Genomic DNA, 115,343 nt, shown 5'->3' on the forward strand with positions numbered 1-115,343 from the left:
CGTTCAGGCTCGATATTCGTCTTCATTAATCGCAACAAAACCATGATACGAGCCCTCACTTATGAGCATAATGGCTTTTGGCTGATGACCAAACGGTTATCAAAAGGAAAATTTCATGGATGGCCACGTCATCATGGCGTTATGCAACCGATGGCTGCGGCACAATTACGGCAATTACTGAGTGGTGAACCTTATTTATCTTCAAGTCGCTTGAAATAAATCGCACTTACCGGTTGATTATTTTATTTATCGGATCATACTGCCCGCCGAATTCATTTTTCCTATTCGCCTAAGCTGGACTGTCCTTTAATGAGTAAACCGTTTACTGATATCGACCACAACGCGCTGGAAGCACTGATAGTTCGTGTTACTGAAGCCAGAGAGCATGAGTTAGCACTGTCTCCAGAAGATTGTCAGTTGTTACTTGATGCCTTAGTGACGTTATCGACGATGCAGCAACGATTAACCAATCACGATGTCACCGTGCACAAATTGCGTAAGTTACTTGGCATTGAAAAGTCTTCAGAAGCCTTGTCTCGTGTCAGTAAAAGTAATAAAGGAAGCGGTAAACACACTGCGGGTAAAAATCGTAAACCCAAAGAGAGCGGTGAAGATTTCACTCCCGCTAAGCCAGTTGTGATAGTGCATCAGAGTACAGGTGTGAAAAAAGGTGATAACTGCCTAGAGTGCCACATGGGTAAAATGTACAAAACCGACCCAGGCAGTTTACTGCGTATCACAGGGCAAAGTCCGTTTAAGCCAGAGCAGCATGTCATGGAGCGCTTTCGCTGTAATGCTTGTGGCGCTTACGCTACCGCCGCTTTGCCAGTTGAAGTGTTAGCCGACGGGAGCGAGCAACAAAAATACGGCTACTCAGCTCGGTCATTAATGGCCATACACAAGTATTTTGCCGGGTTGCCGTTTTATCGCCAAGGGAGCATTCAAAAGCTGCTTGGTGTCAAAATCACTGCGTCTACTGTGTTTGACCAAGTTGAATATGTGGCCAATGATATTTACCCTGTTTATCAAATGTTGGTTAACCTCGCGGCCGATGCGAAGCATTATTATCTTGATGACACGACTCACCGAATTTTGGATGCTACGCCAATAGAAAAACCGGTGCGTAACAGTGACAAGACACAAATGCGCAGCGGCGTGTACACATCAGGTGTTATTGCGACCACTCAAGCCAATGATAGTATCGTGTTGTTTGAAACTAATATTGGTCATGCTGGCGAATTCATCGATAGCCTGTTGCACAAACGCGGTACTCATCAATCTAGGCCGATAATGATGAGTGACGCTCTGGTCAGTAATCGCCCTACGGTAAGAGAATGTCTGCTGTCATTGTGTAACAGTCATGCCAGACGACAATTTGTTGATGTCATTAACCATTTCCCCGATGAAGTCGAGCACGTACTGACACGTTATGGTGAAATTTGGGCTTACGAGCAGCACACTAAAGAGCAAAAGTTTACGGCAACAGAAAGGCTGAGTTACCATCAGCAACATTCGTTGCCTGTAATGAAAACCATCAAGCAGTGGTGTACAACACACCTTAACGATGAAACAGTTGAAGAGAATAGTGGTTTAGGTAAGGCGATGCGATATTTTGTCAAACACTATGTTGGCTTGAGCTATTTTTGCCACTACGAAGGTGTATACATCGATAATAACCGTATCGAAGCCATGTTAAAAATCATCGTTCGTGACCGAAAAAATGCGATGTTCCATAAGACGTTACTTGGCGCTACGATTGGTGATGTCATCACGTCAATGATTGCAACAGCAAGTGAAGCTGGCATCAATGTGTTTGAGTATTTCACATTTTTACAGAGAGAGAAGGATAAAGTGAAAACCAATCCTGAAGAATACCTACCGTGGAATTATCGAGAAACAGTCGGCACTGAAAAATAATATAGCTGTAAAAAATGGACTTGGGCTAATCGCCTAGGTCTAGCTGTACCTGAAATAATTTAGTTTTGCACGCTATGCTGCCGTAAGCTCACGTTTTCAACGCAGAATAGCTTTTCTTTTGCTAAGGCTATTTCATGATGTAGGGCTTTCCAGTCTCGAGAATCAATCGTTTTGACTCTCTTTTTTTCACCATTTGAAAAGCCAAGCTTCCAAGTTTTACTGCTAAGTTCAAAAGCAATGTACAAATTAACAAATTTTGCGTTATCTTTTACTTGAAGGATGGTGCTCATAATATTCCCCTTGTGTTGTGGTAACTAAAGGGTAGTTGAGTTACTGTCCTTCATAGTTTCTAGTGCCTTTGCTTTTTTTCTACAAAAGTCACTGGATACCAGTCTTCGCTGGTATGACAAAGATTTGTACTTTCTAAATCGCTAGATCCTTTAGGTGAGCTATTTTTGGATAAGAATTTACCCGTTAAATTTAACGAATATTAATTCCAATAAAGTTTAGTTTGAAATATAAATTCCATCGTGATATTTTTATTTCATGTATTGCATAATGAGCATCTAAAAGAACTCATTACAAAAATAATAATAGAGTTAGGAAAGATTTAGATATGAAGCAACAAAAGTCACTTGACGTTATTTGTCTTGGTCGTGCTGCTGTTGACCTTTATGGACAACAAATCGGTAGTAGACTTGAAGATATGAGTAGTTTCGCCAAATACTTAGGCGGCTCTTCAGGAAACATTGCAGCCGGAACTGGTCGGTTAGGTTTAAAATCAGCAATGCTGACTCGTGTTGGCGATGAACATATGGGGCGCTTTGTTCGTGAAGAACTTGCCAACAACAGTGTTGACGTGAGTCATGTCGTTACTGATAAAGAGCGTCTTACTGGCTTAGTTATTCTTGGTGTAAAAGATCAAGACACCTTCCCACTCATCTTTTATCGTAAAGATTGTGCTGATATGGCAATCAGCTGTGATGATTTTGATTATGATTACATTGCTCAATCTCAATCATTGCTCATTACTGGTACTCACCTTTCACAACCACAGAGTTATGAAGCATGCCAACAAGCCATCAAATATATTAAACGCAGTGGCGGTAAATTTGTTTTAGATATTGATTACCGCCCTGTACTGTGGGGGCTATCAAGCCTTGGGGACGGAGAAACTCGCTTTGTTTCCGATGAAAATGTTTCAAAGCACTTGCAAACAGTATTACCTGATTGCGATCTAATCGTCGGTACTGAAGAAGAAATTCATATTGCAGGAGGCAGCGAAAATACCATTACTGCACTTAATAATATTCGCAAATTATCTGATGCTACCATCTTGTTAAAACTTGGAGTTGAAGGCTGTACTGTATTAGATGCTGATATTCCAGCATCTGAATCAGGCTTTGAAGTTTTTGGCGGTTTTAAAGTTGAAGTACTCAATGTATTAGGTGCTGGTGATGCATTTCTAAGTGGCTTTTTACGTGGTTGGCTACGTAATGAATCACACAAAACATCTTGTGCTTATGCTAATGCTTGTGGTGCTTTAGTTGTATCACGCCACGGCTGTACACCTGCATCACCTTCTGAGGAGGAGTTATTCCACTTCATTAGCGAATACACCAACATCAATGATGTTGCCAATGATCCTACTTTGAATTACTTACACCGAGTAACCACTCGTACACCTAAAAATTCAGAAGATTTATGTATTCTGGCTTTCGATCATCGTAAACAGTTCTACGATATGGCGATTGAAGTTGGTGCCGATCCAAAGCGCATAAACAAAATGAAGTCACTGTTGACACAAGCAGTTGAAAAAGTTCAGCGTGAGCAAAACCTTGCAAACAAAGTGGGTGTCTTAATTGATGACACCTATGGTCAAGATGCACTTAACCAAGCAACAGGCCAAGGCTGGTGGATTGGTCGTCCTGTTGAATTACCTTCATCTCGTCCAATAGAACTTGAAGGTGGCAGAGACATCAGTGCTCGCCTACAAACTTGGCCTATCGAGCATATCGTTAAATGTTTAGTTTTCTACCATCCTGATGACAGCACAGAACTACAAGTAGCGCAAGAACGTCAAATTACTGAGCTTTATCAGGCTTGTTGTAATTCTGGTCATGAACTCCTGTTAGAAATCATCCCTCCACATGATATGGATAAAGACGATTCTACTGTGGTAACGGTTATGGAGCGTTTCTATAATTTAGGTGTATATCCTGATTGGTGGAAATTACCTAGCCCAACGGATACAGCATGGAAATCAATTGATGATTTAATTAAATCTCGTGCGCCGCATTGTAAAGGTGTGCTGCTTCTTGGCTTAGACGCACCACTTGAAGTGTTGCAACAAACATTTGCAGCGAGTGCGAAGTTCGATATCTGCAAAGGGTTTGCTGTTGGTCGTACGATCACCTCTCAACCATGCAAACAATGGCTTGCAAATGAAATCAATGATGAGCAGATGGTTGAACAAGTCAGTCAAAACTACATCAGCTTAATCGAAATTTGGCAAAGTCGATAACACTATTATCTGTCACTCCAGCCAAGGCTGGAGTCTAGCGTTTTTATAAGACACTGGATACCAGCCTCCGCTGGTATGACAAACCTAAAATACTTTAGAAAGTTAGGTAGATTTATGGAAACCCTACGTCTTACTACCGCACAGGCGATTGTTAAATATTTAGCTGCGCAAAAAGTTGAGATTAACGGCAAGCTTGAATCGATGTTTGCCGGTTGTTTCGCTATTTTTGGTCACGGTAATGTTGCAGGTCTTGGTGAAGCTTTGTATCACGCTCAAGATGTATTACCTACATACCGAGGTCACAATGAACAAGGCATGGCTCATGCGGCTATCGCATTTGCCAAGCAACATAACCGCCGTAGAATGATGGCTTGCACATCCTCTATCGGCCCAGGTGCAGCAAACATGGTTACTGCTGCGGCATTAGCTCATGTAAACCGTCTACCTGTGCTATTTATGCCGGGTGATACGTTTGCAAATCGCACGCCTGATCCAGTTTTACAACAAGTTGAGGCGTTCCACGACCCAAGTATCAGCACCAATGATTGCTTTAAACCTGTTAGTCGTTATTTCGACAGGATCAGCCGTCCTGAACAAATTATCACTAGCTTGCCAATGGCAATGCATTTCTTAACTGATGCAGCTGATTGTGGCCCAGTGACGCTATCATTGTGTCAAGACGTTCAAGCTGAAGCTTATGATTTCCCAGCAAGCATGTTTGAACAGCGTGTTCATCAGCCTCGTCGCCAAATGCCTGATTCTTTAGAGTTAGCTTCAGCGGCACAAGCGCTTTTAGCTTCCTCAAAACCAATGATAATTGTGGGTGGTGGCGTTCATTATTCAAATGCGACTGCTGAGTTAAAAGCTTTTGCTGAAAAGCACAATATTCCTGTTGCGGAAACTCAGGCAGGTAAAAGCGCACTAAATTGGGAACATCCAAATTATGTAGGCGCTATTGGTGTTACAGGCAGTCAAATTGCTAATGAAATAGCAGAGCAAGCAGATGTGATCTTTGCCGTTGGTACTCGTTTGCAAGACTTTACAACGGCCTCGCGTACCCTTTTTAAAGATAAAACCTTTATTCAACTCAATGCTTCTAAGCCTGATGCCATTAAACATAACGCTTTACCATTAGTTGCCGATGCGAAAGCCACACTGCCGATACTCGATATAGTTTTAAAAGATTGGAAAGCTGATACTACTTGGTTAGCCAAAGCGCAAGATGGTATCGCCTCTTGGAACAAGCATTATGATGAAATGACTTCAATTGCTAATGCTCCTGCAACAGAAACGGGTTTACCAAGTGATGCTCAAGTTTTAGGTGCGGTTAAACGTACTGGCGATGCTTTAGATGTTGTTATTTGTGCTGCGGGTGGACTGCCGGGCGAACTTCATAAACTTTGGCGCTGTGATTCTGAAAAGAGTTATCACGTTGAGTACGGTTACTCATGCATGGGTTATGAAATCGCTGCGGGTTTGGGCGTCAAAATGGCACAACCTGAGCGTGAAGCTATTGTCGTCGTTGGTGATGGCTCATACATGATGATGAACTCAGAACTTGCGACATCAGTAATGATGGGGCAAAAAATCATTGTCGTTGTACTCGATAATCGCGGCTTTGGTTGCATCAATCGCCTACAAAAAGCAACTGGTGGTGCACCGTTTAATAATCTACTGGAAGATTGTCAAACAGTTGATTCTGGCGCACCTAAACTGGATTTTGCTGCACACGCGAAAGCCATGGGCGCAGAGTCTGAGCAAGTGTCTAATTTAAACGAATTAGAATCAGCATTAAAGCGTGCCCGTAAGTCAGAAAGATCTTATGTGGTTGCCATTGATACCGATCCTTACCAAACCTCAGCTGGCGGTTATTGGTGGGACGTCGCTGTACCTCAAGTTTCACAGCGCAAGGAAGTTAATGCGTCACATGAAGCTTATATTCAAGGCAAACAGAACCAACCTTATTAACTTTTAAAGTCACTGAATGTCTGCCTTCGCAGGCATGACAAAAATATAAAGATAACAGTAATATGAGCATTCAATTAGGGATAAACCCACTTACATGGACTAATGATGATCTGCCTTCACTCGGTGCAGAAACCCCATTAGAAGTGTGTTTATCAGAAGGTAAACAAGCAGGCTTTTCAGGTTTTGAACTTGGGAATAAGTTTCCTCGCACGCCTGAACTACTCGGTCCAATTTTAAACAATCATAATTTAAAACTGGTTTCTGGTTGGTTTAGCGGTCAACTCTTTGAACGCAGCGTTGAAGAAGAAATCGAAGCGCTTAAACCACATTTATATTTATTAAAAATGTTAGGCGCTAAAGTAATCGTCTATTGCGAGGTTGACCGCTGTATTCATGGCGATCAACAAACGAGTTTATTGCAGCGCCCTACTCTCAAGCTACAACAATGGGCTGAGTATGGTGAAAAGCTTTCGCAGGTTGCGGATTATTGTGTAGAACAGGGCATGAAAATCGCCTATCACCATCATATGGGAACAATAGTTCAAACTGAACAAGAAATTGACTTATTGATGCAACATACTAGTGATTCTGTAGGGTTATTGCTTGACACTGGACACTTAACCTACGCTGGCGGAAACCCAATTAAAGTGTTCGAAAAGTACAGTCATCGAGTGAACCATATACACTGCAAAGATATTCGAGCTAATGTATTAAAAGACACATTAAATCGCAATATTAGCTTTTTAGATTCTGTTTTAAATGGCGTATTTACAGTTCCTGGTGATGGCTGCGTTAATTACCCATCTTTGTTTGAAAAAATCAAACAATCGAACTATCAAGGTTGGTTAGTGGTTGAAGCAGAGCAAGATCCATCTATTTATACTCCGCTGAAATATGCAACCTTAGGCAATACCAATTTACGGAAATTCTGTGCCGATGCAGGCATTGAGTTATCAGAATAATAAACATCTAACTAAGAGTACCTTATGAACACATTAGGGAATTTCATCAATGGACAAAACATGGCCAGTACCAGCAGTGAGTTTGCCGCTGTTTATAACCCAGCAACGGGTGAACAAACAGCACAAGTTTCACTTTCAACAGTAGCCGAAACTGAACATGCAATTGAAGTCGCTCAAACGGCTTATGAAAGCTGGAAAAAAGTTACGCCGTTAAATCGTTCGCGGGTGATGTTTAAATTCAAAGAGCTATTAGAAGCCAACAAAACAAGCATAGCTGAAGCCATTACCAGTGAGCATGGTAAAGTTTTCTCTGACGCTTTGGGTGAACTGACGCGTGGCATCGAAGTCGTAGAGTTTGCTTGTGGTATTCCACATTTAGTAAAAGGCGAACATTCTTTAAATGTTGGCCGTGGAGTAGACAGCCACTCATTAATGCAGCCGTTAGGTGTGTGTGCAGGCATTGCGCCATTTAACTTCCCTGCAATGGTTCCAATGTGGATGTTCCCAATTGCTATTGCAGCAGGTAACACCTTTGTATTAAAGCCATCTGAAAAAGACCCAACTGTACCATTAATGCTTGCCAAGCTATTAAAAGAAGCGGGCTTACCTGATGGTGTATTTAACGTTGTAAATGGCGACAAAACGTCTGTAGATGTACTACTTACTGATGAGCGAGTACAAGCCGTAAGTTTTGTTGGGTCAACACCCATTGCTGAGTACATTTATGAAACAGCCAGTAAGTCAGGCAAACGTGTTCAAGCATTAGGTGGTGCAAAAAATCACATGATCGTTATGCCCGATGCTGACCCAAGTCAAGTAGTGCAATCACTCATGGGCGCCGCCTATGGCAGTGCTGGAGAACGTTGCATGGCAATTTCAGTAGCCGTTTGCGTTGGTGATGCCGTTGCAGACAAGCTGATTGGCATGATGCAAAACGAAATCGGTCAAATGCGTGTTGGCCCAGGAATGGGGCTAGAACAAGAAGCACATATGGGGCCTCTCATTAGCAAAGAGCACGCTGCTAAAGTTAAGTCATACATTGATTCTGGTGTTGAGCAAGGTGCAACACTGGTTGAAGATGGACGCGTATTTGTTTGCGACGGAAACGAAAACGGTTATTTTATTGGCCCTACATTGTTCGACAATGTTAAGCCCGGTATGCGAATTTATGACGAAGAAATCTTCGGCCCAGTGCTAGCAGTAGTGCGTGTTGATACTTATGAAGAAGCAGTAGCTTTAATTAACGATCACGAATACGGAAACGGAACAAGTATCTTCACCCGCGATGGCGATACTGCGCGTCAATTCAGCGAAGAAATTCAAGTGGGTATGGTGGGTATTAATGTGCCAATCCCTGTGCCAATGGCATTCCATTCATTTGGTGGTTGGAAGCGTTCTCTATTTGGACCACTACATATGCATGGTCAAGATGGTGTTCGTTTCTATACTCGCATGAAAGCTATTACAGCTCGCTGGCCGAGTGGCATCCGAACTGGAAATGAATTTACCATGCCGACAATGAAATAATTTTACAAAGCACAGAATCACTGTCATTAGCATAAACCTTCTCCCCCCCTTCCCTTTAGAAGGTTTATGCTTTTAAAGAAGATTCCCCGATCCTGTACAATTACTTACATTCCACACATTTCCCCTCAATAAATCAAAATATTTGATTTACCATTGCAAACCAAATTTTATGCAAAAGAAGAATAAATAACGTATGGAAGGTTTACAACTCAATCATCTTGCAGGAATAAGGCTATACACTACAGAAAGTGATCATTCTGATCCAGTCTCAGTCCTAATTGAAGATGGTGATCTTAAGTTATTTGAACCTGAACAAGTAAAACTATCTACAGACCAAACTAAAAGTAAACCGATTCCAAGTGGAACTAAACAAGTTCAACCTCCAGAGCAAAATAGAAGTGATGAGTTAGACATTGAATTTCAAGCTCTAATAGAATCATTAAGCAAACTTGAACATCAATTAGAATTTAAAAGAATTATGTTTAGAATTAGTTTATTTTTATCTCAAACAGCAATTTTGGCAGGTTTATCTATTCCCGGGCTTCAACCATTAGGAGCTCTTGGTTTGGGCGGTTTTTTAGGCGCTAATTTCGGTATAAAAAATTGTAACGCTGAAACTTCAGAACAAATGCTTTTAAAAATTCAACTGATTATTGACAAGTTGAAAGAAATACAACGTGAAACTGGCACTAATACAACAGCGGCTATTAATTTTTTACTTTCTAAAATACCTCAAGAAAAAAAAGCACAAGTACTTAGAGCCCCTACTACACCTAAAGGACAAATCCCATACGTATAACTCCCAAGGAATTTTTATTTCAAATCATTCTATTGTGACACATGCATTTCACACGTCTTAAATAGATGATAATATTTTCTAATATTTATATGAAAGGAAAATAAATTGAAAGGTATAAGAATATTCGGTTTTATCTTAAGTTTTGGTGTTTACACTCAGTGTCTCGCTCATGATAACCAACTCCAAATTAATCATATACAAGTTCTTGGCAGTCACAATAGCTACAAACAGTTAATCCAACCTGAACTTTATAAAGAGATGAAAATCCGACTTGAACAATCATTTGAAGATATAGAGTATCGTCACCCTTCTTTAGAGATCCAGCTCAATAAATTCAAACTCAGAAATCTAGAGCTTGATGTATTATACGATCCTGATGGTGGCCTATATAGTTCTCCAACTGGAAATCAATGGCTTTTAGAGCAGGGAATACAGCCAGATTCATTTGATCCCAAAAAAGAACTAAAGAAGCCTGGCTTTAAAGTACTGCACTTACCTGATATAGATTTTCGCAGTCAATGCTTAACATTGAAATCTTGTCTAGCAAAATTAAAAAATTGGTCAGACTCAAACCCTAATCATCTCCCTATAGCAATAACTTTTAATGCAAAAAGCGATCACATTAATTTTCCCAAATTCGCAAAGCCGCAATCATTTTCTGAGCTAGCTTTTAAAGCACTCGATGCTGAATTTATAAAGTATTTAGGTAAAGATAACATCATCAAACCCGATGATGTTAGAGGTAACCATAAAACCCTAAAACAAGCTGTTTTAAATGAAGGTTGGCCGACTCTAGAAAAAAGCAGAGGTAAATTTATTCTAGTTTTGGATGAGACCGGTGAGAAACGTCAAACTTACCAAGATAAACACCCTTCTCTCAAAAACAGAGTTATGTTTACTAATGCTCCAGAATCTGAAGATGAAGCAGCATTTATGATCATCAACGAACCGAGAGCTAATAAAGCTAAAATCCAAAACTTAGTAAAAAAAGGCTTTTTAATTCGCACACGTGCAGATGCTGGTACAATTGAAGCTAGAAATAATGATTATTCACGGTTTGAAGCCGCTAAAGAATCAGGCGCGCAATTCATTACAACTGATTATTATCAAGTAGAGCCATTAATGAATACGGATTTTAAAGTAATTTTTGAGAATGAAACATCAATCAGATGTAACACTCAATTAGTCAAACAAAATTGTAGATTTAATAACAATTAAACTCTTTAAGTAAAGCCTGATTAAGTATATTTTACTTAAAAATAGCTGAGAACCGTGTCTAAATTTCGTGCACGCATAATAAAGACAACTGCTAATTTAAAGTTACTAGAAACTATGAAGGACAGTAACTCAACTACCCTTTAGTTACCACAACACAAAGGGAATATTATGAGCACCGTCCTTCAAGTAAAAGATAACGAAAAATTTGTTAATTTGTACATTGCTTTTGAACTTAGCAGTAAAACTTGGAAGCTTGGCTTTTCAAATGGTGAAAAAAGAGAGTCAAAACGATTGATTCCCGAGACTGGAAAGCCCTACATCATGAAATAGCCTTAGCAAAAGAAAAGCTATTCTGCGTTGAAAACTGCAAAGTCATTAGCTGTTACGAAGCAGGTAGAGACGGATTCTGGATACACAGAGCGTTAATTAAAGACGGCATCGAAAATCATGTGATTGACTCAGCCAGTATTGAAGTCAGCCGAAAACAGAAGAAAGTCAAAACCGATAGAGTTGATGTGATTGCTTTGCTCCGTTTACTGATGCGTTATCACTCTGGAGAGCAAGAAGCTTTAAATATCATCAATGTTCCAAATGTAGAAGCTGAAGATAAGCGACGAATTAACCGAGAGCGAGAACGATTAGTAAAAGAGCGTGGCAGTCACAGCGCACGAATTAAGTCACTTCTGTGTTTGCATGGTATCAGCGTGGAAAATATCTCTAAACTAAAAGGGAAAGTTAATCAACTTAAGACGGCGGTTCTCAATAAGCCTTTACCGACAGATTTAGTGACGGAAATAGAGCGAGAACTTGATAGGCATGAAATTGTCGACAAGCAAATTAAAACAATTGAGAAATTACAAAAACAACGTGTTCTTGATGACTGTGATGACGCATCGCAAAAAATTAATCAGCTCATGCAGCTTAAAGGCGTAGGCTGGCAATCGAGCTGGGTATTAGTAACAGAGTTTTTCCATTGGCGAGAATTTAAAAACGCTAAACAAGTGGGAGCTTGTGCAGGAATGACACCAACGCCTTACGATAGTGGTGACAGTCAAAGAGAGCAAGGCATTTGCAAGTCAGGTAATCGACGAATACGAAAGATTATGGTTGAACTCAGTTGGTTTTGGTTACGGTATCAACCTAAATCAGAATTGAGTTTATGGTTCGAACAGCGTTTCGCTCATGGCAGTAAACGAATGAGACGCATCGGCATTGTTGCTATGGCACGTAAACTTCTTATCAAACTGTGGAAGTATTTAGAGCATGGAGAAGTGCCATCAGGTGCAACGATGTCACTTTAATCAAAATAACCAAGTAAAGAGTAAAATGTAGTAAAGCGTTGTTCGATGCTAACTGCACAGCCCCTTGATAAGCAAGGCTAAATCGTTTTTCTAGAAGAGTTAGTATCATTATTCAGGTTAGGCGTGATAATGCGCATGCAATTTAAGGTGACTGACTAAAGTCAGAACGGATAGAAGGTGGTTAGCCATTAAGCTGACACAACAAAACCTGAGCAACACTTTTAACCAGAGAAACTGAATGAAATAAATTAAAAACTGAAGGGCTTGACAAAGATGTCCTCATAGAAGGGTCTGTTTATCTTTCAGGATGAAATTTTGTGCTATTTTAGCGTTTATCTGTTCAAGGCGTAAGCCGTGAAGCTTAGTCATCTAAGTAAACGGGTTACAACACAGAATAGTGAACGCTCAAAAGCATCGAAAAAAGAGAGAGCGTAAATTGGTCGCTCTTTCTAAATAAAAGGTGCTGCGTTATCGCTTGCTTATTTGGAAACGAAGTAACGACAGTTTTGTATGTCGATAATAACCAAACCGCACAAGCTCTGTCTTGTATAAAACGACCAATTTATCGCTGCAAAAATAATCACGGAAGATAAACAGCCCCTAGGTTCCATACGTCTAGAGTATGAAAGTCCCATCAACGGCCAATTGGTGTAAATTTCAGCTTAATCGTCGTTCAATATTACAGAACGTACTTTAATTCAATTTCTTATGCAGAGTTGGGATTAATATATGAAGGAACACATTCAAGAAAGCTGGATAAATAATTGTTTTATCCAAATCCTTTAGAGTTTATAACTCGTCATTCATCTGGAAACTGGAACCTAGCCGCTAGTGACTTATGAACCCACGATGAAAACCTAGATTCCAATTTATTGAATGACGAAATCAACCGGAATAAATGTATAAATATATTATACTCATGCGGTTACACTGCACATTCAAGAGAACCTTTCATACCAGAAGTTAAAGCTCAGTATTTTTTAAGAAACAATAAATGTATGTTCTTTAGCAATAATATTATAGTCGCTGCCATTGATTTTTAATGTGTATGGTTTATTACTTTTTACGAACACTTTTCCGTCTTCGTAGATGATATCAGTATTGATATTACCAAATATCAAGTTCTTAATACCATGCCTACTCTTCTGGCTCAAACGCCATGTGACAGTGCTATTACTTGCATCAATACTGTAAAAACCTATGACATTTTCTATCAACATAGAAATTGGGCCTAGTGCAGACCAACCACAAAAATGAGGTCTTGCGAAGTTTCCACCATATTTTTTGTTCACACCATCATATTTCGATTTTCCTGTTGAAGGAAGATGTTTTGAAGGACTATAGGCTTCCCATATCGTGTGAGGGGAAAAATCTATGTAGGTGTTTTTTATATGATTAACTAAGTTAGTTGCAAGTTCATTTGCTTCTTCTAAAAAACCATATTTCTCTAGTGCCTTAGTCCCCATATATGCTGTAGGAAGCCATATTCCTCCTCGCCAATACTGACCTTTTGAATCATAATCTTTATCATCTCTAGACAGAGTTACCCATGGAAATTTTCCGCCAAACTTTTGAGGATCCATTACATGCTTAAGCATTCTAGTCGCTTGCTCTGGTGTGCACATTTCAGCTAACATTACCCAGTATGATGCTGGCGTCCAGACCTTGTCTTTTTCACCTGTTTTCTTATTAATATCAAAATAAAACCCTTCTTCTTCATCCCAGTAATGGTTATTAATAAGTTGTTTAATTTCATGATATTTTTTTTCATACTCAAACTGTAATGGCTTGTTATTCGTAATCTTGGCCATTTCAACTATGTACTTAGCCGATAACCCTTGTTGAGCCAGAGCATCAAGCCAATAAATTTTTGAATAACCACCTGAAGAGCGACCACGCGGCGTATTGTCCATTCCGCTTGAATTTCCGTTCCATATAAAGCCTAGTTTTTCTTTTTTTAATACTACTTTTTTATTGCCATATGGCAGAGTTTGTCCAGTTGGAGGAGCATTAAAAAATTCGAAATGTTTTTGGAGGTATTGCTTTTTTTCAATATGAAGAATCCGACTTTTATCACCCGTCAATTTAAAATACTCAATCTCTGTCCAAGCAAATAAAGGAGGGTTATCTATATGGTGAACTTTAATTGGCGTGTTTTTGCCATCGTACATGACTTCATAAAAGTTATCTAAGCTCTCTATTCCCGGAAACTTTTTAGGTGCATATCGACAAAAGTGCACCATAAAGCAAGTGTCCCAAATCCAATTTAAATCGTCACTGAAGGCTTCATCCATATAGGGTGACTGAGGCATATTCTGTTGATGTTTAACATGATCCCATGCCTGCTCCCAAGCTTCCCAGTACAAGTTTACAAGTTGTGGATTTTTATCAAAAATTGGATCAGGAATGAGATTTTTATTTAATGATTTGTGCTTTTTATTTGGGACAAAACTGCTGATAGGCCAGTTATTTGTACTGATCAGCGTTTTACTCAACACTGGGTATGAAGCCGCAAATGCTGCAACTGATAATATAAACTTTCTTCGACTTAACATAACAGCCTCTATTTTAATTCTTTATTAGTTTTTCGTTAGATAAAGCATCCATTAAAAGAATGAAAACTGATTTCAATGAGCTTTAATCAAAAACTCACTAAAATTAGAACTCAAAAAAAGCGATGTTTAACCTAAAAACATCAGTTGAACGCTGAGTATACGCGTAACTATTTGAGCGATACGATGATTTTATCATCAAGGCTTTCACCCAATGAGTGAAGTGCTCTACGCTCACAAGCTTGCTAAAATGACTGCTGTTTACGTTGTAACTTTTGCAAGTAGAATAACTACTTGCTGCAAGCTACGCCTTACTATCAGCCATTTTTTCTACGCTTGAGAACGTAGTCTACTGATGTTTCTAGGTTTAATCTGTAAACATCGCTTTCAACACTTTGAATTATTTAGAACTTGTAATTAGCACCTAATAAGAATGTGCGACCACTTTCATACACAGTTCTTGATCTATGATCGGTAAGATCTTCAAATTGATATAACTTTTGATTTGTTAAGTTAATACCTTCTAAAGAAATCTTAAGGTTTTCTGTTAGATTGTAGAAAACACTAGCATCTACAAAGGTTGTGCTTTCAACACCCGCAAAATCACTTAAACGACCAGCTACAGTTTCGAGGTATTCATCCCTGTAAGCTTGTGAAATACGAGCTCCCCAATTGTCTGTTTCATAATAAGCCGTTAAGTTATACGACACTTTAGAAAGTCCTAATAGATTCGCTGAGGCTTTTTCACCATTAATATTGTGTTCAGCTTCTGAATCGGCATATGTTAAGTTTGCAATCACTCCTAAGCCATCTTCAAATTCATATTGAGCAGCTAATTCGACTCCAGTGATTGAAGCACCGTTTCCATTAACTGGTTGTGAAATAATGAAATCTCGACCTTCATCTCCAGGTGGTAATAAGTTTAGTGGTAAGCCCGTATCAGTATATGGAATACTGTTTGACTCTGTTACGATGAATGATGCCATATCCTTAGAATATAGAGTTAAAGCTAGGTAATTGACTTCCCCAAAGTAATATTCGAGACCAGCTTCAAAAGAATCTGCAATAAATGGCTTAAGATTTGGATTACCTCTATCAATGGTTCCACCCGCAAAGCCAATATTAGTTGAAGCTCTTAAATCACTTAGACTTGGGCGACTTAAGTTTCTATTAGCACTAAACCTGAAAACAACATCATCGGTTAAGTCCATTGCAAAATTGAATGATGGTAACCACTCAGCATAATCATTATCAATTGAAATAGGCTCAAAACGATTATCCTTACCTTCCTCGCGTATCAGCGCATCACCACTACTTGTCACGTCTGTAGTTACGTAGCGAATGCCAAAATTTGCTCGGATGTTTTCGACTTCAATTGAATATTGGCCATATAAAGCAAGTGTTTCTTCTTCGACGCTATACTGACTTCCTTCAATATTATCAGCTTCTGTTAAATCCCGAGTAAATAATCGATCAGTATTTCTCGCATTGAGACCTGCAGCCACTACATTCGGCATCGTCTCTTGTACGTTACCCACTGCGAAGGATTGAGTAGAAGCTGAGTTAAAAGGAGCAACAGTAAAGGCGATTCCAGAGTTTTCTAAGTTTCTAAGTGTTTGGCGACGTTCATAACCAAATGATTCATAGCTTTTATATTGAACACCAAAATCAAATGAACTTATATCATTTAAGTAGTAAGTAAAGTCAGCTTTTAACGTTGCAAACTCATTACTAATAAAATCTTCACGAGTATCTGCACGATGCAACTTATATTCAGAAGGATCCGCTATATCGAAATCATAAACATTATTTCCAGCTTTGTTATCTCTATAATCAAAACTGAAAGTATGATCTTCCGCAATTGTGTAGATTTTATCGTGCACTGGCGCATCAAATTCAGACTTTGAATAACCGGCTGTAGCTGTCATTTTGAAGTCATCATTGAATTGAACATCTGCTTCCAATACGAATTGATTAAAATCAGTTGTTGACTGGTAAAGCTTAGATTCGTTACGAATGTCTGCATCTAGATACTTACCATAGACAATACTGTTACCTTGAACTTCAAAGTCATCTATTGTTCTACCACCTCGAGTTGCTGCATTATATTCACGCGCATCACTGGTTAATCTTCCATAAATGATATCAGCGGTGAAAGACACATCATCGCTAGGACGCCATTGTAAAGCCGTTGTAATACCTGTTCTTTCTTGAGTGTTAGATACTGAACTGATTGTATTAGCTACAGGATAAGCCAGGGAGCCGTCACTGAGTCGTGCTTTGTCAGATTCAGCAATGTTGGGGCCAAACCCTGAAGCTTTGAATCCTTCCCATTGCCAGTTGCGGTGACCAAACTCTACTGAATCAGCTTTTGAATGAGCCAGTGATACTGTTGCCCCAAACGTGTCCCAAGTATTTGAAAGCAGCATAGCTAAACGTGGATTTGCTTCTTCTGATGCACCATTATAACTTGCTTTAGCTGATACAGCGCCTTTAAATCCATCATAGTCAAAAGGTTTTGGAGTTCTTAAGTTTACTGTACCTGCAATCCCGCCTTCATCTTGTTTTGCTTCAAATGACTTATATACATCAACTTGATTGAATAATTCTGATGCAAAAATATTATAATCAAAGCTACGTGTACGGCTTACAGCACCTCTAGAATCTAATATCGATGCATTAGTCGCAAGAGCTTCCATCCCGTTTAATTGTGTACGTGTAAAGTCTGCACCTAGGCCGCGTAATGCAATTTGACGACCTTCACCATTATCACGAGAAATGGTTACACCGGGGATACGTTGCAACGATTCGGCAAGGTTTACGTTTGGAAAGTCAGCGATATCTGAAGCTACAATACTATCTTGTGAACCAACAGCATCACGCTTTAACTGTTGGCCTTTTATAATACTCGAACGATAACCGCTGACTTGTATACGCTCAACATCAGAGTCTGCATTCGTTTGATTTTCTTCTGCTGCAAACGCTGGTGCTGTCAAGCCAAGCATCATTGATACTGAACTTGCTACAATTGTTTTTTTAAATGGCTTCATGCTCATTATTATGTCTCTCCCAAATTTGGGTTAATTCCATTCACCTATGCGCATCTAATTGATGCATGTTCTATCTTTTTATTTTTGCCGCTTAACGTTTACGTAAACATTCAACATTAGCCGCCGAGAACAAAAATACTACAATAATTCCAAACATGTCAACGTTAGAAAATTTATTTCATATAATTATAATATTTCCAAATGTTTCTAATTTTATTGTTTTTCAGAGTTTTTATTATTTATTTTCATATTTATGCACTGCAAGTTAATATCAAACTCTCGCTTATTTTAACATTTCGTTCCTCTGATGAGACCTGTAAATACAAAGGATTGGTACTTTTTTATACATATTTAAATACATTATTAAAACAATAAGTTTACGTTTGCGGCAAAATCAACCTTGAAACTCGCTTTAAAGGCATTTACCATGAAATGAATATTCCATTATTAAAACATGGAAAATATTTTTACGATTTTAAAATTATAAAAATGGGTTTGATTCATGAATGATCTTGATTGGTGGCGTGGCGCAATTATTTACCAGATCTACCCTAGAAGCTTCAAAGACTCTACAGGCAATGGTGTCGGTGACTTGAAAGGTGTCATTGAAAAGGTGCCATATATTGCAAACTTAGGTGTTGATGCTATTTGGCTATCGCCATTTTTTACTTCTCCAATGAAAGATTTTGGTTATGACGTATCTGACTATAAAAATGTAGATCCTACGTTTGGTACATTGCAAGATTTTCAACAACTGATCACAGAAGCGCACAAATCCGGAATAAAAGTCATTATTGATCAAGTACTCAGTCACACATCAGAACAACATGCTTGGTTTGAAGAAAGTAAACAGTGTAAAAGCAACGCAAAAGCTGATTGGTATGTATGGGCAGATCCTAAAACTGATGGCACCGCTCCAAACAACTGGTTGTCATTTTTTGGCGGTAGTGCATGGACTTATGATACCAAGCGCGGCCAATACTACTTGCATAATTTCTTATCGAGCCAACCTGATCTCAACTACCATAACCCACAAGTTCAAAATGCAGTCTTAGACGTTTTACGTTTTTGGTTAGAGCTTGGTGTAGATGGTTTTAGGCTGGATACAGTAAATATGTACTTTTGCGATAAACTCCTTCGCAACAACCCGCCTAAAGATCCCAATGTACCAATTCAAGGTATGAATAGCTCGAATCCAAGAGCTTATCAATCGCAAATATACAACGTAAATCGTCCACAAAATGCTGAATTCCTTAACCGTATTCGTAGCTTAATGAACGAATATGATGCAAGAACAACACTTGGTGAAATCGGTAGTGTTCAAGATACCATCGGCATGATGGCTAATTACACTCGTGGTACAAATAAACTTCATATGTGCTATACCGCTGATTTACTCGCAGAACAAAAGTCCGCCAGTTTTGTACAACAAGTCGTTTCAAATATAGATTCTAATATTGGTGATGGTTGGCCATGCTGGTCTCTTGGCAATCATGATGCAGTCCGTTTTGCGACTCGTTGGGGTACGGGCGTTAAAGATAAGCAAGCTTTCAATAAAGCCATGTTGTCAATGGTCGTTTCATTAAAAGGCAGTATTTGTATTTATCAAGGTGAAGAGCTTGGCCTAGAAGAAGCTAACGTCCCATTTGAAAAGCTGGTCGATCCATTTGGAATAGCATTTTGGCCAGACTATAAAGGCCGTGATGGATGCCGTACTCCTATGGTCTGGGATAACTCAGAATCTGCGGGTTTTTCAACAACAGACGATACTTGGTTGCCGATTGCTCCAGAACACAAATCAAATGCTGCAAACACTCAATTAGTTGATGCTAATTCAGTCCTTAACTATTTTAAAGAGTTCTTATCTATCCGTAAGCAACACCCTGCTTTGATAAAAGGTGATATTGAGTTCCTTAGAACCGCTAGCGATGTTTTATCGTTTAAACGTATCTTGGATGATGATGTGTGTTTTGTTTTCATCAACATGAGCGAACAAGAAAAGGAGTTAGAGCTAGAAGAGCTTTCAACACTAAAGAGGTCATTTGGCACTGTAAATATTAAAAACAACAAGTTAACTCTTAAACCTTGGCAAGTTTTAATCGCCAAGAGTAAATAAAAATAATAAGGATAAAGAATGGACACCTTGCAATTAATGATCTTTTTAGGGATCACTGGACTGGTTGCCCTCATCACTTATTTTAAGTGTCGCGGTTCAGTTCACACTGGTAACACCAATAGAGAATATTTTCTCGCAGGTAAAGGTCTAAGTTGGATTTTTATCGCAGGTTCATTAACTCTGACAAATATCAGCACAGATACACTCGTTGGCTTGAATGGTGCTCAAACTTCCCTCGTCGCACTTTGGGAATTAACAGCTGTAGTAGGTATGCTGGTTTTAGCAAAAGTACTGTTACCTATTTACTATCGATATAAATGTACAACAACCACTGAGCTGCTAGAAAAACGCTATAACAACCCAAACATCCGTACTACGATTTCACTGATGTTCTTGTTAGGTAATCTCTTTATTTACCTCCCTATCCTTCTATTCACTGGCTCTTTGTTTATGACGAGCTTGTTCGATATACAAGTTCCGCAATATTTGATTGCAGTGATCATTGCCGTAGTTGGCGGCTCGTATGCTATTTTTGGTGGTCTGAGAGCTGTTGCAGTTTCCGATACTTTTAATGGTATCGGGTTATTGATAATGGGGCTTCTAGTTACTTATCTTTCTTTAGCCGCAATTAACTTTGATTTCAGTGGCATACCAGCAGATAAATTAACTCTAATTGGCAGTAATGATTCTGATATTCCTTGGCATACGCTACTCACTGGTATGTTTTTCATTCAAATCTTTTACTGGGGTACCAACCAAAATATCACTCAACGTGCTCTTGCTGGTAAGTCACTTAAAGAGGCTCAAAAAGGGGTTTACGCCACGGCTATTATCCGTTTACTAATAGTCCCACCAGTCGTTGTTATTCCGGGTATCGTTGCGTTCAAACTCTTTGGCGATATTGGTGACTTATCTTACGGAACCATTGTACGAGAAGTGCTTCCAACATGGCTTTCTGGGGCGTTTGCTGCCGTAATGCTCGGAACCATTCTGAGTACATATAATAGTATCCTTAATGCTTCAGCTGCACTTTATGTTTGTGATTTGCATGAAAAACACATTAACCCGAATGTAAATGTCCGTAGAATTAGCGTCATCATATCGATTCTCATGGTGTTGATTTCATTAGTTGTTTTACCTATGTACATGAATGCACAAGGGATCATGGCTTTAATGCAACAGCTAAATGGGCTATTATCTATGCCAATTTTGTCAGCATTTATAACTGGCTTATTATTTAGGAATATCGATGGTCGCTCTATTGTCATTGCTGTCTTATTTGGCATTGGCTTATACGCACTCTTCACGTGGGTCTGGACACCATTACATTATATCCACCTGATGTTTATTACTTTATGTTTGAGTGTCACGTTTGCTCTTACGATAAACAAAATGCTATTTAATCAAAAAGCTGAATTCATTGGTTTGTCTTTGCTGAATAAAGAAAAAACTGAAACTGCTGGTGAATCATAAAATAGAAGGGAAATATGTCAGATAATGCTATTAAAGCTTATGAAACGCTGAATGCAAAAATCGCTGAGCAGTATCCTAATTTAAGTAATCGCTTGAGGGATATTGCAAGTTTCGCATTAGAGCATCCAACAGCTATGGCATTGGAAACAGTAGCTAGTATTGCGAAGGAAGCTGGTGTGCCTCCTTCTGCATTAATCCGTTTCGCTAAAGCCTTTAATTATTCCGGTTTTAGCGAAATGCAGCGTGTTTTTCAATCCTATGTCACTTCACAAACGGCCAGCTATAAAGAACGTATCAGCCAGGATATGGTGAATATGGAAGCTTCAGAGGGTGATACACCATCGGCTTTACTTCAACAATATTGCCGTGAAAACATCATATCCCTGCAGCATCTACAACAAGGTATTTCTGCTGATAATTTAAATAGTGCAGTGCAACTCATTAAATCTGCTGATCATATCTATTTAAGTGGCCAACGCCGCTCACTTCCAATATCAACCTATTTAACTTACGCCTTAAGTCATGCAGGTTGTAAAGTGCATTTGTTGGATGGAATGGGAGGATTATTAAAAGAGCAATGCTCAGCTATAACTGAAAAAGATTTGTTGATTGTAACCAGTTTTCACCCCTACTCTTCTGAGGCACTTGAAGTCATTCAGCATGTATCGAGCAGCAAAACGCCGTACATTGCAATTTCTGATAACGGCTTTAGCCCTGTTGCACGAAGCGCAACCGTCGCCTTTACTGTTCATGACGCTGAAGTTCATACATTTCGATCATTATCTGCCACTATGTTGCTTGCACAAACCCTTGCGACCAGCTTGGTTTTCTTAGATAAATAACCGATTAAATTAAGGGCAATTTAAAGTTGCCCTTAATTTTCTTTCCATACCCATAAATGAAATTTAAATTTCACAAAAACAGATATTGAAATATAAATTTTACTGACGTAGCATTAGCAGCAATTAAATAATAATAAAAGGCAAGAAGCTGATGTTTAATCTCTGTCTATTTGGTGCTGGTCGAATTGGTACTATCCACGCCAACTGCGCAGCTCAAAACCCTGATGTTCAAATCAAGTATGTAGTCGATGTATTTCCTCAAGCTGCTGACAAAGTTGCGAAACAATTAGGCGCTACAGTTGTTGATGTAGAGAGCGCATTAGCTGATCCTGAAATTCACGCTGTAATTATTGCAAGCTCTACCGATACTCACGCTGATTTAATTGAGCGAAGTGCGCTGGCAGGAAAACACATTTTCTGTGAAAAGCCTGTTGACCTTACGGTCGAGCGAGTTGAAACTTGCATACGAACCGTAAAAGAAAACAACGTACATTGTGCTATCGGCTTTAACCGCCGTTTTGATCCAATGTTTGCTGAATTACAACAAGCGGTTCGTAACGGACAAATTGGTTCGACAGAAATTATTCAAATCACCAGTCGTGATCCTTCTCCTCCACCAGCTGAATACATTAAAGTTTCGGGTGGCCTATTTAAAGATATGATGATCCATGACTTTGATATGGCACGTTGGCTGTTAGACGAAGAACCTGTTGAAGTATTTGCTAACGGAAGCTGTCTTGTTGATGCCACAATTGGTGAAGCGGGTGATATTGACACCGCTCTAGTTACCCTTAAAACAGCCAGTGGTAAGCTTTGCCAAATCAGTAATAGCCGTCGTGCCGTTTACGGTTATGACCAGCGAATTGAAGCTTTCGGATCTGATGGCATGTTACAAGTAAACAACAAGCTTGAAAACGGCTTAGTTGCTACAGGTAGCCAAGGCACAACAACAGCCAAACCTCAGCACTTTTTCCTAGAACGCTATGCCGATGCTTATCGCCTAGAACTCAACAACTTTATTGAAGTATTACGTGGCAATGCCAAACCGCTTGCGGATGAAAAAGACGGCCTCAATGCTCTATTACTCGCAGAAGCGGCATTAGAGTCATTTAAAACTAAAAAAGCCGTTGCTGTTAATTTAAAAGGTTAATCCATGTCTTATTTATTATCGAAAGCAAAGTCTGACAATGTAGATGGACACATTCAAAACATTACACCTGAGTCCGCAAACTGGGATTATGTTGGTTTTGAAGTGGTTGAGTTAACAGACGGTCAAAAGCTGACCCAAGAATCTAATGAATTAGAGCTTTGCGTTGTTATTGTTGGCGGTAAAGCGAATGCTAAATCTGGCGAACAACAATGGTCAGACATTGGCGACCGTAAAGGGCCGTTTGAACGTACGCCACCTTATGCCATTTTTGTTGGACGTAACCAAGCTTTTGAAATAGAAGCGATAGGCAATTTGGAATTGGCAATTTGCAAAGCACCAGCCAAAACTGACCGCCCTGCTCGTTTAATCACTCCTGCACAACTTAGTTATATTAGTCGCGGCCACGGCACCAATGAACGTTTAGTGTGTAATATTGTTTTTGGTGAAGACGATGCCGACAGCTTATTGGTTGTGGAAGTGATTACACCTGACGGTAATTGGTCGAGCTATCCTCCACATAAGCACGATACCGACAACGGTGAAACAGAAAGCCAGCTTGAAGAAACCTATTACCATAGAATTAACCCAAGCCAAGGTTTTGCCTTCCAGCGCGTTTACACTGACGATCGCAGCATCGATGAAACCATGAGCGTGGAAGATAAAGACGTTGTTATGGTGCCAAAAGGCTATCATCCTGTTGGCGCACCACATGGTTATGAACTTTACTACTTGAACGTCATGGCTGGACCTGATCGTCGTTGGGTATTTAATAATGACCCTGATCATGACTGGATTATGGAATATAAGAAGTAATTCAGTATGAAATTACCGCACTTACTTATTACCCTTTCGGGCTTGCTGGCTGGCTGCTCCGATCTCCACCTGCCAGTGACCCACCCACACACCGTTGCCTTTATGCCAGATGTCCATTTTCAGGACATCTACGGCAATATTGACCACTCAAATGCTAAGTTTTTAGCCACGGACAACGATGGTAACCCCCTTACTATTCGTACAATGTCAGATCAGCTCGGCTCAACACGTTTATTTAATGAAAACTATTTTGCCTTTATCGCCGCATTGGATGACGCAGCAAGCAAAGGAATAAAATTGATTGTCCTAAATGGTGACTTTAGTGATGATGGACAACCCTATAATTTAGTTGGCCTAGCTGAAATTCTTAAGTCATATAAGCAAAAGTATGACATGCAGTTTTTCTTGTCTCCGGGAAATCACGATCCCAGCCGCCCGTTTGGTAGACCTGCACCGAAAAAGCGACTGTTAACAATAAGCGGCGATAGCTTACAAATTTATAGTTCAGGTAAACAATTGTGCCCCGCAAAAGGCAGAGATATTTGTAGTGATCAAGCAAAAGAAGGCAGTTACCAAGATGTTATCTCGCACCTTGGTGAATTTGGGTTTGAAAATAATTCCGAATATCTATATTGGCAAACACCATTTGGAAAATCGGTAAGCTTTTCTGATCGTCAATATAGTATTTGTAGTGAGACAAACCCTAGCTTGTGCGCATCAGTACCTGATTTAAGTTATGTGGTTGAGCCGGTAAAAGATCTTTGGCTGCTTTCTATTGACGCAAATGTGTTTGTTCCAAAATCATTCGATCAACAATCGGGTAAATATGAATTTATAAAATCCAGTAATGCGGGCTATAACCAGTTGGTCAAACACAAACCGGAACTCCTCAAGTGGATTAAGTCTGTTAGCCAACAAGCTAAGGCTCAAGGCAAAAAGCTTATCGCTTTTAGTCATTTCCCGATGACAGAGTTTTATGATGGGAGTAGCCATAAGCTTAAGCATTTATTTGGTGAGAGTAGCAATCAACTCAAACGTAAGCCTGATGTTCCTGTCAGTAAAGTACTGGCTCAGCTCGGCATAAAAGTGCATGTTGGCGGTCATATGCACTTTAATGACACCAGTGAGATCCGCTACCAGCAAGATTGGCTCATTAATATCCAAGCGCCTTCTTTAGCGGCTTATATCCCAGCATACAAAGCTCTGACATTTACTGATAATAAAGCACAGCTTCAAGTAAAAACCTATACCGTAAATGACGTAGCTGATTTTAATAAATTGTTCGATGTTTACCAAAATGAGCACCAATTCTTAACTCAATCATCTGGTAATCCAATTTGGGATGAGCAAATCTTACAAAGTGAGTCTTATCTTCAATTTGCCAGACAACACATCAGAGAGCTCAGCTTAGGACGTTTTTTGAAAGAATGGCCAACGGAATTATCAGAATTATTGCTTTCCAGTGATTCTGGCGATTTATTCAAAGGTATTTCAGCTAAAGGCTTCAGTGTAAATTGGTCAGGCAAACAACTGATCACCGACTTTTATAAAGTCAGAAACGCTGGTGAACTTGCCATTGAAGATATTGATTCCAATAGACTCCAAAGCTATTTAAAGCTACATCAAGTTTTAAAAAACTTCCCTACTCGTTCGAAAGCCCAAAATTTACTACTGGAATTACTCGATATTTTCCAAGCACTACAAAATGGTCAGGCTGATCGAGATTTCAACATTAATTTAGATACTGGCGAAATAACGCCAGTAATGACCAAATAACCTTACATTTCGAGGTAAAAATGATAAGTATAAAATCACTCGAAGCTGGTACTCCACCTAAACACACTGGATATACCGCTGAAACGAATCAAAAATGGTACGGTGGCCTTACCGCACATGGTGAATCAATGCCTTTTGAAAAAGATATCCAGATCAATATGATCAGCGATACCTTCTTCAATCAAGGGCAACCACTGATGTTATCAGCAGAAGGGCAAGTCATTTGGTCTGAAGCCCCCTTTAAAATCAACTACCTTAATAAGCAACTAAGTCTTACTGAAAACCATGCTGAATTTAATGTTACTCAAGCAGGTTCAACACTAAAAGATGCTCACGCTTTTGCTTCTACAACCTATTTTCCACCGTCTGGAAAAATGCCTGATGAGCTTTTGTTTAGTGCACCTCAATACAACACTTGGATTGAGCTGATGTATGAGCAAAACCAAGAAGATATTTTAGCTTACGCTAAGAAAATTCTCGATAACGGTATGCCACCCGGCGTATTGATGATCGATGATAACTGGCAAGAGAATTACGGTGTTTGGGATTTCCACGCAGGTCGATTTACAGATCCTAAAGCTATGATTGATGAACTGCATGAAATGGGTTTCAAGGTGATGTTATGGGTTGCACCATTTGTAAGCCCAGACTCACAGAATTATCGCAAGTTAGCGAAACAAGGCGTGTTTTTAAAACGCTCGCAAAAACATGATGCCCTGCCACAAATGGTTGATTGGTGGAACGGCGTCAGCGCCCTTCTCGACTTTTCTAACCCTGAAGCCGTTACTTGGTTTGATGAGCAACTTAAGCGCTTACAAAACGATTACGGTGTCGATGGTTTTAAATTCGATGCAGGCGATGCTCACTTTTATCAAGATGGTTATAGCAAAGCTAATATCACGCCAAACCAGCAATCAGAGTTATTTGCTCAAATTGGTTTACATTATCCATTAAACGAATTACGGGCAACTTGGAAATTAGGCGGTCAACCGATTGCGCAACGTCTAAAGGATAAAAACCACGATTGGTCAGATTTAGAAAAGCTGATCCCGCAAATGAACTTAGAGGGTATTCTAGGTTACCCATTTGCTTGCCCTGATATGATTGGCGGCGGCGAATATTTGTGTTTCTTAGATGGCGCAGATGTTGATCAAGAACTTGTCGTTCGTTCAGCTCAAGCTCATGCTTTGATGCCAATGATGCAGTTCTCGGTTGCACCTTGGCGTGTACTTGATGAAAACAATTTAGCCGCAGTCGTTGAAGCGGTGAATATTCGTCAAAAGTTCAGTCAGTATATTGTTGATGAAGCTAGAAAGTCAGCAGAGACTGGTGAGCCAATTATGCGAATGATGGAGTACGATTATCCGCATCAAGGTTATCACTCAGTTAAAGATCAATTCTTAATTGGTGAATCTTTATTGGTTGCTCCTGTTGTTCATGCTAATCAAACTGAGCGCACTGTAAAAATACCGAATGGCACTTGGATTTCAAATAAAGGTGAAACCCATATTGGCCCACTGTCTATTACCGAGCCCGTAACAGCATCGACGTTACTGTATTATCAAAAACAATAGCTTTCAGGCATAGCCATAGAGATTTCTATGGCTATTTTTCTTTCCGCATTAACCATGCCTTAAGCCTAAATAAATCGGTTGGGAGCGTTCATCCTAGAAACATCTGTTGACTGCATTCTCAAGCGTAGAAAAAATGGCTGATATTAAGACTCAGCTTGCAGCAAGCAGTTATTCTACTTGCAAAAGTTACAACGCAGATAGCAGCCATTTTAGCAAGCTTGTGAGCGTAGAGCATTTCACTCATTGGGTGAAAAACATGATAATAAAATCATCCTATTGCTCAAGCAGTTACTCATATACTCTGCGTTCAACTGATGTTTTTAGGTTGAACGCCAGTTTTGTATGGCGGCCGTAGGGAATATAGTACTTCGAACATACGCCTTGTACTGAAAACTTTTATCTCTTGCTGAGTGAAAGATTAATTACTGTAATTGGTATAAATTGTGCGTTCAACCGATTTATTTAGATTGAACACTTCTGGAAACAAACATCAACGAGCTGAAATTCAACACTTTATGCTAGGCAGATTCTTCCAGTTCGTTGTATATTGCGGCGTAAGGAACTCCCGCCTCATTCCCCACTTCACTTGTGTTCCCTGTGCTGACACAAATACAGTTTCGCTACCATAGCGATTGTTCAATTTATCCATTGCTTGCATTAATTCAGGCTTAGCCTTTGATGTCGAAAATAGATCAAATTGTTCATGACTCATGTCCGTTAAATCAAGTAGCCCGACGCCGACTCGATAATAACCTATACCTTCAACAAAAAGTTGACCAATCACATTCGATACGGCTTTGCTTATTTCTAAAGTGCAATTCGTTGGCTTGGCAAACTTTATCATTTGTTTAAACGACTTTGGCTGTTCGTCGTAAGGCGAATTAGCCGCAAACACCATTACATCTGTCGTTCCTGAATCTTGCTTACGTGCTTTTGCTGTTGCAATGCCAACGTGCTTGCTCAAAGCTTGCTGTAATTGTTCACGACAAGTAATACGCTCTCCCATGCTTCGTGTCGAAAATACTTGTTTTTTATCGGCTCTAGCTTCATCCCACTGTTTACAAGCCAAGCCATTAAGCTCTCGAATTGTTCGTTCAATTTCTACGCTGAATTGTTTACGGGCGAGTTTTGCTGGCATTAGAGCTAAATCGTATGCAGTCATAATATTCATCAACCGTAGCTTTTTAGAAATTCTTCGCCCTATTCCCCATACATCTTCAACAGCCGTTACTTTTAAAGCTTGATGAATCTCAGCTTCATTATCTAATACACAAACACCTTGGGACGATCTATCTTTTTTTGCCATGTGATTTGCAAGTTTGGTTAAAGTTAACGTTGATGCAATACCCACGCATACCGGTAAACGAGTTTCCTTCCACACCGTTCGTCTTAATAAGTGTCCATATCGAACTAAACTTTTTATAGCCAGAGCACTGCGATGAAATGATAAAAAAGTTTCATCGATCGAGTAGACATGTTGCTCAGGGGCAAAACGCCCGACCACTTGCATAAGCTTCGCTGACAAGTCGGAATACAATTCGTAGTTAGATGAGCAAACAATAATACCTCTTTGCTCACAAAGCCGTTTAGCTTGAAAATAAGGAATGAATTTTTTAATGCCAGCTTCTTTAGCACGGTGGTTCGCTGCCACAATGCATCCATCATTGTTACTCAACACAATAATTGGTTTATGTCGCCAATCAGGTCTGAATACCGCTTCAGCAGAGCAATAAAACGCATTGGCGTCCACCAAAGCATACATGGTTATTGTTGCCCTAAAATGGCACTCGGCCGATGGCAACGAATTGAACGAGACACTACTCCTTCAATGCTAAATTCATCAAACTGCTCTATTTTCATAGCTTGATAACGTTCGTTCGCAGAAAGGAGTTGACGGCGTTGTTTGTCAATAATTTTGCATACAAACTCGCCATTGAGATTAGCGACAATGACATCCAAATGTTGCGGCATGACATGTCTATCGACAATCAAGATATCATTATCAAAAATACCCACGTCTTGCATACTTTCGCCTTTAGCTTGGCCAATAAAAGTCGCACTCGGATGCTCAACCAAGAGTTCATCCAAGCTCAACGATAATTGTGTATATTCTGCTGCTGGAGACTCAAAACCTGTGATCCCAGCTTGAGCAAATATTGGAATTACTTTCATTTACCTAACGCACTGTGTATACATACAGTGATACTAGCAAAATATCTTAGTAATGGTAAATAGCAGGTTAAAATCAATAGATAAATTTAGAACTCACTTAATTAAGAACGCTCGCTATGCCTTCTCTTACTGTTGCCATACGGTGATCTTTTATACTCAATCGCTTTCCTGAGCCATTTAATACATATTGGGTACCGCTCGCTTCTCGGCCAGTAATCCTCAAGACATTTGTTAAAATATCCCCTTCTGTTGAACAAGCCAGTACTAAATTAGTTGGTGCAAATTTTTCTCCACCATTTTTACTAATGAATTTTTGAATTGTTTGACTGGTTATTGATGCAGCATTGAAAGTTATGGCTGGATTTCCTGTGACTTGTGTACAAGCGCAGGCTAAGCCACCTCCAAGCGAATGCCCTACATACAACAATGACAACCCATTTTGAACAGCAATCTCGCTTGCCATTCTGGCTAGGAGCATTCCCAATTCATAATATGTTGAAGCTCCTGTAACCGCTTGATTAACGCTAACTCCTATATGAGTTAATGATTCAGAACCACGGAAAGCCAAAATTAATCGGTTTTCATTTCTATCCCAAAACAATTTAGCTTTAAATTTTAAATGTTCATTATAAAAATCTTCTTTTTTAAAACCAAAGTCAAAAGAGTCTTTATTATCAATGTTAAACATTATTTCTTCTACTCCATCCCTGACAATAAATTTAGAGTCACGATAAGCGCTTTGGGATAACTCGGCCGCGAGTTTGATATCATCATGAGTAAAAGTTTTATAAGTAGTTTCCGTAGCAGCGGCTTGACACTCATCTAAAGTGATAACTTCAAAATCTGATACATCAACAAGCTCTTGTGTTTGACTTCTGCTAACAAAACAGTAGGTCTCAACCATTTCTTCTTCGTTAGTTTTAACTATAACTCTTTCACTTCGTACCTGATTTTCTGCTAGAACTGGTTTTGTATCGAAGTAAGGCGGTTTTTTATCTATGGGAGATGTTATTACTTCCTCTTGATGACTTGAGCCCCCAGAAAACACTCTACTGTCTAAAGTACCTTTTGGTGAAACCTTGTTCAGATCATAAGGTGTCTGGTGTGCTTGTATATTTGATTCAGATACGTTCGTCTTCATAAAGAAGCCAATTAATCTTTGTCTAAACGGCGTTGGGGTACTTTTATTGCTGTAGATATGGGAACCTAAACCTGAAACTGAATCTGTATCCGTAGGTTCAGAAACTTGACCGCCTTTAATTTGTGCTGCGCCTCTAAAACTGTTGAAAGAAACTGAAAGTGAGCTCATTGCTTCTCTTATGAATATGAACAATCCTTTAATGATAAGTGATAATAAAAATCCACCTATTTTTCTAAACATTTATTAATTCTATATTTTTACTAAAACCCATTCACCAATAAGATTCAGCTTTAATTTTAAACTAAATTTAATTATTTAATTTCATACATCAATCACTTGTAACGACATAAAAAGTTAAAACTCATTCGTTTTCTCTAAGGGATCTAGCGATTTAGAAAGTGCCAATCTTTGTCATACCTGCGAAGGCTGATATCCAGTGGCTTTTATAGAAAAAAGCAAAGGTACTAGTAGTCCATTCATATGAATTCTACAGTTAAAGCTGTTCTGGTAAACCATAGTCATAGGAGAGCTAAGAATCATATATCGATATTTATTGTTTTAAACTCTTACTTAACTTTTGTTCACAATCAATTGACAAATAAGTGATATCTGAACAAAACACCTCCTCCCACCCCTTGGCAAGTCAGTAGGATTCTAGCTTTTCATGCTTTGATTAACGAATGTGTAACTGGATTTCGTTAATCAGTGAACTTCTGTTAAAAGGCTCACTTTACTCTGGGAGTACGGGGTAAAGTTTCTTTAATTTTATACGTGCCTCCTCAGTCGTGAACTGCCAGTTCATCTTAGCCTTGGACTCATTACGCTCGGTAACCCAGGCTTCGACTTCAGTATTTAGTGTTTCCTGATCGGGTATTCTTCGGTTTAAGCATTGCCTGCTCAAGATACTTAATTCAATTTCAGCCATATCCAACCAACTTCCGTGCTTTGGCGTGTAATGAAATTCTATTTTATTGATCAACCTACGAGCTTCTTCTGGTTCGAAGGCCTTATAAAATGAAGCCGGTGTATGAGTATTCAAGTTATCCTCAACTAATACAATTGTCTCAGCGTCCTTATAACGCCCGTCTACTAAGGCTTTTACTTGATGAGCCCAATCAATGGCCGTTCTGTGTTCAGTGACTTCAACATGTCGCCAGCCCGCTAAAGGCTCAAATATCATGAACAGGTTGCTGACACCGTTACGCTCATACTCTGTATCGTATCGCTCTGGATAACCTGAAACTAAGGGTAACGGATTGCGAACTTCTTTAACTTGTTGTTTGCTGGTTTCATCAAGGCATACTAAAGGACGCTTAGGATTGTAAGGAAGTTTATAGAGTTCTAATATATCTTCCATAGCACTCACGAAAGCAGCGTTTTCCTCTTTAGGTATACACCACTCTTCTTTAAGCCATGGTTTAAGTTCGTTTTTTTTAAAGCATAATGAACAGAAGTTCTTGATATGTTATCGATATATTTGAGTTCAATCATCTTGTCTCTAAGAAGATTTAATGTCCAACGGCAACGTCCTTCAGGAGGCGTAGAGCAGGCCAGTGCAATTAGGTGGGCTTCGGCTTCGCCATCCATTATGCGTCTGCGGCCTTGATGGCTGTGTTTGCTATTCACAGCGACTTCTAATCCTTCTTCGACAAAACGCTTTCTAAGGCTCGTTACTGCAAGTGGTGAGATGTTTAGTGCTTTAGCAATCTGTTGATTGGTCAGTGGCGAATTATTCTCATCAATAGCAAGTAAAATTTGGGCGTGTCGTTTCTTATGTTGAGCAACACGTGGTTTCTTCTGCTTTATCAAAGCCTCAAGCATTGAACGTTCTTCATTACTCAAACGAACGTGGTATTTAACCCTCATAATAACTCCAGTGTTTCTTGTGTTCAGGAGTTGTTAGGATATAACCATTCGGTCATTATTTGTTCTTGAATGGACTACTAGACTACCGTCATACAAAACTGTCGTTACTTCGTTTCCAGCCTTATACCAATTACAGTAATTAAATTCCCAGCTCAGAGCTATGTATGTGTTCAAAGTACAAGTGAAATTGATGAAGACATAGTTATTACCGACATACAAAACTGTCGTTATTACATTGCTACGTTGAGACAGTTTTGCGTAGTAATTTGGACACATACAAGCTCCCGAAGGGCAAGGCTAAAGGACTCCATTACTACGTTACAAGTTTTGAATTATCTCGACAAAAGCACGAAGTGCGTTGAACGCCAGCTTTGTATGGCGGCCGTAAGGGTATATAGTACTTCAAACTTGCGCCTTGTACTGAAATCCTTTAGCTCTTGCTGAGTGGGAAGTTAATTACTGTAATTGGTATTATGTGCTGGAGTGGCGAGAACTCATCGGCATACTTTCTTCCGCAACTTTCCTAAGAACACTCTCTAGGGTCTGTTTATCTTTCAGGATTAAATTTTGTGCTATTTGAGCATTTATCTGTTCAAAGCGCGAGCAGTGATGCTTAGCCATCTAAGTGAGCTGGTCACAACACAGAACAGTGAATGCTCAAAAGCATCGAAAAAAGAGAGAGCGTAAATTGGTCGCTCTTTCTAAATAAAAGGTGCTGCGTTATCGTTTTCTTATTTGGAAACGAAGTAACGACAGTTTTGTATGTCGATAATAACTAAACCTCACAAACTCTGCCTTGCATAAAATAATCAATTTATCGCTGCAAAAACAATCACGAAAGATCAACAGCCCCTAGTTATCAGCAGAATATAAATTATTAACAAACTCAGGTATCATGCACACCTCAGATGTTTCTTGTTCAGAAATATTTATTCCACATACTCATTTTACCTTGGTTTTTAATTTTATGTATCATCTTCAATTAGATAAACAACAATTCTTATCTGAATACTGGCAAAAAAAGCCATGTGTCATCCGCAGTGCTTTTAAAGATTTTATCGACCCAATTACCGCTGAAGAGTTAGCCGGATTAGCATGTGAAGAAGAAGTCTCATCTCGAATCGTGCTAACCAGCGAATCCGGATGGGATGTTAAACATGGCCCATTTGAAACCTATGAAGAGTATGGCGAAAATAGATGGCAATTATTAGTTCAAGCTGTAAATCATTGGCACCCAAATGTTGAACCTTTAGTCGAAGCGTTCCGGTTTCTCCCAGATTGGCGTTTTGATGATCTCATGGCTTCTTTTGCAACTCCTGATGGTGGTGTAGGCCCACACATTGATAACTATGATGTGTTTATTATTCAAGGTGAAGGCCAACGCAAATGGAAAGTTGGTAATAAAGGCGAGCACAAACAGCGTGACAATGACCCTCAATCAGCTTTAGTCGAAGATTTTGAAGCAATTATCGACGTCACTTTAGAATCTGGTGATATTTTATACATTCCGCCAGGTTATCCTCACTGCGGTGAAACACTTTCAGTAGCAATGAGTTACTCAGTTGGTTTTCGAGCACCAAGCCAACAAGAAATGTTTACAGAAGTTGCTGATTACTTGTTAGATAATGATATTGGTTTATCACGCTTTACCTCTGCTGATGAAACCGCCAACAAAGGTTTAATTGGTGAAAACCAGCAACAAGGGTTAATGGATTTAATAGGCCAAATTACCGCATCTCCAAACCACTACCATAAAATGCTTGGTGAATTACTCAGTCGTAATCGATTTGAGCTCGATTTGTGTCCAGATGAAGATATTACGGAAACTGAGTACCTTCTCGCGATTGAGGATGGTGCGGATATAAAACGACTTGGCGGAATAAAAATACTGAGATTAGAAAACGACCAAGAACAGCGTCTTTTCGTCGGGGGCAATGCATATATTTTAGCTGAGAGTTCTCACGAATCTTTAAAGCACTTAAGCAATGAGTTTACTTTAACCAATTCTTGGTTACATGAGCACAAAACAGATCCCGCTATTAATAAGTTTCTTATTGAGTTACTTCAGCAAGGCTGTTTGTACTTCTCTGAATAACACAACGCAAAATTGATACACAATAAAAAAAGGCTGATTAATCAGCCTTTTTTTATTGAAATAGAGATTACGCTTTCCACAAATTGTCATCATTTTGCATTGCGTATAAACTTTCCGCCCTCGAAATGAGTAAGTTGGCGTACTTTGCTTGAGTAGAATCACGTGTTACCCCTGTACGCACAAGGTTTTCAGCTTTTAATTGCCAAGTTAAAGAAAAGTGTCTCACCGCTTCACGTGCAGTTTTCGCAACATTGACATCAACTAGATCTGAAGGTAAGTCACCCGTAAGTACCCAATAAGTCTTTTTGCTCGGACGTTTCGATTCAATTTTCCAAACGGCCATATATGGAGCAAGGTAACGGCTTTCAGTATCTAAAACTTTACTTGGGATAATGCCTTTCTCGGCCAAAAACTTATTGGCTTTTTGAAATTGAGTTCTTATCCATTCTTGACGCATTTGCGCTATTTGCTCTTGGCTCGGCTGAGCTTTCTGAACATGTGAATACTGTAGGTTTACTTCTGCGTCTTGTTCTTTTTCAACCGCTTGGTCTGCCATAACTACTTTACCTATTCTTCGAGTTGGTCTAATGCTAACTTTTGTAATATTTGCAATGCATGTAAATTTTTAACGTACCCTAGGTTACGTTAACGTTAAGTGGAAAGCAAAATTGCCACCAACATCAAACTTTTTATACATTTCGTTTTGTTGAGAGTATCCCTAAATGCTAATTTAACGCAACAAATATAACAAAGGATCTCTAGAGTATTTAGCTCATGGAGAAAATTCAATCACACATCGGAGAACTGCTGTGGCGGTATTCAATAACGTATCTTTTGACAACCATGAAGAAGTTGTCTTTTTTAATGATGAAGCTAGCGGCTTAAAAGCTATTATAGCTGTCCACAATACTAATTTAGGTGCTGCTGTTGGTGGCTGCCGTATGTGGAACTATGAATCTGATGAAGACGCATTAAACGATGTTTTACGTCTTTCTCGTGGAATGACCTACAAAAATGCGCTTGCGGGTTTAACTATGGGTGGTGGCAAATCGGTAATCATTGCTGATTCCAAAAAAATCACCAACCGTGCAGAATTGTTTAAAGCTTTTGGTCGAGCTGTACACCAGCTTGGCGGTAAGTATTACTCAGCTGAAGATGTGGGCGTTTCAACATCAGATATTATGTTAGCTCTTGAAGAAACTCCCTTTATGGCGGGGCTTGAAGGAAAAAGTGGCGACCCCTCTCCATTTACAGCATTAGGCACTTACCTCGGGATTAAGGCAGCCGTTAAGCATCAACGAGGTTTAGACTCTCTTAGAGGCTTAAAGATTTCTGTACAAGGTGTTGGACATGTTGGATATTACTTATGTAAACATCTACATGAAGAAGGCGCCGAGCTTATTGTTACCGATATTAATAAAGACAATTTAGATCGAGCTGAATCGGAATTTAATGCCATTGTTGTGGCTCCTGATGCAATTTACTCTCAAGAAGTTGATGTTTACGCTCCCTGTGCACTTGGCGCCACCATTAATGACATTACCTTGCCACAAATCAAGGCAACAATTGTCGCTGGCTGCGCTAATAATCAGCTCGCTGAACAACGTCACGGTGAAAGCCTCAAAGAAATGGGGATTTTGCTTGCTCCTGATTACGTGATCAATGCCGGTGGCATTATCAATGTGTCATTTGAAGAAAATTACGACGAGGCTAAAGCAACCGCTAAAGTTGAAAAAATTTATGACACCTTATTAGAAATTTTTAAACAAGCAGAAATTCAAAATAAAACAACCAACGTTGTTGCTGATGAAATGGCGCAAAAAATCATTTCAGCGGCGGCAAAATAGATTTCGGTATCCTTTAATTTTTTGCTAACAAACTGATTTATAGGAGTCTTTATTCGGTTCCTATTTTTTTATGTGTTTTTGTTTATTTTAAACTGGAAATATCATCATTTTTTGCTTGAATTAAGTTACACATAATTAAATAATGATTAAAAAAATGGTGCGCTTTAAATATCAAGTTGATCAAGATGACATTGAACTGCAGACAAGCAGCTGGTCTGGTATGGAAAGGCTATTATTTAATGGCAAGGTCATTTCCAGTCGCCTAAATTTTAACCCCTTCAGTAATCATGATATTGCTCTTTCAAATGGACATAAATGCCGGTTTCAATTACTCGTGGATCCTAGCTCACAACAACTTATCTGTAGGATTTATAAGAAAGAGCAATTGGTTGCTAGTCTTAAGCAGAGTAAAAAAAGCTATAGTAAAAATCTGAAATATCTTCAATATGGGTTACTTTTCATTTGCTTTGCAACTGTGTTAATTGTTTCGATTTAAAAAATTTGCTTGATAAACTTCAGTAGGTTAAAAATCAATTCACTTATAAGACATTGTTACGAGGCACTCTTTTCAAAAGACGCAATAAGCTTTTTTTATCTTCATCATTAAGTACACTAAGAAAGTATTCATGCACACGTTCAACCTCTCTTATCACATCATGCTCCAACGCTTTAGCTTCATCTGTAAGATATATTTTAAATGAACGCCGATCATCAGATTCTTGATGACGATAAACGAGTTGTTGTGCTTGTAACTGATCTAACATTCTTGTCATTGTGTAATTTGCAACGTCACAAGAACATGAAAGCTCGGTTTGAGTAACTCCTTCCTCTTCCCATAAACAAAACAAAACGGGCCAAAGTTTCAAATCAATATTATATCGCTTTAATCGCAAATCCATTTCGCGTTGCAGCTCAACATTAAAATGAGACACTAAATATCCCAAACTTTCATTTCGCTCCATAATGCCACTTCCAATTGTTCATCCCTGTACTTTATAATTTTAACTAACATTTATAAAATAGTTAACTATTTTAACTGATATATTCTTCAATAAAACGATAGTAACAAGCTCGGTTTAAACTCGCTGGCAAATTTCGTTCTACAATACATGTAATCGAGTCGTCATTGACTTTGAATTGCTCAAAGTTCGCGAGAAAATGCTTAGATTCAATGCTAGAAATAAGCTCAATACCTCCATCCTCCATACATTGATAATCAGTTATTTTAAAGGGCTGCGATGAAACAGAAACCTTCACCTTTTCCACAGGGGTGATAAGAAAGTATTCACTGTTTTCAATTTGTAGAATTTGGCTGAATAGGCGGCTGAATTTTAAAGGTAAAACCGAACCTTGATAAAACCATTCGCCCTCATTGTTTATAACAAACAAAGGTGTCTCGCTACAAAGCTTGGTGTTAAATTTTAGTGATGAAAGTGCTGTTTCGACTTCTTTATGAGTATTAGAGTGATTCATTTACACCTCAAACATTTTGAGCCGACACTTTATCGACTCAATACATCAAGTCTAATTTGATATTTGTTCTAGTAAGATTTCTATCGGATGCTGGCTTCGAAATCCTGCAAATCGCTTAACCTGACTGCGACAAGAAAAACCTGTAACTAAAACCTGATTTTGATCTTTATTCTCTATATGTGGACGCCAAGACATATCGAATAAGTTTTCACTATTTGATAAATTTTTAAGTTCATGCCCATATGTACCAGCCATGCCACAACAACCTAAATTAACAACGTCTAATTTTAACTTAAACATTTCGAATATATGTATCCATTCTTTGGTTGAGTTTGGTCGAGTAGTCGCTTCAGTGCAATGATTAAACAAAGTATACTTTTCATTTGATTGTGATACGTTTAATTCTGAATTCAAACGTTTTGCAAGCCATTCATTGAATAACAAAACTTCAAACTGCCCTCTTTTTTCACCCAGAACCTCCTTGTACTCATCTCGATAACAAAGCACTAAAGCAGGATCGATTCCCATCAATGGCATGCCTAACCTAGATACACTGGATAAAAAATCTGCACTGCTCTTGGCTGTTTTAGCAAAACGATTTAGAAAACCTTTTACATGAGCAGGTTTACCATTCGGTTTGTAAGGAAGTAAAACTGGAATTAGATCTAGATGTTCTATTAATTTCACTAGCTTAAAAACGAGTTGGGCATCGTAATAACTGTTAAAAGGATCTTGAACAATTAAAACATGATTTTGTCTTTGCTCATTTGGAATTTTGGTTAGCTTTGCTAAATCATAATTCAAACAATTGTGACCAGATAAACGTTGATTTAACGTTGGAAATGAAAGCTTCGGGGAGTCCACATAACCTAATGTTTCTTTTATCAGCCATTTACTGAGTTCGTTATGCGATAAATGGTTTATCAATCTCGGCGCACTGGCTAGTAGAGGTAAGCCTTGCTCTATACCCGCGACTAGATGATCGGTAATAGGTCTCATATACTTTTTATAATAGATATCTAAAAACTGAGATCTAAACTTAGGGACATCAACTTTTACGGGACACTGACTGGAGCATGATTTACAAGCAAGACAACCTTGCATTGATTCCATGACTTCATGAGAGAAGTCATATTCTTTTTTAAGTTGAAAGGAATGAGTAAAGCGTTTCAGCAAATTATCTGGTTTTGACTTGGCTAGAGCTTCAATATCAACCCCTTGATTTGATAATAGCCGTAACCATTCACGCATTACACTTGTTCGACCTTTTGGCGATTGCACTCTGTCGCCTGTAACTTTATATGATGGGCACATAGGTGTGTTGGGACTGTAATTAAAACACAATCCATTGCCGTTACAGTTCATAATATCTGGAAATTCGTTACGCACAGTAATGGCAATTTCACGATCAAAACTACCGCGCTTTTTACTATCGACATTATAAATAAGCGCGGCTTGATCGGGTGCAAATAGTTTTCCAGGGTTAAGGCGATTATGAGGATCAAACCAAGTCTTTATTTGGCATTGCAATTTATATAGTTCATCACCAAAAATTGCAGGAGCATATTGCCCTCGAACCCCTTTTCCGTGTTCCCCCCACATCAAGCCACCATACTTCATGGTTAGGTTCGCAACTTCGTCTGATATTACCCTGAGTAATTTCTCATCATTTGGGTCGCACATGTTTAACGCTGGACGAACATGCAACACGCCTGCATCAACATGACCAAACATTCCGTAATCTAATTGGTGACCATCAAGCAGTGCTCGAAACTCCATAATAAAGTCAGCCAACTTCTCTGGAGGAACTGCAGTATCTTCCGCAAATGCGAGTGGCTTTCTTTGCCCCTTTGTCGCACCAAGCAATCCAACGGCCTTTTTACGCATTGCATAAATGGTATTAATACTGGCTAAATCTTCAGTAAACTGAAAACCAATTAATCCCGACATTTTATTATCGATTTTAAGCTCTAACGAGCTGATTAACATATGTAATTTACTAGAAACCTCAGAAGGCTCACCTGCAAACTCTACCATGTTAAGCCCTTCAATAACTTGGCCTTGCACATCTGAAATCAATGACTTAACAGAGTGCCATATAATGTCATTCTTAGCTAAATTAAGCACTTTTGAATCAATTGTTTCAACAACCGTAGCGTTAGCTTTAACAAGATCTGGGGCATGGCGTAAAGCTGATTCAAACGAATCGTACTTTATATTAACCATCACACGTTTTTTAGGTATTGGGGTGATGTTTAATTTAGCTTCAGTTATAACCGCTAATGTGCCTTCAGAGCCTGTAAGGATTCTTGAAATATCAAATACATCTAATGCATCGTTCCAAACATGTTTAAGATCATAACCGGTTAAAAAACGATTTAAGTCGGGAAATTTTTCAAGAATTAAATCCCGCTTTAATCGACTTTGTTCTGCAATTTTTGAGAGCAAATCTGCTGAGTGATTTGATAATATTTTATCAGCTGCTAAAGGTGCGGAATCAAGAAGTTCACCGTTCATTAGTACACTGGATAAGCCAAGCACATGATCAGACGTTTTACCGTAAACCAGTGAGCCTGCTCCAGATGCATCTGTATTAATCATTCCGCCAACAGTTGCACGATTTGAGGTAGATAAGTCAGGGCTAAAAAAATAACCATGAGGCCGCAACACATCGTTTAAAGCATCTTTTACAATTCCTGTTTCAACTTTTACCCAGCCTTCCTCAGGATTAACTTCAATCACTTTGGTCATATATCGTGAAAGGTCAATAATTATTCCGTGTGAAAGTGACTGACCGTTCGTACCTGTCCCACCACCTCTTGGGCTAAATACTATTTCTTTAAATTCATTTTTGTTTGCTATTTGTATCGCCAATTGAACGTCATTTTGCGTTTTTGGATATATTACGGCCTGAGGTAAAAACTGATAAACAGAATTGTCGGTAGATTGCACTACTCTCGCGTTATACCGTTTATCAACATCGCCACTAAAGTTACTAGCTTCAAGGCAAGTTAAATAATTAAGGTAAATAGGTTCAATAGTTTGCTGGTGTGACAGTCGGGGTAACATTCTTACATTCTATATTTTTTCGATATGGCTTTATTATACCTAAAAAATAGCAATTTAAAGCAAAATAACTGCGTTATACCAATTACAGTAATTAATCTCTCGCTCAGCAAGAGCTAAAGGGTTTCAGTTCAAGGCACAAGCTCGAAGTACTATATACCCTAACGGCCGCCATACAAAGCTGGCGTTCAACGCACTTCGTGCTTTTGTCAGGATAATTCAAGTGCTTGTAACGCCAGGGCGGGATTACGCTTTGATGAATTATTCACCAAACAAAATCTCAGCCCTAAATTTTGCATCCCAGCAAGCTCGCTGCATCTTGCCAGCAACACTGTCTTTTGAAGAATGACTTTTCACTAAGTTCAAAATCTTAGTGTTGTCATCTATCGCTAAGATTTCTAAGTATGATTGAGCTTGTTCGGCAGTGTGATCAAACCCTGAGCAGCGGATTACTTCTGGTGCAACAGAATTATTACGCATCAACCTATATGCCAATGGCACTAAGGGATGCTGCGACTTAGGTTATACCGACGTATAATCCAAACAGAGTAATTTACGGTTGCAGCCAAATGTCTACTTCAATTTACCTTTCTAGTGAGTCCAAAAGGATAATTAAACTTGCATCCAGTAAACTTCATGGGATGGAGAAAAGAGTTTTTATGGCCGAAGTACCCAAAACCTTCTGCTGTGGGAGTCCACGCTTAACTGAAACAGAATTTGGCTGGTGTCGAAAGGCTGTTGCGCTTGGGCTTCATGAACAAGAAACGGGCTTCGAGTGTTTCGGACACTATGACGGAAAACCTCGAAGTGAAGTGAGTCAGCCTCAATTAGAAATAGATATTAGAGCGTTAGTAGATCCTGAATCGCAAGCCGACCCGAAGTTTAAAAATACGTTTGGGTGTAGATCTTTTAGATCGACGAAAAGCATGAAAAGATCATTCATTATCAATTGGATGGGTTTAATAAATGGTGCGAAAGGAGCAATTTTATAGTACTTATCAGTTTCCACACACAACAAGTATATAAAAAGGCTCCTTTCATGAAACTAGCATACTCAAACTCACTCGAATTTTCATTCTTTTCTGAAGCCAAATTGCAATTTGAACGTATTATTTCGCACCTCGAAGACGAGCAAGTTAAGCAAGAGAGCCATGGAGAAGTTGAAGCTTATATCGATACCGAAGGAACTGAGTTGTTGCGGTGTTTATTACAGGGTTTCTTAGATATCAAAACCGCTGAAGAGCCCCGTCAGCAAGTTTGTTCCAACCGTGACATTGCATTGAATCATTTGAAAAATAACTGCAAACGAAACTTAGAAAGTTTATTTGGTACCGTAACGATGCATCGAAAAGGTTACAGTCAACGTCGGTGTGATAGCGTGTTTCCAATGGATGGTGAGCTGAATCTTTCGAAAGATAAATACTCTGATGGTGTACGCCTAAGACTCGCTACAGAAGCAGTCAAAGGCTCATATGATGATGCAGTAAGCTCAATAGATACCACCACAGGTGCGCACGTGCCCAAGCGACAAGCAAGGCAAATTGTGCAGGATATTGCACAAGATTTTGATGGTTTTTATCTCCAGCAGAGATACCTTAAGCCAGAAAATACATCTGATTTACTGGTATTGACTATGGATGGAAAAGGCATCGTTATGCAACCTAATAGCTTGAGAGAGGGCACGCAAAAAGCAGCGAAACAACAGAAGCTCAAAGGACGCCTAAGTGCTGGAGAAAAAAAAGACCGCAAACGAATGGCAGAAGTTGCAGCGGTATACACCACCAAGCCTTTGCATCGTACCCCAGAATCAATCATGTCTAGAAACGATAATTCAAATGTTCGTCCATTACGTGTGCCACCAAGAAATAAACGTGTGTGGGCAAGCGTAGAAAGAAGCGCTGCGACTGTGATTGAAGAAGCATTTTTAGAAGCTCTGGAACGAGACCCAACTCAAAGCTGTCAGTGGGTTGTACTCGTTGATGGTCATCCTCATCAGCTAAAACAAATTTATCGGGTGATGAAGAAACTCAACATCAATGCAACGGTGGTCATGGATTTCATCCATGTGCTTGAATATCTCTGGAAAGCGGCGTGGTGCTTATTTGAAAAAGATGATCCAGAAGTCGAAGATTGGATAGAAAAGCGGGAACCCATCAGATACGGGTAACAAATAAATGAGAAAATCTGAGGAGAAAAACGTTATTTATTGAGATAATAAGCCGACTAAAACTATTCTCAAAATAAAATGCCGATACTCGACCGAACACCGCTTAACTCCTCAGACAAATTCGATCTTCTCTTAAAAACTATCGCTTGCCAAGTGCATGGTGCAGTTTCTTCTCTTTCTGATGAATTTAATGTTTCTCGTAAAGCCGTTTACTCCGCTAAATATGCGGCTCAATCGGCACTAAAGTGCCTTGTTACTACCAACGACGAATCTGATGTCATTACATCTGTAAATGTTGACGTACCACATCTTCGCCGTTCTATTGTGGCTTTATCAATCACAGCACCTAACTCTATTCGAGCAATTGAAGAACAAATCCCACTCATTTATCCAGGCTGTAAAGTCAGTTACGGTTACATTCAAGGCGTTATCGTTGAAGCTCAAGAGCAGGCTAAGTTATTTAACGAAAAAGTGTCGCTATCAGCCATAAAGAGTGTGGCCATCGATGAGATGTTCAGCCAAGGTGACCCCGTACTTGCTGGGATAGATCTCGAAAGTGGTTATTTATTTTCACTCTCTCACGAACAAAAGCGTGACGGTGAAACTTGGGCACGAGTTTTAGGTGAAGCTAAATCACAAGGATTATCACCTCAGCACGTCGTTAAAGATGGAGCAAAAGGAATAGCGAAAGGCGTTAGCATGAGCTTTGAACATGCAGAGCAACGTGATGATGCTTTCCATGCGTTGTATATCGTAGGTAAGGCGCTGAGAAAGGTTGAACGTCGGGCGTACTACTACATTGATAAAGAGGCTAGTTTGGAAAAAAGATTGCATAAAGATGTATTCGATACAGAGAAAAAGCAGCAGGCAATGGTTGATTTCTTAGGCGTGCAAGCGAAATGTGAGCAAGCGATTGAGCAATATGAAAGTGGAACAAAAAGCAGAAATCATCTCCACCAAGCTTTGACCAGTATTTCCATGAAAACGGGTAGCCTCATGACGAAAAAACAGGCTGAAGCCTTGCTAACGAAGGCTGTTGATGGCTTAAAAAATACTGAGCATAAAGATGGCATCACCGCTGCTAGATACATAAAAAATCGTTTGAAAGGACTGACATTAGCAACTCAAGCACTTCACGAAAAGTTACTGAAACTTGGCGAACTTTATCCTCAAGAATGCGTTGAAGTGGCTTGTCGCTTCTCTGAACGAAAGCGCCAATTACGAAAAGCTAAACCTTGGAAAATAGCGCGGTATCAGAAAGAATTAGTTGGCAGTTATCAGTGGTTGCGACTCCGTTTAGGCAAGAGTGCCAGCGAACTTATGCTGCAAGTGGAAGCGTTGCATCAAACTCGCCACAGAGCATCAAGTGCCATTGAAGGATTTAATGCCACTCTACGGTCTTACCTTTATGTCCGTAAAGGAGTCAATCAAGGTTTCCTCGAATTATTTAAAGCTTGGTACAACCTTCGCTCAAGACGCTGGGGGAAACATAAAGGAACTTCATCGTATCAGAATATCACAGGGAAAAAAGTTGATGACTGGCTAACAATGCTGAATTTTCCACCTTCGGATTTACACCACTAAGCACTCACAAACTTTGTGTGATTTACGGTAGCGGTTCAACTGAGGTTGAGCTGGCGATCTCTCTTTGATTTGTTACCTTTAAGACCTATATTTTGATCAGTCCTGAAAAGCGAGCGACTGAAATCTTACGAGGTAATGCGTCACAAGTAGCAAAAGGTGAGTTTACGGCAGCATAGTGCAACTTTAACCCAATAATTTGATGTAATGATGGCAGATTAATTATCGGAGCCCATCATGCCAAATATAGAGCCATTAACTCGCGTCGCCACAGTCTTCGCCCATTGGCGCATAAATAAGCCGAGTCGCGGAACTAAAATACCAAACACTCTCCGCGAGCAAGCCATTTCATTGCTAGAGCATTACTCATCATCACAAATTTGCACCGCTTTACGTATCAGTGGCTCTCAATTTAAACAATGGTGCCAGGTATCAAACTCGGCAGAGTCCATTACAGACTTCATTGAATTACCCAACTTACCTGAGGTCATCAAGCCCAATTCCCCAGTAAAACTTGAGTTGAATCTATCTAATGGCGACAATATTCATATACAAGGTGTGGTGGATGTTCACTTTATTTGCGCCCTTATCGGGGCAATGAAATCATGATCTATTTAACTTCCAACAGTCGTATCTTCATTGCGACTCAGCCTGCTGATTTTCGCTGTAGTATCGATGGACTGGCGGCCGTGTGCCAACAGCGCTTGTCGAGTAATCCGCGTTCAGGCTCGATATTCGTCTTCATTAATCGCAACAAAACCATGATACGAGCCCTCACTTATGAGCATAATGGCTTTTGGCTGATGACCAAACGGTTATCAAAAGGAAAATTTCATGGATGGCCACGTCATCATGGCGTTATGCAACCGATGGCTGCGGCACAATTACGGCAATTACTGAGTGGTGAACCTTATTTACTCATGTTACGCACCGCCTAAAAATTAGTGGCATAATCAAGCTATGAACGATGAATTACTAGAGCTGTATAGCGATTACCAACTATCTAGCTTTGGACAAGTAACAGCAACAGGGATGTCAGACTTACTAGATGGTGCTTACAGTCATGATCAGGTAACAAGACTCCTTTCTACTAACGAGTTCACCAGTAAAACTCTTTGGGGAATGGTTAAATCCACTGTAAGACAGGTCGAAGAAGATGATGCCGTTCTTATTTTCGATGATACGATTGAAGAAAAGCCTTATACGGACGAAAGCGACTTGATCGCTTACCACTACGACCACACAAAAAATCGAACCGTTAAAGGGATTAACCTTCTTAATTGTCTTTACTACTCCCAAGGTGTATCAATTCCAGTATCTTATAAGTTGATCACTAAGCCAATTCCCTATTGTGATCTGAAAACTAAGAAAGTTCGCAGAATGTCTGAAACAACTAAGAATGAAGATTTTAGAGAGCTTTTACAAATTAGTTACCAAAACCAACTTAAATTCAAATATGTTCTAGCAGACAGTTGGTTCTGTTCAAATGAAAATATGGTGTTTATCAAACACAAATGCCACAAGGATTTTATCATGGCGTGCAAATCTAATCGTCTTGTTTCTTTGAGTGAAGATGATAAGAAGCATAAGAAATCACAACGGGTTGATACACTTGAGTTTCAAGAAGGGCAGTCTGTCAAAGTTTGGATATCTGGGGTAGATTTTGAGTTACAGTTATCCAAGAAAGTCTTTAAAAACAAAGATGGAAGTACAGGCGAGCTTTACTTGTTATGCAGTGATTTAAGTTGTGATGATGAGTTCATCCAAGCGGTCTATCAAAAACGATGGAACGTTGAACTCTTCCATAAAAACCTGAAGTCAAATGCGGCAATTACCCGTTCTCCAGCACATACAGTTAAAACACAAAGTAATCATCAATTTTTATCAATTTATAGTGCATTTAGGCTTGAAACCTTAGCTTTAAAACTGAAAATGAATAAATTTCAACTGAGGGCGAAACTGTATATAAAAGCATTAAAAACAGCCTTTACAGAACTTCAAACTCTAAAAGCTGTTAGTGCGTAACATGAGTTATTTATCTTCAAGTCGCTTGAAATAAATCGCACTTACCGGTTGATTATTTTATTTATCGGATCATACTGCCCGCCGAATTCATTTTTCAGGACTGATCAAAATATAGGTCTTAAAGGTAACAAATCAAAGAGAGATCGCCAGCTCAACCTCAGTTGAACCGCTACCGTAAATCACACAAAGTTTGTGAGTGCTTAGTGGTGTAAATCCGAAGGTGGAAAATTCAGCATTGTTAGCCAGTCATCAACTTTTTTCCCTGTGATATTCTGATACGATGAAGTTCCTTTATGTTTCCCCCAGCGTCTTGAGCGAAGGTTGTACCAAGCTTTAAATAACTCGAGGAAACCTTGATTGACTCCTTTACGGACATAAAGGTAAGACCGTAGAGTGGCATTAAACCCTTCAATGGCACTTGATGCTCTGTGGCGAGTTTGATGCAACGCTTCCACTTGCAGCATAAGTTCGCTGGCACTCTTGCCTAAACGGAGTCGCAACCACTGATAACTGCCAACTAATTCTTTCTGATACCGCGCTATTTTCCAAGGTTTAGCTTTTCGTAATTGGCGCTTTCGTTCAGAGAAGCGACAAGCCACTTCAACGCATTCTTGAGGATAAAGTTCGCCAAGTTTCAGTAACTTTTCGTGAAGTGCTTGAGTTGCTAATGTCAGTCCTTTCAAACGATTTTTTATGTATCTAGCAGCGGTGATGCCATCTTTATGCTCAGTATTTTTTAAGCCATCAACAGCCTTCGTTAGCAAGGCTTCAGCCTGTTTTTTCGTCATGAGGCTACCCGTTTTCATGGAAATACTGGTCAAAGCTTGGTGGAGATGATTTCTGCTTTTCGTTCCACTTTCATATTGCTCAATCGCTTGCTCACATTTCGCTTGCACGCCTAATAAATCAACCATTGCCTGCTGCTTTTTCTCTGTATCGAATACATCTTTATGCAATCTTTTTTCCAAACTAGCCTCTTTATCAATGTAGTAGTACGCCCGACGTTCAACCTTTCTCAGCGCCTTACCTACGATATACAACGCATGGAAAGCATCATCACGTTGCTCTGCATGTTCAAAGCTCATGCTAACGCCTTTCGCTATTCCTTTTGCTCCATCTTTAACGACGTGCTGAGGTGATAATCCTTGTGATTTAGCTTCACCTAAAACTCGTGCCCAAGTTTCACCGTCACGCTTTTGTTCGTGAGAGAGTGAAAATAAATAACCACTTTCGAGATCTATCCCAGCAAGTACGGGGTCACCTTGGCTGAACATCTCATCGATGGCCACACTCTTTATGGCTGATAGCGACACTTTTTCGTTAAATAACTTAGCCTGCTCTTGAGCTTCAACGATAACGCCTTGAATGTAACCGTAACTGACTTTACAGCCTGGATAAATGAGTGGGATTTGTTCTTCAATTGCTCGAATAGAGTTAGGTGCTGTGATTGATAAAGCCACAATAGAACGGCGAAGATGTGGTACGTCAACATTTACAGATGTAATGACATCAGATTCGTCGTTGGTAGTAACAAGGCACTTTAGTGCCGATTGAGCCGCATATTTAGCGGAGTAAACGGCTTTACGAGAAACATTAAATTCATCAGAAAGAGAAGAAACTGCACCATGCACTTGGCAAGCGATAGTTTTTAAGAGAAGATCGAATTTGTCTGAGGAGTTAAGCGGTGTTCGGTCGAGTATCGGCATTTTATTTTGAGAATAGTTTTAGTCGGCTTATTATCTCAATAAATAACGTTTTTCTCCTCAGATTTTCTCATTTATTTGTTACCCGTATCTGATGGGTTCCCATTTTTCCTATTCGCCTAAGCTGGACTGTCCTTTAATGAGTAAACCGTTTACTGATATCGACCACAACGCGCTGGAAGCACTGATAGTTCGTGTTACTGAAGCCAAAGAGCATGAATTAGCACTGTCTCCAGAAGATTGTCAGTTGTTACTTGATGCCTTAGTGACGTTATCGACGATGCAGCAACGATTAACCAATCACGATGTCACCGTGCACAAATTGCGTAAGTTACTTGGCATTGAAAAGTCTTCAGAAGCCTTGTCTCGTGTCAGTAAAAGCAATAAAGGAAGCGGTAAACACACTGCGGGTAAAAATCGTAAACCCAAAGAGAGCGGTGAAGATTTCACTCCCGCTAAGCCAGTTGTGATAGTGCATCAGAGTACAGATGTGAAAAAAGGTGATAACTGCCTAGAGTGCCACATGGGTAAAATGTACAAAACCGACCCAGGCAGTTTACTGCGTATCACAGGGCAAAGTCCGTTTAAGCCAGAGCAGCATGTCATGGAGCGCTTTCGCTGTAATGCTTGTGGCGCTTACGCTACCGCCGCTTTGCCAGTTGAAGTGTTAGCCGACGGGAGCGAGCAACAAAAATACGGCTACTCAGCTCGGTCATTAATGGCCATACACAAGTATTTTGCCGGGTTGCCGTTTTATCGCCAAGGGAGCATTCAAAAGCTGCTTGGTGTCAAAATCACTGCGTCTACTGTGTTTGACCAAGTTGAATATGTGGCCAATGATATTTACCCTGTTTATCAAATGTTGGTTAACCTCGCGGCCGATGCGAAGCATTATTATCTCGATGACACGACTCACCGAATTTTGGATGCTACGCCAATAGAAAAACCGGTGCGTAACAGTGACAAGACACAAATGCGCAGCGGCGTGTACACATCAGGTGTTATTGCGACCACTCAAGCCAATGATAGTATCGTGTTGTTTGAAACTAATATTGGTCATGCTGGCGAATTCATCGATAGCCTGTTGCACAAACGCGGTACTCATCAATCTAGGCCGATAATGATGAGTGACGCTCTGGTCAGTAATCGCCCTACGGTAAGAGAATGTCTGCTGTCATTGTGTAACAGTCATGCCAGACGACAATTTGTTGATGTCATTAACCATTTCCCCGATGAAGTCGAGCACGTACTGACACGTTATGGTGAAATTTGGGCTTACGAGCAGCACACTAAAGAGCAAAAGTTTACGGCAACAGAAAGGCTGAGTTACCATCAGCAACATTCGTTGCCTGTAATGAAAACCATCAAGCAGTGGTGTACAACACACCTTAACGATGAAACAGTTGAAGAGAATAGTGGTTTAGGTAAGGCGATGCGATATTTTGTCAAACACTATGTTGGCTTGAGCTATTTTTGCCACTACGAAGGTGTATACATCGATAATAACCGTATCGAAGCCATGTTAAAAATCATCGTTCGTGACCGAAAAAATGCGATGTTCCATAAGACGTTACTTGGCGCTACGATTGGTGATGTCATCACGTCAATGATTGCAACAGCAAGTGAAGCTGGCATCAATGTGTTTGAGTATTTCACATTTTTACAGAGAGAGAAGGATAAAGTGAAAACCAATCCTGAAGAATACCTACCGTGGAATTATCGAGAAACAGTCGGCACTGAAAAATAATATAGCTGTAAAAAATGGACTTGGGCTAATCGCCTAGGTCTAGCTTTACCTGAAATAATTTAGTTTTTCACGCTATGCTGCCGTAAGCTCACAGCAAAAGGCCTTGGGATCAGTGCAACAAAACGGAAATTAAAACAACGAGAAGGCATTAATAAGTGCATCGGTTATCTATTGAAAAATAAATCAAGATTAGAATACGGTAAAGCGTTAGAGCAAGGTTTCCCAATTGCTAGCGGTGTCATTGAGGGAGCTTGTCGTCATCTGATTAATGATAGGTTGGATATCACTGGAGCGAGATGGAGCCTTGAAGGTGCAGAAGCTATATTAAAACTTAGGTCGTTAAGATCGAGTGGTGATATTGAAAAGTATTGGGAGTATCACAAAAAGCAATCCAAACAGAGGTTATACAGATGTGGGTAACTTCGTCGTTTTAAAAGACCCACACCCAATACGTTTGTGTATACCCGAATTACAGCGAAAGGCGTCAGAAAAAAGTTAATTGAAGAAAAAGGCTGGCTACCTGAAGAATTACCTAAAGAAAGAACCATTAACGACATATTAAATCGACTGGGATACAGACTTCGACGAGTCCAAAAAACTAAACCCCAAAAAAAATTCCTCAAACAGACGCTATCTTTGAAAACGTAAACAAAATCAATAAAGAAACAACCGGTAATAAAAAAGTCATCCGTATTAGTATCGACTGTAAAGCGACAGTTAATGTTGGTGAGTATTCCCGTTACGGTAAATCTCGTAGTGCTGATGCTGTTCAAGCGTTGGATCATGATATGGAAATAAAAAAGAAAATGATCCCGTTCGGAATTCTTAACCTCGACAATGATCAACTTCATGTTTTTTATGGCAACTCAAATAAAACAAGTGACTTCATTTGTGACGCACTTGAATGGTGGTGGGATTCAGTTAAAAGTGAAAATCTAGAAGTGGAAGAACTCATTATTTTTTCAGATAATGGTCCTGAAAATAGTGGCTGTCGTACTCAATACCTGTTTAGATTAGTAGCGTTTAGTGAACAATCGAAACTCAAGATTCGAAACGTCTACTACCCGCCATACCACAGTAAGTACAACCCGATAGAACGAGTCTGGTCATCGTTAGAGAGGCATTGGAATGGCACATTACTGAGTACAGCCAAAACGGTAATAGAATGGACAAAAACAATGACATGGAAAGCGATGAGCCCAGTAGTCAATTTAATTGATAAAATTTACTCAAAAGGAGTCAAGCTCAATAACAAAGAAAAAGAAGAACTGGAAAGTAAAATAGTCAGAAATAGTGAATTACCAAAGTGGGATCTTACAATCACTCCAATTGCGGTAGATTTTTAAATGCTAGATCCCTAAGTAGCCAGGATGGGCGGTTTCAATCTCCCCACATGCTTCATCATCGTGCTTTTTCTTTTCTAGCGCAGCAACTTGAGCATCACTAAGAATAATACCTTCACTAGCTACTTTTGCTTCCAGCGCTTTAAGTCGTTTTTTAAAGTTCTCTAAATCATGACGCAGCCAAATCGAGCGAACACCACTACCAGAGACAAATACACCTTGTTTACGCAGTTCGTTACTTGTCCTGTGTTGACCATGAGCCGGTTGGGCTACTGCATATTCCTGCACCGCTTTCTCGGTCGATTCATCAACACGATTTTTAATATTTGGTGCTCTTCGGCATTTGTTGATAAGAGCGTCAATGCCACCGTCTTCAACAAGTTATTGATAACGATAGAAAGTATCTCTTGATACGCCCATGACTTTGCAAGCTCTGGACACATTACCAAGTTCTTCTGCTAGATTGAGTAAACCTGTTTTGTGTTTAATAATTGGATTGTTAGTTTGTAACAAACGAATGGCAGAAGTTGCAGCGGTATACACCACCAAGCCTTTGCATCGTACCCCAGAATCAATCATGTCTAGAAACGATAATTCAAATGTTCGTCCATTACGTGTGCCACCAAGAAATAAACGTGTGTGGGCAAGCGTAGAAAGAAGCGCTGCGACTGTGATTGAAGAAGCATTTTTAGAAGCTCTGGAACGAGACCCAACTCAAAGCCGTCAGTGGGTTGTACTCGTTGATGGTCATCCTCATCAACTAAAACAAATTTATCGGGTGATGAAGAAACTCAACATCAATGCAACGGTGGTCATGGATTTCATCCATGTGCTTGAATATCTCTGGAAAGCGGCGTGGTGCTTATTTGAAAAAGATGATCCAGAAGTCGAAGATTGGATAGAAAAGCGAGCGACTGAAATCTTACGAGGTAATGCGTCACAAGTAGCAAAAGGCCTTGGGATCAGTGCAACAAAACGGAAATTAAAACAACGAGAAGGCATTAATAAGTGCATCGGTTATCTATTGAAAAATAAATCAAGATTAGAATACGGTAAAGCGTTAGAGCAAGGTTTCCCAATTGCTAGCGGTGTCATTGAGGGAGCTTGTCGTCATCTGATTAATGATAGGTTGGATATCACTGGAGCGAGATGGAGCCTTGAAGGTGCAGAAGCTATATTAAAACTTAGGTCGTTAAGATCGTGTGGTGATATTGAAAAGTATTGGGAGTATCACAAAAAGCAATCCAAACAGAGGTTATACAGATGTGGATAACTTCGTCGTTTTAAAAGACCCACACCCAAAGATTTTCTTAAATTCAAAAAAGCAAATTATAGTGCTGCCCCTCAAGTTTTGAATAAAAAACGTAATAGAGGTACGCAATTTTCTAAAGATATAGAAGATTTAATCTGGAAGTTTCTCAATAAATATCACCTTATAGAAAATGGAAAGTCAATTGCTGCTACTCAACGTTTATTAGCTAAAAAATATGAAGAACTTGGTTATGAAGGTGAGGCCCCATCTGCAAAGACGCTAGTTAGAAGGACGAAAACACTTGGCCCTTATGAATACGACCGTAGGAGGTTCGGTGAATCTTATGCTAAAAGTTAAAGAATCCACCTTCTTAGAAGGTGGCTTTGCTTTTCGCCCCCTATAAGGCAATGGCACTAACTTAAGATTTAGCTGAAGGTTTACTAATTGAACAATAGAGAGTAAATCATACAGATTAAGGTTTTTCTAGTGTCACGCCATGAATACTACAACTCGCCAATTCTTCAATGATGCCCCAGAATTGTTACGTCGCTTTGCTCAAACGGAAGAAGATGAACTTTCTTCAATTCTCACTCTGCAAGATTTAGAAGATTTTCAAAAAGATAATACTCAAAGAGTACGCAAGTATCCCGCTTGCCACACACTTTCGCTTTTCATGAAGCAAGTTGCCAGTGAAAACAAGTCTTGTCGTTGCACACTAATCAGTGACGCTAGAGATCAAATTGCTATAGGTCGAGAGAAAAACAGCACAATTACAGGTCCCTACTGCAAAGCAAGAAAACGGTTATCTCCAGAGTCAATTAAATCGCTATTGAAGAAATCAGGAAAAAACTTAGATGAAGCGATTCAAGGGAAATACTTATGGCATGGCCGTAGAGTGCTATTAACTGACGGCTCAACACTATCTATGCCTGATACGCACGAGAACCAAGCCCAATTCCCTCAACCTAAATCACAAAAAGAAGGGCTGGGCTTTCCTCAGCTGCGGATTTTAGTGTTAATTTCTTTGGGTAGCGGTGCAGTCATTGACTCGGCTGTTTCACCTTGTAAAGGGAAAGGTACTGGCGAGCAGGCACTATTAAGAAGTATGCAGTCAGACTTGAAACAAGGTGACATTGTGCTGGGAGATGCTAATTTCGAAAACTACTTTGTTCTTGTAGGACTAATGGGGTTAGGCGTTGATGCTGTTTTCGAAAAAAACGGAGCCAGAAATGTCGATTTCAGAACCTGTGAAGAAAAGCTGGGTAAGCGAGATGGTTTATTTAAGCTAATTCGTCCATCCTGTCCAGAATGGATGACCCCAGAGGATTACGCTCAAGTGCCAGAAAAGCTTATCGTCAGAATGGTAGGAACAAAGAAACGTATCATTGTTACCACGCTCACGGATAAAGAAGTCTATCCGAAGCAAGATATTATTGATTTATACGTTTCACGATGGCATATCGAGTTGGATTTTAGGTCAATCAAGACCATGATGAAAATGGATATTTTAAGGTGTGGTAGTCCAGATATGGTGCGTAAGGAAATTGATGTTCATTTGTTAGTTTACAACATGATAAGGGCACTTATGTGCCGAGCGGCAGAAAAAAAAAGGAATATCGCCTAGAGAGGCAAGTTTTAAAGCCGCACATGACGCATTACAAGATTTTCAGATATTACTTTTGCAAGCCACCGAAGGGATCATTGACACTTTATTGGATGTGATAGCAGATATTATCGGCGAGCATATCGTTGGCAATCGCCCGGGGAGAAAAGAACCGAGAGCAAAGAAAAGGCGACCGAAACCGACACCAAGGTTACAACATTCAAGAAAACAAGCACGTAGGCTTAAGGTATATCAGAAGTAATTCTTAAGTTAGTGCCATTGCCCTATAAGGGGGCTGGTGCTTGCCCTCTTAGAAGGCAAGCTGTTGTCCCCGATACTTACGAATTAAAAATCAAATCTTTCTTGTCGCTTTTCAAGCTTTTCCTGATATTTGACATACTTTCTTATCATTTCTGCGTCTATGCCTACTGTATTAACACAATACCCTTTAGCCCAAAAATGATTGCCCCAATATGGCTTTTTCCGTATATGTGGGAACTGTTTAAATATCCTTATTGCTGTTCTGCCCTTTACTGCTCCAAGTAAGTCCGATATAGAACATTTCGGCGGTACCTTTACCAAAAGGTGAACATGGTCTTCCTGAACATTTAGCTCTACTACTTGGCAACCTAACCTACCACAATATATTTGAATACAATTGAACACTTCTTGTGCTACTTGCCCCTTTAGTATTCTAAATCGATACTTGGGAACCCAAACAATGTGATATTGGCAATGCCATAAAACGTGCGATAATTTTTCAAATCTACTCATGTTATAGATCCTTTCTCTGTTGTGGGGACAACGAGAAAAGTCTTAACATGGGTAGATGCTACAGGCATAGCCTGCCGCTGATTACCACGCCCACAGGACGTGGTTTTAATTTTTCAATAAACCGTTTACAGTAATAACTTCAATATTGGCTTTCTTTTCTAGCTTTTTAACAATACGGGGATCATTGCCTTTTTCCAGTTCGGCCTTTAAGCGTAGGGTTTCTTCTCTGGCTTGTTTTAAAGTGGTTGCTGGATATTCTCCTAGATAAATTCGAGACTCTTGTTTATTCTGAACCTCAATTGAAAATTAACTTTACCTGTCGGTGTGACCCTTACACTTAACCCATTTCTATCTGCCTTTTCAATTCTTTGAGTTTGAGATTTACCAAGAACAGATCTTAACCACATATCTGATAGTGCCATGGCTTGCTCCAATTTTTGATTCGTGGGTACACAGCTGGGTACACACTTTTCAATACAACAGAGCCGAAACGATGAAATATCATGCAATAAATTGCAACTAGAAAAAGATTAATTTTGGGGAAAGAAACAGAAAAAAAATTTTAAGATGGCTGTGAAAAAGTCAAAAAAATGCGCTCAACTTATTGCTGAGCGCATTTAATTTAGAGGAAGCTAATTAACCTTCAATCCCTTTGCTAGCAAGGAATTCATCATAGCTACCTCTGAAATCTTGCACACCGTTTGGTGTCATTTCAATAACGCGGTTAGCGAGTGATGATACAAATGCTCTATCGTGACTTACGAACAATAATGTCCCTTCGTACATCTCAAGTGCATTGTTCAAAGACTCAATGGACTCCATATCCATGTGGTTAGTAGGTTCATCCATGATCAAAATGTTTGGCTTTTGCATAATTAGCTTACCAAACATCATTCGTCCTTTCTCACCACCAGAAAGCACTTTCACTGATTTTTTGATATCATCTGAACCGAACAACATTCTTCCTAAATAACCACGAACAGATTGATCATCATCTTCTGGTTTACGCCATTGGCTCATCCAATCAAACAGTGTTATGTCATTTTCAAATTCTGCTTCGTGATCTTGTGCGTAATAACCAATATTGACATTTTCAGACCACTGAATTAAACCATCTTTTTGTGGCAAATCATGAACAAGTGTTCTTAGCAGTGTCGTTTTACCGATACCATTATCACCTAGCACCGCAACTTTCTCACCAACTTCTACAATTAAGTCTAATTTTTCAAATAATAACTCATCAAATCCATTAGACAGTTGTTCTAGCACCAATGCGTTTCGGAATAATTTTTTCTCTTGTTCAAAACGAATAAATGGGTTTACTCGGCTTGATGGTTTAATTTCATCCAGCTTAATTTTATCTATTTGTTTTGCACGCGAAGTGGCTTGTTTTGCTTTTGAAGCATTGGCAGAGAAACGCGCTACGAATGTCTGAAGTTCAGCGATTTGTGCTTTTTTCTTAGCATTATCAGACATCATACGTTCACGTGCTTGAGAAGCTGCCATCATATATTCATCATAATTTCCTGGGAATATTTTCAATTCACCATAATCTAAATCTGCCATGTGAGTACATACAGAGTTTAAGAAATATCTATCATGAGAGATGATGATCATTGTGCTATTGCGCTGATTCAGAACTTCTTGTAACCAACGAATGGTATCGATATCTAAGTTGTTGGTTGGTTCATCAAGTAACAATAAATCAGGATCAGAGAATAATGCCTGAGCCAATAAGACTCTTAGCTTTAAGCCCGGAGCGATCTCTGACATTAAACCAAAATGACTGTCTACTTCGATGCCAACGCCTAATAACAACTCACCTGCACGTGATTCACAAGAATAACCATCCATTTCAGCAAATTGCATTTCTAGATCGGCAACTTTAATACCATCTTCTTCTGACATTTCAGGAAGAGAATAAATACGATCACGCTCTTTTTTTATTTCCCAAAGCTCCTTATGCCCCATAACAACAGTATCAATCAATGAAAACTCTTCATAACCAAATTGGTTTTGACTTAGTTTGCCCATTCGTTCATTGACATCAATTGAAACATTACCTGAGGTAGGATCTAATTCGCCAGTAAGAATTTTCATGAATGTGGATTTACCACAGCCATTTGCACCGATCAAACCATAACGGTTGCCACCGCCAAATTTAACTGAAATATTTTCAAACAGCGGCTTTGAGCCAAACTGCATTGTAATGTTAGCTGTTGTGATCACTAGGATATTTCCAAACAAAAAATGTGATATTGACGCTCAAAACTGAAAAGCTTTATTGCCTGAGCAGGATAAGGGGCGCAGTATAACTCCGTACTCGCTCAAAATACAGTTTTCGATACATCTCGTAATAAGCAAAACTCGGTACCGAAATACACCTAACTTTTTAATCCACCGATAATAAAGAATTATCAAAATAATCAAGCGAAATTTCATGCACTAAACAAAAACGAAACATTTCTGTTTGAGAGAAATTATTCGGCCTACAAGTCAGAGGTTTTTGAATGATCGTCAGGTTAATCGCACGTGTAAGTGATATATGCACAACTCCATGTGTAATTTCGTCATTACCACAAAAGTGGGAATCTAGCGTCGGAAGCTAGTCTAATCTGTTTTTACAGATCCGTTATTTAAATCGATATTCATATAAATTAACTTCTGAATTTAAATAATTTTTTAAACCTATAAATTTAAAACCGATTTTTATTAATAGCCCGTTTGAGACTGAACTTTCCTGATTTGTAAATGCACCTATAACATTTAGCCCGTATTTTGTATAGGCATTATCAAGAGCGGCTTGGGATGCTTCTTTTGCGAAACCCTGCCCTGTAAATTCTGGTAACTACGAATAACCGAGATCAGGGTAATTCAAAAATTCACGTTGTAACAGTCCACACATGCCTATGGAAGTATTCGTTTCAATTAAGGGTAGTGGGCTGAAGCAGTGAATTGATCTATCATGGTTGCACTCTAGTTTCATTTATTTTAGAGAATATCATGCGTCACTCTGTAGATGTTCAATGCCCTCACTGTCAAAGTACTTGGGTGTGGGTCTTTTAAAACGACGAAGTTATCCACATCTGTATAACCTCTGTTTGGATTGCTTTTTGGGATACTCCCAATACTTTTCAATATCACCACTCGATCTTAACGACCTAAGTTTTAATATAGCTTCTGCACCTTCAAGGCTCCATCTCGCTCCAGTGATATCCAACCTATCATTAATCAGATGACGACAAGCTCCCTCAATGACACCGCTAGCAATTGGGAAACCTTGCTCTAACGCTTTACCGTATTCTAATCTTGATTTATTTTTCAATAGATAACCGATGCACTTATTAATGCCTTCTCGTTGTTTTAATTTCCGTTTTGTTGCACTGATCCCAAGGCCTTTTGCTACTTGTGACGCATTACCTCGTAAGATTTCAGTCGCTCGCTTTTCTATCCAATCTTCGACTTCTGGATCATCTTTTTCAAATAAGCACCACGCCGCTTTCCAGAGATATTCAAGCACATGGATGAAATCCATGACCACCGTTGCATTGATGTTGAGTTTCTTCATCACCCGATAAATTTGTTTTAGCTGATGAGGATGACCATCAACGAGTACAACCCACTGACGGCTTTGAGTTGGGTCTCGTTCCAGTGCTTCTAAAAATGCTTCCTCAATCACAGTCGCTGCGCTTCTTTCTACGCTTGACCACACACGTTTATTTCTTGGTGGCACACGTAATGGACGAACATTTGAATTATCGTTTCTAGACATGATTGATTCTGGGGTACGATGCAAAGGCTTGGTGGTGTATACCGCTGCAACTTCTGCCATTCGTTTGCGGTCTTTTTTTTCTCCAGCACTTAGGCGTCCTTTGAGCTTCTGTTGTTTCGCTGCTTTTTGCGTGCCCTCTCTCAAGCTATTAGGTTGCATAACGATGCCTTTTCCATCCATAGTCAATACCAGTAAATCAGATGTATTTTCTGGCTTAAGGTATCTCTGCTGGAGATAAAAACCATCAAAATCTTGTGCAATATCCTGCACAATTTGCCTTGCTTGTCGCTTGGGCACGTGCGCACCTGTGGTGGTATCTATTGAGCTTACTGCATCATCATATGAGCCTTTGACTGCTTCTGTAGCGAGTCTTAGGCGTACACCATCAGAGTATTTATCTTTCGAAAGATTCAGCTCACCATCCATTGGAAACACGCTATCACACCGACGTTGACTGTAACCTTTTCGATGCATCGTTACGGTACCAAATAAACTTTCTAAGTTTCGTTTGCAGTTATTTTTCAAATGATTCAATGCAATGTCACGGTTGGAACAAACTTGCTGACGGGGCTCTTCAGCGGTTTTGATATCTAAGAAACCCTGCAATAAACACCGCAACAACTCAGTTCCTTCGGTATCGATATAGGCTTCAACTTCTCCATGGCTCTCTTGCTTAACTTGTTTGTCTTCGAGGTGCGAAATAATACGCTCAAATTTCAATTTGGCTTCAGAAAAGAATGAAAATTCGAGTGAGTTTGAGTATGCTAGTTTCATGAAAGGAGCCTTTTTATATACTTGTTGTGTGTGGAAACTGATAAGTACTATAAAATTGCTCCTTTCGCACCATTTATTAAACCCATCCAATTGATAATGAATGATCTTTTCATGCTTTTCGTCGATCTAAAAGATCTACACCCATTTCTTTTTAATTCACGACTTCAGCTAAATTTACTTTATCTGAAATATAACATTTTGTCTTTTAAGTGTATTTTCATGCTTATACCAATTACAGTAATTAATCTCTCACTCAGCAAGAGCTAAAAGGTTTCAATGCAAGGCACAAGCTCGAAGTACTATCGGGATAATTCAAGTGCTTGTAACGCGTAATGGAACCCTTTAGCCTTGCCCTTTGGGAGCTTGTATGTGCGCAAATTACTTCTCAAAATTGTCTTGACGTAGAACAACTATGTCTTCATCAATTTCGAATGTACTTTGAGCACATACATAGCTCTGAGTTGAGCATTTAATTACTGTAATTGGTATTATTGTTGCTTGTAAAAAATCTAAAACCATTCTCAACATAATTTTGGTGTGCTTAAATCTAAAAACATCAGTTGAACGCTGAGTATATGAGTAACTGCTTGATCAATAAGATAACTTTATCATCATGGCTTTCACCCAATGAGTGAAGTGCTCTACGCTCACAAGCTTGCTAAAATGACTGCTATCTGTGTTGTAACTTTTGCAAGTAGAATAACTACTTGCTGCAAGCTACGCCTTACTATCAGCCATTTTTTCTACGCTTGAGAACGCAGTCAACTGATGTTTCTAGGGAGCGCCACGAAGCGCTTTATTCTGTTGCGGGATTTGTCTCAACGTATACGCAGCCAAGCGATTACATGGCCATAAACCAGAGACAGCAACGTTATTATTTATAATAAGTCCATCAGGTTGAAACGTACCTGACGGGATAATTACCAGTTCATCCCGAAATCTGACGGGCATGCATAATGGGTAACCGCTATGACATGAAGCCCTGTGACAAAGGCCTTGAATAAAGGTTGAGATGCAATGTAGGCCGCAGCATCAAGCGAATTCAGTTAAGCGTCGTAAATCAAAAAATGAAGATGGGGAGTCTTTCCTAGTTGACGAACCCTGACACAAACAGAGAAGCAACTGGTAAATGCATCTGTTTGATCTTCCGGCGTAATATGAAGTGGCATGTATTGAAGGAAATAAAGTGAACGTGGGAGAGCCTGAGTGTTGGAAGGTAGTGACTTGCACTATCCGAATAATAAGGTAAACCGAAATTTCAGATAGGGCGCTCAGGCAGTCGGATGAGCCCATAGTACCGTTAACCGTGAAGACAACATAACTTTACATCAGGGAAGGGGCTCAGTGTTACACCCGTTTTTTAACGTAACTTTTGAGGTGAAATTGCCATATGGCTAACACTCCAGTAAATATCAGAATATTACAGCGAAAACTTTACTTACGCTCAAAGCTTAACTCGGAGCTTCGATTTTACAGCTTGTACGATAAACTCAGTCGCCTAGATATACTCGAAGAAGCCTATCGACGATGCAAAGCCAATAAAGGCGGAGCAGGAATTGATGGCATCACATTCAGTTATCTAGAGCAGCAAAAGAAAGTCGTTGCGCTGTTAAAAGAAATTCAAACTCAATTACAACAGAAAAACTATCGACCTAGCCCAGTCAAACGAGTAGAAATACTCAAAGACAACGGCAAAACGCGGAAACTTGGGATCCCGATAATCAGTGACAGAATTGTGCAAATGGCGATGACAATAGTGATGCAACCCGTCTACGAACCTCATTTACATGAACACAGTTATGGTTATCGTCCATGTCGAAACGCCCAGCAAGCGGTAAAAGTCATTGAAATGAGCCTAAAACAAGGCTATCAGCACGTACTTGATGCTGACTTGAGCGCCTATTTCGATACCATACCGCACGCTAAGTTGATGGCAAAAGTAGAAAGGCGAATAAGCGACAGCAGCTTTCTGAGTTTGCTGAAAAACTTTATCAAAGCGCCCATCAGCATAGAGACGGTCAACGGGAAATGGCGAATAGAAGCAAGCCGATGTGGCACTCCGCAAGGCGGAGTTATCTCTCCACTACTGGCTAACATCTATCTCAACGATTTCTGTTTGAAAATACACGAAAAAACACCGTGTAAAATCGTTACCTATGCAGATGATTTTGTTGTACTTCATAAGCAAACCTACACACAAGAGCAACTGGACTGGATAACACAGCAATTAAGTGATGAAGGTCTGAAGCTAAATCAAAGTAAAACCCACTGTGTGGATATGGGAAAGCTGATGAATGAGTTTGATTTCCTCGGTTTTAACTTTCAACGGATCACAGGCCTCATCAAAGGCACCAGTTACATCAAGATAGAGGCGTCTAAGAAGAGCCAAACAAAGCTGAAAAATAAAATCAGAGACATAGTGAAACACCGAACCTCAAATACACTTGGCGTACTGATAAATAAGGTTAATCAAGTTCTGAGGGGATGGAAACACTATTTTGGTGGGATAGGTTATCCCAGAGGTGTATTTTTCAGAATAAATGGATTTGTAGTAAACCGGTTCTATCGCTGGCATCGTCGCTTAAGTCAACGTCGAAGCAAGTATCTATCACGAGGTGCTTACGAAAAATTACGCCAAGCTGGTCTTGAGTATTTACCCACGACAAGATGATAAGCAAAGTGAAGGGGCTGAGAGAAGTGTAACAACAGAGCCGTGTGAGGGAAAACCTCATGCACGGAATCGAAGAGGGGCTGCTGGATAAGCGATAGCGAAGCCAGTAGCCTACTCTACTTTATAGAGATATTCAAATTACAACATGTGATTATTTACAGCCTGTTATCTCATTAAGTGATTGACTCCAAGCCCCTTCTTCGTCAAAGTTTTTTATAATTTCGTTTATGTGTTGGACATCAGAATATCCATTTGCTTTCAAATCAGAAAGATAGTTGGGTTTATAATTAGGTTTACCAATAGATTTAAGCTTATTGCAAATTTTAGCATTGTTGATTGTCATTTTATGAACTGCCTCAGCAAGTGCATCTAGCCTCTCTTTGGAATGTTCAGATAGCTTAGAGTTTTTCATTTTAGTCACTGAATCAAAAACTGAACTGTCGCCTACACGCAGAGAATCATAATGAGCATTATTCATTCCTGCTAAGTACATTTCTGCCGCACTGGTATACTCTTCATCCGACAAACAAGTATCTAATCCTGCGAACAGTGCTGCGGGATCTTTGTTATAATCCAAATCTGATAATGGCTTACAAGGTATATCATTTTGTGAAGCACAAGCAGTTACGAATAACAGCGCAGTTACGCTTATTAAACTTAAATTATTAATCTTTATCTGCATTAAACCAATCCTCAAAAGCATGTTAACTTTAATGCTAATCATAGCTATCAATCTAAAATTAGATACTTTTTCAACCTAAAACTACTTAATATGTAATAAATCATTACATTGACTTGTTATTTGCTTTGATGTGCTTGTATGGTTAATTCATCTTTTAATATTTGGATGACTAGATGAGTATAAAATCATCACCCAGCATAATAGCAAACACCTTGCTCATTGCTAACTTTGAGCTTCGTAAACTCTTTTTTCAACGACGAGGTATTATTGCATTAGCTTGTTTTACCTTAGTATGGGCTCTGATTCTTTTTTACCCCGTAAAGAGTGCCGCTGAACTCATTCTTGTTGATGGCTTTAAAGAGTTTACATCAGGCTTTGCGCACTCAAATAATGCAGAAAAAATTCTTAACTGGCCTGTTGCAGAAATGTCAGTGTACTGGGTGATTGCGTTACTCGCATTTCCAATTTTTAGCCTAATACTCACAGCCGATCAATTCGCTTCAGATAAGCAACGCGGTACATTAAGGTTTTTATTGCTACGTTCTCAAAGAGACAGTATATATTTCGGGCGTTTTTTGGCTCAAATCTATATTCAAGCAACGCTAATTATTATATCTGTAGTCGCAACTATCATACTCGCCACCTACCGCGAATTTGATTTGCTTTTACCAGCATTATCCATTGGCACTCTTGTTTCCGTAGCATTGATTATAAATCTATTGCCATATACCGCTCTTTTAGGTGTATTTTCTTTATATGCAAAAGGCGCACGACAAGCAACTATTTTAGCTATTTTGTTAATGACTATTGTTTCAATTGTTTTTTCAATTATTAATTATTATTTGCCTCAAACTGGCTTTATTAACCTCATTAAACCTGGTGAACAAATTTTCGATATGATAAATACTCAAGGCGTCGGTGTTCTTTCATATTCACTTATTCCTCTACTTCAGACAGTTGCGATATTAACGTTTGGTAGGTTCTATATTCAAAGGAAGGCATTATGAGCCTGATTACTTGTAACGATTTAACAAAGCTTTATGGAAGCAAAACAGCACTCAATAAAGTGAGTTTCGAAATCCAGCCAGGCGCACCAATTGCTTTAGTGGGGCCAAATGGTGCGGGAAAAACCACCCTTTTTAATCTTCTTTGTGGCTTTTTGAAACCAAGTAATGGAAGTGTTCGTATCTTGGATCAACGCCCAGGAGAAAGAAGCCTTATCGGAAATCTTGCCGCTTTACCTCAAGACAGCTTACTGGATCCTAGCCTATCAATCTCTGCCCAATTATCGTTTTTTGCACAACTTCAAGGTTTAAGTAAAGCTGAGTCACTAAAAGAGGCAGATCGTGTTCTAGACTTAGTTGACCTAAGAGATACGGCTAAAGAAAAACCAACGGCATTGAGTCATGGCATGGGAAAACGTGTCGCGATTGCACAAACTTTTATAGGCTCACCTAAGCTCATTCTACTGGATGAACCAACGGCAGGTATCGATCCTGCTAATGCTAAAAAAATACGCTCCATCGTTTCTGAACAGCAAGAAAACACTAACTTCTTGATTAGCTCCCACAACTTGGACGAACTTGAAAAATTATGTGATCAAGTTTTATACCTAGAGAATGGTTCTCTACAGCAATCCATTTCTTTGAAAAATCAAACTGAAAAGAATGATTTTATCACTTTAACCATGGAACAAACCCAAACGGCTAATTTGGTTAACGTTATAAAATTAATGAATGGTATCAAGCATGTTGAGCATTCACAGCAAGACACTTTTATTATTGAATACTGTGTAAATGAAGAACCTAACTTAGAAATCCGCTTATTTGAAATGTTTAGTCAGAACAAACTTCAATATAAGTCGATATTACGTGGCAAGCGATTAGAAGATACGCTTTTCTCTTGAAGATGAGTACATCTTATATTTTTTTACAAATACAAAAAAGCTGTGAACAATCACAGCTTTTTAAAGTTTTTACAGTATAAATACTGTAAAAAATGTTAGCCTACAACAGTTACGTCTTCAGCTTGTGGGCCTTTTTGGCCTTGAGTAACAGTGAAAGCAACTTTCTGGCCTTCGTCTAAAGTTTTGAAACCTTCAGAGTTAATAGCACGGAAGTGTACAAACACATCTGGACCTGATTCTTGCTCAATAAATCCGAAACCTTTATCAGAGTTGAACCATTTAACGGTACCAGTAGTTTTTGACATGATATAAATCCTGTAAATATTTAATTTTAAGCCTTAACGGCGATTACGCTAAAAATGCCGGTAGTACTTATGTTTACAGGACGAACATTGTCGTGATATATACATAAATATGAGCCCAACCTTCAAGCTGAGTGAACTATAAACCATTTAAAATATATGTCAACTTTGATACGCCAAAGTGCGAAAATATTTGTAAAATCAAGCGAGAACCGAGTATATAGCGAACAATTAATCCAATTTTTGCCCGAGTAAACTGAACAAAAGCTGAAGATATATACTTTTGTCCTAGTTATTCTTCCTGTTTAACATCGTTTATGGATTTGAATTTTAAAGTCCAGTTCACATTTTAGGTTGTTTGCACAAAGTTGGCTTTTCTGAAACTCGGATAGTTTCCAAGCATAAGGCGTCATACTTAAGAAATTAGTAACATCGGTTGCTTCATTCAAACTCATCAATGATTGCAGACGTTCTGAATGAACAAGCTCGAACCCTTCCAATAAATCATCCTCATTACTATTCAGTTTGGGTTCAGAATAAATCACGGTTTTTAAAAACCAATGATGTTCTGGTCCCGGCGATACAGTAATCAAATAACCGTCTTGTTTAATGATCCGCTTAAGCTCTGTTAAAGCCGATGGTGCATAGACTTTCAATACACCATCAAAACTATTATCAGCGAATGGTGTATCAAATGCGCTAGCAACACAAAAATTTACGTCTTTATAGCGTTTAGCCGCAAGTTTAACTGCGGTTTTTGATATATCTAAACCATAGGCATTGGTGGAAGATTGAGAGGAAAGGGACTCTACAAGCCGATTAGTGTAGTAACCTTCGCCACAACCTATATCAAGCAAATTGGTTACATTTAATTTGAACTCCAAAATGAGTTGATTAATTCTGTCGCTGAGATACTGATAAAAACCTTTATCCAGAAATTCTCGTCGTGACCGCATCATTTCTTTGTTATCACCAGGATCAATAGAGCTCTTTTTATGAACTGGCAACAAGTTCACATACCCTTCTTTAGCGATATCAAAACTATGCCTGTTTTTACATTTATAAGTACGTTCTATTTGACTTAAAGGCTGGGCACAGAGTGGACATATATAAGGCATAAAATTCTACTACTAATAAAAATTACAGCATTCTAGCAAACTTTGGTGCCTTTACCTCAGTGATGCTTATATATTGACATGTCAATTTTTAAACTAAGACATTATAGTTCGCATCACTAAAAGTGATGTACTAGGGTCTGTTGATCTTTCGTGATTGTTTTTGCAGCGATAAATTGGTTATTTTATGCAAGGCAGAGTTTGTGAGGTTTGGTTATTATCGACATACACAACTGTCGTTACTTCGTTTCCAAATAAGAAAACAATAACGCAGCACCTTTGATTTAGAAAGAGCGACCAATTTACGCTCTCTCTTTTTTCGATGCTTTTGAGCATTCGCTGTTCTGTGTTGTGACCAGCTCACTTAGATGGCTAAGCATCACTGCTCACGCCTTGAATAGATAAATGCTCAAATAGCACAAAATTTAATCATGGAAGATCAACAGACCCTAGCGTAAATCTATAATTTTATTAGTTTGTGGTAATTCATCTATTTTGGATATAGAAGCAGATAACTTAGTCACATTTTTAATTGTGTTAGCTAAATAACTGTCTAAATCGGCATTGGAAGAATATTCAAACGTAAACACATCATTATGATTTTCTCTTGTAACTACAAAACGTGCGTTTGAAATTTCAGGGTATAAGGATACAATTTTTTCCAATTGCGATAGATGAACGAACATTCCTTTCACTTTAACCATTTGATCAGCTCGCCCTAACCAACCTTTAATACGGTGGTTAGTTCTGCCACATGAGCTTTCTTCTTTATAATATGCGGTTAAATCACCAGTAGCAAAACGTACCAATGGATAACGCTCATCAAGTGTAGTTACTACAAGCTCCCCGACTTCGCCATCACGAACAAGCTCACCTGAGCCCGGCTTTACAATTTCAACAATAATATCTTCGGCAAGCACCCAGCCTTCGCTGGCATTTCCTTCAAAGGCAATTAAACCAACATCAGCAGTTGCATAGGCTTGTTTGACATTTATTCCATGCTCAATAAATTTTTGTCTCAAATCTGATGTTAAAGCTTCACCCGTGACGAGCGCTTTTGTAAATGAAACTTGGTGACCACGAAGCTTGGCTTTATCAATCAAAATATTTAAAAATGAAGGCGTACCACAATAACCATTTGGTTTAAAATGCGCGATTGCATCAAGTTGCTGTTCTGTTTGCCCCGGCCCTGCTGGAATGACTGTGCATCCACATGCTCTCGCACCAGAGTCCATAATAAAACCACCCGGTGTTAAGTGATAAGAAAGTGTATTCAATACCACATCACCATGAGTAAAGCCTGCAGAATGAAAAGCTTGTGACATGCGCCACCAATCAACGCTGTCCATGGCACCTTCATAAATATTACCCGGTGATTGGAATAAGCGTTGTAATTGAGTCCTTCCTGAAGTAATACCGCCAAATGGTGAGTTTTTAGCTTGAAGCTCCGCAAGATCAGATTTACGAATAAGTGGTAATTTCGCTAAGTTTTCTCGAGTAATGTGTGACGTCTCCAATAATTGTATATCTGAAAACGCTTTACTGTAATATTCACTTTCTTTCGCTAATCGAGTCACAAGCAACTTAAGCTTATGGAAAAGCTCAATTTCTCGAGCTGCCTGAGGTAGACTTTCTTTAGCTGAAGTAGAAGCGATGGTATTAATAAACGGACAAGCACTTTCCCATTCGTGAGTCTTTGAATTAGTTTCTGACATATTCACACTCTCCTATTTAATCATAACCAACGTTTACGGCGCTTATAAGACTTCAGGTTTTTAAAGCTTTTGCGCTCTTCATTACCACCTCCAAGATAGAACTCTTTAACATCTTCATTATTCAAAAGTTGTTCTCTAGTGCCATCAAGTACAATTTTTCCTGACTCCATAATGTAGCCGTAATGTGCTGCTTTCAATGCATAATTAGCGTTCTGCTCAACTAAGAGCATGGTAATGCCCTGTTCACGGTTAATTTTCTCAATAATACCGAAAACTTCTTTTACAAGGAGTGGTGAAAGCCCCATTGAAGGCTCATCAAGGCAGATCATTTTAGGCCTAGCCATTAAAGCACGACCAATTGCCAACATTTGTTGTTCTCCACCCGAAAGGTATCCCGCGAGTCCTGTACGTTCTTTTAATCTCGGAAAATAGGAAAATACCATCTCGATGTCTGAACCTATTTCACTATCATTTCTGGTATAAGCACCCAGACGCAGATTCTCGACTACCGTCATATCTTCAATGATTCGTCGCCCTTCCATTACTTGAAAAAGACCTGCACTTACTATATCTGCCGCATTAGTATTATCAATGCGCTGATCCAAAAAGGTAATATCACCTTTCGTTACTTCACCGTTTTCAGTTTTCAGTAATCCAGAAATAGACTTAAGCGTGGTTGATTTCCCTGCACCATTAGGGCCAAGTAAGGTGATAATCTTTCCTTTAGGAACATCAATACTTACCCCCCTTAAAACCTGAATCACATCATCGTAAACCACTTCAATATTATTAATTGAAAGTACAATTTCTTCTGGTTGAATTTGCTCGGCTGCATTACTCATCAGTTTGGCTTCCTTGAATTTATTACTCTAAGCGTCTTGCGCTCCGCACTTACCAAAGTAAGTGCGGCCTGACTTTTAACTTCAATAAAAATTAATAACCTAACCACTCTGGACGACGTTCAAGACTCACTGTGTCCACTTGCTCAATGCTGACATCACCCTTGTTGTAATTACCCTTATAAATATTGACCTCTGCGATGCCACGGTGATCTTCGTTGGTCCATGTTGCTGGCAAACAAACGCCCTCAAGCCCTACTGGTACCCAATCTTTACGTGCGTACATACCCTTTTTCACATTCGCACCTGTAATCCCACCGTTATCCTTAGCCCATTCCATAGCTTCTTTCATGTAATAGGTTGAGCAAATACCCCGTATGTAATGATGAGGTCGTAACTTGTCACCATTTGCATCTGACATTTTTGAAATAGCTTTAACTAATTCCATTCCGGAAGCCTGTGAATCCCAAAAAGGTGTCATTGTCGGAAATATGTAGTTTTTAATTCCTTCACCTGTTGCTTCAAAAATCATGCGGTCACCACCCCAAATATTCGACATAAACTGAACATCGGTACCTACTGTGTTACAGGATTTAACTAAAGACATCACTGAGCCGCCTAAGTTGCCTATGTATCCATAGTTGGTGCCAGAGCTTTTTAGGCTTAAACATTGGGCTTTAAAGTCGCCTGGTTTCATAGAAATCACAACTGGAGGTTGAACGTCAAAACCCAGTTCTTTTGCATATTCGGCACATGCTTTTTTAGGTGCATTTGGGAACGGATGGTTAGCCCCTATATGGGTAAATTTTGGCTGGCCTTGGCCACCTTTTGTTTTCCAATCTTTCGCAGCCCATTGAGCTAAAGCTCGGCAGGAATCTGAATAAGAAGCACCATAAAAGAAGTTATAAGGCGCTGGTTTTTTCGTATGAGGATTTTTACCTTGAGGGTCGGTTAAATGCCCTGAATAAGATGCTGAAAAAACAGGGATTTTATCTTTTGAAACAAACGAAATAAGTGCTTCAGTATCAGCCGTTCCCCATCCCTGCATTGCGACCATTTTTTTACGAGTTTTCCATTTTTTATATGAAGCAATGGCTTGAGGTACTTTATAGGCGTAGTCTATCGTTTCAAACTCTAAGCCTGTCCCTTTAATGCCGCCGTTTTTATTGATATAGGCGAGTGCATCTCGAATACCATTCGCATATTCCTTACCAACAAAGGCTGTTGGTCCCGACATATCCGCAAGATGACCGACGAACACTTTATCTTCCGCTTGTGCTGCGGCCGATAAAGCTCCAATGCTCATGAGTGTAGCTAGTGTTAGTTTTGATAGTTTCATGGTTATTTCCCTTAACTTATTTATTTTGAATTTTCCATGTGGCTTTAAAAACTGAACAACAAAAGTCACTGGATGCCAGCTTTCACTGGCATGACGAATTAGTATGTAAATGGATAACACTTCCAATAGTTTTTGATTTGATTCCAACGATGCGCCAATCCTTCTGGCTCAAAAATGAGGAATAAGATAATAACTAGGCCAATTGCCATTTCTTTTATGTAAGCCAAGCCGTCCACCAACATCGGGCTGTTACCAATGTCCGTTTCTTTTAGTAAACCAACACCACTTTCCATCGCTTCAGGCAGCAACACCATAAAGATAACACCAAGCATAGTGCCTTTAATTGAGCCCAAGCCGCCGATGATAATCATGGCTAAGAATTGAATAGACATGAAGATTGTGAAGCCTTCTGCAGAGACATAACCTAAGTAATGAGCATAAAGCGCACCACCAATACCCGAATAAAAACTGGAAATCCCAAATGAAAGAAGGCGATATTTATTGAGCTTAACGCCCATAATTTCTGCGCTTAAATAGTGATCTCTCACAGCAACAAATGCGCGACCATCTCGACTTCGCATTAAGTTGCAGCCCCAAATGAACATAAACACCAGCGCAAATAATGCGACGTAGTAAAAGCTTTCATCTGTATCAAATGCGAAACCAAATAAGCTAATAGGTTCGGCCAACGACCCTGCACTACCACCAGAAAACCAATCTGCCCGGGCAAAGAAGTCTTCCATAATAAATTGTGCAGCCAGTGTGGCGATTGCCAAATACAGCCCTTTAATTCTGGCCGCTGGCATCCCAAACATCATGCCCACCGCCATAGTTAAGAAACCGGCCAATGGGATGCAAAACACAACTGGAATGTTAAAGCTGGTATTTAACCAAGCAGAAGCAAAGGCACCAAAACCAAAGAACGCACCGTGACCTAATGATATTTGACCTGTGAAGCCCACCAGTATATTTAAGCCTAACGCGGCGATGCCTAGATATGACACTTGAATAAATAGCGTCAAATAATAAGCATCAAAAACAAGTGGTGCAAAGCAGGCCGCTGCTATTGCCAAAATAGTAAACCAGCGGATGGTTTGTGTTTCAAAAATGGTGTTGTCCTGTCGGTATGAGGTTCTAAAATCACCGCAAGGACGCATAGCTAAACTTGACATAATAATTCTCCTACATGCTCTTAAATGCGTTCGATGTCTTTAGTTCCAAACAAACCATAAGGCTTGAACCAAAGAATGATCAGAAGTACATAAAAAGGGGCAATGTCATACATGTTACCGATGTGGAAGTACTGGCTGTCGAAAAATTCAGCTAAGTTTTCAAGCACACCAATGGTTAAGCCACCTACAATGGCACCCACAATGGAATCAAGCCCGCCGAGAATGACCGCAGGGAATACTTTAATTCCCAGAACGGATAATGAATCAGATACGCCATTTACCATTCCCATCACAACACCAGCAGTTGCGGATACAGTTGCGGCGATGCCCCAACTCATGGCAAATACTTGCTTAACCGAAATGCCCAAGCTTTGTGCGGCTTGTTGATCAAAGGCTGTAGCACGCATCGCTAAACCATGTTTTGAGTGTTTAAAAAAGAAGTAAAACCCAATCATGATCATCAACGCGATAACCGTACTCATTAAATAAGCTGGTTCGATACTCAAACCAAAGACATCGACTGAATTGGCTTCGAATACTTTAGGATAACTTTGCGGCGCAACACCAAATATCCATTTTGTCAGAGCTTGAAAGAAGATAGATAACCCGATTGTCACCATAATGACTGAAATAATCGGCTCACCAATCATGGGCCTTAGCACTATCATTTGCAGTAATACGCCAAATAACGCCATAAATAGCATGGTGAAAATGAAGCCTAAAAAGAATGGTATTTGCATATAAACTAAAAATGCCCAGCAAACCCAAGCGCCTAGCAATAGAAACTCACCTTGAGCGAAGTTTACGATTTGCGTTGACTTATAAACCAACACAAAGCACATCCCAACCACACCATAAAGCAGCCCTACAATTAATCCATTAATGATCAGCTGTAATAATAAATCCGTATTCATGATGCAATCCTCGTATCTTCGTTTGTGATAACCTCAGGTTCATCAACGGGTAGCACATTGGCGACAGTTAACTGAGTTTGAATTCGAGATGTGCTGCCATCTTGGAAGGTAATCATAGTATCAACATCAACGTGATCATCACCGCTGTAAATTGAATTAATAATGTCACCATACTTTTCTGCAATCACACCACGCCGTACCTTACGAGTACGAGTTAGCTCTCCATCATCGGCATCTAACTCTTTGTAAAGCAGTATAAATTTACGAATTTTCTGTGGTTCAGGTAGCGTTTCATTCACTTTTTTAACTTCACTCATTAGCTTTTCATACACTTCTGGTAAGGTTGATAAATTGGTGTAGTTAGTAAATGCGTAACCTGCTTGTTCGGCCCATTTAGCGACAATACTGTAACGAATACAAAGAATAGCTGAGAGGTAAGGCCTAGCTTTACCTAAGATCACCGTTTCACCAATATAGGAAGAAAACTTCAACTTGTTTTCAATATATTGAGGTGAAAACTGTATACCATGACTGGTTTTTGCTAGGTCTTTTATTCGATCAATCACCACAAGGTGACCGTTTTCCTTGAAATAACCCGCGTCACCTGTGTGCATCCAACCATCAATTACGTCTTCGTTGTAAGATTCTTCATTGTTTAAATAACCAATAAACATTCCAGTTGTCTTAGAAATTACCTCTCCAAGTCCCTGTTCATCGGCATTGATCACTTTGAGGTTAGCGGTATCAAACGCGACACCCACAGAGTCGTAATCCACATCGTCTGCTTTATGAATGGTATAAGCACCTGCCATTTCTGTTTGTCCATAAAGCTGACGTAATGGCACTCCAATACTTTGGAAAAAACGAAAAGTATCAGGCCCCATCGCAGCTCCACCTGTTGCTGCAGATGTCAAAAACGAAAAGCCAAGACGATCTTTCAGTGCTTTGTTTAACAACACTTCAGCCAAAAACGATTTTTTGCCTTTATCTAATGCATTACCAGCTCGCTTTAATGCAAAATCAAATAACCAACGCTTTAGCGGTGTTGAATCCATCATACGAGCTTGAACATCCGCAAGGATCCCCTCCCACACACGAGGTGCAAGCAACACAAAGTTAGGACCTATTTCACGTAAGTCCGCCATCATGGTTTCTTGTTCTTCAACAAAATTTACAATTTGACGACTAATTAATGACTGTCCAACAACGTAAACCTGTTCCATAATCCAAGGTAATGGCAGTACAGATACATAGTTATCACCAGCTTGACGAGGATCTGCCCTAAGATATGAGCAGCAATGTTCAATAAAGCGCCCACTGTTTAGGAGTACAATTTTAGGTCGTGAGGTAGTACCAGATGTTGTGCAGTAAATGGAAACATCTTCTGGATTAGTTTCATCTACCATTTTATCGTATAGCTCACGATGCAAAGAGCCAAAGTCACGTCCCATACGATATAAATCTTCGACATCGATAAGCTGCTTATTATCGTATTTACGCATCCCTTTGGGATCACAGTAAATAATGTATTTTAATGAAGGTACGTCATCACCGAGTTCGAGCAACTTGTCACATTGCTCTTCATCTTCAGCGATTACGACCGAAGCTTTGCTGTGATTAAGTAGATAAGCAACTTCTTCGTGCATCGAATCTTGGTATATTCCTAATGAAAAACACCCCATGGCATGAGCAGCAATTTCTCCCCACACCCACTCAGGTCGATTATCACCAAGCAAAGCAATTGTTTCGCCTTTTTTAATGCCGAGATGTGCTAAACCTAGCGCCATCCACTCAACGCGTTGGTGGTAACCTTTCCAAGTAAACTCATTCCAAATACCAAATTCTTTTTCGCGCATAGCGACATCATTTGGCCAATGTGCGGCGTTATAACGCAAAATTTTCGGGAATGTATTTAAGCTTTTAATGTATCTACTGTGCTCTTTGAGCATGTCTTTATGTTTCATTAACATGCCTCCTCTAATTCATCCTCAAGACCAAGGTAAGCTTGCTTAACATGTGGATCATCCATGACTTTATCGGGTGAATCACAAATCAACTTTTTGCCAAAATCCAGTACCATGATTTGGTGAGAAATATCCATGACTACACCCATGTCATGCTCAATCATCACGATAGTGACGCCGAACTCTTCATTAAGATCTAGGATGTATCTGGCCATGTCTTCTTTTTCTTCTAAGTTCATTCCGGCCATAGGTTCATCAAGCAAAATGAGTTTCGGGTTTAATGCCATAGCACGAGCCAGCTCTACTCGCTTACGTAAGCCATAGGACAAATTGCCGGCGATAGATTTACGAACATGAGAGATTTCAAGAAAGTCGATGATTTTTTCTACTTCGCTACGGTGTGCTAGTTCTTCTTTTTGAGCCTTTGAAAACCAATAAAGCGGCCCTGTGAACCAGTTATTGTTCATCAAATGATGGCGGCCAACCATGATGTTATCGAGTACAGTCATATGGCCAAATAAGGCTAAATTTTGAAAGGTACGGCCGATACCTAAGTCTGCTCTGTCATTCGGTTTGAGATAAGTGACATTAATGCCATTAAAACGGATACTGCCACTGTTGGGCTGGTAACGCCCAGAAATACAATTGAGCATTGAAGTTTTACCAGCTCCGTTCGGGCCAATAATTGAAAATACGGAACCTTTTGGTACATCAAAACTCACGTCAGTTAATGCTTTGACACCGCCAAAAGCGAGGGAAATGTTTTCTACTTGAAGAATGGTCTCTGACATTTGATTTATTCCTATCGATACAAAAGAAACACCTGAGACCAGAATTTTAAGTCTCAGGTTTATCTTGCATTTACAACATGTAACGAAGGGAAAGCTGCCCGTAAAATGAATCGGCATCAGGGCCTTTCATTGTAAACTGCCCAACTTCGAAGCCAAGGGTTAATTGTTTAGTAATATCTTCGAAAACATTGACCCCCCATTGGTTGCGGTCAATATCTGCAACGTCTGAGGTGATATTTCCGAAGAACACATTTGAGCGCATCGTATCTGTCCAAAAATGGCGATAAGCACCTAAATAAGAAGTCACCTTCTCAACCTCTTCACCAATCACATCAGGTGATGCCCCCACCCCAATATAACGACCAACTTCACCAAAATGAGCTTGGAATTTGAAGTCGTCTTTATCACCCACTTTTAATTTACCTGCGATTGAGCCGCCAAATGCCATTTCTTTTTTGCCTAATTGGGTCACAAGTTCACGTCCTAACCCTGAAACCGAAATCGTTCCCCAGTCGCCTTTAAAGTCATAACGAGCAATAACATCTGGCATCGAGTCTTTTGAAGAGTCGCCACCCCAGCTTTCAGGGTTTTCTAGTGCAATTTGAAATCCATTTTTACTGTAGCGTAATAAGCCTTGACGGATAAACGCCAAACCGACCGTAGCTCCAGCAAAGTCTGCAGTTTCAGGGATTGCAGCTGTATTCATGAAGGTTGTCCACGTTTGTCCCGCTGTAAAATCTTTATATTTAATGAATGCATGGCGAATTCGAGGCTTTGAAGAGTTAGAAACAATTTGATTCCCCCCTCCACCCAAGAAATCCATCTCAATGAAACCCATCAAATCGCCATTAACATATTTTGTATTGAAGCGTGTTTCGTCGGCAAAAATTCGAAATTGACTTTGATCTTCAGGCAAAACGGCACCGTTACCAATCCAGAAGTCACGATAGGCAATATCACCAGATACAAAGCGCGTATCTACTTTGATATAACCACCAAAAGTAATATTACTTTTATCATCAATATCAATCTTATAGCCTGCATTTGCGCTTCCTGCTGCAAGAATTGAAGCGGCTAATAACGTTTTTGTTAGAGTTTTCATTTCAAGGTATTCCCTTTTGTTGAGATCTTGCATTAGTCACGGATATACATTGAAGAAAAAACCAGCAGCCAACAATTGACAATCAGTCGTACAACTCAGGTCGTACGACTTTGGTCTAAACACTTATTCCAGCACCGCCTTAGATATAGGGTGTAAGCCATATTTGTTTTCTGTTATGGTGATGAAAAACAATAACAATAGTGCAAAAAGGAATTGCTATGTTTGCTAATTGGCAGCTGATCATGGTCAGTGTGATTTACGCCATTTTGTTGAGTGGTCTAGCGATCTGGGGAAACAAACATCGCCACAAAATTACCCATAACCAACAAAAACTTATTTATGCTTTCTCTCTCGGTGTATATTGCACTTCTTGGAGTTTTCTGGGTATTTCTGGGCAGGCCGCCCATAATGCGTATTCTTTTTTACCTGTCTATATCATTCCGGCACTGTTTTTTATATTTGGATGGGGATTCATCCAACGTGTCATTCGAGTCAGTCTAACGTTAAATTCCACTTCAGTTGCTGACTTACTTGCCAATCGATTCGGAAAATCACAAAAACTTGCGGTATTAATTTCTTTTTCAATTCTTATTGGTACTTTGCCCTACCTTGCTTTACAAATTAAAGCCATTGTCAGTTCATACGAATTATTAAGGCAAGACAATGTATTGCCTGATGTCCTACTAGGACTTGTTGTTACCGCTATTCTGGCTAGCTTCACCATATTATTTGGGGTGAGGAATATTGATGTAACAGAAAGGCATCTAGGGATCATGATTGCCATCGCTTTTGAGTCGATTCTAAAACTATTGACATTCTTAACGATTGGCTTATTCGTCAGTTTTTATCTGTTCGATTCTCCGTTAGAGATTTGGCGACAGGCAACCGAAAACCAACCTCAAAGTACCAAAATGTCCGGTCATCAGTGGTTTTCTTGGATTGGTTTGTCAATCATCGTTTTTTCGGCATTTTTATGCCTGCCACGACAATTTCAAACCATGATTGTTGAAGCTAAAGATGCCAATGTCACGGCAACATCTCGCTGGTTGTTTCCTATCTATATTCTTTTATTTGCATTATTTGCGATCCCCCTAGGACAAGCAGGAAAATTACTTTATGCCGAATCCTTAAACCCTGACGCTTACGTGTTATTTTTACCCGCTTTCAACGGCCATTCGTTGATGAGCTTAGTCGGATTCATAGGCACTATTTCGGCAGCGAGTGCCATGGTTGTTGTTTCTACGATTGCAATCAGTACCATGCTCAGCAATGAGGTTGTTTTTCCTACCATTCTTAAAAGAAAACAATTTAAGAACAGCAAGTTCGAAGACTTTAAAACTAACTTTCTAGTGGTTAGAAAAGTTCTTGTTTTATTGATATTAGCACTCAGCTTTTTAATGTATTCCGTTGCTCCACCAGAAAAGCTTGCCACGTTAGGCGAGATTGCTTTTGGTGCTATAGCCCAAATAGGCCCTGCATTCTTCGCCGCTTTTTTATGGCGTAAAGCTAATTTTGTTGCCGTATTTTCGGGAATGTTTATCGGCATTGGGCTTTGGTTAGTGCTGAACTTATTGCCAATATTTGGTTTTTATAGTCATCCATTTATCGGTTTTTCTGTCAGTCATACAACCTTAGCCACACTTATTTCTTTGCTGACAAATGTGCTATTTGTTATTGCACTTTCGTACCTCAGTAGGCAAAGCATTCAAGAGCAAGTTCAACTAGAGCATTTTTTCGAAAAACGTGGCTTTGGGCCATTAAAAAGCACAGGTTTTTCTAAAGTATCTATTGATGATTTATTGCTCATTATTTCTAAATTTGTAGGTGAAGAAAAATCAAAACAAGCCAACATTGACTTTAAAATTATTACCAATGAGATTGAAAATAAAGCAGAGCTTTACCATAAACTTATCAATCACACCGAAATGATATTGGCAAGTGTGATGGGTTCTACTTCGGCACGATTAGTCTTGGCCTCAGTGTTTGAGGGCAGACAAATTGATTTAGCTGAAATGGCCTACTTCATTCAACATGCCGAAAACAGACAACAAAAATTCAGCCAATACATACTGCAAAGTGCAATTGAGAATGCAAACGACGGAATTTCTGTAATTGATAAAGATCTAAAAATTGTGGCTTGGAATAAAGCTTATTTGGATTTATTTAACTACCCAGACGATCTTGTTTATATTGGCTGCCCCGTCGCTGAGCTAATTAAGCATAACCTTATTTATCAAGGAAAAGTGCCACTATCTGAAGTTGAGGAACAAGTTGAAAAACGGATTGGGTATATATTACAAGGTTCTGTTCATAACACTGAACGATCACTGGCAAATGGGAGCACCATTCGAATAAAAGGAAATTCGATACCTGGTGGCGGTTTTGTCATGTCATTTACTGATGTAACCCTATATCGTAAAGCTGAGCAAGTACTACAAGAGAAAAACTTAGATCTTGAATCGCTTGTTTCGGAGCGAACAGAAGCCCTTGAGCAGGCCAATGTGGCGTTATCAAAATCCAATCAAGACTTAGGAATGGCGAACCAAAAAATTCACATTGCCCACAAACAAAAAACAAATTACTTAAAAGCTTGCAGCCACGACCTTATGCAACCTGTTTCCGCCGCACGTTTGTTTATCTCTGCGTTAATGCAAGATAAGTCATTGAACAAAAATCAATTAGAAACAGTTAAGCACATCGAGTCATCGATCAATAATGCCAACGATTTAATTAAAGATCTCAATGAAATATCACAAATCGAGTCAGGTACCATTACACCACAGATTGAAGAAATTAATGTCGACCAATTATTTTTAGAACTGTTCAACGAGTTTGAGCTGTCGTGTTTACAGCAAAATATATTCTTCAAATTTATACCAACAAAATTACATATCGAGTCTGATAAAAAACTGCTTAAACGGATACTTCAGAACTTATTAAGTAATGCTTGCCGTTACGCACCAAACTCAAGACTCTTGCTTGGCTGCAGGCGCAAAGGCGACTTTATTGAAATAAATGTCATTGATACAGGGCCTGGTATTCCGCTAGAAAAACACGATCTCGTTTTTGAACAATTTGTCCAACTAGAAAATCGAAGCGCTACTGGCCTTGGTCTTGGTCTCAATATTTCGAAAGGCTTTTGTCAGTTACTCGGGCATCAACTTTCGCTAAAATCCAATGCAGGTAAAGGCTGTAACTTTAGCGTGTTAGTTCCTTTATCTTTTAGTTATACCAGCAAAACAGAACCATTTAGTCACACTGCGAACCTGAAAGGCCTAACGGTGCATTGTATTGATAACGAGCCACAAGTGACTTCTGGCATGGAAAAGTTACTGACTGTTTGGGGTTGCAAAGTAATAACTTCTAACTCAGTAAGTCAGGCCTTACACGTTACAGAAAAGTTTAAAGATGACATCGATTTATTACTTGTCGATTATCAGCTTGAAGATGACATCAGTGGGCTCGGAGTCATCCAAAAAATAAGGCAAGACGTCGCCCATATTCCAGCAATATTAATTACCGCAACCCTTGAAAAGTCACTAGAACAAACTGCAAAAAAAATGGATATTGAGTTTATGGCAAAAGCCGATATTTCATTAGAACTACAGACAAAAATTGGCGATATCATTATGCAATTTTATCAAAAAAATTATTATGAAAAAGAGTAAAGGTTACCTGATGTGTGATTAATTTTTGGCAGAGATACAGTGAAGTATAATACCAATTACAGTAATTAACTTCCCACTCAGCAAGAGCTAAAGGATTTCAGTACAAGGCGCAAGTTTGAAGTACTATACTCCCTGCGGCCGCCATACAAAGCTGGCGTTCAACGCACTTCGTGCTTTTGCCGGGATAATTCAAGTGCTTGTAACGCAGTAATGGAACCCTTTAGCCTTGCCCTTCGGGAGCTTGTATGTGCTCACTTTGGTTTATAAAGAATACTTCTCAAAATTGTCTTGACGTAGCAATGTAATAACGACAGTTTTGTATGTCGGTAGTCTAGTGCCTTTGCTTTTTTCTATAAAAGTCACTGGATACCTGCCTTCGCTGGTATGACAAAGATTGGTACTTTTTAAATCGCTAGACCCCTTCCCAACGAAGCTGAAGACCGCAAAGGTATAACTCAATTCGAGTGTTGTTCTTGTGAACACCTCTTATTAATTAACCACATTTAAAGTCCCTTTAGTCTCTTAATACATTAGGGTCTGCTGATCTTTCAGGATTAAATTTTGTGCTATTTGAGCATTTATCTGTTCAAGGCTTGAGCAATGATGCTTAGCCATCTAAGTGAGCTGGTCACAACACAGAACAGCGAATGCTCAAAAGCATCGAAAAAAGAGAGAGCGTAAATTGGTCGCTCTTTCTAAATCAAAGGTGCTGCGTTACCGTTTTCTTATTTGGAAACGAAGTAACGACAGTTTTGTATGTCGATAATAACCAAACCTCACAAACTCTGCCTTGCATAAAATAACCAATTTATCGCTGCAAAAACAATCACGAAAGATCAACAGACCCTTCTATGAGGACATCTTTGTCAAGCCCTTCAGTTTTTACTTTATTTCATTCAGTTTCTCTGGTTAAAAGTGTTGCTCAGGTTTTGTTGTGTCAGCTTAATGGCTAACCACCTTCTATCCGTTCTGACTTTAGTCAGTCACCTTAAATTGCATGCGCATTATCACGCCTAACCTGAATAATGATACTAACTCTTCTAGAAAAACGATTTAGCCTTGCTTATCAAGGGGCTGTACAGTTAGCATCGAACAACGCTTTACTACATTTTACTCTTTACTTGGTTATTTTGATTAAAGTGACATCGTTGCACCTGATGGCACTTCTCCATGCTCTAAATACTTCCACAGTTTGATAAGAAGTTTACGTGCCATAGCAACAATGCCGATGCGTCTCATTCGTTTACTGCCATGAGCGAAACGCTGTTCGAACCATAAACTCAATTCTGATTTGGGTTGATACCGTAACCAAAACCAACTGAGTTCAACCATAATCTTTCGTATTCGTCGATTACCTGACTTGCAAATGCCTTGCTCTCTTTGACTGTCACCACTATCGTAAGGCGTTGGTGTCATTCCTGCACAAGCTCCCACTTGTTTAGCGTTTTTAAATTCTCGCCAATGGAAAAACTCTGTTACTAATACCCAGCTCGATTGCCAGCCTACGCCTTTAAGCTGCATGAGCTGATTAATTTTTTGCGATGCGTCATCACAGTCATCAAGAACACGTTGTTTTTGTAATTTCTCAATTGCTTTAATTTGCTTGTCGACAATTTCATGCCTATCAAGTTCTCGCTCTATTTCCGTCACTAAATCTGTCGGTAAAGGCTTATTGAGAACCGCCGTCTTAAGTTGATTAACTTTCCCCTTTAGTTTAGAGATATTTTCCACGCTGATACCATGCAAACACAGAAGTGACTTAATTCGTGCGCTGTGACTGCCACGCTCTTTTACTAATCGTTCTCGCTCTCGGTTAATTCGTCGCTTATCTTCAGCTTCTACATTTGGAACATTGATGATATTTAAAGCTTCTTGCTCTCCAGAGTGATAACGCATCAGTAAACGGAGCAAAGCAATCACATCAACTCTATCGGTTTTGACTTTCTTCTGTTTTCGGCTGACTTCAATACTGGCTGAGTCAATCACATGATTTTCGATGCCGTCTTTAATTAACGCTCTGTGTATCCAGAATCCGTCTCTACCTGCTTCGTAACAGCTAATGACTTTGCAGTTTTCAACGCAGAATAGCTTTTCTTTTGCTAAGGCTATTTCATGATGTAGGGCTTTCCAGTCTCGGGAATCAATCGTTTTGACTCTCTTTTTTTCACCATTTGAAAAGCCAAGCTTCCAAGTTTTACTGCTAAGTTCAAAAGCAATGTACAAATTAACAAATTTTGCGTTATCTTTTACTTGAAGGACGGTGCTCATAATATTCCCCTTGTGTTGTGGTAACTAAAGGGTAGTTGAGTTACTGTCCTTCATAGTTTCTAGAGTGTTTACCAACATTATTGTTGCAAGTTTCACTGTTTTTCACAGGCTTATTTTTGTAAACTAGTCAAAACCGCTTATAAACAAGGGATTATAGTGATAAGTGTGACTGATTTATGCTTTCATCGAAAAGATGGTGAACAAATTCAAACCCTGTTTAATAACTTTAGTTTTAAAATTGCAACGCAAGAACAAGTAGCCTTACTTGGAGACAGTGGCTCAGGCAAAACGACACTACTGCATTTGTTAGCAGGTTTACTTAAACCAGATAGCGGTCAAATTGCAATAAATAACGAAATTATTTCTTCATACAACAAACAACAACTTGCACACTTTCGCCGCAAAATAGGCCTTATATTTCAACATTACCAATTACTTGATTGTCTTACTGTGAAGCAAAATATATTATTTCAACATCGGCTTAATTTTCCAAATTCAGCCCCTACAGAGCTTGATGCTTTGATCGAGCAATTAGGGTTAAGCGAAAAACTGAATAAGTTGCCTAGCCAGCTTTCTGGTGGTGAGCAGCAGCGTGTCGGTATTGCACGAGCTTTGATTAATCAACCAAAGCTGATTTTAGCTGATGAGCCAACAGGAAATCTCGACCAATCGCGCTCCCACCAAGTCGTCAAAATGCTAATAAGCTTATGTAAAGAAAGAAAAATTAACTTAGTGATGGTGACACACTCGCAACAATTAACCCAATATTTTGATAGCGTTAAAGTACTCGCTAATGGCTGTTTTAATGAGTGAAATAAACCTTATTTTAAATACCCACGTAGCGTATTTTAAACGCCACCCTTGGTTGCTATTGTTGTTTATTGTTGGTTTGAGTTTAGGTAGTGCTCTGCTAACGGCCATCACAGGGCTAAACCAAGAAGCAAAAAATCGCCATCACAAGTCATCGGCGCTCGTTGATCTTGCAGTCAGTCATATTGTAAAACCACCGATTGGCCAAAAATTCATTGAAGGTAATTTGTGGTTAAAGCTACGCAAACATGGCTTTACCAACGCCCAACCAGTTCTCCGAGGAAAGTTAAAACTGGCTTCTGGTAAAACACTTTATTTACAAGGCATTGACAGCCTTATTTGGATGAACAAATCAGCGCCAACAAGTACGCAACAGTCTCTAAATCAAAGAAATACAAATTTTGCTTTCGATTCAATATTGATAGATAGCAATAATGGACCAAAATTACAACTAGAGTCAGATAGCAATAAACTTCAGCTTCTGAATAGCTCGATTACACCTAGCTTTAACTTGGTCGATGATATCGGCATGTGGTCGATTACTGATATTGCTTATGCTGATATGCTTCTCAAGGCTAAGGGACAACTCAGTTTTATCGAGTTTGTTGGTTTAACGCCTGAGCAAATTCCACAAATTGAATCAATTTTATCTTATAACGCTAGGCTTGTTGCCGCCCAAGATCAAGATTTTGATACGTTATCTGAAGCTTTTTTCTTTAATCTTAGCGCACTTGGTTTACTTGGTTATATCGTAGCGGCTTTTTTAAGTTTTAACGCGATCAAGCTCTCTATCGCTGGACGGAAAAAGCTGCTCACTCAGTTTGCAATTTTAGGGTGCTCGCCAAAGGCCATTCGCACAGCCATTGTGATTGAGTTTACTTTAATGAGTTTTATAACGGCTCTGTTAGGCAGTATAGCAGGGTTTGTTATTGCTAATGCATTGGTGCTTGATGTTAACCGCACACTAATGGGGCTTTATAAACTAGAACAAGCACTGACTATCGGCTGGCAATGGCAAACTTTAGCACTTGGTTTTGTGATTAATATCGCCACACTTGCAATAATGATACTGACACAAAAAAATACGCTACAAGATAAAGGCAGTACTGTATTTTATTCAGCTTTAGGGTCTGTAATTACAATATTTTTTTATTATTACTTTAATGCAAAATCAGAATTTGACGCCTTATCACTATGCTTTTGTATTCTATTAGTCTTTATACTTATTACCCCTAAATGCTTGCAAAGCTTACTCAGCTTCAAGAATCCATTTTCGTCCCCTTTATGGCAGTGGTTATATGCAGATAGTAAATTCCAATCGAAAGAATTACGTATTGCTATCGTAGCCATTTTGATTGCACTTGGAAGCGCAATTGGTATGCAGATCATGGTTAATAGCTTCAGTAATACACTCAATGCACACTTAGAGAAACAATTAAGTGCAGACGTGTATATTCACCTTGATAAATATGATCCAGTTCTTCGAGCAAGTTTAAACGAAGATTCTTATATTAATCATGTTGGTATCTATATGGCTAGTAAAGGCTATATAGATAAAATACCTTCGACACTTGCGAGTTTTGGTCAAGGACATTTGGCATTTTCCCACATCAGTCTGACTTCAGGTGAGAAAATTAATGCTTCGCATTTTGCGGATAATGGCTGTATTGCAAACGAACAAGCCGCAATTATATATAACTATCAGTTAGGTGAAACAGTAACATTTAAACAAAACCAGCATACTTTTGAGTGTCGCATTTCGGCTTTTTCCTATGATTATGGCAACACTTCTTTAGGCCTTATAACCCAAGAGCATACGATGAAATCAAGTTCATTACACTGGCAAGTATATGGCCTGTCTATCAACCTGAATGAACAAATTACCCTTTCCCAGCTCACTGAACGACTGATTAACAAATACAAAATTGATAACGCTTATATCACTGAGAACAAACGATTCAAAGAAATTGCCAATGGACTGTTTAACGATACTTTTAAAGTCACGAAAGTCTTAAATGGGTTTATTCTCGCAATTGCTTTAGTCAGCCTTTGTATCAGTCTATTAAGCCTGAGTGCCCAACACTCGAAGCAATTGGCAGTTTTAAATAGCCTAGGTGTTGACTCCACTCAGTTGCACAAACTGAAGCTCGTACAAACAACGTTGTTGGTTGGCTTTACCTGTGTTTTCGCGATCCCATTAGGTTTTGCCTTAGGGTTTGCGTTACTCAAATTTGTAATGCCTATTGCATTTGGCTGGACTATTTATTTCAATTTGGATTTATCAGCATTATTGATCACAAGTTTACTTTTGCTTTTTGCCGCAGTGCTTTGTGCTTATCTACCTGTTAAAAAACTCACAACCGATTTGCACACTAAAGGAAGTTAATCAATGACTAAATGCGCTTTGCTACTACTTTCAATTTTACTTTTATTGAGTTGTGAACCACTACCAAAAACTAACAATTCCCAAACCTTACAAATAGTAAGTGGAGTGCCTGTAGACAGGAATCGAGGTGTGATTTTTCCTCAAGATCACGGTCCTCATTTGGATCAAGGTATTGAGTGGTGGTACATCACAGCAAACCTCACTGCTGAAACTGGCGAACGATTCGGTGCACAGTGGACAATGTTTAGAACACTAGTGCCTTTACCATTTGAATCAACTTGGTGGGACAATCAGCTTTATTTTGCCCATTTTGCTCTACAGCATGAACAATCACATGTTGCTTTTGAGCGATTTGCACGTGCAGGACAAGCCAGTATTACAATAAGCCCATTTATTGCCCAGCTGGATGACTGGTCTCTAGAAAGTACACAGAAAGACTTTTTACCACTTCAAATGAAAGCCAGTCAGGACGACTATGCAATTGATGTTTCACTGAGTCATAGTCCACTCATTTTGCACGGCGAAAACGGCTATAGCCAAAAAACAGATAAAGGACACGCTTCTTACTATTTCAGTTATCCATTTCTTGAAACAAACGGCACAGTCCTTTTTAATGGCAAAAAATATTCGGTATCTGGTAATGCTTGGTATGACAGGGAGTGGTCTGCAAGTTTATTGGATAAAAGCCAACTTGGGTGGGACTGGTTTAACTTAGTCACTGAAGATAAGCAAGGCCTAATGCTTTTTTGTATACGTGATGCAGAGCAAAATTATGACTATTGCAGCGGCACGCGAGTTACTAAAAATGGTCACACAACTCACATTCCACGTGAATATATCAAATTACATGCTATGGAACATGTTTTTATCGACGGCACAAAGTATCCAAGCCAATGGAAAATTGAGTTACCTGACTCTGAACCTATTTTGATTAAAACCATCACAAAAGACTCTATAAATAAGCTGTCGATAAAATATTGGGAAGGTCGAGTAATTTCAACAGGTGGATTTAATGGTATTGGTTATGCTGAACTTGCAGGGTATTAACCCAGCTTTAATTGTTCTGCATCTGGCTAAATTAACTCGGATTTCCCCAAAAATAAACTGACTATATTCATACTAATTCTATGCATTACCTTCACAATCATGAAAATGAGTGCCCTGTGCCTTTTTGATAAACCAATTAGTTCGCTCTGTTGGGCGAGGAATTAAACCCGAAGTGATTAAAAATAATCCAAACTGAAAACCTTTTCATAAATATCGTATTAACGATGAAATTAATAAACAATGCCTATTTGATTGATCCAAGCTTTTCATATTCCCATAGTTAACTCATTTAACCAACGTCAAAAATAACAATAATAAATTTTGAAAATACGGATAACGAGAATTCTAAGCATGGTGAGTGTGTATTCTCGCTTTGCCACTACAAATGAATTAAGTTAACATTGTTTTTACTATATAAAACACTGTGTTGCACATACCTCTAGCTTTCCATATTTATTGTAAAAATGAGGTTGTGCAGTATTAATATTTAGGCATTAATATGAAACTTGCACACTATTTACTTTTATCAATTGCATTTATGTTTTCTGCGTTAAGTAGTGCCTGTGTAGTTAATAAAAGTCGATATTCTGATACTGTTAAAGTACATGATGAGGGTTATGGCAATTTTTTAATATCAATGCCAACTCAAGTTGATTCTCTCCCTCTGAAGTCAGTATATGTAAATGTCAAAGAGAAAGAGAAAGATAAAAATAAATTTTCTGTTCAAGGTAAATTAGATGTAACTACACAAAAAGACAGAGGTTATGTTCACATACGCAACAGTAGATCAGATACATTAGAAATATCTGTTACTGTATGGCATCAAGCAGGTAAAAATTGCCCAATAATAACGGTAGTACAAATCTAAAAATACCTATCAAGCAAATAATACTTCACGCTGTTAATTCTAAGTTACCTACAACAAACACATACATAAGTACCTGACCATAAGTTTCTTAAGATTTCTAGTGCCCAGTATCAGCACTCTACGGTGTTGCAACTTCGGTTACATAGCTACGGCTATTCGCCCTACATTGCGTCTTGTATAGCACTATACCTGAACACAATGATTATCAAAGAACTTATCGACAGGTACTTACCCATGTTATACCAATTACAGTAATTAAATGCTCAACTCAGAGCTATGTATGTGCTCAAAGTGCAATCGAAATTGATGAAGGCATAGTTGTTACCGACATACAAAACTGTCGTTATTACATTGCTACGTTGAGATAATTTTGAGAAGTATTCTTTATAAACCAAAGTGAGCCATACAAGCTCCCGAAGGGCAAGGCTAAAGGATTCCATTACTACGTTATAAGTATTTGAATTATCCCGGTACTTCAAACTTGCGCCTTGTACTGAAACCCTTTAGCTCTTGCTGAGTGAGAGATTAATTACCGTAATTGGTCTTACCTGAAGGTGCATGATTTTAGTGGGAGTTAATTGCTGTTTAGACAAGGCGCTTATTCGAAGTAATAGTTAATTCTATTGCAAGGATAAGAACATAGAATAAATGGCAATACTTGTGGTTAAGAAAATTCCCACTAAGTGGGCATTTCAACGCTTATTTTTCTATGTTGTCAAAGCTTGAACTAGCCCATTAGTCCAGCACTTTTAAGTATTGAAGAATGAACCGTTGAAAATGACCTGAAAGTTGCATGTTCGAGTATCACGGGTATAAAAGCTCTCTTATTGCGATCTCATCGCGCCAGCTTTGTTGATGGCGCAAAATAAAACTGCCTAGACAAAACACCATTTAAAATAGGTAAGGAACTGTCTCAAAATAACTTACCGATTTGTTACTGCTTAAAATTGTCAATATCAAGGCACGAAGAATGAAGTTTAGTTATTCTAAATGAAAAATGAGTAACGCAGAGAGTGGCAATTTTAAGCGTAACCCTTTGGGCTGTATTTATTTTTGGCTTCTACTGTGTTGTCGAAAGCTTATGTAGAGTAACTACACCACACTTTCTTCGCCTTGTATAAGCTCAAAAATAAACGACAGCAAAACAGGGAAGTTATTTTGGGACAGTTCCTAACTGTCAGATCAGATCTGAGCTACTTCAGTTGTTCTGACGAGGGGGCTAATACGAACTTCTGAATCAGTAGCATCAATAAAATACCATTATCAGCAGCTTTTCTTGCCATTACACTACTACAATAACTTTTCAATGCTTGTTTATCTTGGCGCATCTGCTCACCCCGTTCTTCTTCAGCAAATTCAGAATAATCTTCTAAGATATACCTTTCATAACGACACAAAGCAACTTGAAAAACAATCAGCTTTTGTTCTTCACCTGATTTTAATGAGCGCTCAGTAAGCTTTTCGATAGCTCGTATGTAACGTTTCTCTCCCAATAACCGCTGCATATCGAAAGTCACTAATTGATACTCGAGGGCACTTTTTTCAACCATCATATCTGTAGCCTGAGACATTTTACCTTCTGAAACCAAAGTCTTTATCAATTCTCGCTTTATTGGCAAGTGTTTTGTGGAAAATTCACTGAGCCAGCTTCTTCTAATTTCGATACTTTGCATTTCTAAAAGCGAAGTGTTAAAGATACGTTGCAATTGACACAGCAACATAATGAAACGATGCGAATGGCGAGTTGAGTGATACTGAGTATTAATTTCAATAACTATCTGAAATGCAGTAGCAAATTTTTCTAGACGGATGCTCAGCTCAAGCATGTTTTCCATATTCTTAATGAATAAATCTTCGTAGAAATCTTGTCGGTTAGTTCTATTTTTTCCCGACATTTCTTGAGACAATTCAAGTAAATCATTAACAATACCCTCTGCCATTTTATAAAGCTGTTCGCCACGTAAAACATGCTCTGTACTTCTTAATGTTTCAGTCATTAACACCAAATAGCGATCGTAAGCATACGAAGTTTGGAATGATTTAATTACCTTGGCATCAAAACAAACTAAATTTTTCAAAACCATCAATTTTGCTTCAGGGTAATCAAATTTATCCCACTTACATTTTAACCAGATACATCGAGCACAAACCGAAAGTGATTCAATGTTTCCAGTATTCATTTCGATTTCTCTCGGTGTCACTTCCAGCTCTTCGTAATCGATGGTACTCATCAAGTGACACAGTAGCTCAGTACTTTTGCGTTCTCTACTCAAATCAGAAACCATAATAAACAGTTTGCACTTCTCTTCTTTGAGTAGTAAATGAAGCAGCCCTTCTCTTTGCTTCAAGCAACAGATTAACTGCTCAAAACTAGAGTTCAATGTTGAAGTTTTAAACCAAGGTTTACCTTTAAGTTTGAATAACTCCCCAATAATACTATTGATCGCATGAGCTGCTTGTATATTCAATTCTTTTCGAGCATCACGTTCAATCTTCAGCGGTAATATTTGCTTGATGATGTTTTCTGCAAACGAAAATAACTCATCCCAACATTCATTTTTCCTCAAAAAATCTACATAAATGGCAAGTTTACTTACGTGCTCAACTCGAACTTCTTTTGGGTTTTCGTATATAGCTTCAATTTGTTGACGCATCAATGAAATATTATTTCTCACCTCTAAAGCGATGCTGCCATCACGATGCTTTACAAACCAAGCTTTGTTTACTGCTTTAGTGGTCTCACATAGTTTTCTAATTTTTCTTTGAGGCTGATAGTCTTCCTTAGCAGAGGCTTCCGCCTCTTCTTCCGATGACACCATTTCCCCGTCAGATATACTTGTTTCATGCCAATGTCGTTTTGATGACCTTAATGTTTTCTGAACAGACCAGCTTTTGTTTTCCTCTTTTGAGCCTCCACTTTGAGAGGCACCAATTTCGATGTCGCGATGAAAGCCGTTTATTGGACTATTGGCCACGACTTTTGCTTGATGATGAGCTTTATCCAATATTAGTTTTATCGATGAAGTAAAACTACTTGACTCAGTTGAAGAGGTTTCAGATGAAACTAAAGGTAAAGTTTGCGCAATAGATGATGCAGGTTGTCCCATAATGTCTTCAATTGTTTTTAAGTGATACATATATTCAACATTTAATCCGGTATCAACTCAAATTAATTACGCTTAATCATTAACTTCCATGGATAATCGATTACAAACTTTTTTATCTGCTGTAGCACACACCAAAGGGTTTTGAGCAACTATTTAGTCATGTTTTACAAAAGAAAATTTAATTCTAGATGGATTAAAATTATCGCTTCATTTTTATATTAAAGCCTTTAAAAGCAACGAGGTAGTTTTAAAGCATCGATTCAATAATTAGTTACATAATTTATTAAATCGATTAATTGGTCGAGTATGGTTCTTAATTACTCGACCACAAAAGACAAACACAATTTAAGAGGCGATTTTGTCTTGATAAACAATCACAGCTTGTGTTCGTGTTTTCACATTCAACTTTAAAAAAATTGCTGTGGCGTGTGCTTTAACTGTGGCTTCACTTACCTCTAATTCCGCAGCAATTTGTTTATTCAACAATCCCTTAGCAAACATGCCTAAGATTTTTAACTGACGAGGTGTGAGTGAAAGTAACTTATTCTCCTGTTTAGAAGTGTCTGCTAATGCTTCTGCGACAAAATCACCGCTCAGCACTTTCGAGATAACATCAACCATTTCTGAGGGTTGCGAAGATTTAGCCAAAAACGCTGAAGCACCGAGTTCAGTAGCCTTATTAACGGTAGAAGCATCTTCTTGGCCTGATATCAACACAACAGGAATTTGAGCATAAGCTTGCCCTAGTTCAACCAATGCTTCAAAACCATTGGCTCCCGGGATATTGAGATCGAGTAAGATTAAGTCAGGGATGTTTTCACTGAGTATTGACTGTAATTCTTTAATATTATTAGCTTCAAGCAGGTGAATCGTGCTGAATTTTTGCTTTAAGATGAGGCTAAGGGCTTGCCTAAAGAGAGGGTGATCATCTGCAACTGCAATTGTAATCGCATCAGACATTATATTTACCTTGTTTTTATTATAATTACCCGACCATAACTTTTTTGATGCTTTCGACACCCAGTTTTAGCGCAAGACATTGTGCCTTTTTGTTCACTAAGTCTGACCGCCAACACACTAAAAGACTTATCGTCTGATATAGATTAATTCCTTTTAAGTCTGATTCTATCTGTTTAATTAATAAAAACAATACTAAAAAAGCGGTTTTACATTTTACTTTCTGGGGTTAATAAAGTAATCCGCCATGAGCGTAGCGGATTACTTTGATCGGATTTACTCTTCTAACGTACTTAAATCACCTTCGTCTTGTCCTAAGGCACGTGCTTTTAAAACGCGTCGCATGATTTTACCTGAGCGAGTTTTAGGCAAGGCTTCAACAAATTGAACATCTTCTGGCGTCGCAATTTTGCCCATTTCCGACCCAACATGTTCTTTTAGTTCATTACATAGGTTTTTATCGCCCACCATACCTTCTTTAATAACTACATAAGTATGAATAGCGTTACCTTTAAGCTCATGCGGTAAACCTATAGCAGCGGCTTCAGTTACGGCTGGATGACTTACTAATGCATGTTCGATTTCGGCGGTTCCTAAGCGGTAGCCACTGACTTTTAACACTTCATCAATTCGGCCAATCACCCAGATATAGCCATCATCATCTTTTTTCGCACTGTCGCCAGCTAAATATCGCCATTTACCATCAACTTGGCTCCAATATAAATCTTTATATCGTTGTTCATCTTTAAACACGGTACGTGCCATACCCGGCCATGGGTTTTTAATGATGAGTTTGCCTTCTTCATTCGCGCCGACTTCATTGCCTTCGTCGTTCACGATTGAAATTTCATTACCAAAGAATGGCTTAGTAGCGGATCCTGGTTTTAGTGGCGTTATCGGCAATGGCGAAATCATACAACCGCCGGTTTCTGTTTGCCACCAAGTATCAATGATCGGGCATTTATCGTTACCAATGACATGGTGATACCACTTCCACGCCTTTGGATTAATTGGCTCCCCTACACTGCCTAATAAACGCAAACTTGATAAGTCGTGTTTTTTCGGCCAGCGTTCACCAAAGCGCATTAAACCTCGAATGGCTGTTGGTGAAGTATAAAGAATGTTAATGCCATAATTTTCAATAATTTGCCACCAACGGTTCGGATACGGATAGTTAGGCGCACCATCGTAAAGCATAATCGTTGCGCCGTTAATCAACGGGCCGTAAACAATATAACTGTGACCTGTGATCCAACCAGGATCGGCTGCACACCACCAACGATCTTGCGGTTTAATATCAAATATCATTCGATGGGTTGTTGAGGTGTAAACAGCATAGCCACCATGAGTGTGAACCATTCCTTTTGGTGAGCCCGTTGTGCCTGATGTATACAGAATAAATAATGGATCTTCTGCCCCTGTTTTCTCTGTTTCACACTTTGAGCCTGCAATTGGAAGTGCTTTTAAGTCGTGTAGCCAGAAGTCACGTGAAGGTTCCATTTCTACATCAAGTTCATTGTTTTTCACACAAATACAAACTTCGATGCTTGGCGAACGCTTCATTGCATCATTCGCAATGGCTTTTAAATTAATTTTCTTACCACGACGAGAACCACCGTCTGCGGTAATTAATACTCGGCTATGAGCGTCATCGATACGAGATGCCAATGCTTCGGTACTAAAACCACCGTATACCACTGAATGAACGGCACCAATTTTGGCACAGGCTAGCATGGCAAAAATAAGCTCAGGAATTTGTGGCATGTAAATGGTGACGACATCACCTTTTTCAACGCCCATACTTTTGAGAACATTGGCAAATTGGCAAACTTCGCGGTTTAGACCATTGTAAGAGAAGTTACGTTTTTCTCCGTTTTCACCTTCCCAAATGATGGCCATTTTGTTGCGGTTGGCGTTTTCGACATGACGATCAACGGCATTGTGTACGATGTTGATTTCTCCACCGTCAAACCATTTATACATGGGTGCGTTTGACTCATCTAATACTGAGTCCCATTTTTTAAACCAATTGAGGTTTTCTGCCTGCTCAGCCCAAAATGCTTCACGGTTTTCTACTGAATATTGATATAGTTTTTCGTATTCCGCGACGTTTGCTTGCTCAGTGACTTCTGAACTCGGGTAAAATATATCGCTTTGCTCAAGTTGGGTCATTTTTTTCTCCATAGATATTTAATCTAACTTCTTAAAGGGCGTTCCCAATGAATTTCTGAATTTTCTGTAGCTTATTTCTTACTTATACAAGGCGGCGAATTTGACATGTAACAATCTTCTAATCATTCGACAACAAAGTAGATGTATAAAATACAAACAACCAAACCAATTACGCTTAGCTTAATAGTTACAATCACTAGGTTATTCATCATTCATTAAAAATGATTAAACGTCATTATTGATGGCTTGACCTTGAAACTTTAAAACAATAACAAATTATGGAAATCAATTAAGGAAAACCCTTTTATAAGAAAATAAAGAAATTTTGTTTATAACGCCATTAGACATAAGTCTAAGTTATAGCTTGATGCTAAAGCTGAACTGACTTTACAGATGTTTTCGCACCTTGATGATTTTTATTGAGCATGGCTAAAAACAACTCTGCGGTTGCGAGGGCATCATTTAACGCATTGTGTTCATGGTGTGGTGGTAATTTGAACTCCTCTCGCAAACTAATTAACCTCAGCTTTGATGGTTCATAAGGAGTATCGCTTAAGTCTAACCGTCGCTTTGCCATCATTAAGGTATCAATAACAGGAAAAACGGGAGCCATTCCGTAAAGTTGTATACAGGCTTGCTTCAAAAAGCTAAGTTCAACTTGTGCAAAATGAACTAACATGACTTTACCCGTTAAGTCTTGTAGAAGACGAGCGATAACCTGATCGACTGGCAAGCCTGTAGCCTGCTCTGAATCCATAATATTATGAATATGTACGTTCTCTTTACTGAGCTTAACTTGGGTATTCACTAAAAAGTGCTGGCTGTTTTTTAATGAAATTACGCCTTTTTGTATGTTGGTGTAGCCAATTGATAAAATTCTGTCCGTATTCCGGTTTAAGCCTGTTGTTTCAAAGTCTAGCGCCAGTAGTTCAACTTCATTTATGGGTAAATTTGGGTCAGGAAACGGAGTAGATAAAAAAGACTTTAATGGCTCAGGGGGCATTTTTTTTAAAAGCCGCTTACGCTGCGCATTTAAACCAAACCAATATTCGTATAGCATCACTGACTCCTTTTCTTTGCTTATTATCCGTAAGTCGTTTGTCGTACACTTTGCATTTCTTTGATCACCTTAAAGGTATCTTTTAAGTGTTCTCTATCTAAACTGGATAACGCCTTAGGCTCAAGGAAGTTATTTGCACTTTCTCCATGCAAGAGTTGCTGGGCTTGATGTTCAACTTTTAGCATGGTTAAAAACTCAAACGCTGAAATTAAACTCACCGCGGCATCTTTACTCAACGATGGTGTATCTGATGCTCGTTTTAATCTTTCCAGCGTATTGATATCACTAATGCCTTCAGACAGCGCATAGATACGTGCTAAGTCTGTAATTGGCGCAATACCATTATGCTTTAAATCTAGGGTGTTCTTATGCTTTTCACTGGCCGTTAAAACAAAGTTTCTAAAGAAGCCAAGAGGTGGTTTTAATTTAATCGCATTGGACGATAAATGTGCTAAAAACAGAGTGTTCTTTTTAGTTTTTTTCAGTAATTTCTCACGCACTTGGTCGAGCAAAGATGATGGACCATAGACGGTGTTGAGATCAAAAAAGATACTGCTGTGCATAAGTGCCAACGGCTCAGGTTGATCAACCCAATGTTCAAAATAGTGATGCCAAACCGATTGTGGTTGGCGCCATTTATCATTGGTTGCCATAACATTGCCAGGGCAATACACATAGCCACAATGATTAAGCCCACCACACACAAATTCAGCTAATTGTTCAAACCATGCTTGATGCTCAGGCTGCACTGAGTCGTCAATAATGATTCCATTATCTTGGTCAGAATGCACTGTTTGCTCTTGCCTTGCTTGAGAACCAGCACTGACCCATGCAAAAGGTACAGGTTCCTCACCTATTTGTTCTTTTGCTAAAGTGATTAATTTGTGGGTAAAGGCATTAGTGATCGCACTGATACTTTTCCCTATGTTGGCCGCAGTAGTACCAAGTTTAACCATGCTGATTTGCAGCTTTGGCAGCAACTTTGAAATTTCAGAGAGTTCTTCAACCGTATGAGCTTTGCGGATCATCGCAGACATATTTACGGTATTTAGACCTTCTTGCTTCATCAAGTCTGTGATGGTCACCATACCATCAAGCATTCCGTTGCGGCTAACGGGTAAATGATGCACCCCCGCCGTTGACATTTTGATTAACGCATCATAAGCATAGCTATTGACGTCAATCATCTTGATGTTTTCTGTCATAATATCAGAAACTGGAGAAGACAATGGCAAGCCTTCAGCTATACAGCGCCGACGAAAATCTTTGTCAGTGATAATTCCAGTCAGGCAATCATTTTTGACCACCAGCAAGCATGAGAAATTAAATTCTGTCATTTTTTGTGCCGCTAATTGAATGGTCTCTGTTTCATCAATGGTCACTGCAGGACTACTATAAAAATCACTGATTGCGGTATTCATTAGCGATGACGATACGATGGCCTGCTCATTAAGTTGTGATATTTTTTGTGCGAGTCGTTGTGTTGCGGAGCCGGAAATAAAATCACAAACATAAGGGTATTCGTCTGTTGCTTGTTTAAGTTTTTCGAAATCAATGGCATAAATTAGGCTGTCTTCAGCAGCTATGACAAGGTACTCTGGGTTATTTTCTGCAATAAAAAGTGAACAAAAATCACTTTCGCCGCATTTATCGACCAATTCTTTTGTTCTGCCTAATTCTGTCTTAAATGAGTTTAAAGAGCCTTTGCGAACGATATATAAACTGGGTTTTTCTATACCTTCAGGAGGTAGGCGCTCACCTTCTCGTACATAACAGATCTTGATAGTCTTAACGAGTCGACTATTTACTTCTTCTGGCAAACTTTCAAATGGCATAATCGCTTTTAAAAAGTCTTTAATATCCGTTAACTCAGAACTCATAGTCACAACCTCTCATTCATCCATTACTCATTTTTAATCGATAACACTATGAAGCACAAGCGAAAAGAGCCGACCTTAGACTAAAGTTGAATATTTTTATTTTTCCACACTTGTTAGCTTCTCACTAGGAAAAAAAGAACAGCAATTCGGATTGGATTGGGAATACTAGGGCGTGTTATTTGTTAGGTTTTGAAATTTAATGCAATAAGCAATTTTAAAAACTTACCGAAAAAATCACTCAACCTTGCTCTCTCCATAAAGAATTGATAAACAAAAAGGAGAGTATTGTGGAAAGCGAAAACAGTTATTGGGCTGAAAATTTACGCCTTATCCTGATATGTCTTGCGATATGGTTTGTCGTTTCATTTGGGTTTGGGATCCTGTTAGTGGAGCCATTAAACGAAATCCGTATAGGCGGTTACAAACTGGGTTTCTGGTTTGCACAGCAAGGTTCTATTTATGTCTTTGTGGCACTGATTTTTTGGTATACATCAAAAATGAATAAGCTCGACAAAAAATACAAGGTAGAGGAAAAGTAAATGGATGAGTTAAAACTTTATACCTACATTGCCGTATTTGGCTCTTTCGGGCTTTATTTCGCCATTGCATGGTGGGCAAGAGCAAGCACAACCAGCGATTTTTATGTGGCTGGCGGTGGTATTTCACCACTTCAAAACGGTATGGCGATTGGTGCTGACTGGATGAGTGCAGCATCATTTATCTCGATGGCTGGTCTTATTGCCTTTTTAGGTTATGGCGGCTCTGTATTCTTGATGGGCTGGACTGGCGGTTATGTACTGCTGGCAATGTTGCTTGCGCCATATATGCGTAAGCACGGCAAGTTTACCGTACCTGAATTTATCAGCGATCGTTATTATTCAAAAAGTGCTCGTATCGTAGCCGTTTTATGTCTAATAATTGCTTCTCTCACCTATATTATCGGGCAGATGAAAGGTGTTGGTGTCGCATTTTCTCGTTTCTTAGAGGTAGACTACGATTTAGGCCTTGGCATCGGCATGTTAGTGGTTTGGGTATACGCTGTGCTTGGAGGTATGAAGGGCATTACCTACACTCAGATTGCACAGTATTGTGTGTTAATTTTTGCCTATACCATCCCAGCTATTTTCATCTCACTTCAACTGACAGGTAACCCGATTCCACAACTTGGGCTTGGTAGTACTTTGGCGGACGGTAGTGGCGTTTACTTACTTGATAAACTTGACCAAGTGGTCACAGATTTAGGCTTTAAAGAGTATACCACTGACAACATGGGCGGCTCACTCAATATGTTTGCTTATACCATGTCATTAATGATTGGTACTGCGGGTTTACCACACGTAATCATGCGCTTCTTTACTGTTCCTTCAGTAAAAGCTGCACGTTCATCGGCTGGTTATGCTCTGGTATTTATTGCCTTACTTTACACTGTTGCGCCTGCGGTTGGTGCGATGGCTCGTCTAAATTTAATGAGCACAATTGAACCAACAGCTGGCCAGCATCTTGAATATGATCAACGCCCGCAGTGGTTTAAAGATTGGGAAAATACTGGTCTTCTGAAGTATGAAGACAAAAATAATGACGGAAAAATCCAATATACTGCGTCCAAAGAAACCAATGAAATGGTGAAAGTTGACCGTGACATCATGGTACTCGCTAATCCATCAATCGCTAATCTACCTAATTGGGTTATAGCTCTGGTTGCAGCCGGAGGTCTCGCTGCTGCGCTCTCTACGGCGGCAGGCTTGTTGCTCGCCATATCATCATCCATATCCCATGACTTAATGAAGGGAGTGCTCACCCCCAACCTCTCAGAGAAAAATGAGTTGTTTGCTGGACGGGTGACCATGACACTGTCGATTTTGGTTGCAGGTTATCTCGGACTCAATCCACCCGGTTTTGCGGCAGGAACCGTTGCATTAGCATTCGGATTAGCAGCCTCCAGTATCTTCCCTGCTCTAATGATGGGTATATTCTCTAAGAAGATGAGTGGAAAAGCAGCCGTTGCAGGGATGTGTGCAGGTATTGGTGTCACTATGCTCTATGTATTCCAGCACAAGGGCATCATGTTTATTCCTAGTACATCATTCTTAGGTGATTTACCTGAAAACTGGTTCTTTGGGATATCCCCTAACGCATTCGGTGCTGTAGGTGCATTGGTTAATTTTGCCGTAGCCTTTATTGTATGCAAGCTTACTGGTGAAGCTCCTAAAGAAATTCAACAGCTTGTTGAAAACTTCCGAGTGCCCAAAGGCGCTGGTGCGGCACACGATCATTAGTATCTTTTAAATTCGTCATGCCAGTGGATACTGGCATCCAAAGACTTTATTTAAAATAAGGTAAAGCACTGGGCACCAGCTTTCGCTGGTGCGACGAAATAAAATAAATTCATAAGGAAAAATTAGTGAATAGACATACTAAAGTTGCAATTCTAATTGCGCCTATACTGGCTATAGCAGGCTACATATTATCTGATACTTACATAGAAAATCAGGCGCAAGAACAACGAGTTTTTGCTCTAAATTCTGAAAGTGAATGTGATGTTTTGGCTAAGCGTTGTGTGCTATCTGCAGGAGAATTAAAAATCAATGTCTATGATGAACATGGTATAACTTTTATTAACTCAACGTTTCCCCTTGATAAAGCAACTTTATTCTTAGTTGATCAACATGATCAAGCTACGAGTTATCCTTTAGCTATGGAGAAATCAGCTTACTATTGGAGTCGTCAAACCCCACTTAGAAATAACCTCAACGATAAAAATTATAAACAAAAAATACGTTTAATCGCACAAATAAAAGGCGGCCAATATATCGGTGAATTTAATACGAATAGTCTCTAACTATTTTAAACTGTAAGGATTATTTGAAACACATAATCATTGATTATCACCTTTAGATATCATCTAAGGGACGTGGCGGAAGAATGTATACCAATTTTATCGTCACTCCTGCGAACGCAGGAGTCCAGAGTCTTTGGTTAATTTGGGCACAAGTCGCTGGATACCTGCGTTCGCAGGTATGACAAATTAAGCGTTGAAATTTAAATTGGTATTATTTGAACTGCGACATCCCTAAAAGTCACTGGATACCAGCCTTTGCAGGTATGACAAAAAAAATTTAAAATATTGATTGGTACTTTCTAAATCGCTAGTTCCCTAAGCAGGTCAAAAAGTTATTTGTGATGTATGTGAAATTTATTTTTAATCTAATCAAGTATGATTCGGTAGTGGGCTAATTTAGTGGTAGGCATGAATATCAATCCCAAATTCTACTCGATTGATTAACAAACCTATTACCGTATCGTGCATACTTTCTAACTTTGAAAAACAAATCGTTCTTCGTGCTAACCTTTTAATCCAAGTTCTAAAATTGAGATTTTTCCTCTTAATCTTTTGGGTATTAGTTTTTCCTACTTCATGCTGTTCTGGTGGCAAATTTCGCTTATACGCACCCCAGTCATCGGTATAATATTTCTTTATGCCTAGTGGCTCGAGCAATGTCTGTAACTCTTTGAAAGCCTCGCCTGTTCTTTTCCCCAAGACATAAGCTACAACTGTATTCGTACTATGGTCTATGGCATGCCATAGCCACCTCTGGTTAACCTTTTTACCTACAAATGACCATTGCTCATCGATCTCTGCTTCTTCGCAGACCAACTCTATATCGATTTCAATGTTTGAGTTGCTATCTCTTTGAGTGTAATTAGGATTTACGTGGACAATGCTCTTTTCTTTTTTTTAATGGCGTTTATCACTGTATTCTTGTGTATATTTAACACTCTACCTGTATCCCTTATTCCGCTACCATTAAGTACCATGTCAATGGCTGTTTCTTTTACTCCATCTTCCCAAGCACGCTTAACATAATGAAGTAAGAATGTTTTTTTCGGGCACTCAGAGTTGGTACATAAATATCTTTGCTGCCCCTTTGGGCTTTTTCCTGCTTTTGATATTGAAGTACTTTGACAGTGAGGGCATTGAACATCTACAGAGTGACGCATGATATTCTCTAAAATAAATGAAACTAGAGTGCAACCATGATAGATCAATTCACTGCTTCAGCCCACTACCCAAAATATAATCTGATCACAAGCTTAAATAATGCGGTAAAAAATCGTCTTCCTGAAGTTCAAAAACCTGTCGGTATTTTTTTAAGTGGCGGTTTAGACAGCTCAATTATTGCTGCTTTAGCATCTAAATTACGACCTAACATAACATATTTTACTTTAGGTAATGAAAGTAGCTCTGACAAGGCGATGGTAACTAAGTTAGTTAAACATCTCGAACTCAACGATGTCAGGATAATCCCTGTTCCTTCGGATGAACTTTTGGGCAGTTATATTGCAAAAATAGTATATGTAACAGAAAGCGTTAACCCTTCTATTATCAGTAACGGATTAGCTACATACCTGCTGGCTCAAGCTGCCAGTTATGCGGGTATTAAGGTAGTTTTAACTGGCGAAGGTGCCGATGAATTATTTGGAGGTTATTTTAAATACCTTGAGCCAAATGTTTTAAAGATAAAGTGCAGCAACCTTATGGCTGATATGCAGTACACCGAATTAAGGCGGTTGGATCTTTGCACAATGGCCCATGGTGTTGAGGCAAGGTGTCCTTTCTTAGATAATGAAATCATTAATCTCAGCAAAGAATTAGAGTTTAGTGACATTTATTCAGAAAGCATGAATAAAGTTATTTTGCGTAAAAGCTTCAGCAGTTATCTGCCGAAAGAAGTTACTGACCGCCCTAAAGTTTCATTTGATGTTGGAAGTGGTATTAGGCAAATGGTTGTCAAATATTTGAAACGTAATGGCAGAAGTGAAAGAGAAGAGTTGCAAGAGATTTGGGAACAGCACTTTAACAGAACATCTACGAATGATTATTTTCATCGTTACTCTGTTTTTGATGACGCGATCGATCGTAGAGGAAGTAGTCATCAATGAAGTGGAATTCAACTAGTCGAACCGCTTTGATTAAAATAGAGTCTTTACTTTTAAGGTTATTCAAAGAAGAACCATTTCACAATTTGTACCATCTTTATGGCAAGAAACCACTTACGACTAAATATGGTGGAACATGCACAGATAAAACCCTTAGCTTTATTCATGAAGCACGTAGTTTAGGTTTCAATGCTCAACTGCATACTGGCTACATCCAAGGTGAGGAAATTCACAGATTAGCTAGAGTTACCATTAATAACCGCATTTTTTTTGCTGATCCGGGTAATGGTTGGCCATCATTAAAGTTATACCCTGCCGATGAAAAAATTTGTTTTCCATGTTTTGGCATGTTCTACCGAACTGAAATAACAAATAATAAAATTTCAGTGTTTCATACTCGCAATAACAAAGAATTTTTACAATTAGAAATTAATCCAATACCTCGGCCGGACATAGAAATTAAAGAAAACATAAATAATCGGTTTAATAGTGACATTAGCTATCCTTTCAAGGGCAAGCTTCGATTCTCACTTGTCGTAGACAACCAGTTTCTTTTTTTGCGAGATGAACGCCTCGAAATATACTCAGAAAGTGAATTTAGTTTGATAGAAGGTATTAAGAGAGAGCTTTTACCAAAAATTTTAAGGGAGCGATTCAGATATGAATCAGCTTTATTATTAAAATATCTCACTGATGATTCGCTGAACATAAAGTGATTCGTAATCCATTCTAGTCATAAGTACCTGCTTAAAAGTTTCTTAAGTTTTTCTCTACTGGAAAGGCTTCTATCAGTGGTTTGGTTCTAATAAATTTATACTCGGGTACTTAGGCGCCCATCTAGCGTGGAATTACAGTAAATAATATTACAATAACTTTAATGACAATACAAAGTTCTCACTCTATAATCTCATCATTACTCCAAGTGAAAACTTATTATGCAAAAATTCTATAATCGTGAAAAAGAGATGGATACTTTAAGACGTATCTCCAAAAATATATCTGATCATAAAGGCCAGCTCAGTGTCATGATTGGTAGAAGGCGTGTCGGAAAAACTCGTCTATTGAGCGAAGCCTTCATTGATCAAGACATCAAATATTTATATTTGTTTATCAGTCGTAAAACTGAAAGATCTCTTGTGGCTGAATTTGCAGAAATAATACGTAATGAACTTGGAGCAAAGTTTTTTAAACCGCAGTCATTAAAAGATATTTTTGAATACTTACTGGACTATTCGAAAAATGAACCTTTGACTGTGATTGTCGATGAGTTCCAGGATATCCAAAGAGTGAACTCAAGCCTTTTCTCAGACATTCAAAACTTGTGGGACACAAATAAGCAAACATCAATGATGCATCTCGTTTGTTGCGGTTCATTATATAACATGATGACCAAAATTTTTAAGGGTCAAGATGAACCCTTATTGAACCGTGATGATCGTTTCTTCAAAATTAAACCACTGCAGCCGACTTATATTCGCTCCGTGATAGCTGATCACAGTAAATTTACAGCTGAAAACATGCTGGAGTGGTGGTGTCTATCTGGTGGTATCCCCAAGTATCTTGAATGGTTAGCTAATTTCGCTAATGAGAGTGGCAACATATTCGACTCAATCATATCTGACTTCTCCCCTTTCATTAAAGAAGGCACTCACCGTTTAGTTGAAGATTTTGGTTCTGAGCACAGGATATATTTCGATATTTTAGGTGCTATTTCACAGGGCCATACTAGCCGTTCACGAATTGAAAATTATCTTGGATTAGGTGTTGGTGTCCATCTTGAAAAGCTAGAAGATGATTTTGACTCCATCACTAAGATGAGACCGATGACTTCAAAAGAAACGTCACGAGATGTACGATACTCGATTTCAGATCCATTTTTAAAATTCTGGTTCCGGTTTATACATGCCAATAAAAGCGCGGTAGAAATGGAGAACTACGAGTACATCAGAAACCATATTGATAGAGACTTTGAAACCTACTCAGGCTTAGAACTTGAGTCATTATTTCAAGCTATTCTTGCTGAGTCTAAACAATTTGGTCGAATGGGCAGTTACTGGGATGCAAAGGGACACAATGAGATTGATATCGTCGCAATTAACGACTTAGATAAGCAAGTTTTGATAGTAGAAGTTAAAAGGCAGCAAAAGAAATACAATGAAACAAAGCTAATTGAAAAGTCGCATGGCTTACTGAAAAAACTCAAGTTATCAGGCTATAACGTCACTTATCGAGGCTTTTCGTTAGATAATTTAGTTGAAGTAATGGATGAGTTTTTAAGTTAACTTAAACAATAAGCATTGGTACAAGCCCTAATACAATTGATTTTGGTACAAATAGATTCAGATTACATTCAGGTGCTTACCTGATATTTTTTGGTGGGAGGATTTAAAATAGAGAGTTACTTTTGTGGCAACTGAAAGTTGGTTTTGGAATGAATACCCTGCTACAAGTAGCAAGGTATTCAGCTAATAGAGTACTAGTAGTCCATTCAAGAACAAATAATGACCGAATGGTTATATCCTAACAACTCCTGAACACAAGAAACACTGGAGTTGTTATGAGGGTTAAATACCACGTTCGTTTGAGTAATGAAGAACGTTCAATGCTTGAGGCTTTGATAAAGCAGAAGAAACCACGTGTTGCTCAACATAAGAAACGACACGCCCAAATTTTACTTGCTATTGATGAGAATAATTCGCCACTGACCAATCAACAGATTGCTAAAGCACTAAACATCTCACCACTTGCAGTAACGAGCCTTAGAAAGCGTTTTGTCGAAGAAGGATTAGAAGTCGCTGTGAATAGCAAACACAGCCATCAAGGCCGCAGACGCATAATGGATGGCGAAGCCGAAGCCCACCTAATTGCACTGGCCTGCTCTACGCCTCCTGAAGGACGTTGCCGTTGGACATTAAATCTTCTTAGAGACAAGATGATTGAACTCAAATATATCGATAACATATCAAGAACTTCTGTTCATTATGATGCTTTAAAAAAAACGAACTTAAACCATGGCTTAAAGAAGAGTGGTGTATACCTAAAGAGGAAAACGCTGCTTTCGTGAGTGCTATGGAAGATATATTAGAACTCTATAAACTTCCTTACAATCCTAAGCGTCCTTTAGTATGCCTTGATGAAACCAGCAAACAACAAGTTAAAGAAGTTCGCAATCCGTTACCCTTAGTTTCAGGTTATCCAGAGCGATACGATACAGAGTATGAGCGTAACGGTGTCAGCAACCTGTTCATGATATTTGAGCCTTTAGCGGGCTGGCGACATGTTGAAGTCACTGAACACAGAACGGCCATTGATTGGGCTCATCAAGTAAAAGCCTTAGTAGACGGGCGTTATAAGGACGCTGAGACAATTGTATTAGTTGAGGATAACTTGAATACTCATACACCGGCTTCATTTTATAAGGCCTTCGAACCAGAAGAAGCTCGTAGGTTGATCAATAAAATAGAATTTCATTACACGCCAAAGCACGGAAGTTGGTTGGATATGGCTGAAATTGAATGGGTGTGGGTCTTTTAAAACGACGAAGTTACCCACATCTGTATAACCTCTGTTTGGATTGCTTTTTGTGATACTCCCAATACTTTTCAATATCACCACTCGATCTTAACGACCTAAGTTTTAATATAGCTTCTGCACCTTCAAGGCTCCATCTCGCTCCAGTGATATCCAACCTATCATTAATCAGATGACGACAAGCTCCCTCAATGACACCGCTAGCAATTGGGAAACCTTGCTCTAACGCTTTACCGTATTCTAATCTTGATTTATTTTTCAATAGATAACCGATGCACTTATTAATGCCTTCTCGTTGTTTTAATTTCCGTTTTGTTGCACTGATCCCAAGGCCTTTTGCTACTTGTGACGCATTACCTCGTAAGATTTCAGTCGCTCGATTTTCTATCCAATCTTCGACTTCTGGATCATCTTTTTCAAATAAGCACCACGCCGCTTTCCAGAGATATTCAAGCACATGGATGAAATCCATGACCACCGTTGCATTGATGTTGAGTTTCTTCATCACCCGATAAATTTGTTTTAGCTGATGAGGATGACCATCAACGAGTACAACCCACTGACAGCTTTGAGTTGGGTCTCGTTCCAGAGCTTCTAAAAATGCTTCTTCAATCACAGTCGCAGCACTTCTTTCTACGCTTGCCCACACACGTTTATTTCTTGGTGGCACACGTAATGGACGAACATTTGAATTATCGTTTCTAGACATGATTGATTCTGGGGTACGATGCAAAGGCTTGGTGGTGTATACCGCTGCAACTTCTGCCATTCGTTTGCGGTCTTTTTTTTCTCCAGCACTTAGGCGTCCTTTGAGCTTCTGTTGTTTCGCTGCTTTTTGCGTGCCCTCTCTCAAGCTATTAGGTTGCATAACGATGCCTTTTCCATCCATAGTCAATACCAGTAAATCAGATGTATTTTCTGGCTTAAGGTATCTCTGCTGGAGATAAAAACCATCAAAATCTTGTGCAATATCCTGCACAATTTGCCTTGCTTGTCGCTTGGGCACGTGCGCACCTGTGGTGGTATCTATTGAGCTTACTGCATCATCATATGAGCCTTTGACTGCTTCTGTAGCGAGTCTTAGGCGTACACCATCAGAGTATTTATCTTTCGAAAGATTCAGCTCACCATCCATTGGAAACACGCTATCACACCGACGTTGACTGTAACCTTTTCGATGCATCGTTACGGTACCAAATAAACTTTCTAAGTTTCGTTTGCAGTTATTTTTCAAATAATTCAATGCAATGTCACGGTTGGAACAAACTTGCTGACGGGGCTCTTCAGCGGTTTTGATATCTAAGAAACCCTGCAATAAACACCGCAACAACTCAGTTCCTTCGGTATCGATATAGGCTTCAACTTCTCCATGGCTCTCTTGCTTAACTTGTTTGTCTTCGAGGTGCGAAATAATACGCTCAAATTTCAATTTGGCTTCAGAAAAGAATGAAAATTCGAGTGAGTTTGAGTATGCTAGTTTCATGAAAGGAGCCTTTTTATATACTTGTTGTGTGTGGAAACTGATAAGTACTATAAAATTGCTCCTTTCGCACCATTTATTAAACCCATCCAATTGATAATTAATGATCTTTTCATGCTTTTCGTCGATCTAAAAGATCTACACCCAAATAATATTTGTTGCACCCAGCTGGAAAGCCTTATCTCTCGCTTCTTGCTTTGCATTCTCAATTCCTACTGATGCCATTAAATTTCCCCAACCAGATGTACCCGAAACTGTTGCTATGAAAGTGCAATCTGTAATTTGACGTATATCAGAATCAACTATTTTCGGACTTAGGTTAGATGCACAAGAGGTAACAAATAAAATAGATAATAAATATAGATAGTTACTCACGCTTCAACTCTCACATTTCAACTGTAGAAAATTGCTATTTATAGTCTTGCCAAGCGAGTTATTTACAACTAATGAAATAGCTCATTAAATTTTTCCTAAATCTATTACAAGAAAGACACAAAGCTAAAGCTCAAGTGAATATTACCTATGAATAAAGGGCATAATTAAATATTGTGCAAAAATAAACCTAATAAAAAAGAAGAACTATCAAAAAGTCCTTCTCTCTGCTTGCTTCAACAAGTGCTGATCTAGCAATTTAGCGTAAAGTTTGTAAGCTTCACGCTGCTCATCTATCCAGTCGTGCTTGTTGTAAATGGCCATTACACCAACTAACTCATGACCTAGCATTTTTTCCGTAACATGAGGCATGACTTTGTTTTCACTGAGCCTTGTGGTGATTGTTCTTCTAAAGTCATGCGGCACGAATGGTTCTAGTTTGAGTCTGTCATTCAGTCGTTGCACAAAGCGATTTATAGCATGTGACGTTATTGGAGCTTTAGGGCTCAAACCTTCGATTAAATACTCACGATTTTCGCCATAGATAAAATCGAGTTGTTTGATCAAGTTAATGGCTTTCTGATTGAGCGGACGCCTGATTGCTTTTTTAGTCTTTGAACGGTGTTTGGGTAAAACCCACAAAGCTTCATCCAAATCGAACTCTCGTCTTTTTGCAGCTCTAATTTCTGTATTGCGTGCACCAGTTAAAATTAATAGTTGAACGCAAATCTTACATTTCGGTGAAGCTCGACTTGCCTCGATCTGTTGCCAGAGTGCACACAGTTCGTTCCATTCAAGTACTCGATCTCGCTTGGCATGATGTTTACCAATCGCCTTTATTGGGATGTCTAAACAATGTGAGTTAGAAATTTCACCACGGGACTTTGACCAACGAATAATGGTTTTAATTCTTTTAAGAATGCAGCCAGCATTGGTAGCACTGGTATCATCACGAATTTTATCGAAAAATCTGATCCAGTCAGTATAGGAATATTTCTCAACATCTATATTAGCGTTGGGTTTGACGTATTTATTGTAGAAAGAAGCATAAAGCGCATTGGTTGTTTTAGATAATTCTTTGGTAGCGTACTTGTCTAAAAAATCTCTACAAATGTCACCCAGCAGACGTGCTTGCTTGTATCGAGATTGGTGAATTCTGGGATCTAGCCCTTCTTCAAGTGTCTTACGAAAGTCGAGTGCTTCGGCTCTTGCTTCAGCTAACTTGATATGAGGATAACAACCAATTTTAATTCGCTGTTGCTTACCTTGCCATCTAAAGCGATAATTAAAGGCGATTAAAGCCTTGGGCGATATTCTTACTGTTAAACCATCACGATCAGCGAGTTCTGTTTTCCCCGTATATGGTGACTTGATATTTCTCAGTTTACTGTCTGTAAGAGCCATAAAATGTACCTCCAAGTCTTTATATATTTGATGCACATTTTACACTTTTTTGATGCACAATTTGATGCACATTTTTTAATGTTACTAGCCGAACAAGCTCGAACAACATAGAACAGCAACGAACATCAATTTGTTACCAAACAATGAGTTAAAGATTAACTGCCAACAATAAAGGACAACCATGAACAACAGCGAACAGCCAACTTTATTGTGGCACGATTATGAAACCTTCGGAGTAAGCCCTTCAAAGGATAGGCCATGTCAATTTGCAGGCATCCGAACAGATCTTGAACTGAATATAATTGAAGAGCCTATCAGCCTATACTGCAAACAATCATCAGACTACTTACCACAACCAGAAGCTATTTTAGTCACTGGAATTACGCCTCAACTTGCTAATTCGAAAGGGCTACCAGAATCTGAGTTTATGGCTCGTATCAATGCGTTATTTAGTCAGCCAGAGACCTGTGTTGTTGGTTATAACTCTATACGTTTTGATGATGAAGTATCACGCTATGGCTTTTATCGAAATTTTATTGAGCCTTATTCTCGCGAATGGCAGAACAAAAATTCACGTTGGGACATCATTGATTTAGTTCGTGCTTGTTATGCTTTTCGTCCTGAAGGTATTAACTGGCCGGAGAATGAAGATGGCAGCCCGAGTTTTAAGCTTGAAAATTTAACGGTAGCTAATGGTTTAAGCCATGATAATGCTCATGATGCTATCTCAGATGTAAAAGCTACTATTGCGCTAGCCAAGCTCATAAAAGAAAAACAGCCTAAACTCTATGATTACTATTTCAATCTAAGACGTAAACAAGCCGTTTCAGCTCAAATGGATGTGCTAAATATGCAGCCTTTATTGCATGTTAGTTCACGCTTCAGTTCTGCCAATGGTTGTACCGCAATTATTGCACCTGTTGCACATCATCCTGATAACAAAAATAGTGTGATATGCGTAAACCTTAATATGAATTTACAACCACTTATCGATCTTGATGTTTCGGATATCCGCGAACGTATGTACACATCACGAACTGATTTAGCGCCGAATGAACTTCCAATACCCGTAAAACAAATTCATTTAAATAAGTGCCCTTTCATCACAACAGCCAAAACCCTCAGTGATGAAAATGCACTCAGGTTAAACATCGATAAAGAGTTTGCAAGACAGCAATATAAACTTCTAAAGCAAAACCCACATATTAGACAAAAAATGATTGAGCTTTTTAGTACTGATGATTCGAGAATAGCGTCAACAGATCCTGACTTGATGCTCTATTCTGGTGGTTTCTTTAGTCAAGCTGATAAAAGTAAAATAGCCATCGTTCAACAAACCAAACCTGAAAATTTAGTCGCTTTAGAGGTTAACTTCGACGATGAACGTTTACCTGAAATGCTATTTCGATTCCGAGCGCGTAATTATCCAGAGTCGTTAACTAGTGATGAATATTCTAAATGGCGTACATTTTGCCAATCGAAACTTGATGATCCTGATTATATGATCCGCCTAGAAAATTTGTTACACGAAACAGAACAAGACGAACATAAACAAAAGTTATTAAAAGCACTTTGTAACTATTTACAATCTTTATAGCAAGTGCACAATATTCAAACGGATGTGATTAAAAATAAAAGTAATTGAGACCCTAATCTCATTATATTATCTGATACTTATTTAAAATCATGCTACATAAACGAAACAATTTTGAGGATTCGGGACATGCAAGATAGATTTGTTCCCAGCATTGCCCACTTACCACCTTTACTTGCACAAGCACTTGTGCCTTTATTGGACAGCGATTTTTCAGGCCATTTTGAAGCGAAACAAATTGAAACTTTAAAACGTATATCCGGTCTCGAAGAAAACCAACTTCTTGAAGCTTTATTGCCTGTTGCAGCAGCATTAGCAACGCCTACGATAAGCGAATTTTATGTTGGTGCTATTGCAAAAGGTACCAGCGGCGATATTTACATGGGTGCCAATATGGAACTTAAAGATGAAGTTCTTGGCCATACCGTCCATGCAGAGCAAAGCGCAATCAGTCATGCTTGGCTAAAAGGCGAGAAAAGCATCACTGATATAGTTGTTAATTACAGCCCTTGTGGTCATTGCCGCCAATTCATGAATGAATTAGTGGATGGTTGTAATATCCATATTCACTTACCTGATCAGCCGACTCAACGCTTAAGTCACTATTTACCTTATTCGTTTGGACCCAAAGATCTCAATGTCACTGAGCCGCTACTCGCGTCAAAAGCCATTCAACTGAAATTAGTGAGTGAAGACCCTGTAATTCTTGAAGCTACCCACCAAGCGAATAAGAGTTATGCTCCTTATACTGGTACTTATGCAGCAATCACATTTGAGCTAGATGATGGCTCTTTATTTTCTGGTCGATATGCCGAAAATGCCGCATTTAATCCGTCAATGATGCCAACGCAAATGGCGTTGACTAACTTATTGCGTCACAATCGTCAAGCTTCTGAAATTGTTAGAGCCGTTTTAGTTGAGTCAGCATCAGGTAAAATCAGTTTGGCGAACGCAAGTTTGGATGCTTTACATACTTTAACTTCAGTAGAGCTCGAACATCTTGTTGTTGAACTCGAATGACTAAATAACCTGAGCTCTACGTGAGCAAAACGTTATTTAAAGCCAACGTAAAACTTCTAGGTTGGCTTTTTTATAACTCGAAATAATCACATCGCGTTTATGTCGTAGGGAATACTGCCCTCACATTAAGATACTCTGAAATCAAGATAAATTTGTCGATATTTTAGTACTCAAAAACGTAAAAGACCGTACCGAATGCAACACAATTTTGAACAAAATGAGCGGCAATTCAATTCTCATTCTATTTTTTGGCTTTTCTTTTTTATTAAAGACAAAGGGAAAACGGTACGTAGTCGAGTCTGAAAAACGCCATTATTCATTATAGCTTAGCGTTTTAGCTCTTCATTGCTTTAATAAACGATACTTGCCTCTTTATTTGCTCCAAGTTATCTTCATCAGTTTCAATTTCTACAACTTGGTCAATGAGCTTTAGTAATGAATACCAATCATCATTTGGTTCGACTATTCCTAATCCTTTTAATTGGTTCTCTGAGGCAAAACATGGTGTGAGTTGCCATTGTTCAAACTGACGTCTATCACGCCCTATTCTCTCAAAAGCACCAAAATCAATAAGCCTTACAGTATGTGTTTTTGGCAGATAAAGTATATTTGAAGGTTTAATGTCTCCATGTACCCATCCTTTTGTATGGCAATGTCGAATTGTTTTAATGATTAATGGGAGTATATCGAGAAACAACCCAATTTGATTTAGTGCAAAGCAATTCATTGGAATTGCTGACGGCTCATATTCATAGTGAATTTCGAGCCGCTCGTCATTTCGCCCTAACACTTTTTGAATCCCCTGCCCTCGACAACTTTGAGCTGCTGTCCAATCCTTCACTAGGGCTAGGAGACTAGGGTATCGTTTTATATAAACGGCTGAACCATTGAATATGGTTTCAACCGTTTTGTTTGTTACCTCAAGCACAGTGTAAGAGTTACAACTCTTTGGGTAATGAGAAAGTCGTAAACAAAGACTTGTCTAAAACTTGGTTTGAGTTACGCAGTGTGTAGTCAAAGAGCATACCATTACCATTGAGTTTATAATTCAATTTACGAATCAAGCGTGTTGCTGTTGGCGAAGAACTATTTTCAAACAGCACCCTAAAGAATGCCCACTGTCCATAATAAGCTTTAGTCGCAACTCGATTATCACCATGGTAAAAATTAGTACTCAAAAAACCGTCAACTCCAGCTGAAGGCCAATTTATATCGCTCCATACTCTCGGACCATGATTGTATTTAAAAATACTTTTTTCTCCACGGATCTGAAATTCGGTAATGTCGGTACTCATTGAGCTTGGTCGTAACGAAATATTAAGCCCAAGCTCTTGGCCTGTTGGACCAAAAAATAGGTGGCTCAGTTTACGAGTTTGACTTAATTGCTCCAATGATGACGCTTTTATTGGCAAATGATAACCATCGACCTCTTTAAGCTGTAATTCACCATTATCCCAATACACAAAAGGTTTCAGCATTACTTCAACAAACTTATCAATACGCCCTTGTGGCTTGAAGGTCTGTGAGAAGTCTTCAAGTGTTACCTCACCTCGCCCACGAAGCTCGAATGGGAACCGGCCAGAAATGGCTTGCGTATAAAACTGATAAACTCTGTCATCCCACTGCTTATTGATAAAGCTCATATTGGCATTGATTACCGCTTTCCAAGACTGCCGTGAAATACTTTTTGCCCACTTGGCAACTTGTGAAGGTGCTTTCGCGCTTTCACTGCCGAAGGCTGTAATGGCATCTTGACTGCCTTCGGCATGAGCTTGTGCGTAATCGTGCATTACTTTTGTTGGGTTACTGCTTAAAAGTGCGGTATCAAAATAGGTATTAAGCCCGTCAAACTGTTGGATAAAGCCATCAACTGGAATGGTTGATCCACTTTTTCCTGTTCCTTCAACATAATCAGCATACGACTTGAACGCTTTATTGACGATAAATGATGGCTGAATGGTCAATAGCTTTGACCCAACTGCACGATTGATGCGATCAGCTTTACCTAATACTTTTGATGCTTTACTTAAACCTAACTGGCTCGCAACACGTTTATTACTCTTGGTATCAGGCTGCTCTTCAATGGCTAATTTAGTATTAACAACAATAGCTCCCAGAACATCTAAAACAGGGCTAGTAACAGGCTCTCTAGCACTACGCAGGGCATAAGAAAGATCTTGGGTTGATTTAAATTGTTTAATGCGGATATTCTTAATTAAGCTTTTCCAATAAAAAATATAATCCGTGAAGTAGAGCTTTTGTATTTGCTTGCTTAACTCGGCTAACTCCGTTACCGATGGTGATTCACCTTCTTTTTTCAGTGACTTTAATTCTGATAACTGTCTACGTAACAGTTTAGATTTAGGTGTTAAATCTAAATTGCTGTAACCCTGCTTTGTTAAAATTTCAGGAATTAAGTAACCATGAAAATTTTCAGTGAACGCAAACATTGAGTCAAACTTTTCACCCAGCTGACCTCGAATATCTACTTGATTACGATACTCTGGTAGGCTTTTAATTCGAGCATAAATCAAACGCTCAGTTGAAAGCCCTTCTAGTTTGCTCGCTGCAGATGCAATGAGTGTTTCATTGGCTGTTAATTGCCCTTCATAATCGCCAGCAAATAGCTCATCAAGCATGTTAGATAAGGTGTTGAAGTTATGAGAGGATACACCACCTTGATCTTTCAAGGTATCAAGTATAAAAGCATGTAACTCTTTAACATCTAACCTTTTTTTATCAAAAAGCATTGAATAGAATCGTAAAATCTCGAAAATTTTACTAGGGTTTTCTAAGTTCGAATAAACAAATAATTCACTGCTGATTAATTCTTCAATTTTAGGAAGCAGCATAACTTTTAACTGCTCTTCATAGGTTAAATAGATTCTTTCGGCGGTGTTATCATCTGTAACGCTTACTCTTTGATACCAAGGCTTAGGCGAAATCCCTTCAACTGCAACCATTCTAAGTTCACCAAGCACAGCGGTAAGCTGAGAAATACTATATGGTTCATTCTGCAGTCTATGAATATCGGTATTGTATATTCGGAGCTGGGCAAGAGAGTTTGTACGCCATTGCTCATCTTGATTCCAGTTATTCTTTAATAAAACACCTGCACTCATGATCATAGCTGCTATCGCGGCTAACATTGCACTTCGAACAAAAATATAACCTGCATGGCGAAATTCGTTCACTCCCACAATTCTGCTTTCTGGCAAAATTACATGGCTGAATATTCTTGGAGAAAAATAATGCCGCCTATCGGTAGCTTGCTCTCTAATAGCTTGAGTATTAAATTCAGCTTTATCCGCTACTGATTGGGTTAGTAAGTCAAATTCTGTGCCTTTTTGACTGCAAGAAAGGAAATATGCTCCACGCAGCCAAACAGCTTCTCTCACTCGGTTTTCACGGCCTATTTCAACTAAAAGCTCACTAACGAGTTTGAAAAAAATTCGTAACTGATAAGGTAACCCAAGGATTGAACTGGACTTATCATGACTTAAGTTAAACAATAATTCGAATTGCTGTTTTGCAATTTCAGACAATAGTTGCTGTGTTTGTTGTTCAAATTGTTCACCGTCAAAACCACGTTCTTTATCATCACAGGTAAAGGTGACACCAAATGGGTTATCGACATCACAACCTGTATACCCCTCAAAAAACTCAACAAAATCAGAAATTGCATCCGCTTTTGTGAAAATGCTATACACAGGTATTTCAATTTTCAGGCTGCTGCTCATTGAGAGTACAGCTTGCTGAATAAGATTACTCATCTTACTGCGTGATTTACGGTCACCATTTAACAGACGATCACAACCTATAAGTGATAAAATACCATTAACCCCTTGACGCGGTCTGTATTTCATTAGTTGCTGTGAAATTATCAGCCAAAGCTCGTCATCAATGTTTTCGTTATCGAATATTCTATTACCAATCTCAATGGCAACCAGTTTATCGTTACTCCAAAATTTAATGTGATGAGTCTGGCTAATTTCATCTGAGGAATTCTTTAATAATGGCTCTAATCCGTTTTGTTGTAGTAATGCACTTTTAGCGTCTTTTTGCCCTCCAAGCACCAAATACCAAGGCAACTCATAGAGACTATCCAGTTTATTACCGCCATACCCTTTTAATTTGCGGTTAGCTTGCTTGAAAAGTGACTGAATAACTTGGGTGTCTTGCTTTAATAAGATTGTTCTTTCGAGTTCTTCTTGTTGTTTTTTTTGTTTTCTCAGTCGACGGTAAAACCAATACGAAGCCGCTAAAACTGAAAACGTGGACATTGCCATGCCGACAAAGCGGATCC

The 115,343-nt window shown here is 39.1% G+C and carries 91 protein-coding genes and 3 pseudogenes (2 of these 94 only partly in view); 51 read left to right on the forward strand and 43 right to left on the reverse strand.

Annotated elements, in window-relative coordinates; translation table 11 throughout:
- Positions 1–219: the 3' portion of an IS66 family insertion sequence element accessory protein TnpB gene (tnpB, locus tag E2I05_RS11960; protein ID WP_133309503.1), read on the forward strand. The gene continues 114 nt to the left of window position 1, outside the view; only the last 219 of its 333 coding nucleotides appear in the window; its start codon lies off the left edge, out of view; the stop codon is at positions 217–219.
- 90 nt (positions 220–309) lie between these two features.
- Positions 310–1,917, forward strand: a complete 1,608-nt coding sequence (locus tag E2I05_RS11965) for an IS66 family transposase (RefSeq protein ID WP_133309659.1) — start codon at positions 310–312, stop codon at positions 1,915–1,917.
- A gap of 59 nt (positions 1,918–1,976) precedes the next feature.
- Here E2I05_RS11965 and E2I05_RS11970 read toward each other — a convergent pair whose 3' ends face one another.
- Positions 1,977–2,207, reverse strand: a complete 231-nt coding sequence (locus E2I05_RS11970; RefSeq protein WP_121854907.1) for a hypothetical protein — start codon at positions 2,205–2,207, stop codon at positions 1,977–1,979.
- A 326-nt stretch (positions 2,208–2,533) separates the two neighbouring features.
- On the opposite strand from E2I05_RS11970, the gene E2I05_RS11975 reads away from it, so the two are divergent.
- The 8 genes from E2I05_RS11975 (at position 2,534) to E2I05_RS12005 (ending at position 12,216) form a co-directional block, all read left to right on the forward strand.
- Positions 2,534–4,441: a bifunctional 5-dehydro-2-deoxygluconokinase/5-dehydro-2-deoxyphosphogluconate aldolase gene (locus E2I05_RS11975; RefSeq protein WP_121854908.1), complete on the forward strand. Its 1,908-nt coding sequence runs from the start codon at positions 2,534–2,536 to the stop codon at positions 4,439–4,441.
- A gap of 114 nt (positions 4,442–4,555) precedes the next feature.
- Positions 4,556–6,409: a 3D-(3,5/4)-trihydroxycyclohexane-1,2-dione acylhydrolase (decyclizing) gene (iolD, locus tag E2I05_RS11980; RefSeq protein WP_121854909.1), complete on the forward strand. Its 1,854-nt coding sequence runs from the start codon at positions 4,556–4,558 to the stop codon at positions 6,407–6,409.
- A 62-nt stretch (positions 6,410–6,471) separates the two neighbouring features.
- Entirely contained in the window at positions 6,472–7,371 is a 900-nt protein-coding gene (gene iolE, locus E2I05_RS11985; RefSeq protein WP_121854910.1) for a myo-inosose-2 dehydratase, read from the forward strand.
- A 24-nt stretch (positions 7,372–7,395) separates the two neighbouring features.
- Positions 7,396–8,898 carry a CoA-acylating methylmalonate-semialdehyde dehydrogenase gene (locus E2I05_RS11990; RefSeq protein WP_121854911.1) on the forward strand — a complete coding sequence of 501 codons (1,503 nt, stop codon included), beginning with the start codon at positions 7,396–7,398 and terminating at the stop codon, positions 8,896–8,898.
- A 193-nt stretch (positions 8,899–9,091) separates the two neighbouring features.
- Positions 9,092–9,697, forward strand: coding sequence for a hypothetical protein (locus E2I05_RS11995; protein ID WP_121854912.1), 606 nt, complete (start codon positions 9,092–9,094; stop codon positions 9,695–9,697).
- Between the two features lie 105 nt (positions 9,698–9,802).
- Positions 9,803–10,915: a phosphatidylinositol-specific phospholipase C1-like protein gene (locus E2I05_RS12000; protein ID WP_121854913.1), complete on the forward strand. Its 1,113-nt coding sequence runs from the start codon at positions 9,803–9,805 to the stop codon at positions 10,913–10,915.
- 168 nt (positions 10,916–11,083) lie between these two features.
- Complete coding sequence (locus E2I05_RS22055) at positions 11,084–11,245, forward strand: hypothetical protein (RefSeq protein ID WP_165905562.1); 162 nt, start codon at positions 11,084–11,086, stop codon at positions 11,243–11,245.
- Positions 11,242–12,216: an IS110 family RNA-guided transposase gene (locus E2I05_RS12005; RefSeq protein ID WP_280525325.1), complete on the forward strand. Its 975-nt coding sequence runs from the start codon at positions 11,242–11,244 to the stop codon at positions 12,214–12,216. Before E2I05_RS22055 ends, E2I05_RS12005 begins: the two co-directional genes overlap by 4 nt.
- A gap of 980 nt (positions 12,217–13,196) precedes the next feature.
- Here E2I05_RS12005 and E2I05_RS12010 read toward each other — a convergent pair.
- Together E2I05_RS12010 and E2I05_RS12015 are read right to left on the reverse strand one after the other, a co-directional pair.
- Entirely contained in the window at positions 13,197–14,771 is a 1,575-nt protein-coding gene (locus E2I05_RS12010; protein WP_121854268.1) for an MGH1-like glycoside hydrolase domain-containing protein, read from the reverse strand.
- A 401-nt stretch (positions 14,772–15,172) separates the two neighbouring features.
- A complete protein-coding gene (locus E2I05_RS12015) occupies positions 15,173–17,824 on the reverse strand; it encodes a TonB-dependent receptor (protein WP_121854267.1) in 2,652 nt (883 codons plus the stop codon).
- A 496-nt stretch (positions 17,825–18,320) separates the two neighbouring features.
- Between E2I05_RS12015 and E2I05_RS12020 the strand changes: the two genes are divergently transcribed.
- The 7 genes from E2I05_RS12020 (at position 18,321) to E2I05_RS12050 (ending at position 27,562) form a co-directional block, all read left to right on the forward strand.
- Positions 18,321–19,934 carry an alpha-amylase family glycosyl hydrolase gene (locus tag E2I05_RS12020; protein ID WP_121854266.1) on the forward strand — a complete coding sequence of 538 codons (1,614 nt, stop codon included), beginning with the start codon at positions 18,321–18,323 and terminating at the stop codon, positions 19,932–19,934.
- 18 nt (positions 19,935–19,952) lie between these two features.
- Entirely contained in the window at positions 19,953–21,407 is a 1,455-nt protein-coding gene (locus E2I05_RS12025) for a solute:sodium symporter family transporter (protein ID WP_121854265.1), read from the forward strand.
- A 14-nt stretch (positions 21,408–21,421) separates the two neighbouring features.
- Positions 21,422–22,249, forward strand: coding sequence for a MurR/RpiR family transcriptional regulator (locus E2I05_RS12030; RefSeq protein ID WP_121854264.1), 828 nt, complete (start codon positions 21,422–21,424; stop codon positions 22,247–22,249).
- Between the two features lie 151 nt (positions 22,250–22,400).
- The gene (gene iolG, locus E2I05_RS12035) at positions 22,401–23,399 is read left to right on the forward strand and encodes an inositol 2-dehydrogenase (protein ID WP_121854263.1); all 999 of its coding nucleotides are present in this window, start codon (positions 22,401–22,403) and stop codon (positions 23,397–23,399) included.
- 3 nt (positions 23,400–23,402) lie between these two features.
- Complete coding sequence (gene iolB, locus E2I05_RS12040) at positions 23,403–24,212, forward strand: 5-deoxy-glucuronate isomerase (RefSeq protein ID WP_121854262.1); 810 nt, start codon at positions 23,403–23,405, stop codon at positions 24,210–24,212.
- Between the two features lie 6 nt (positions 24,213–24,218).
- Positions 24,219–25,988, forward strand: a complete 1,770-nt coding sequence (locus E2I05_RS12045; RefSeq protein WP_121854261.1) for a metallophosphoesterase family protein — start codon at positions 24,219–24,221, stop codon at positions 25,986–25,988.
- A gap of 20 nt (positions 25,989–26,008) precedes the next feature.
- Positions 26,009–27,562: a glycoside hydrolase family 31 protein gene (locus E2I05_RS12050; protein WP_121854260.1), complete on the forward strand. Its 1,554-nt coding sequence runs from the start codon at positions 26,009–26,011 to the stop codon at positions 27,560–27,562.
- A 505-nt stretch (positions 27,563–28,067) separates the two neighbouring features.
- On the opposite strand, the gene E2I05_RS12055 is transcribed toward E2I05_RS12050, so the two are convergent.
- From E2I05_RS12055 to E2I05_RS12070, 4 genes are all read right to left on the reverse strand, one after another.
- Complete coding sequence (locus E2I05_RS12055) at positions 28,068–29,324, reverse strand: Y-family DNA polymerase (RefSeq protein WP_121854259.1); 1,257 nt, start codon at positions 29,322–29,324, stop codon at positions 28,068–28,070.
- Between the two features lie 2 nt (positions 29,325–29,326).
- Positions 29,327–29,734 (reverse strand): LexA family protein, encoded by a 408-nt coding sequence (locus E2I05_RS12060; protein WP_121854258.1) that lies wholly within the window; start codon positions 29,732–29,734, stop codon positions 29,327–29,329.
- 97 nt (positions 29,735–29,831) lie between these two features.
- Positions 29,832–31,115 (reverse strand): Tle-like phospholipase domain-containing protein, encoded by a 1,284-nt coding sequence (locus tag E2I05_RS12065; protein WP_121854257.1) that lies wholly within the window; start codon positions 31,113–31,115, stop codon positions 29,832–29,834.
- 490 nt (positions 31,116–31,605) lie between these two features.
- A protein-coding gene (locus E2I05_RS12070) for an IS630 family transposase (protein WP_133309486.1) occupies positions 31,606–32,741 on the reverse strand; the annotation gives its coding sequence in 2 pieces (ribosomal slippage) (positions 31,606–32,318 and positions 32,318–32,741; 1,137 coding nt in all).
- Positions 32,742–33,708: 967 nt separating this feature from the next.
- Here E2I05_RS12070 and E2I05_RS12075 point away from each other — a divergent pair.
- Positions 33,709–34,836, forward strand: coding sequence for a cupin domain-containing protein (locus E2I05_RS12075; RefSeq protein WP_121854947.1), 1,128 nt, complete (start codon positions 33,709–33,711; stop codon positions 34,834–34,836).
- A gap of 67 nt (positions 34,837–34,903) precedes the next feature.
- On the opposite strand, the gene E2I05_RS12080 is transcribed toward E2I05_RS12075, so the two are convergent.
- Complete coding sequence (locus E2I05_RS12080) at positions 34,904–35,392, reverse strand: DUF4826 family protein (RefSeq protein WP_121854940.1); 489 nt, start codon at positions 35,390–35,392, stop codon at positions 34,904–34,906.
- 253 nt (positions 35,393–35,645) lie between these two features.
- On the opposite strand from E2I05_RS12080, the gene E2I05_RS12085 reads away from it, so the two are divergent.
- On the forward strand, positions 35,646–36,683 hold the full coding sequence (locus E2I05_RS12085) for a Leu/Phe/Val dehydrogenase (RefSeq protein ID WP_121854941.1): 1,038 nt from the start codon (positions 35,646–35,648) through the stop codon (positions 36,681–36,683).
- Between the two features lie 539 nt (positions 36,684–37,222).
- Here E2I05_RS12085 and E2I05_RS12095 read toward each other — a convergent pair.
- The 4 genes from E2I05_RS12095 to E2I05_RS12110 form a co-directional block, all read right to left on the reverse strand.
- The gene (locus E2I05_RS12095) at positions 37,223–37,645 is read right to left on the reverse strand and encodes a MarR family winged helix-turn-helix transcriptional regulator (RefSeq protein WP_121854943.1); all 423 of its coding nucleotides are present in this window, start codon (positions 37,643–37,645) and stop codon (positions 37,223–37,225) included.
- A 70-nt stretch (positions 37,646–37,715) separates the two neighbouring features.
- Positions 37,716–38,156: a DUF1285 domain-containing protein gene (locus E2I05_RS12100; RefSeq protein WP_121854944.1), complete on the reverse strand. Its 441-nt coding sequence runs from the start codon at positions 38,154–38,156 to the stop codon at positions 37,716–37,718.
- A gap of 51 nt (positions 38,157–38,207) precedes the next feature.
- Positions 38,208–41,225: a D-2-hydroxyglutarate dehydrogenase YdiJ gene (gene ydiJ / locus E2I05_RS12105; RefSeq protein ID WP_121854945.1), complete on the reverse strand. Its 3,018-nt coding sequence runs from the start codon at positions 41,223–41,225 to the stop codon at positions 38,208–38,210.
- A gap of 258 nt (positions 41,226–41,483) precedes the next feature.
- Positions 41,484–41,702, reverse strand: coding sequence for a hypothetical protein (locus E2I05_RS12110; RefSeq protein WP_121854946.1), 219 nt, complete (start codon positions 41,700–41,702; stop codon positions 41,484–41,486).
- Positions 41,703–41,881: 179 nt separating this feature from the next.
- On the opposite strand from E2I05_RS12110, the gene E2I05_RS12115 reads away from it, so the two are divergent.
- The 6 genes from E2I05_RS12115 (at position 41,882) to E2I05_RS12140 (ending at position 46,995) form a co-directional block, all read left to right on the forward strand.
- A complete protein-coding gene (locus E2I05_RS12115) occupies positions 41,882–42,214 on the forward strand; it encodes a hypothetical protein (protein WP_133309662.1) in 333 nt (110 codons plus the stop codon).
- Positions 42,215–42,261: 47 nt separating this feature from the next.
- Positions 42,262–43,389 (forward strand): ISKra4 family transposase, encoded by a 1,128-nt coding sequence (locus E2I05_RS12120; protein ID WP_133309663.1) that lies wholly within the window; start codon positions 42,262–42,264, stop codon positions 43,387–43,389.
- A gap of 78 nt (positions 43,390–43,467) precedes the next feature.
- A complete protein-coding gene (locus E2I05_RS12125) occupies positions 43,468–44,973 on the forward strand; it encodes a transposase (protein ID WP_133309489.1) in 1,506 nt (501 codons plus the stop codon).
- Positions 44,974–45,207: 234 nt separating this feature from the next.
- Positions 45,208–45,579, forward strand: a complete 372-nt coding sequence (locus E2I05_RS12130) for a hypothetical protein (RefSeq protein ID WP_133309597.1) — start codon at positions 45,208–45,210, stop codon at positions 45,577–45,579.
- A complete protein-coding gene (gene tnpB / locus E2I05_RS12135; protein ID WP_133309664.1) occupies positions 45,576–45,908 on the forward strand; it encodes an IS66 family insertion sequence element accessory protein TnpB in 333 nt (110 codons plus the stop codon). The genes E2I05_RS12130 and tnpB (E2I05_RS12135) overlap by 4 nt, the downstream gene beginning before the upstream one ends.
- Positions 45,909–45,930: 22 nt before the next feature.
- Positions 45,931–46,995: an IS701 family transposase gene (locus E2I05_RS12140; protein WP_133309569.1), complete on the forward strand. Its 1,065-nt coding sequence runs from the start codon at positions 45,931–45,933 to the stop codon at positions 46,993–46,995.
- Positions 46,996–47,195: 200 nt separating this feature from the next.
- Here the strand turns inward: E2I05_RS12140 and E2I05_RS12145 are convergent, their stop codons facing one another.
- Positions 47,196–48,701, reverse strand: a complete 1,506-nt coding sequence (locus tag E2I05_RS12145; RefSeq protein ID WP_133309665.1) for a transposase — start codon at positions 48,699–48,701, stop codon at positions 47,196–47,198.
- A gap of 136 nt (positions 48,702–48,837) precedes the next feature.
- On the opposite strand from E2I05_RS12145, the gene E2I05_RS12150 reads away from it, so the two are divergent.
- The 4 genes and pseudogenes from E2I05_RS12150 to E2I05_RS12165 all read left to right on the forward strand — a co-directional run bounded on the left by E2I05_RS12150 (position 48,838) and on the right by E2I05_RS12165 (position 51,791).
- Entirely contained in the window at positions 48,838–50,445 is a 1,608-nt protein-coding gene (locus tag E2I05_RS12150) for an IS66 family transposase (protein ID WP_133309504.1), read from the forward strand.
- Positions 50,446–50,538: 93 nt separating this feature from the next.
- A pseudogene (locus E2I05_RS12155) lies at positions 50,539–50,862 on the forward strand (hypothetical protein); the annotation flags it as partial.
- 39 nt (positions 50,863–50,901) lie between these two features.
- Complete coding sequence (locus E2I05_RS12160) at positions 50,902–51,093, forward strand: hypothetical protein (RefSeq protein ID WP_133309667.1); 192 nt, start codon at positions 50,902–50,904, stop codon at positions 51,091–51,093.
- A gap of 5 nt (positions 51,094–51,098) precedes the next feature.
- Positions 51,099–51,791 (forward strand): ISAzo13-like element transposase-related protein, encoded by a 693-nt coding sequence (locus tag E2I05_RS12165; protein ID WP_244935429.1) that lies wholly within the window; start codon positions 51,099–51,101, stop codon positions 51,789–51,791.
- A gap of 9 nt (positions 51,792–51,800) precedes the next feature.
- Here the strand turns inward: E2I05_RS12165 and E2I05_RS12170 are convergent.
- Positions 51,801–52,301 (reverse strand): annotated as a pseudogene (locus E2I05_RS12170) (helix-turn-helix domain-containing protein); the annotation flags it as partial.
- A 4-nt stretch (positions 52,302–52,305) separates the two neighbouring features.
- Between E2I05_RS12170 and E2I05_RS12175 the strand changes: the two are divergent.
- The 4 genes from E2I05_RS12175 (at position 52,306) to E2I05_RS12190 (ending at position 54,905) form a co-directional block, all read left to right on the forward strand.
- The gene (locus E2I05_RS12175) at positions 52,306–53,061 is read left to right on the forward strand and encodes an ISKra4 family transposase (RefSeq protein ID WP_170179635.1); all 756 of its coding nucleotides are present in this window, start codon (positions 52,306–52,308) and stop codon (positions 53,059–53,061) included.
- A gap of 78 nt (positions 53,062–53,139) precedes the next feature.
- A complete protein-coding gene (locus E2I05_RS12180; RefSeq protein ID WP_179952722.1) occupies positions 53,140–53,397 on the forward strand; it encodes a hypothetical protein in 258 nt (85 codons plus the stop codon).
- Between the two features lie 139 nt (positions 53,398–53,536).
- Positions 53,537–54,664 carry an IS4 family transposase gene (locus E2I05_RS12185; protein WP_133309563.1) on the forward strand — a complete coding sequence of 376 codons (1,128 nt, stop codon included), beginning with the start codon at positions 53,537–53,539 and terminating at the stop codon, positions 54,662–54,664.
- 55 nt (positions 54,665–54,719) lie between these two features.
- Entirely contained in the window at positions 54,720–54,905 is a 186-nt protein-coding gene (locus E2I05_RS12190; RefSeq protein WP_133309406.1) for a hypothetical protein, read from the forward strand.
- 83 nt (positions 54,906–54,988) lie between these two features.
- On the opposite strand, the gene tnpA is transcribed toward E2I05_RS12190, so the two are convergent.
- The 6 genes and pseudogenes from tnpA to E2I05_RS12220 all read right to left on the reverse strand — a co-directional run bounded on the left by tnpA (position 54,989) and on the right by E2I05_RS12220 (position 59,963).
- Positions 54,989–55,417, reverse strand: coding sequence for an IS200/IS605 family transposase (gene tnpA / locus E2I05_RS12195; RefSeq protein ID WP_121855218.1), 429 nt, complete (start codon positions 55,415–55,417; stop codon positions 54,989–54,991).
- Positions 55,418–55,522: 105 nt separating this feature from the next.
- Positions 55,523–55,717: an Arm DNA-binding domain-containing protein gene (locus E2I05_RS23025; RefSeq protein WP_121855219.1), complete on the reverse strand. Its 195-nt coding sequence runs from the start codon at positions 55,715–55,717 to the stop codon at positions 55,523–55,525.
- Positions 55,678–55,839 (reverse strand): Arm DNA-binding domain-containing protein, encoded by a 162-nt coding sequence (locus tag E2I05_RS12205; protein WP_121855217.1) that lies wholly within the window; start codon positions 55,837–55,839, stop codon positions 55,678–55,680. Before E2I05_RS12205 ends, E2I05_RS23025 begins: the two co-directional genes overlap by 40 nt.
- A 214-nt stretch (positions 55,840–56,053) precedes the next feature.
- Complete coding sequence (locus E2I05_RS12210) at positions 56,054–57,646, reverse strand: ABC-F family ATPase (protein ID WP_121855216.1); 1,593 nt, start codon at positions 57,644–57,646, stop codon at positions 56,054–56,056.
- A gap of 403 nt (positions 57,647–58,049) precedes the next feature.
- Positions 58,050–58,250 (reverse strand): annotated as a pseudogene (locus E2I05_RS23030) (GNAT family N-acetyltransferase); the annotation flags it as partial.
- A 243-nt stretch (positions 58,251–58,493) separates the two neighbouring features.
- On the reverse strand, positions 58,494–59,963 hold the full coding sequence (locus tag E2I05_RS12220) for an ISKra4 family transposase (RefSeq protein ID WP_133309669.1): 1,470 nt from the start codon (positions 59,961–59,963) through the stop codon (positions 58,494–58,496).
- A 1,390-nt stretch (positions 59,964–61,353) separates the two neighbouring features.
- Here E2I05_RS12220 and ltrA point away from each other — a divergent pair.
- Positions 61,354–62,634, forward strand: coding sequence for a group II intron reverse transcriptase/maturase (ltrA, locus tag E2I05_RS12225; protein ID WP_133309670.1), 1,281 nt, complete (start codon positions 61,354–61,356; stop codon positions 62,632–62,634).
- Positions 62,635–62,785: 151 nt separating this feature from the next.
- Here ltrA and E2I05_RS12230 read toward each other — a convergent pair whose 3' ends face one another.
- On the reverse strand, positions 62,786–63,358 hold the full coding sequence (locus tag E2I05_RS12230; RefSeq protein ID WP_121854339.1) for a hypothetical protein: 573 nt from the start codon (positions 63,356–63,358) through the stop codon (positions 62,786–62,788).
- A gap of 131 nt (positions 63,359–63,489) precedes the next feature.
- Between E2I05_RS12230 and E2I05_RS12235 the strand changes: the two genes are divergently transcribed.
- Complete coding sequence (locus tag E2I05_RS12235) at positions 63,490–64,323, forward strand: ABC transporter permease subunit (RefSeq protein WP_243641109.1); 834 nt, start codon at positions 63,490–63,492, stop codon at positions 64,321–64,323.
- Positions 64,320–65,222: an ABC transporter ATP-binding protein gene (locus E2I05_RS12240; protein ID WP_121854340.1), complete on the forward strand. Its 903-nt coding sequence runs from the start codon at positions 64,320–64,322 to the stop codon at positions 65,220–65,222. Before E2I05_RS12235 ends, E2I05_RS12240 begins: the two co-directional genes overlap by 4 nt.
- A 95-nt stretch (positions 65,223–65,317) precedes the next feature.
- On the opposite strand, the gene E2I05_RS12245 is transcribed toward E2I05_RS12240, so the two are convergent.
- The 10 genes from E2I05_RS12245 to E2I05_RS12290 all read right to left on the reverse strand — a co-directional run bounded on the left by E2I05_RS12245 (position 65,318) and on the right by E2I05_RS12290 (position 76,475).
- Positions 65,318–65,527 carry a cold-shock protein gene (locus E2I05_RS12245; protein ID WP_121854341.1) on the reverse strand — a complete coding sequence of 70 codons (210 nt, stop codon included), beginning with the start codon at positions 65,525–65,527 and terminating at the stop codon, positions 65,318–65,320.
- Positions 65,528–65,829: 302 nt separating this feature from the next.
- Positions 65,830–66,642, reverse strand: coding sequence for a 23S rRNA (guanine(745)-N(1))-methyltransferase (rlmA, locus tag E2I05_RS12250; protein ID WP_121854342.1), 813 nt, complete (start codon positions 66,640–66,642; stop codon positions 65,830–65,832).
- 446 nt (positions 66,643–67,088) lie between these two features.
- The gene (locus E2I05_RS12255) at positions 67,089–68,354 is read right to left on the reverse strand and encodes a phenylacetate--CoA ligase family protein (RefSeq protein ID WP_121854343.1); all 1,266 of its coding nucleotides are present in this window, start codon (positions 68,352–68,354) and stop codon (positions 67,089–67,091) included.
- Between the two features lie 20 nt (positions 68,355–68,374).
- The gene (locus E2I05_RS12260) at positions 68,375–69,196 is read right to left on the reverse strand and encodes an ABC transporter ATP-binding protein (protein WP_121854344.1); all 822 of its coding nucleotides are present in this window, start codon (positions 69,194–69,196) and stop codon (positions 68,375–68,377) included.
- 91 nt (positions 69,197–69,287) lie between these two features.
- Positions 69,288–70,532: an ABC transporter substrate-binding protein gene (locus E2I05_RS12265; protein WP_121854351.1), complete on the reverse strand. Its 1,245-nt coding sequence runs from the start codon at positions 70,530–70,532 to the stop codon at positions 69,288–69,290.
- Between the two features lie 98 nt (positions 70,533–70,630).
- The gene (locus E2I05_RS12270) at positions 70,631–71,704 is read right to left on the reverse strand and encodes a branched-chain amino acid ABC transporter permease (protein WP_121854345.1); all 1,074 of its coding nucleotides are present in this window, start codon (positions 71,702–71,704) and stop codon (positions 70,631–70,633) included.
- A 20-nt stretch (positions 71,705–71,724) separates the two neighbouring features.
- Entirely contained in the window at positions 71,725–72,618 is an 894-nt protein-coding gene (locus tag E2I05_RS12275; RefSeq protein WP_121854346.1) for a branched-chain amino acid ABC transporter permease, read from the reverse strand.
- A complete protein-coding gene (locus tag E2I05_RS12280) occupies positions 72,615–74,582 on the reverse strand; it encodes a long-chain fatty acid--CoA ligase (protein ID WP_243641110.1) in 1,968 nt (655 codons plus the stop codon). The genes E2I05_RS12275 and E2I05_RS12280 overlap by 4 nt, the downstream gene beginning before the upstream one ends.
- Positions 74,582–75,373, reverse strand: coding sequence for an ABC transporter ATP-binding protein (locus tag E2I05_RS12285; protein ID WP_121854347.1), 792 nt, complete (start codon positions 75,371–75,373; stop codon positions 74,582–74,584). The genes E2I05_RS12280 and E2I05_RS12285 overlap by 1 nt, the downstream gene beginning before the upstream one ends.
- A gap of 70 nt (positions 75,374–75,443) precedes the next feature.
- Positions 75,444–76,475, reverse strand: a complete 1,032-nt coding sequence (locus tag E2I05_RS12290; protein ID WP_121854348.1) for a DcaP family trimeric outer membrane transporter — start codon at positions 76,473–76,475, stop codon at positions 75,444–75,446.
- Positions 76,476–76,693: 218 nt separating this feature from the next.
- On the opposite strand from E2I05_RS12290, the gene E2I05_RS12295 reads away from it, so the two are divergent.
- Complete coding sequence (locus tag E2I05_RS12295; RefSeq protein ID WP_121854349.1) at positions 76,694–80,143, forward strand: PAS domain-containing hybrid sensor histidine kinase/response regulator; 3,450 nt, start codon at positions 76,694–76,696, stop codon at positions 80,141–80,143.
- 1,134 nt (positions 80,144–81,277) lie between these two features.
- Here the strand turns inward: E2I05_RS12295 and E2I05_RS12300 are convergent.
- Positions 81,278–82,411, reverse strand: a complete 1,134-nt coding sequence (locus tag E2I05_RS12300; protein ID WP_133309449.1) for an IS110 family RNA-guided transposase — start codon at positions 82,409–82,411, stop codon at positions 81,278–81,280.
- 156 nt (positions 82,412–82,567) lie between these two features.
- Between E2I05_RS12300 and E2I05_RS12305 the strand changes: the two genes are divergently transcribed.
- The 4 genes from E2I05_RS12305 (at position 82,568) to E2I05_RS12320 (ending at position 87,522) form a co-directional block, all read left to right on the forward strand.
- Positions 82,568–83,224: an ABC transporter ATP-binding protein gene (locus E2I05_RS12305; protein ID WP_121854370.1), complete on the forward strand. Its 657-nt coding sequence runs from the start codon at positions 82,568–82,570 to the stop codon at positions 83,222–83,224.
- Positions 83,217–85,607: an FtsX-like permease family protein gene (locus E2I05_RS12310; RefSeq protein ID WP_121854381.1), complete on the forward strand. Its 2,391-nt coding sequence runs from the start codon at positions 83,217–83,219 to the stop codon at positions 85,605–85,607. Before E2I05_RS12305 ends, E2I05_RS12310 begins: the two co-directional genes overlap by 8 nt.
- A 3-nt stretch (positions 85,608–85,610) precedes the next feature.
- Positions 85,611–86,654, forward strand: coding sequence for a lipocalin-like domain-containing protein (locus E2I05_RS12315; RefSeq protein ID WP_121854371.1), 1,044 nt, complete (start codon positions 85,611–85,613; stop codon positions 86,652–86,654).
- A 499-nt stretch (positions 86,655–87,153) separates the two neighbouring features.
- On the forward strand, positions 87,154–87,522 hold the full coding sequence (locus tag E2I05_RS12320) for a hypothetical protein (protein ID WP_121854372.1): 369 nt from the start codon (positions 87,154–87,156) through the stop codon (positions 87,520–87,522).
- 1,193 nt (positions 87,523–88,715) lie between these two features.
- Here the strand turns inward: E2I05_RS12320 and E2I05_RS12325 are convergent.
- From E2I05_RS12325 to E2I05_RS12345, 5 genes are all read right to left on the reverse strand, one after another.
- Positions 88,716–90,659, reverse strand: a complete 1,944-nt coding sequence (locus E2I05_RS12325; RefSeq protein ID WP_121854373.1) for a hypothetical protein — start codon at positions 90,657–90,659, stop codon at positions 88,716–88,718.
- Positions 90,660–90,974: 315 nt separating this feature from the next.
- Positions 90,975–91,592 carry a response regulator gene (locus tag E2I05_RS12330; RefSeq protein ID WP_207805303.1) on the reverse strand — a complete coding sequence of 206 codons (618 nt, stop codon included), beginning with the start codon at positions 91,590–91,592 and terminating at the stop codon, positions 90,975–90,977.
- A 270-nt stretch (positions 91,593–91,862) separates the two neighbouring features.
- Positions 91,863–93,758, reverse strand: coding sequence for an acetate--CoA ligase (gene acs, locus E2I05_RS12335; RefSeq protein ID WP_121854375.1), 1,896 nt, complete (start codon positions 93,756–93,758; stop codon positions 91,863–91,865).
- Positions 93,759–94,128: 370 nt separating this feature from the next.
- Complete coding sequence (locus E2I05_RS12340; RefSeq protein ID WP_121854376.1) at positions 94,129–94,818, reverse strand: exonuclease domain-containing protein; 690 nt, start codon at positions 94,816–94,818, stop codon at positions 94,129–94,131.
- Between the two features lie 23 nt (positions 94,819–94,841).
- Complete coding sequence (locus E2I05_RS12345; RefSeq protein WP_121854377.1) at positions 94,842–96,698, reverse strand: DUF294 nucleotidyltransferase-like domain-containing protein; 1,857 nt, start codon at positions 96,696–96,698, stop codon at positions 94,842–94,844.
- A gap of 287 nt (positions 96,699–96,985) precedes the next feature.
- Here E2I05_RS12345 and E2I05_RS12350 point away from each other — a divergent pair, with 287 nt between their 5' ends.
- The 3 genes from E2I05_RS12350 (at position 96,986) to E2I05_RS12360 (ending at position 99,537) form a co-directional block, all read left to right on the forward strand.
- Positions 96,986–97,237 carry a DUF4212 domain-containing protein gene (locus E2I05_RS12350; RefSeq protein ID WP_121854378.1) on the forward strand — a complete coding sequence of 84 codons (252 nt, stop codon included), beginning with the start codon at positions 96,986–96,988 and terminating at the stop codon, positions 97,235–97,237.
- A complete protein-coding gene (locus tag E2I05_RS12355) occupies positions 97,238–98,974 on the forward strand; it encodes a sodium:solute symporter family protein (RefSeq protein WP_121854379.1) in 1,737 nt (578 codons plus the stop codon).
- Positions 98,975–99,099: 125 nt separating this feature from the next.
- Positions 99,100–99,537 carry a hypothetical protein gene (locus E2I05_RS12360; protein ID WP_121854380.1) on the forward strand — a complete coding sequence of 146 codons (438 nt, stop codon included), beginning with the start codon at positions 99,100–99,102 and terminating at the stop codon, positions 99,535–99,537.
- A 396-nt stretch (positions 99,538–99,933) separates the two neighbouring features.
- On the opposite strand, the gene E2I05_RS12365 is transcribed toward E2I05_RS12360, so the two are convergent.
- Positions 99,934–100,697 (reverse strand): IS1 family transposase gene (locus E2I05_RS12365; protein WP_425325187.1). Its coding sequence is split into 2 segments (ribosomal slippage): positions 99,934–100,430 and positions 100,430–100,697, totalling 765 coding nucleotides; the frame shifts between segments, so codons are not numbered across the junction.
- A gap of 36 nt (positions 100,698–100,733) precedes the next feature.
- Between E2I05_RS12365 and E2I05_RS12370 the strand changes: the two genes are divergently transcribed.
- From E2I05_RS12370 to E2I05_RS12390, 5 genes are all read left to right on the forward strand, one after another.
- Complete coding sequence (locus E2I05_RS12370; protein ID WP_121855231.1) at positions 100,734–101,639, forward strand: asparagine synthase-related protein; 906 nt, start codon at positions 100,734–100,736, stop codon at positions 101,637–101,639.
- A complete protein-coding gene (locus tag E2I05_RS12375) occupies positions 101,636–102,352 on the forward strand; it encodes an arylamine N-acetyltransferase (protein WP_121855232.1) in 717 nt (238 codons plus the stop codon). The genes E2I05_RS12370 and E2I05_RS12375 overlap by 4 nt, the downstream gene beginning before the upstream one ends.
- A gap of 219 nt (positions 102,353–102,571) precedes the next feature.
- Positions 102,572–103,918, forward strand: a complete 1,347-nt coding sequence (locus E2I05_RS12380) for an ATP-binding protein (RefSeq protein ID WP_121855233.1) — start codon at positions 102,572–102,574, stop codon at positions 103,916–103,918.
- Between the two features lie 275 nt (positions 103,919–104,193).
- Positions 104,194–104,700, forward strand: coding sequence for a helix-turn-helix domain-containing protein (locus tag E2I05_RS12385; RefSeq protein ID WP_133309671.1), 507 nt, complete (start codon positions 104,194–104,196; stop codon positions 104,698–104,700).
- Positions 104,670–105,170: an IS630 family transposase gene (locus tag E2I05_RS12390; RefSeq protein ID WP_133309672.1), complete on the forward strand. Its 501-nt coding sequence runs from the start codon at positions 104,670–104,672 to the stop codon at positions 105,168–105,170. The genes E2I05_RS12385 and E2I05_RS12390 overlap by 31 nt, the downstream gene beginning before the upstream one ends.
- Positions 105,171–105,180: 10 nt before the next feature.
- Here E2I05_RS12390 and E2I05_RS12395 read toward each other — a convergent pair whose 3' ends face one another.
- The 3 genes from E2I05_RS12395 to E2I05_RS12405 all read right to left on the reverse strand — a co-directional run bounded on the left by E2I05_RS12395 (position 105,181) and on the right by E2I05_RS12405 (position 108,423).
- Positions 105,181–106,650, reverse strand: a complete 1,470-nt coding sequence (locus tag E2I05_RS12395; RefSeq protein WP_133309673.1) for an ISKra4 family transposase — start codon at positions 106,648–106,650, stop codon at positions 105,181–105,183.
- Positions 106,651–106,785: 135 nt separating this feature from the next.
- Complete coding sequence (locus E2I05_RS12400) at positions 106,786–107,022, reverse strand: hypothetical protein (protein ID WP_121853624.1); 237 nt, start codon at positions 107,020–107,022, stop codon at positions 106,786–106,788.
- 207 nt (positions 107,023–107,229) lie between these two features.
- Positions 107,230–108,423, reverse strand: a complete 1,194-nt coding sequence (locus tag E2I05_RS12405; protein ID WP_121853623.1) for a tyrosine-type recombinase/integrase — start codon at positions 108,421–108,423, stop codon at positions 107,230–107,232.
- A gap of 181 nt (positions 108,424–108,604) precedes the next feature.
- Here E2I05_RS12405 and sbcB point away from each other — a divergent pair, with 181 nt between their 5' ends.
- Both sbcB and cdd read left to right on the forward strand, forming a co-directional pair.
- Positions 108,605–110,020, forward strand: a complete 1,416-nt coding sequence (sbcB, locus tag E2I05_RS12410; protein WP_121853622.1) for an exodeoxyribonuclease I — start codon at positions 108,605–108,607, stop codon at positions 110,018–110,020.
- Between the two features lie 126 nt (positions 110,021–110,146).
- The gene (gene cdd, locus E2I05_RS12415; protein ID WP_121853621.1) at positions 110,147–111,037 is read left to right on the forward strand and encodes a cytidine deaminase; all 891 of its coding nucleotides are present in this window, start codon (positions 110,147–110,149) and stop codon (positions 111,035–111,037) included.
- Between the two features lie 334 nt (positions 111,038–111,371).
- Here the strand turns inward: cdd and E2I05_RS12420 are convergent, their stop codons facing one another.
- Entirely contained in the window at positions 111,372–111,965 is a 594-nt protein-coding gene (locus E2I05_RS12420) for a protein kinase domain-containing protein (protein WP_121853620.1), read from the reverse strand.
- Between the two features lie 10 nt (positions 111,966–111,975).
- Positions 111,976–115,343, reverse strand: the 3' portion of a protein-coding gene (gene tssM, locus E2I05_RS12425) for a type VI secretion system membrane subunit TssM (RefSeq protein ID WP_121853619.1). 97 nt of this gene lie beyond the right edge of the window; the window shows 3,368 of its 3,465 coding nt (coding positions 98–3,465); its start codon lies off the right edge, out of view; its stop codon occupies positions 111,976–111,978.

It is taken from the genome of Parashewanella spongiae, from assembly GCF_004358345.1.
Classification (GTDB): domain Bacteria; phylum Pseudomonadota; class Gammaproteobacteria; order Enterobacterales; family Shewanellaceae; genus Parashewanella; species Parashewanella spongiae.

What these genes read in the sequence shown, in the direction of transcription:
- E2I05_RS12370 (WP_121855231.1), top strand. Translation starts at nt 100,734, where the DNA reads ATGATAGATCAATTCACTGCTTCAGCCCACTACCCAAAATATAATCTG.
- ltrA (WP_133309670.1), top strand. Translation starts at nt 61,354, where the DNA reads ATGGCTAACACTCCAGTAAATATCAGAATATTACAGCGAAAACTTTAC.
- E2I05_RS12145 (WP_133309665.1), bottom strand. Translation starts at nt 48,701, where the DNA reads ATGCCGATACTCGACCGAACACCGCTTAACTCCTCAGACAAATTCGAT.
- E2I05_RS12310 (WP_121854381.1), top strand. Translation starts at nt 83,217, where the DNA reads ATGAGTGAAATAAACCTTATTTTAAATACCCACGTAGCGTATTTTAAA.
- E2I05_RS12095 (WP_121854943.1), bottom strand. Translation starts at nt 37,645, where the DNA reads ATGGAGCGAAATGAAAGTTTGGGATATTTAGTGTCTCATTTTAATGTT.
- E2I05_RS12300 (WP_133309449.1), bottom strand. Translation starts at nt 82,411, where the DNA reads ATGAGCACCGTCCTTCAAGTAAAAGATAACGCAAAATTTGTTAATTTG.
- E2I05_RS12010 (WP_121854268.1), bottom strand. Translation starts at nt 14,771, where the DNA reads ATGTTAAGTCGAAGAAAGTTTATATTATCAGTTGCAGCATTTGCGGCT.
- iolE (WP_121854910.1), top strand. Translation starts at nt 6,472, where the DNA reads ATGAGCATTCAATTAGGGATAAACCCACTTACATGGACTAATGATGAT.
- sbcB (WP_121853622.1), top strand. Translation starts at nt 108,605, where the DNA reads ATGAACAACAGCGAACAGCCAACTTTATTGTGGCACGATTATGAAACC.
- E2I05_RS11995 (WP_121854912.1), top strand. Translation starts at nt 9,092, where the DNA reads ATGGAAGGTTTACAACTCAATCATCTTGCAGGAATAAGGCTATACACT.
- ydiJ (WP_121854945.1), bottom strand. Translation starts at nt 41,225, where the DNA reads ATGTTACCCCGACTGTCACACCAGCAAACTATTGAACCTATTTACCTT.
- E2I05_RS12270 (WP_121854345.1), bottom strand. Translation starts at nt 71,704, where the DNA reads ATGTCAAGTTTAGCTATGCGTCCTTGCGGTGATTTTAGAACCTCATAC.
- E2I05_RS12325 (WP_121854373.1), bottom strand. Translation starts at nt 90,659, where the DNA reads ATGTATCACTTAAAAACAATTGAAGACATTATGGGACAACCTGCATCA.
- E2I05_RS12265 (WP_121854351.1), bottom strand. Translation starts at nt 70,532, where the DNA reads ATGAAACTATCAAAACTAACACTAGCTACACTCATGAGCATTGGAGCT.
- E2I05_RS12345 (WP_121854377.1), bottom strand. Translation starts at nt 96,698, where the DNA reads ATGAGTTCTGAGTTAACGGATATTAAAGACTTTTTAAAAGCGATTATG.
- E2I05_RS11965 (WP_133309659.1), top strand. Translation starts at nt 310, where the DNA reads ATGAGTAAACCGTTTACTGATATCGACCACAACGCGCTGGAAGCACTG.
- E2I05_RS12205 (WP_121855217.1), bottom strand. Translation starts at nt 55,839, where the DNA reads ATGGCACTATCAGATATGTGGTTAAGATCTGTTCTTGGTAAATCTCAA.
- E2I05_RS12280 (WP_243641110.1), bottom strand. Translation starts at nt 74,582, where the DNA reads ATGAAACATAAAGACATGCTCAAAGAGCACAGTAGATACATTAAAAGC.
- E2I05_RS12125 (WP_133309489.1), top strand. Translation starts at nt 43,468, where the DNA reads ATGCCGATACTCGACCGAACACCGCTTAACTCCTCAGACAAATTCGAT.
- E2I05_RS12285 (WP_121854347.1), bottom strand. Translation starts at nt 75,373, where the DNA reads ATGTCAGAGACCATTCTTCAAGTAGAAAACATTTCCCTCGCTTTTGGC.
- E2I05_RS12140 (WP_133309569.1), top strand. Translation starts at nt 45,931, where the DNA reads ATGAACGATGAATTACTAGAGCTGTATAGCGATTACCAACTATCTAGC.
- E2I05_RS12015 (WP_121854267.1), bottom strand. Translation starts at nt 17,824, where the DNA reads ATGAGCATGAAGCCATTTAAAAAAACAATTGTAGCAAGTTCAGTATCA.
- E2I05_RS12150 (WP_133309504.1), top strand. Translation starts at nt 48,838, where the DNA reads ATGAGTAAACCGTTTACTGATATCGACCACAACGCGCTGGAAGCACTG.
- E2I05_RS12185 (WP_133309563.1), top strand. Translation starts at nt 53,537, where the DNA reads ATGAATACTACAACTCGCCAATTCTTCAATGATGCCCCAGAATTGTTA.
- E2I05_RS12395 (WP_133309673.1), bottom strand. Translation starts at nt 106,650, where the DNA reads ATGAAACTAGCATACTCAAACTCACTCGAATTTTCATTCTTTTCTGAA.
- iolD (WP_121854909.1), top strand. Translation starts at nt 4,556, where the DNA reads ATGGAAACCCTACGTCTTACTACCGCACAGGCGATTGTTAAATATTTA.
- E2I05_RS12275 (WP_121854346.1), bottom strand. Translation starts at nt 72,618, where the DNA reads ATGAATACGGATTTATTATTACAGCTGATCATTAATGGATTAATTGTA.
- E2I05_RS12380 (WP_121855233.1), top strand. Translation starts at nt 102,572, where the DNA reads ATGCAAAAATTCTATAATCGTGAAAAAGAGATGGATACTTTAAGACGT.
- E2I05_RS12295 (WP_121854349.1), top strand. Translation starts at nt 76,694, where the DNA reads ATGTTTGCTAATTGGCAGCTGATCATGGTCAGTGTGATTTACGCCATT.
- E2I05_RS11970 (WP_121854907.1), bottom strand. Translation starts at nt 2,207, where the DNA reads ATGAGCACCATCCTTCAAGTAAAAGATAACGCAAAATTTGTTAATTTG.
- E2I05_RS12045 (WP_121854261.1), top strand. Translation starts at nt 24,219, where the DNA reads ATGAAATTACCGCACTTACTTATTACCCTTTCGGGCTTGCTGGCTGGC.
- E2I05_RS12050 (WP_121854260.1), top strand. Translation starts at nt 26,009, where the DNA reads ATGATAAGTATAAAATCACTCGAAGCTGGTACTCCACCTAAACACACT.
- E2I05_RS12060 (WP_121854258.1), bottom strand. Translation starts at nt 29,734, where the DNA reads ATGAAAGTAATTCCAATATTTGCTCAAGCTGGGATCACAGGTTTTGAG.
- tnpB (WP_133309664.1), top strand. Translation starts at nt 45,576, where the DNA reads ATGATCTATTTAACTTCCAACAGTCGTATCTTCATTGCGACTCAGCCT.
- E2I05_RS12340 (WP_121854376.1), bottom strand. Translation starts at nt 94,818, where the DNA reads ATGCTATACGAATATTGGTTTGGTTTAAATGCGCAGCGTAAGCGGCTT.
- E2I05_RS12110 (WP_121854946.1), bottom strand. Translation starts at nt 41,702, where the DNA reads ATGCGTAATAATTCTGTTGCACCAGAAGTAATCCGCTGCTCAGGGTTT.
- E2I05_RS12130 (WP_133309597.1), top strand. Translation starts at nt 45,208, where the DNA reads ATGCCAAATATAGAGCCATTAACTCGCGTCGCCACAGTCTTCGCCCAT.
- iolB (WP_121854262.1), top strand. Translation starts at nt 23,403, where the DNA reads ATGTCTTATTTATTATCGAAAGCAAAGTCTGACAATGTAGATGGACAC.
- E2I05_RS12385 (WP_133309671.1), top strand. Translation starts at nt 104,194, where the DNA reads ATGAGGGTTAAATACCACGTTCGTTTGAGTAATGAAGAACGTTCAATG.
- E2I05_RS12055 (WP_121854259.1), bottom strand. Translation starts at nt 29,324, where the DNA reads ATGTATGCTTTGGTGGACGCCAATGCGTTTTATTGCTCTGCTGAAGCG.
- E2I05_RS12115 (WP_133309662.1), top strand. Translation starts at nt 41,882, where the DNA reads ATGGCCGAAGTACCCAAAACCTTCTGCTGTGGGAGTCCACGCTTAACT.
- E2I05_RS12355 (WP_121854379.1), top strand. Translation starts at nt 97,238, where the DNA reads ATGGATGAGTTAAAACTTTATACCTACATTGCCGTATTTGGCTCTTTC.
- E2I05_RS12320 (WP_121854372.1), top strand. Translation starts at nt 87,154, where the DNA reads ATGAAACTTGCACACTATTTACTTTTATCAATTGCATTTATGTTTTCT.
- E2I05_RS12100 (WP_121854944.1), bottom strand. Translation starts at nt 38,156, where the DNA reads ATGAATCACTCTAATACTCATAAAGAAGTCGAAACAGCACTTTCATCA.
- E2I05_RS12030 (WP_121854264.1), top strand. Translation starts at nt 21,422, where the DNA reads ATGTCAGATAATGCTATTAAAGCTTATGAAACGCTGAATGCAAAAATC.
- E2I05_RS12025 (WP_121854265.1), top strand. Translation starts at nt 19,953, where the DNA reads ATGGACACCTTGCAATTAATGATCTTTTTAGGGATCACTGGACTGGTT.
- E2I05_RS12080 (WP_121854940.1), bottom strand. Translation starts at nt 35,392, where the DNA reads ATGGCAGACCAAGCGGTTGAAAAAGAACAAGACGCAGAAGTAAACCTA.
- E2I05_RS12240 (WP_121854340.1), top strand. Translation starts at nt 64,320, where the DNA reads ATGAGCCTGATTACTTGTAACGATTTAACAAAGCTTTATGGAAGCAAA.
- E2I05_RS12175 (WP_170179635.1), top strand. Translation starts at nt 52,306, where the DNA reads ATGGCAGAAGTTGCAGCGGTATACACCACCAAGCCTTTGCATCGTACC.
- E2I05_RS12065 (WP_121854257.1), bottom strand. Translation starts at nt 31,115, where the DNA reads ATGTTTAGAAAAATAGGTGGATTTTTATTATCACTTATCATTAAAGGA.
- E2I05_RS12020 (WP_121854266.1), top strand. Translation starts at nt 18,321, where the DNA reads ATGAATGATCTTGATTGGTGGCGTGGCGCAATTATTTACCAGATCTAC.
- rlmA (WP_121854342.1), bottom strand. Translation starts at nt 66,642, where the DNA reads ATGCCTTATATATGTCCACTCTGTGCCCAGCCTTTAAGTCAAATAGAA.
- iolG (WP_121854263.1), top strand. Translation starts at nt 22,401, where the DNA reads ATGTTTAATCTCTGTCTATTTGGTGCTGGTCGAATTGGTACTATCCAC.
- E2I05_RS12260 (WP_121854344.1), bottom strand. Translation starts at nt 69,196, where the DNA reads ATGAGTAATGCAGCCGAGCAAATTCAACCAGAAGAAATTGTACTTTCA.
- E2I05_RS12220 (WP_133309669.1), bottom strand. Translation starts at nt 59,963, where the DNA reads ATGAAACTAGCATACTCAAACTCACTCGAATTTTCATTCTTTTCTGAA.
- E2I05_RS12255 (WP_121854343.1), bottom strand. Translation starts at nt 68,354, where the DNA reads ATGTCAGAAACTAATTCAAAGACTCACGAATGGGAAAGTGCTTGTCCG.
- E2I05_RS12230 (WP_121854339.1), bottom strand. Translation starts at nt 63,358, where the DNA reads ATGATTAGCATTAAAGTTAACATGCTTTTGAGGATTGGTTTAATGCAG.
- E2I05_RS11990 (WP_121854911.1), top strand. Translation starts at nt 7,396, where the DNA reads ATGAACACATTAGGGAATTTCATCAATGGACAAAACATGGCCAGTACC.
- acs (WP_121854375.1), bottom strand. Translation starts at nt 93,758, where the DNA reads ATGACCCAACTTGAGCAAAGCGATATATTTTACCCGAGTTCAGAAGTC.
- E2I05_RS12375 (WP_121855232.1), top strand. Translation starts at nt 101,636, where the DNA reads ATGAAGTGGAATTCAACTAGTCGAACCGCTTTGATTAAAATAGAGTCT.
- E2I05_RS12405 (WP_121853623.1), bottom strand. Translation starts at nt 108,423, where the DNA reads ATGGCTCTTACAGACAGTAAACTGAGAAATATCAAGTCACCATATACG.
- E2I05_RS12120 (WP_133309663.1), top strand. Translation starts at nt 42,262, where the DNA reads ATGAAACTAGCATACTCAAACTCACTCGAATTTTCATTCTTTTCTGAA.
- cdd (WP_121853621.1), top strand. Translation starts at nt 110,147, where the DNA reads ATGCAAGATAGATTTGTTCCCAGCATTGCCCACTTACCACCTTTACTT.
- tnpA (WP_121855218.1), bottom strand. Translation starts at nt 55,417, where the DNA reads ATGAGTAGATTTGAAAAATTATCGCACGTTTTATGGCATTGCCAATAT.
- E2I05_RS11975 (WP_121854908.1), top strand. Translation starts at nt 2,534, where the DNA reads ATGAAGCAACAAAAGTCACTTGACGTTATTTGTCTTGGTCGTGCTGCT.
- E2I05_RS12075 (WP_121854947.1), top strand. Translation starts at nt 33,709, where the DNA reads ATGTATCATCTTCAATTAGATAAACAACAATTCTTATCTGAATACTGG.
- E2I05_RS22055 (WP_165905562.1), top strand. Translation starts at nt 11,084, where the DNA reads ATGAGCACCGTCCTTCAAGTAAAAGATAACGAAAAATTTGTTAATTTG.
- E2I05_RS12235 (WP_243641109.1), top strand. Translation starts at nt 63,490, where the DNA reads ATGAGTATAAAATCATCACCCAGCATAATAGCAAACACCTTGCTCATT.
- E2I05_RS12290 (WP_121854348.1), bottom strand. Translation starts at nt 76,475, where the DNA reads ATGAAAACTCTAACAAAAACGTTATTAGCCGCTTCAATTCTTGCAGCA.
- E2I05_RS12245 (WP_121854341.1), bottom strand. Translation starts at nt 65,527, where the DNA reads ATGTCAAAAACTACTGGTACCGTTAAATGGTTCAACTCTGATAAAGGT.
- E2I05_RS12315 (WP_121854371.1), top strand. Translation starts at nt 85,611, where the DNA reads ATGACTAAATGCGCTTTGCTACTACTTTCAATTTTACTTTTATTGAGT.